The organism is Pedobacter sp. GQ55, from assembly GCF_059758925.1.
In genome coordinates, this window is sequence record NZ_JCAXEI010000005.1 from 346,030 (window position 1) to 433,678 (window position 87,649).

At 38.6% G+C, this 87,649-nt stretch carries 78 protein-coding genes (1 of these 78 cut by a window edge); 38 read left to right on the top strand and 40 right to left on the bottom strand.

Annotated elements, in window-relative coordinates; translation table 11 throughout:
- Nucleotides 1-16, bottom strand: the 5' portion of a protein-coding gene (locus AC6CH7_RS15900; RefSeq protein WP_498263687.1) for a pyridoxine 5'-phosphate synthase. 704 nt of this gene lie to the left of the window's left edge; only the first 16 of its 720 coding nucleotides appear in the window; its start codon is at nt 14-16; the stop codon falls past the left edge of the window.
- Nucleotides 17-92: 76 nt separating this feature from the next.
- Here AC6CH7_RS15900 and AC6CH7_RS15905 point away from each other — a divergent pair, with 76 nt between their 5' ends.
- Complete coding sequence (locus tag AC6CH7_RS15905; protein ID WP_498263688.1) at nt 93-1,661, top strand: mechanosensitive ion channel family protein; 1,569 nt, start codon at nt 93-95, stop codon at nt 1,659-1,661.
- Nucleotides 1,662-1,667: 6 nt separating this feature from the next.
- Nucleotides 1,668-1,949 carry a polysaccharide deacetylase family protein gene (locus AC6CH7_RS15910; RefSeq protein WP_498263689.1) on the top strand — a complete coding sequence of 94 codons (282 nt, stop codon included), beginning with the start codon at nt 1,668-1,670 and terminating at the stop codon, nt 1,947-1,949.
- Between the two features lie 70 nt (nt 1,950-2,019).
- Here AC6CH7_RS15910 and ahcY read toward each other — a convergent pair whose 3' ends face one another.
- Nucleotides 2,020-3,336 (bottom strand): adenosylhomocysteinase, encoded by a 1,317-nt coding sequence (gene ahcY, locus AC6CH7_RS15915; protein WP_498263690.1) that lies wholly within the window; start codon nt 3,334-3,336, stop codon nt 2,020-2,022.
- 854 nt (nt 3,337-4,190) lie between these two features.
- On the opposite strand from ahcY, the gene AC6CH7_RS15920 reads away from it, so the two are divergent.
- From AC6CH7_RS15920 to AC6CH7_RS15935, 4 genes are all read left to right on the top strand, one after another.
- On the top strand, nt 4,191-5,165 hold the full coding sequence (locus tag AC6CH7_RS15920) for a hypothetical protein (protein WP_498263691.1): 975 nt from the start codon (nt 4,191-4,193) through the stop codon (nt 5,163-5,165).
- Between the two features lie 333 nt (nt 5,166-5,498).
- On the top strand, nt 5,499-6,749 hold the full coding sequence (locus AC6CH7_RS15925; RefSeq protein ID WP_498263692.1) for a DUF4934 domain-containing protein: 1,251 nt from the start codon (nt 5,499-5,501) through the stop codon (nt 6,747-6,749).
- Nucleotides 6,750-6,755: 6 nt separating this feature from the next.
- Entirely contained in the window at nt 6,756-9,599 is a 2,844-nt protein-coding gene (locus AC6CH7_RS15930; protein WP_498263693.1) for a peptidase associated domain and porin domain-containing protein, read from the top strand.
- A gap of 153 nt (nt 9,600-9,752) precedes the next feature.
- Nucleotides 9,753-10,163, top strand: coding sequence for a BrxA/BrxB family bacilliredoxin (locus tag AC6CH7_RS15935; RefSeq protein ID WP_172659350.1), 411 nt, complete (start codon nt 9,753-9,755; stop codon nt 10,161-10,163).
- A gap of 70 nt (nt 10,164-10,233) precedes the next feature.
- Here AC6CH7_RS15935 and AC6CH7_RS15940 read toward each other — a convergent pair whose 3' ends face one another.
- The gene (locus tag AC6CH7_RS15940; RefSeq protein WP_498263694.1) at nt 10,234-11,832 is read right to left on the bottom strand and encodes a glycoside hydrolase; all 1,599 of its coding nucleotides are present in this window, start codon (nt 11,830-11,832) and stop codon (nt 10,234-10,236) included.
- Between the two features lie 89 nt (nt 11,833-11,921).
- On the opposite strand from AC6CH7_RS15940, the gene AC6CH7_RS15945 reads away from it, so the two are divergent.
- Both AC6CH7_RS15945 and AC6CH7_RS15950 read left to right on the top strand, forming a co-directional pair.
- Nucleotides 11,922-13,118, top strand: coding sequence for a DUF5005 domain-containing protein (locus AC6CH7_RS15945; RefSeq protein WP_498263695.1), 1,197 nt, complete (start codon nt 11,922-11,924; stop codon nt 13,116-13,118).
- A gap of 21 nt (nt 13,119-13,139) precedes the next feature.
- Entirely contained in the window at nt 13,140-14,144 is a 1,005-nt protein-coding gene (locus AC6CH7_RS15950; RefSeq protein ID WP_498263696.1) for a FecR family protein, read from the top strand.
- A gap of 108 nt (nt 14,145-14,252) precedes the next feature.
- Here AC6CH7_RS15950 and cdaA read toward each other — a convergent pair whose 3' ends face one another.
- Together cdaA and folP are read right to left on the bottom strand one after the other, a co-directional pair.
- Nucleotides 14,253-15,044 carry a diadenylate cyclase CdaA gene (cdaA, locus tag AC6CH7_RS15955; protein ID WP_498263697.1) on the bottom strand — a complete coding sequence of 264 codons (792 nt, stop codon included), beginning with the start codon at nt 15,042-15,044 and terminating at the stop codon, nt 14,253-14,255.
- A gap of 20 nt (nt 15,045-15,064) precedes the next feature.
- Nucleotides 15,065-15,922: a dihydropteroate synthase gene (gene folP, locus AC6CH7_RS15960; protein WP_498263698.1), complete on the bottom strand. Its 858-nt coding sequence runs from the start codon at nt 15,920-15,922 to the stop codon at nt 15,065-15,067.
- Nucleotides 15,923-16,015: 93 nt separating this feature from the next.
- Between folP and AC6CH7_RS15965 the strand changes: the two genes are divergently transcribed.
- Genes AC6CH7_RS15965 through AC6CH7_RS15980 form a run of 4 tightly spaced genes read left to right on the top strand, consistent with a single transcriptional unit; the run spans nt 16,016 to nt 19,287 of the window.
- Nucleotides 16,016-16,558 (top strand): DUF1599 domain-containing protein, encoded by a 543-nt coding sequence (locus tag AC6CH7_RS15965; RefSeq protein ID WP_172659356.1) that lies wholly within the window; start codon nt 16,016-16,018, stop codon nt 16,556-16,558.
- Between the two features lie 10 nt (nt 16,559-16,568).
- Nucleotides 16,569-17,720 (top strand): BT_3928 family protein, encoded by a 1,152-nt coding sequence (locus AC6CH7_RS15970; RefSeq protein WP_498263699.1) that lies wholly within the window; start codon nt 16,569-16,571, stop codon nt 17,718-17,720.
- Nucleotides 17,721-17,722: 2 nt separating this feature from the next.
- Nucleotides 17,723-18,778 (top strand): ABC transporter permease, encoded by a 1,056-nt coding sequence (locus AC6CH7_RS15975; protein WP_498263700.1) that lies wholly within the window; start codon nt 17,723-17,725, stop codon nt 18,776-18,778.
- 2 nt (nt 18,779-18,780) lie between these two features.
- On the top strand, nt 18,781-19,287 hold the full coding sequence (locus tag AC6CH7_RS15980; protein WP_498263701.1) for a shikimate kinase: 507 nt from the start codon (nt 18,781-18,783) through the stop codon (nt 19,285-19,287).
- Here AC6CH7_RS15980 and AC6CH7_RS15985 read toward each other — a convergent pair.
- From AC6CH7_RS15985 to AC6CH7_RS16060, 16 genes are all read right to left on the bottom strand, one after another.
- A complete protein-coding gene (locus AC6CH7_RS15985; RefSeq protein WP_498263702.1) occupies nt 19,270-20,979 on the bottom strand; it encodes a M28 family peptidase in 1,710 nt (569 codons plus the stop codon). The genes AC6CH7_RS15980 and AC6CH7_RS15985 overlap by 18 nt on opposite strands.
- 54 nt (nt 20,980-21,033) lie before the next feature.
- A complete protein-coding gene (locus tag AC6CH7_RS15990) occupies nt 21,034-21,489 on the bottom strand; it encodes a DoxX family protein (RefSeq protein ID WP_048903699.1) in 456 nt (151 codons plus the stop codon).
- Between the two features lie 86 nt (nt 21,490-21,575).
- Complete coding sequence (locus AC6CH7_RS15995) at nt 21,576-22,385, bottom strand: tRNA pseudouridine synthase A (protein WP_498263703.1); 810 nt, start codon at nt 22,383-22,385, stop codon at nt 21,576-21,578.
- A gap of 4 nt (nt 22,386-22,389) precedes the next feature.
- Complete coding sequence (locus AC6CH7_RS16000) at nt 22,390-24,351, bottom strand: beta-N-acetylhexosaminidase (protein WP_498263704.1); 1,962 nt, start codon at nt 24,349-24,351, stop codon at nt 22,390-22,392.
- Nucleotides 24,352-24,372: 21 nt separating this feature from the next.
- Complete coding sequence (gene dacB, locus AC6CH7_RS16005; protein WP_498263705.1) at nt 24,373-25,779, bottom strand: D-alanyl-D-alanine carboxypeptidase/D-alanyl-D-alanine endopeptidase; 1,407 nt, start codon at nt 25,777-25,779, stop codon at nt 24,373-24,375.
- 76 nt (nt 25,780-25,855) lie between these two features.
- Nucleotides 25,856-26,848, bottom strand: coding sequence for an aspartate-semialdehyde dehydrogenase (locus tag AC6CH7_RS16010; protein ID WP_498263706.1), 993 nt, complete (start codon nt 26,846-26,848; stop codon nt 25,856-25,858).
- A 182-nt stretch (nt 26,849-27,030) separates the two neighbouring features.
- Entirely contained in the window at nt 27,031-27,915 is an 885-nt protein-coding gene (locus AC6CH7_RS16015; protein ID WP_498263707.1) for a sugar phosphate isomerase/epimerase family protein, read from the bottom strand.
- A gap of 10 nt (nt 27,916-27,925) precedes the next feature.
- On the bottom strand, nt 27,926-28,807 hold the full coding sequence (locus tag AC6CH7_RS16020) for a hydroxypyruvate isomerase family protein (RefSeq protein ID WP_498263708.1): 882 nt from the start codon (nt 28,805-28,807) through the stop codon (nt 27,926-27,928).
- Between the two features lie 38 nt (nt 28,808-28,845).
- Nucleotides 28,846-30,087: an MFS transporter gene (locus AC6CH7_RS16025; RefSeq protein WP_048903704.1), complete on the bottom strand. Its 1,242-nt coding sequence runs from the start codon at nt 30,085-30,087 to the stop codon at nt 28,846-28,848.
- A 32-nt stretch (nt 30,088-30,119) separates the two neighbouring features.
- A complete protein-coding gene (locus tag AC6CH7_RS16030; RefSeq protein WP_498263709.1) occupies nt 30,120-30,812 on the bottom strand; it encodes a 3-keto-disaccharide hydrolase in 693 nt (230 codons plus the stop codon).
- A gap of 28 nt (nt 30,813-30,840) precedes the next feature.
- A complete protein-coding gene (locus AC6CH7_RS16035; RefSeq protein WP_498263710.1) occupies nt 30,841-32,298 on the bottom strand; it encodes a Gfo/Idh/MocA family protein in 1,458 nt (485 codons plus the stop codon).
- 26 nt (nt 32,299-32,324) lie between these two features.
- On the bottom strand, nt 32,325-32,795 hold the full coding sequence (locus AC6CH7_RS16040; RefSeq protein WP_498263711.1) for a c-type cytochrome: 471 nt from the start codon (nt 32,793-32,795) through the stop codon (nt 32,325-32,327).
- A 10-nt stretch (nt 32,796-32,805) separates the two neighbouring features.
- A complete protein-coding gene (locus AC6CH7_RS16045) occupies nt 32,806-33,864 on the bottom strand; it encodes a sugar phosphate isomerase/epimerase family protein (RefSeq protein ID WP_048903708.1) in 1,059 nt (352 codons plus the stop codon).
- Between the two features lie 7 nt (nt 33,865-33,871).
- On the bottom strand, nt 33,872-35,032 hold the full coding sequence (locus AC6CH7_RS16050) for a Gfo/Idh/MocA family protein (protein ID WP_498263712.1): 1,161 nt from the start codon (nt 35,030-35,032) through the stop codon (nt 33,872-33,874).
- Complete coding sequence (locus tag AC6CH7_RS16055) at nt 35,032-36,735, bottom strand: GMC oxidoreductase (RefSeq protein ID WP_498263713.1); 1,704 nt, start codon at nt 36,733-36,735, stop codon at nt 35,032-35,034. Before AC6CH7_RS16055 ends, AC6CH7_RS16050 begins: the two co-directional genes overlap by 1 nt.
- Before the next feature lie 18 nt (nt 36,736-36,753).
- Nucleotides 36,754-37,425, bottom strand: a complete 672-nt coding sequence (locus AC6CH7_RS16060) for a gluconate 2-dehydrogenase subunit 3 family protein (protein WP_498263714.1) — start codon at nt 37,423-37,425, stop codon at nt 36,754-36,756.
- A gap of 267 nt (nt 37,426-37,692) precedes the next feature.
- Between AC6CH7_RS16060 and AC6CH7_RS16065 the strand changes: the two genes are divergently transcribed.
- Both AC6CH7_RS16065 and AC6CH7_RS16070 read left to right on the top strand, forming a co-directional pair.
- Complete coding sequence (locus tag AC6CH7_RS16065) at nt 37,693-38,637, top strand: NAD-dependent epimerase/dehydratase family protein (RefSeq protein WP_498263715.1); 945 nt, start codon at nt 37,693-37,695, stop codon at nt 38,635-38,637.
- Between the two features lie 54 nt (nt 38,638-38,691).
- A complete protein-coding gene (locus AC6CH7_RS16070; RefSeq protein ID WP_172659373.1) occupies nt 38,692-39,417 on the top strand; it encodes a YebC/PmpR family DNA-binding transcriptional regulator in 726 nt (241 codons plus the stop codon).
- Between the two features lie 20 nt (nt 39,418-39,437).
- Here the strand turns inward: AC6CH7_RS16070 and AC6CH7_RS16075 are convergent, their stop codons facing one another.
- The 9 genes from AC6CH7_RS16075 to trhO all read right to left on the bottom strand — a co-directional run bounded on the left by AC6CH7_RS16075 (nt 39,438) and on the right by trhO (nt 55,151).
- Nucleotides 39,438-40,220: a carboxylesterase family protein gene (locus tag AC6CH7_RS16075; RefSeq protein WP_498263716.1), complete on the bottom strand. Its 783-nt coding sequence runs from the start codon at nt 40,218-40,220 to the stop codon at nt 39,438-39,440.
- Between the two features lie 184 nt (nt 40,221-40,404).
- Nucleotides 40,405-42,702: a beta-glucosidase BglX gene (gene bglX, locus AC6CH7_RS16080; protein WP_498263717.1), complete on the bottom strand. Its 2,298-nt coding sequence runs from the start codon at nt 42,700-42,702 to the stop codon at nt 40,405-40,407.
- 8 nt (nt 42,703-42,710) lie between these two features.
- Nucleotides 42,711-43,373 (bottom strand): GDSL-type esterase/lipase family protein, encoded by a 663-nt coding sequence (locus tag AC6CH7_RS16085; protein WP_498263718.1) that lies wholly within the window; start codon nt 43,371-43,373, stop codon nt 42,711-42,713.
- A gap of 14 nt (nt 43,374-43,387) precedes the next feature.
- Nucleotides 43,388-45,136: a family 43 glycosylhydrolase gene (locus AC6CH7_RS16090; protein ID WP_498263719.1), complete on the bottom strand. Its 1,749-nt coding sequence runs from the start codon at nt 45,134-45,136 to the stop codon at nt 43,388-43,390.
- A gap of 3 nt (nt 45,137-45,139) precedes the next feature.
- Nucleotides 45,140-46,492, bottom strand: coding sequence for a glucoamylase family protein (locus AC6CH7_RS16095; protein WP_498263720.1), 1,353 nt, complete (start codon nt 46,490-46,492; stop codon nt 45,140-45,142).
- 56 nt (nt 46,493-46,548) lie between these two features.
- Nucleotides 46,549-48,030, bottom strand: a complete 1,482-nt coding sequence (locus AC6CH7_RS16100; RefSeq protein WP_498263721.1) for a RagB/SusD family nutrient uptake outer membrane protein — start codon at nt 48,028-48,030, stop codon at nt 46,549-46,551.
- An 11-nt stretch (nt 48,031-48,041) separates the two neighbouring features.
- Entirely contained in the window at nt 48,042-51,056 is a 3,015-nt protein-coding gene (locus tag AC6CH7_RS16105; protein ID WP_498263722.1) for a SusC/RagA family TonB-linked outer membrane protein, read from the bottom strand.
- 249 nt (nt 51,057-51,305) lie between these two features.
- Nucleotides 51,306-54,197 carry a ligand-binding sensor domain-containing protein gene (locus tag AC6CH7_RS16110; RefSeq protein WP_498263723.1) on the bottom strand — a complete coding sequence of 964 codons (2,892 nt, stop codon included), beginning with the start codon at nt 54,195-54,197 and terminating at the stop codon, nt 51,306-51,308.
- A gap of 6 nt (nt 54,198-54,203) precedes the next feature.
- Entirely contained in the window at nt 54,204-55,151 is a 948-nt protein-coding gene (trhO, locus tag AC6CH7_RS16115; RefSeq protein WP_498263724.1) for an oxygen-dependent tRNA uridine(34) hydroxylase TrhO, read from the bottom strand.
- Nucleotides 55,152-55,479: 328 nt separating this feature from the next.
- Here trhO and AC6CH7_RS16120 point away from each other — a divergent pair, with 328 nt between their 5' ends.
- Nucleotides 55,480-56,673, top strand: coding sequence for a C1 family peptidase (locus AC6CH7_RS16120; RefSeq protein ID WP_498263725.1), 1,194 nt, complete (start codon nt 55,480-55,482; stop codon nt 56,671-56,673).
- Between the two features lie 65 nt (nt 56,674-56,738).
- Here AC6CH7_RS16120 and AC6CH7_RS16125 read toward each other — a convergent pair whose 3' ends face one another.
- Nucleotides 56,739-59,186, bottom strand: coding sequence for a DUF5686 and carboxypeptidase regulatory-like domain-containing protein (locus AC6CH7_RS16125; RefSeq protein WP_498263726.1), 2,448 nt, complete (start codon nt 59,184-59,186; stop codon nt 56,739-56,741).
- A gap of 142 nt (nt 59,187-59,328) precedes the next feature.
- Here AC6CH7_RS16125 and kbl point away from each other — a divergent pair, with 142 nt between their 5' ends.
- The 7 genes from kbl (at nt 59,329) to AC6CH7_RS16160 (ending at nt 64,807) form a co-directional block, all read left to right on the top strand.
- Nucleotides 59,329-60,516 carry a glycine C-acetyltransferase gene (gene kbl, locus AC6CH7_RS16130; RefSeq protein WP_498263727.1) on the top strand — a complete coding sequence of 396 codons (1,188 nt, stop codon included), beginning with the start codon at nt 59,329-59,331 and terminating at the stop codon, nt 60,514-60,516.
- A gap of 104 nt (nt 60,517-60,620) precedes the next feature.
- Nucleotides 60,621-61,658 carry a phenylalanine--tRNA ligase subunit alpha gene (gene pheS, locus AC6CH7_RS16135; protein WP_498263728.1) on the top strand — a complete coding sequence of 346 codons (1,038 nt, stop codon included), beginning with the start codon at nt 60,621-60,623 and terminating at the stop codon, nt 61,656-61,658.
- Nucleotides 61,658-62,068 carry a Rieske (2Fe-2S) protein gene (locus AC6CH7_RS16140; RefSeq protein WP_498263729.1) on the top strand — a complete coding sequence of 137 codons (411 nt, stop codon included), beginning with the start codon at nt 61,658-61,660 and terminating at the stop codon, nt 62,066-62,068. The genes pheS and AC6CH7_RS16140 overlap by 1 nt, the downstream gene beginning before the upstream one ends.
- Entirely contained in the window at nt 62,068-62,643 is a 576-nt protein-coding gene (locus tag AC6CH7_RS16145; RefSeq protein WP_048903726.1) for a TetR/AcrR family transcriptional regulator, read from the top strand. Before AC6CH7_RS16140 ends, AC6CH7_RS16145 begins: the two co-directional genes overlap by 1 nt.
- Before the next feature lie 82 nt (nt 62,644-62,725).
- Entirely contained in the window at nt 62,726-62,836 is a 111-nt protein-coding gene (locus AC6CH7_RS16150) for a phenylalanyl-tRNA synthetase subunit alpha (protein WP_498263730.1), read from the top strand.
- A gap of 92 nt (nt 62,837-62,928) precedes the next feature.
- Nucleotides 62,929-64,398 (top strand): 23S rRNA (uracil(1939)-C(5))-methyltransferase RlmD, encoded by a 1,470-nt coding sequence (gene rlmD, locus AC6CH7_RS16155; protein ID WP_498263731.1) that lies wholly within the window; start codon nt 62,929-62,931, stop codon nt 64,396-64,398.
- A gap of 1 nt (nt 64,399) precedes the next feature.
- Entirely contained in the window at nt 64,400-64,807 is a 408-nt protein-coding gene (locus AC6CH7_RS16160) for a hypothetical protein (RefSeq protein WP_498263732.1), read from the top strand.
- 56 nt (nt 64,808-64,863) lie between these two features.
- Here the strand turns inward: AC6CH7_RS16160 and AC6CH7_RS16165 are convergent, their stop codons facing one another.
- Nucleotides 64,864-65,574 carry a head GIN domain-containing protein gene (locus AC6CH7_RS16165; protein WP_498263733.1) on the bottom strand — a complete coding sequence of 237 codons (711 nt, stop codon included), beginning with the start codon at nt 65,572-65,574 and terminating at the stop codon, nt 64,864-64,866.
- Nucleotides 65,575-65,734: 160 nt separating this feature from the next.
- On the opposite strand from AC6CH7_RS16165, the gene AC6CH7_RS16170 reads away from it, so the two are divergent.
- From AC6CH7_RS16170 to hemH, 5 genes are all read left to right on the top strand, one after another.
- On the top strand, nt 65,735-66,244 hold the full coding sequence (locus AC6CH7_RS16170; protein WP_172659395.1) for a phosphoribosyltransferase family protein: 510 nt from the start codon (nt 65,735-65,737) through the stop codon (nt 66,242-66,244).
- A 39-nt stretch (nt 66,245-66,283) separates the two neighbouring features.
- Complete coding sequence (locus AC6CH7_RS16175) at nt 66,284-66,904, top strand: 1-acyl-sn-glycerol-3-phosphate acyltransferase (RefSeq protein WP_498263734.1); 621 nt, start codon at nt 66,284-66,286, stop codon at nt 66,902-66,904.
- Entirely contained in the window at nt 66,901-67,800 is a 900-nt protein-coding gene (locus tag AC6CH7_RS16180) for a hypothetical protein (protein ID WP_498263735.1), read from the top strand. The genes AC6CH7_RS16175 and AC6CH7_RS16180 overlap by 4 nt, the downstream gene beginning before the upstream one ends.
- A 53-nt stretch (nt 67,801-67,853) precedes the next feature.
- Nucleotides 67,854-68,702: a 4-hydroxy-3-methylbut-2-enyl diphosphate reductase gene (locus AC6CH7_RS16185; RefSeq protein ID WP_498263736.1), complete on the top strand. Its 849-nt coding sequence runs from the start codon at nt 67,854-67,856 to the stop codon at nt 68,700-68,702.
- 62 nt (nt 68,703-68,764) lie between these two features.
- Nucleotides 68,765-69,778: a ferrochelatase gene (gene hemH / locus AC6CH7_RS16190; RefSeq protein ID WP_498263737.1), complete on the top strand. Its 1,014-nt coding sequence runs from the start codon at nt 68,765-68,767 to the stop codon at nt 69,776-69,778.
- Here hemH and AC6CH7_RS16195 read toward each other — a convergent pair.
- Complete coding sequence (locus AC6CH7_RS16195; protein WP_498263738.1) at nt 69,775-70,989, bottom strand: 3-deoxy-D-manno-octulosonic acid transferase; 1,215 nt, start codon at nt 70,987-70,989, stop codon at nt 69,775-69,777. The genes hemH and AC6CH7_RS16195 overlap by 4 nt on opposite strands.
- A gap of 61 nt (nt 70,990-71,050) precedes the next feature.
- Between AC6CH7_RS16195 and AC6CH7_RS16200 the strand changes: the two genes are divergently transcribed.
- Genes AC6CH7_RS16200 through rfbB form a run of 5 tightly spaced genes read left to right on the top strand, consistent with a single transcriptional unit; the run spans nt 71,051 to nt 76,002 of the window.
- The gene (locus tag AC6CH7_RS16200) at nt 71,051-72,361 is read left to right on the top strand and encodes a UDP-glucose dehydrogenase family protein (protein ID WP_498263739.1); all 1,311 of its coding nucleotides are present in this window, start codon (nt 71,051-71,053) and stop codon (nt 72,359-72,361) included.
- Nucleotides 72,361-73,350 (top strand): UDP-glucuronic acid decarboxylase family protein, encoded by a 990-nt coding sequence (locus AC6CH7_RS16205; protein WP_498263740.1) that lies wholly within the window; start codon nt 72,361-72,363, stop codon nt 73,348-73,350. Before AC6CH7_RS16200 ends, AC6CH7_RS16205 begins: the two co-directional genes overlap by 1 nt.
- A 5-nt stretch (nt 73,351-73,355) precedes the next feature.
- Complete coding sequence (gene galE / locus AC6CH7_RS16210) at nt 73,356-74,378, top strand: UDP-glucose 4-epimerase GalE (protein WP_498263741.1); 1,023 nt, start codon at nt 73,356-73,358, stop codon at nt 74,376-74,378.
- 1 nt (nt 74,379) lies between these two features.
- On the top strand, nt 74,380-74,946 hold the full coding sequence (locus tag AC6CH7_RS16215; protein ID WP_498263742.1) for a hypothetical protein: 567 nt from the start codon (nt 74,380-74,382) through the stop codon (nt 74,944-74,946).
- Nucleotides 74,947-74,949: 3 nt separating this feature from the next.
- Nucleotides 74,950-76,002, top strand: a complete 1,053-nt coding sequence (rfbB, locus tag AC6CH7_RS16220; protein ID WP_498263743.1) for a dTDP-glucose 4,6-dehydratase — start codon at nt 74,950-74,952, stop codon at nt 76,000-76,002.
- A gap of 15 nt (nt 76,003-76,017) precedes the next feature.
- On the opposite strand, the gene AC6CH7_RS16225 is transcribed toward rfbB, so the two are convergent.
- The gene (locus tag AC6CH7_RS16225) at nt 76,018-77,250 is read right to left on the bottom strand and encodes an ABC transporter permease (RefSeq protein ID WP_498263744.1); all 1,233 of its coding nucleotides are present in this window, start codon (nt 77,248-77,250) and stop codon (nt 76,018-76,020) included.
- Between the two features lie 92 nt (nt 77,251-77,342).
- Nucleotides 77,343-77,696 (bottom strand): HesB/IscA family protein, encoded by a 354-nt coding sequence (locus AC6CH7_RS16230; RefSeq protein WP_294876974.1) that lies wholly within the window; start codon nt 77,694-77,696, stop codon nt 77,343-77,345.
- Between the two features lie 179 nt (nt 77,697-77,875).
- Between AC6CH7_RS16230 and AC6CH7_RS16235 the strand changes: the two genes are divergently transcribed.
- The 3 genes from AC6CH7_RS16235 (at nt 77,876) to dnaA (ending at nt 81,596) form a co-directional block, all read left to right on the top strand.
- The gene (locus AC6CH7_RS16235; RefSeq protein ID WP_498263745.1) at nt 77,876-78,421 is read left to right on the top strand and encodes a DUF7935 family protein; all 546 of its coding nucleotides are present in this window, start codon (nt 77,876-77,878) and stop codon (nt 78,419-78,421) included.
- Nucleotides 78,422-78,423: 2 nt separating this feature from the next.
- A complete protein-coding gene (locus tag AC6CH7_RS16240) occupies nt 78,424-79,971 on the top strand; it encodes an acyl-CoA mutase large subunit family protein (RefSeq protein ID WP_498263746.1) in 1,548 nt (515 codons plus the stop codon).
- A gap of 194 nt (nt 79,972-80,165) precedes the next feature.
- Nucleotides 80,166-81,596 carry a chromosomal replication initiator protein DnaA gene (dnaA, locus tag AC6CH7_RS16245; RefSeq protein ID WP_048903745.1) on the top strand — a complete coding sequence of 477 codons (1,431 nt, stop codon included), beginning with the start codon at nt 80,166-80,168 and terminating at the stop codon, nt 81,594-81,596.
- Between the two features lie 79 nt (nt 81,597-81,675).
- Here the strand turns inward: dnaA and AC6CH7_RS16250 are convergent, their stop codons facing one another.
- The 5 genes from AC6CH7_RS16250 to AC6CH7_RS16270 all read right to left on the bottom strand — a co-directional run bounded on the left by AC6CH7_RS16250 (nt 81,676) and on the right by AC6CH7_RS16270 (nt 84,515).
- Nucleotides 81,676-82,227, bottom strand: a complete 552-nt coding sequence (locus tag AC6CH7_RS16250) for an NUDIX hydrolase (protein ID WP_498263747.1) — start codon at nt 82,225-82,227, stop codon at nt 81,676-81,678.
- A gap of 1 nt (nt 82,228) precedes the next feature.
- Nucleotides 82,229-82,627, bottom strand: coding sequence for a hypothetical protein (locus AC6CH7_RS16255; protein ID WP_498263748.1), 399 nt, complete (start codon nt 82,625-82,627; stop codon nt 82,229-82,231).
- Nucleotides 82,628-82,632: 5 nt separating this feature from the next.
- Nucleotides 82,633-83,403 (bottom strand): TPM domain-containing protein, encoded by a 771-nt coding sequence (locus AC6CH7_RS16260; protein ID WP_498263749.1) that lies wholly within the window; start codon nt 83,401-83,403, stop codon nt 82,633-82,635.
- Nucleotides 83,404-83,406: 3 nt separating this feature from the next.
- Nucleotides 83,407-83,850, bottom strand: a complete 444-nt coding sequence (locus tag AC6CH7_RS16265) for a TPM domain-containing protein (protein WP_498263750.1) — start codon at nt 83,848-83,850, stop codon at nt 83,407-83,409.
- An 83-nt stretch (nt 83,851-83,933) separates the two neighbouring features.
- On the bottom strand, nt 83,934-84,515 hold the full coding sequence (locus AC6CH7_RS16270; protein WP_498263751.1) for a LemA family protein: 582 nt from the start codon (nt 84,513-84,515) through the stop codon (nt 83,934-83,936).
- 431 nt (nt 84,516-84,946) lie between these two features.
- Here AC6CH7_RS16270 and AC6CH7_RS16275 point away from each other — a divergent pair, with 431 nt between their 5' ends.
- From AC6CH7_RS16275 to AC6CH7_RS16285, 3 genes are read left to right on the top strand one after another with little or no spacing between them, the layout of a single operon-like run.
- Nucleotides 84,947-86,488 (top strand): NAD(P)/FAD-dependent oxidoreductase, encoded by a 1,542-nt coding sequence (locus AC6CH7_RS16275; protein WP_498263752.1) that lies wholly within the window; start codon nt 84,947-84,949, stop codon nt 86,486-86,488.
- A 30-nt stretch (nt 86,489-86,518) separates the two neighbouring features.
- Nucleotides 86,519-86,974 (top strand): DinB family protein, encoded by a 456-nt coding sequence (locus AC6CH7_RS16280; protein WP_498263753.1) that lies wholly within the window; start codon nt 86,519-86,521, stop codon nt 86,972-86,974.
- A 3-nt stretch (nt 86,975-86,977) separates the two neighbouring features.
- The gene (locus tag AC6CH7_RS16285) at nt 86,978-87,337 is read left to right on the top strand and encodes a CoA-binding protein (RefSeq protein WP_498263754.1); all 360 of its coding nucleotides are present in this window, start codon (nt 86,978-86,980) and stop codon (nt 87,335-87,337) included.
- Nucleotides 87,338-87,649: the final 312 nt, after the last annotated feature.

Genomic DNA, 87,649 nt, shown 5'->3' on the forward strand with positions numbered 1-87,649 from the left:
CTGAAAGTTTCGTCATGTTATCCCAAAATATAAATATGCAAGTAAAGGTAAAAAATTTCTGTATTTTGCTATCAGTTATAATCATTCGATATATGTCATTGAAATTGTTGATCTCATTTGTCGCTTTCTGTTGTGTTCAGCATGTTGTTTATGCACAGAAAGATACAGCTGCGTTTAAAGGATACCCTGTAATTGCACATACCGACACACTCTTTCACATTAAAAACAAGCTTGGTTCATTGTCTGCATCAGAAAGGGCACAAAGAACTTCTTCCAAAGTGGCGTCCCTATCTGAGGACCTCCTTTTTGTGTCCGATTCTTTAATAACAGCCGATGATTCTACTCTTGTAGGCATTGTTTATAAAGGTGATATTTTATTGAGCGTATCAAAAGCCGATGCAGATTCCGTGAATATGGATAAAGAGGTTATGGCTAAAGCTTATCAGGAAATTATTATAAATAGCATCAATAATTACCGGAAAGAAACCAACGTATCAGAACTTTTAAAGCGAGCAGGATTAGGCTTGTTGATCATTATTGTATTGGGCGTATGTATATTTTTTCTCAACAAATACTCAAATAAATTTAATAGTTGGTTGAGTTTCAGATTGCATGAAAGAATTGGACATCTGAAGATTAAGGACTATGAGCTGATCGACAGAAGAAGGGAGCTGATACTAATCAGCAAATTCCTGAACCTGATTAAAATCTTTGTAATCCTTTTGCTGATTTACCTTACACTTCCCGTTATTTTCAGGTTATTCCCATGGACAAAACCCTGGAGCGATAGCTTGATCGGGTTTGTGTTAAATCCGTTGAAAAATATATTTGGTGCATTAATTGATTTCGTACCCAAGCTGATTACTATTGCAGTAATTGTTGCAGTGTTCCATTATGTGAAAAAGGCGATTAAGTTTTTAGCTTACGAGGTTGAGACCGAAAGGCTAAAGGTTAGCGGTTTTTATCCTGACTGGGCAAAACCTACATTTAACATTGTCAAGATTTTATTGAATGCCTTTATGATAGTGATGATATGGCCTTATATTCCGGGGTCAGATCTGGCCATATTTAAAGGCGTATCGGTGTTTTTAGGGATTCTTATTTCTTTTGGATCTTCATCGGCAATTAGCAATGGTGTGGCTGGCATGGTGATTACTTACATGCGACCCTTCAGAATCGGAGATGTAGTGAAAATTGGCGATACTACCGGGGCTGTTTTAGAGAAATCACTATTAGTTACCCGTGTCAAAACAATCAAAAACGAAATCATTACAATACCTAACAGTGCCATCTTAAATGGAAATACTGTGAATTATACCAGCATGTCTGTTAATGAAGGATTGATTATCCACAGTACGCTTACTTTGGGTTACGATATTCCGTGGACTACTGCCCATGAGCTATTGATAGGAGCTGCACTTGCAACTGAAGGCGTTATTAAAGAAAAGACACCTTTTGTTTTACAAACCAGTTTGGAGGATTGGTATGTTTCCTATCAAATCAATGCATACATAAACGACCCAAGTATAATGGCGGTTATTTATTCTGAGCTTCATAGAAATATTCACGTGGCGTTTGACAAGGCAGGGGTGGAGATCATGTCGCCTCATTACCAGGCAATAAGAGATGGGAATGAAAGTACAGTTCAGGCTAAAACTTAAATCGGAATGTTACCTTCTGTTTTCTTTCGTTTTCCGGGGCTTGTGTCAGATACAGAAGTGGTAAAACGTGTGCTTTCTTATGGGGTTATTCCTGTTGGTAGTGATGCTTGGCTTGCAAAAGGTCAGCCTGCCAACTCAGGGAGTATAGTTTTAATTCATGGAAATGAACCACTAGGGGTTCAGGATTTTATTAAACTCCTAAAGAATAAGCAAAAAGACATTCAAGGTAAACAGTGGATGATGTACGACTTGAGCGAAAGCGTTGAGGATGAGTTTCAACAGAAATAATGGATATATCTGATAATAAAAAGAGGGAAATTACTAATGTAATTTCCCTCTTTTTATATATATCGAGTGATTAGTATCTGTAAGTATCTGGTTTAAACGGACCTTCAACGGGAACACCAATGTATTCTGCTTGATGCGTATCTAAAACATCAAGTTCAACACCGATTTTAGCCAAGTGTAAACGGGCTACTTTTTCGTCCAAATGCTTAGGTAACACATAAACTTTGTTCTCATACTGATCTGTATTGATCCATAATTCTAATTGAGCCAAAGTTTGGTTAGTGAATGAATTAGACATTACAAAACTTGGGTGACCAGTTGCACAGCCTAAGTTTACCAAACGACCTTCGGCCAATAGGATGATGTCTTTTCCATCAATAGTATATTTATCAACCTGAGGTTTGATCTCTACTTTAGTAGCACCATAGTTTTTATTTAACCAGGCAACATCAATTTCATTATCAAAGTGACCAATGTTACAAACGATCGCTTTATCTTTCATGCTTTTGAAATGTTCAGCACGAACGATATCGCAGTTACCAGTTGTCGTTACAATGATATCAGCTTCTTTAACTGCGGTAGCAAATTTCTTAACTTCATAACCTTCCATTGCAGCTTGTAAAGCACAGATCGGGTCAATTTCAGAAACAATTACACGTACACCTTGTGAGCTTAACGATTCAGCAGAACCTTTACCAACATCACCGTAACCTGCAACAACAGCTACTTTACCAGCCATCATGATGTCAGTAGCACGACGGATTGCATCTACTAATGATTCACGACAACCGTATTTGTTGTCAAATTTAGATTTGGTAACTGAGTCGTTTACGTTGATTGCAGGTAAATGCAATGTTCCGTTTTTCATACGCTCATATAAGCGGTGAACACCGGTAGTAGTTTCTTCAGATAAACCTTTGATGTTAGCGATAAGCTCAGGGAATTTATCGAAAACCATGTTGGTTAAGTCGCCACCATCATCTAAGATCATGTTTAATGGCTGACGCTCAGGGCCGAAATGTAAAGTTTGCTCGATGCACCAGTCAAAGCTAGCTTCATCTAAACCTTTCCAGGCATATACCTGAATACCTGCAGCGGCAATAGCAGCAGCAGCATGATCCTGAGTAGAAAATATATTACAAGATGACCAGGTAACTTCAGCACCTAATGCAACTAGTGTTTCAATTAAAACTGCAGTTTGGATGGTCATGTGAAGGCAGCCTGCAATACGTGCGCCTTTTAATGGTTGAGAAGGACCAAATTCTTCGCGTAATGACATTAAACCAGGCATTTCTGCTTCTGCTAGTTCAATTTCTTTGCGGCCCCATTCTGCCAGTGAAATGTCCTTAACTTTGTAAGGAACGTAAGTTGTCTCTACTGATGACATATTGTTTTTATTTAAGTATATGATTTACAGGTAGTTGTTCGTTGTGTAATTTACAGTTGCCCACCATTTGCCCACTTTAATCAAAAGTGCCTGTTTTTCTGCTACAAAATTACGCATTAGTTTGGCCAATTTCAAAGTGCGATTTCATGCTGCGGTAAATTTCCACTAGATGTAATAATGACTTTTAGAAAATCTCTTTTAATTTAGTAGTCCGTATTTTGTTATTTCTTGTGACACTTTCACCGTTTATTCACTGTTATTGATCTTTTTTATGTATGGCATTATTAAGTTTTTGATTTCATTTTCTTTGTTTTTTAATTGATGTATATTTCATTATTACCACTATTTTTCCGTTTCCTTCCTTACCTATTCGGGACAACCTGCCATTTTCCCAAAATATGCACTCCTAGTCTTCATTTCGATTGAACAGTAGATGATTAAATAGCCTCATTGTGTTTGAGGATAATATTCTGTTACCTTTAAAGAGGTGTCCAAATCAGGTCACCTATTTTTTTCTTCCGAGTTTTCAATAATATTCCCTGCAAAGGCATCAATTCGGCGAAGTTTTTTATGCGTATTACAGGATCCTTGTAATCCCTCAGGGGGAATAAAAATGGGAGAATGATATGTTCATATTGTTCAGTTTTGCCCTTAATAGCGAGTCTACTTGCTTTTATTTTCTAGAACTGGTAATTTGTAATTGAAGGCTTTTTATGGTCATTTTGGTGCATAACAGGATTTAATAGGCTTAAGGCTATTAACACCAGATCCGTGTAGAGATACTATCATTTAGATAGAGATTATTCAAAGAAGAAGATCCCAATAGAAATCACCCTAACCCCACACCCTATATCATGGAAAATCTGCAAACAATTAAAAGCATGGACATGGTCGATATCCAGTCTAAAGCTATCGAACTACGCCGAACCGGTAATTTTGAAAAAATGATATCAATAGATGAGATCTTTAAATTGATAGATGTACATCATCCCTATTATGCTCTGAAAGATGTACATGCGGATGCAAATAATTTTGCTACTGCAAGAATAGACATTGAACAGCCTTTAGGAGATGAAATTCTTCCGATCGCAGTATCAGAGACTTGTAGGCACCTTGCCATCCTCGGATCAGTTTGCTGCGCCATGGCTAATCCAGTAAAGCAAAAACACTACTATCTTGCCTATAGCGGAACTTATAAAAGAACAATTGAGAAGGAACATTATGCGGGAAATGAATTAATTGCAATTGCTGAGTGCACCTCCTTTAATAAGAGAAAGGCAACTGTAAAGGCTTGCTTTTTAGATGAACAAAATCAACTTATCTGTGGAATAGAAGTCGGTTTCCATGTAATTCCCCAGGCAATCTTCGAACGGCTTTATTATAATTTTTATAAAGCATCGCCAGATTTTGGGAAGAAAAATCCATATCTTAAAAAAAATCAGTTTTTTGATATTAAATTCTCTGATTCCTCAGCTTCGGCCACTTTGGGTAAAATACAGGATGATTTTTGTACGGGTCATTTTCCTCACTTCCCGGCTATGCCAGTGGCGATACTGATGAGCTCTCTTCTGAATCTGGCTACAATTTACATTCACCATGTAACCTGTGATAGCTCATTAAAAATGGTAATCAGGGAAGTTACATTGTTGGCTGATAACATTGGGTTTTCAGGAGAGGAAGTAATGGTACATGTTAACCAAGAGGCTTGTTTGGATAATCGGTTTAGGCTTCGTTGTACCGCAACATTAACTGATGATAAAAGCATAGGGGATATCACAGCAATTATTGAGACCGTTAGAAATGACGGAAAATCCATTATACAAGAATGAGATTATCCATGAAAGTGGCACGTCCGGTTTTGAACGAGTGCGGGGGTGATCCCCGCACTTAGGTCAGCGAAAGTCTATTAAAAAACTACACTCCGCTAATTAACCCAAGTTTCTTTTCAAAGGTAATCCCAACTTTCTCTAGCAAGTTATATACCTGCGCTTTCTGACTCTAAACCATGTTCTTTTTAATCCATTGAGCCAAGAGCGGGGCCGTTTAGCATTTTTTTGTGTTTTGTCTTGATGTTAATTAATGTTAAAAATGGGAGCTGAACGTCATATAAAATCATTTGTCATCTGAAAATTAATATATTTAAGGAACCAAATGACGCCTCTATGTTAAAATTCGCTCTCAGCAGTTTAATAATCTGCATTTTCTCCTATTGCCATGCTATGGCTCAAGGCAGTAAGATTGATAGTTCTAAAATGGTTACCCTGCGGATAGATCCATCCAGCGCACGCGGGGCATCTGTATCTCAATTTTTTGACGAAGTCAATTTTATCCCATTGGAGACCACTAAAGAAAGTCTATTTGGTTCGATTAATCAACTCAAAATGACCGAGGAGAACTACATAGTTTTTGACTGGGAAACGAAAGCTGTCTTAATCTTTACGAAAGCTGGAAAATATGTTGCTAAGATCAGTGCCAATAAAATAGAAAAAGATCCGGCCGACAAAAGCAAGCAGAATTTCTATGGATTTAATCTTAAACCTGTAGATGGGGAAACGCTGATTACTATTGCTTCAGGAAAACGAACCCACTACTTTGATCTGACAGGTAAATTTGTAAAGAAGATTACCGCTGATACTGTTGATAAATATGCCGATTCTAAAAGGTTTAGTGATGGTACCATCATAGACCAATATTATTATGATAAAGAAGATAAGGACAGCACCAGATACCATCTGAGCTTAATAAAAGACGGTAAGAAATCAAAAATGTACTTCCCTCAAAAAAAAGATGAACATAAAAATGACGAAGGCTGGCATGGCGGCAGAGTTTATGATTATGGTAATCCTGATGAGTTCCTTTACGTAAAAAATTACTTGTACAATATCTATAAACTGAATTCAAAACAACTTTCACTAGCTTATCAGATATTCTTTCCGGCGGCAAACTCTTTGCCTTTGGATTATGACAGCAATCCTAAATATGACGGTAAGCGATACGACTATTTTGAAGAAAACAGAGACATCTTTTATGAAATGGCCAATGCCTATTTACATGGGAACAACTTATACTTTCAGGTTAGAAATTGGAGCTGGAGTCGTGATGAAAAAAGAGCTTTTGTATATAACCTGAATTCTAATGATCTGACATCGGTCTCCGATATTGAACCAGATTCTGTTTCTCAATTTTTGCCAATTACAGATTTAAACTATCATTACGATTTTACAAATCGTGGTTTTCTTATAGTAGGCAAAGACTATTTTTATACCAGCTATTCTTCCCTCGCACTATTTACCGTTAAAGAGCAAAATGATGGGAAGAACAGAAAATATGATCCTGTTTTGACTGAATTCTTTAAAACCCAGAGTAGAAAAAGCAATCCGATTATCGTTCAATTGAAACCAAAAGAAAAATAACGCTCCATGTCTAAAATTTACGCTCTGGCTATAGCCCTTTTAATGGCTGTATCCGTTTTGACTGCGAAAGCTCAAAACAACACAACTGTTCTTCCGGGAAGTGCAAAGGGAATTGCACGGGATACTGCCCAGAATTATGTGCTTAAGTCGGCTACTGCAACTGTTTATAAGGCTTCAGACAGCACTCTTGTGAGTTATCAGGTGACCAATAATTACGGTGAGTTTAGTTTTAAAAACTTACCGGTAAATGTTGCTTTACGACTAGAGGTTAGCCACGTAGGATATTTAACTTCAAGAAAAAACTTTACAGTTCCCTCAGATAAAAACACCATTGATTTGGGGCTGATAATTGCCACTCGCAGGGATATTATGCTGAACGATGTTGTGATCAGCATACCGCCGATTAGCATGAATGGAGATACCCTCGAATTTAATGCCGCAGCTTTTAAACTGGATAGCAATGCAGTAGTTGAAGATTTGCTAAGAAAAATACCGAACGTAACCCTGTGGGGTGATGGGAAAATTACAGTGAACGGCAGAGAGGTCAAAAGCGTAATGGTGAACGGAAAATCCTTTTTTGGAGGAGATATAAAGACTGCCACGCAAAACCTGGCTAAAAACGCGGTTGAGAAAATACAGATTTATAATAAAGCAAGAAGCCAGCAAAATACCAATCCCGCAGATTCTACCCTCGAAATGAATATTAAACTCAAGAAGGGTAAGGATATAGGTTACTTTGGAAAAATCGGCATGGGATACGGAACAAACAACCGCTTTGAAACTGACGCAAGTATCAATATGTATTCGCCAAAAATGCAGATCGGTATTGTAGGGGCTATTAACAATATTAATAAAATAGCAGATAACGCGGACGATCTGCTGTCTAACAGTACATTTAAGGGTGTAGGTACGAATATAGAGTACCAACCTGATTTTAGGGCGGAAGGAATAACCAGGCCTAAAGCACTTGGGGCAAACTTTACTTATAATTTTATAGAAAAACCTACATGGGAGCGAAAAAATACGCTTAAAGCCAACTACTTTTTGCAAGACCGAAATAGCAATTACCTGTCAGATGCACAAACCACTACATCAGTAAACAGCACGGATAAAATTATAGAAAATAGCAACACAACGAATAACTCTACCAATACCACACAACGCTTCGACTCGGACTACCAACTGGCCAAAAAGGGGCACAATCTAAGAGTCTCTCAGAATGTGAGCTTAAACACCGGGGAGAGTGTAGCACAAACATTTCGCTCGGCAAGCAATCTGCAAAATGTGCTTACCAGTACGAATAACTCCATGAATACCAGTAATTATGAAAACAAGAGCTTCTATATAAAAGGCGAGTACGGTTATTCTCCCTATATCATCAGACCAAGGATGAGATTCAGAGGTTTTAACTTAGATTATGATTTATACGCATACGACAATAACAATGAACGTTTGAATATTACCGAGTTTAAGTCTTTTACCGGAGCGGCATCAAATCAGAAGTTTAACCGCAAATACGACACACACACTAACGGTATAAAACAAGAGATCAACTTCTCACTGCCAGATTTAAAGTCAATAATTTTTGGGAATAAAAGCTACTCAAAATTGAGTGTTGACCTTACCAATAAGTTGATCCTTAAGTCTGATAAGAATGACAACAATGTACAGGATTTGGATACTATCGACAATGTTTATCGTGTGAATCCATACTTAAATAACCAAATTCAAACAAATGTGATTCAAGAAACGCCCGGAATAAGAATTCAGAGGTCTTTTACAAAAAGTTTATCTAACCGTTACTATAAATCACTGACATTACGGTTCCATCCAAAACAGCTTTTGATTAGTCAGGATAATAAGTCGGACCGTTCATTTCAGAACATTAAACGCAGTTACAGCCGGTTTGCTCCTGATGCCGGAATAAGCTATTATAACCATCAATATGGAGAGACTTCAAGAAGTTATGATCTTAACTATTCCACAACTATCAGTATCCCTGAGATTGGACAATTGGCACCTTTAACCGATAGTACAAATCTATATTACCTGCAAAGGGGGAATATTAACCTGAAAAAATCTGTGCAGCAAGAGCTTTCATTCAGTTTTAGCAGCAATGATCAGTCAAATAAAAACACACTTAATTATTATTTGAGGATAAATGCCGGAAAGATTGATGATAATATAGTGGATAGTCTGTTGATCGACGAACAGAATAGGAGAACCGTTTTTCTGGTAAATGCCGACGGGCATAAGTACATCAACTTTTATGGTTATATCAGAAAAGCGTATAAATTTAAATCCTCAGAATTACAGTTGGATTTAAACACCAACCTCAATACCAACAGAAATCCCGGGTATACCAACAATGTGTTTACCTATTCGACCAATTTAAATACGGGTTCCAATTTTAATGTCAATTACACCTATAAAAGCTATTTGGCGGTAGCACTGAACCAATCTTACTCTACCTATAAATCCAGACAAGAGGCCTTTAATACCGGATATAGTGGTAAAAACCTGGGTACAACACTGAGTAGTAGTTACAATGTAACCAAGAAATTTACTTTAAACAGTAACATCACTTTTAACAACAGCTCATCTTCCAATACTAAAGACATCAATTTTACCATTTGGAATGCCAGTGCGGTGTACCGTTTTCTTAAAGGCAATAACGCAGAGTTTAAGTTCTCGGCCCTGGATTTATTGCATCAGAACAGCAGCGTGATCAATTATGGAAGTTCTAATAGTTTCACTACCGGTACGCAAAATGTATTGAAACAATATTTTATGACCACAATTTCCTACTATCCAAGACAGTTTGGAAAGAAGGCCAAGGCTAAGAAATGATGATACGATGGAACTGTACGCTTGTTTTTTAAATTGAGCAAAGTAATTTAAAGGTCAAAACTATATTGGTCTTATCGCCAATGCTTTGATGCTAGTTGCAGGTACAGTACCTTTGTATACTCAAAAAAGAAATTTATAAAAAATATTAAGCATATGTATCCAGAATATTTAGTTGAACCAATGCGTGCTGAACTTACAACCGTAGGTTTTGAAGAATTAAAAACTGCTGAAGCAGTTGATAGCGCCATTACAAGCGAAGGAACTGTGTTTGTAGTAGTGAACTCGGTATGTGGTTGTGCAGCTGCAAACGCGCGTCCGGCAGCAAAATTAGCCGCAGCAAATGAAAAACATCCTACGAAATTGGTAACAGTTTTTGCTGGTATGGAAAAAGAAGCGGTTGACAGAGCTAGAGGTTATATGTTGCCTTTTCCTCCATCATCACCTTCTATGGCTTTATTTAAAGATGGTAAATTAGTTCACATGATTGAACGTCATCAAATTGAAGGCCGTCCAGCTCAAATGATTGCTGATAGCCTTATTGGTGCTTTTGAGCAATACTGCTAGAAATAAAAAATATAAAGAGAGGGTATTTGAATCTATCAATCAAATACCCTCTCTTTGCGTTTAATATTATTTAAAGAGCAGAGAATATAAAAGTGCTTATTGAACGGGGAGGCAGAGATGTATCCCCAGTTGGATAGGGGCGAATATTGTCTTCCTGCTTTTCAGAAGTTACATAATGCTTTCCAAGCTTTAAAAGCTGTCCTTTAAGTAGCCCTTTCAATACGAAATCAGTCTTTTGAGTTTCACCCGTATAGTTAATTACATTTATCACAAGACTTTCCCCTTTCGGATCTTTAAATGCAGAAACCATAACCTGCTGGGCAATCTCCATGTCATTTAAACCATCGTTTCTTTGTGTTTCCACACGAATCATACCAGGGCGGATAAAAAGACTGTAGTGGCCTAATGCCCACAGATTTTTAGTGATGGTGTACTTGCTTTCAGGTTTGCTTGCTCTTTGCGGATTTAATGCAATAAGAAAGTAGCGAGGGTTTAATGGATTTCCGGGCTCGTATGCATTCCAGAAATGCCATGCAGAGGCATCTCCTACAGTAAAATCATGGTTAATTACCTTTGCAAGGAACAATGCATGATCCATCTCGCTTGGCCTGCCTGCAATCTTATCTTTATAACCATTGCCAAGCATTGAGTATTCTGATTGCCAGTATTCCAGACCATTATATTTCCTTAGCGTATCTCTTAAAGATTTTCTTGTGTTTATTAGCGTACTGTCGCCGTTTTCTGTAAAATACCCATGGCCTTCAACAAACTTTGTACTATTGCTAAAACCACCTATGTATAAAGGGCTTTTTGGGTTCCAGAAGCTGTCTATCTGGCGCGAGGTCCGTCCCTTGTCTGCATATAAATAATCAAGCTGGCCAGCCTCGGTTGTCAGAATCTTTGTACTAAGTTTTTGCTTCGCTAAACTGACATTTAAAGATTTAATGGTGTTAAACATTTCTTCATTTGTCCAGGGGCTTCCTTCCTGGTTAGATTGCTTTAGCCAATCCCATTGAGGCTCATTTATCGGGCTTATGTAGTTAAAATGAAGCCCCTTTTTGTCATAATGCCTTATTACTTCGGTCAGGAAGTTTGCATAAGCATCATATTTATCGGGCTTTAAATTTGTAGCACCATCTTTTTGTGACTTGTAGCCACGACCATTCTTGTTAAACTGTACTGGAGGGCTGTTTACAAATGCAATCAGATCTTTTACGCCATAATTTTTTGCCTGCTGTAACATCCAGGTGTATCCTTGTTGTTTGTTCCAGTCGTAAGTTCCATCCGGAGATAAAAAACACTCCACTCTGCGCGAAGGATCAGCAATACCACTGCTGTCGCCCTGTTCAGCAGTACCCCCGCCAATGTTAAATCGCCATGCAGATAAGCCGATACCCTTTGGCTTACCATCTTTTTCAAATTCCCTGCTAAATAACAATTCGGCAATATGTTGTTTTTCAGCTAATGGCCATTGCTTGCCAATTTCCTCTGTATACCAGCAACCAGACCCGCCGATGTTGTGTATTTGTTGTACGGTTTTGTTGAGCAGAAGCGTAAATTTAATTGGTTTCTGATCCTGAGAGAATGAATTTAGGGCACTTGCTAAAAGAAAGATGCAAAGGGTAATTCTCCTAACAAATACACTCGAAAAGGTTAACTGAATTTTCATTGACACAATATTAATAATTGACAGCATAAGATACATATAGCAGATAAATTAGAGAAGCATCTATAATACTTTTAATATATTTATGCCTGATGAATAGACTTAAATTTACCTCATGCGTTAAAAAAATCGTTTTGTTATATTGCCTTGCCGGCTCTTTTACCAATGCTGATGCTCAGGATTTGACGAATATAAAATTTACGGCAACTGAGGCCCCAGAGTGGACAAATTTATTTGCACGAAATAGTGGATGGTTTGGCGGTGATGGCATTTATACCATTCCATTAAATGGGGTAGAATCAAGTAAACCAGAAGCTAAAAGAACACTATTTATTTTTAGCGATAGTATGATCGGGAACATTAAAGATGATAAAATGGAGCCCGGAGCTAAAATGATCCATAATAGTGTAGCAATATTAAAAGGCACAAAACCTGTAAAGGAGAACATAACTTTTTTTTGGAAAAATGACCATAAGGATAACCCGGAAACTGTGTTTATACCAAAAACTCCTTTAACCGGCCCTACAGATTATTATTGGCTTGGAGATGGTTTTGTAAACCAGGAGCAGAACAATGCCATCTATATTTTTGGTTACAGGGTGAAACAGGTAGGTGATGGTGCTTTTGGTTTTTCGGAGGTAGGCAATACGCTAATCAAAATCGCCGAAAAAGAAGAGCCTCCCTATAAAACCTTTGAACAGAAAGATACCCCATTTTATTTAAGCAGTAATGAAACTGAAAAGGAAATGGGCTCGTTTGGAGCAGGTATTTTTGTAAATACAGCCAAAGCCGGTGCACCTAAGCCTGATGGATATGTTTACGTTTATGGGGTCAAAGGGATGGTCAAAAAATTGCTGGTAGCAAGGGTAAAGCCGAAAGAATTTGATGATTATGCTAAGTGGAGTTTCTGGGATGGAGCGACGTGGAATGCTGATATTAAGAAGGCTGAAGCGATAACAGATCAGGTTTCAAATGAACTTAGTTTATCAGTATTGCCAGATGGAAGATATGCATTAATTTTCCAGCAGGGTGGCATGGGAAGAGCGGTGGGGATGCGTTTAGGAAAAACCCCTATAGGGCCTTTTGGACCAATAATAAAATTGTGGGATAGCGCTGATGCGTTAAAAAAGAAAAGCTATTTCTCTTACAACGCTAAGGCTCATCCAAATTTATCTGAAAAAGGAGAACTTTTAATTAGTTATAATGTTAATTCTTTTGATTTCTTTAAAGATCTTGAAACGGATCCTCAATTGTACAGGCCCCGGTTCATTAAGATAAAATTTAACTAAAACTGAAAAGGAAGTATAAAAATGAGTGAAGAACCAGAGAAGAAGCCAATATTTTACGACAGATGGGCATTTAGATATTTAGCAATAGCCTGTTTGGCGTTAATAGCGTGTGCGATTGGAGCAATTTTTTATAACCATCACCCAAAGCCCTTAAAAGAAAACAGGTTTGCTAAAAGAGACATTCATGCAGGCAGTAGCAGGGCAATATTAACTTTGGCAAGCGGTAAAAAGATCAGTCTTGATCAGGCGCCTAATGGAATTCTTGCTGATGAGTCTGGGGCAAGTATTGTAAGAACAGGCAGTGGACAAATTACTTATGCTGTTCATGAAAGCGGGCTTAATTCCGATACAGTCAAAAATGTAGGTGTTAATAATCTTGAAACCCCTTTGGGCGGCCAATATCAGGTTCGTTTACCAGATGGCACTAAGGTGTGGTTAAATGCAGCCTCTAAATTAACTTATCCGGCATCATTTGATCCGGGCGCAGCGCGTAAAGTAGAGTTAAGGGGTGAGGCTTATTTTGAGGTTGCTCAGATTGCAGCCAAGCCAATTGGGGCAGGGGATGAGTCCAAAGGCAATACGCCATTTATAGTGTTTTCTGGAAAGCAGCGTATTGAGGTTGAAGCTGCGCGATTTAACATTAGCAGCTACCCTGATGATGAGACCATAAAAACTACCCTATTGGAGGGGAACGGTAAAATTAATTCCAACAATATCATCAAGTCAGGCCAGCAGTCTATAAATAAAAAAGGCAATTTGGAAATCATCCATGCAAATACCAAAGAAGCAGTTGCATGGAAGAACGGACTCTTCTTATTTGAAGATGAAAGCCTGGAAACTATAATGAAAAGTATTTCAAGATGGTACAATGTTGAAATAATTTATTCCAACCAAAATGCGCGTAAGGAACTATTTAGTTTATCCGTTTCGAGGTTTGATAACATCTCTGCTACCTTAAAATCTATAGAGAATACAGGTTTTGTAAGGTTTAAAATAAAAGGGAGAAAAATAACCGTTCTTCGCTAAGTCCGGCATCTGTTGCGAAAAGCAGCAGCGCTTAGGCCTCATCGAAGAAGAAGATTTTTAAGGAAAGCAGGGGGCACTATCTTTTTCCCGATTAACAGATCACTGAATTTAAAAATCCTTATTTAGCAGTTTCTCCAACTCTCCAAAAGACACGTTCATTCTTACGCGGCCTTGTTTAGCATAGGCAATCTCTCCGGTTTCTTCTGAAACGATTACCGCAACGGCATCTGTAGTTTCGGATATACCAATTCCAGCTCTATGACGAAGGCCAAACTGAGGTGGTAATTTATCATTATCGGTTAAAGGCAGGATACAACTTGCACTTTTGATTTTGTTTTCGGCAATAACAACGGCCCCATCATGGAGTGGGCTATATTTTTGAAAGATGCTTTCCAGCAATCGTTTTGATATTTTTGAATCTATTAGCTCGCAGCTGTTGGCAAAAAGCTGGTCATCGTAAAACTTTACAAATACCATTAGCGCACCTGTTCTGGATTTTTTCATGCTTTTGCAAGCATCAATGATAGGTTTTATCCTTACTAAATTATCGCGCTCAATGTTTTTACTCCCAAATAAATAGCCCCACCAGGCTTTGTTTTGCTGTAGGAAAGTATTTTTTCCAATGAGTAATAAGAAACGCCTGATCTCTGGCTGGAAAATAACGATGAGGGCTATTATCCCCACGCTCATGAATTGGTTAATGATGGTGGATAGTAAATTCATTTTTAATGCATCTACAACCCAATGTATGACCAATATGATTACCATACCTAACAACAGGTTCACTGCGAGGGTATTCTTAATCAGGTTGTAGATGTAATAGATAATTAAAGCGACAAGAATAATGTCTACCGCATCTGTAATTGTTACCTTTAAGAAATCGAATTCTAAGCCTTTCATCACTGCCAAGTTATGGATTTTTATTGTTGCTGCGTCTTTTGAACTAAAGCTATACACTCTACTGCAGCTTTTACATCGTGAACACGCAATATACCTGCCCCCTTTAATAGCGCTATAGTATTCAGTACCGAAGTTCCGTTAAGCGCTTCCTGCGGGGTTAAGCCCAGAAATTTATAGATCATAGATTTTCTGGAAAGGCCCACAAGTAAGGGAAGCTCAAAGATGCTGAAGTCCCGGAGTTGATTTAGTAGCTGATAATTCTGATCTAAAGTTTTTGCAAAACCGAACCCGGGATCTAAAATGATATCCTTTACCCCCAGTTTCTGTAGTTTAGCAAGTTTAACTGAGAAATAATCTGTTATGTCTAATGCAAGATCTTTATATTCTGTCTGTTGTTGCATGGTTTGGGGTGTTCCCTTCATATGCATCATAATGTATGGAACCTGAAGCGCCGCAACAGTTTCAAACATGGCTTCATCCATGTCGCCCGAAGCGATATCATTTATGATATGAGCGCCAGCCTCGATGCTTTCTTTAGCTACCCTTGCTCTAAAAGTGTCTATAGAAATGATTGCCTCAGGTAACTTTTTTGTGATAGCCTCTACAACCGGAACTATCCTTTTTAGCTCTTGGTCTGGGCTCACTTCTGCTGCACCCGGACGAGAGGAGTATGCTCCTATATCTATAAACTTAGCCCCATCTTTCAGAAAGGCTTCCGTTCTTTGCAATGCATCGTCTAAAGAGCCGGCTCTGCTGTTATTGTAAAAGGAGTCTGGAGTTAGATTTAGGATGCCCATTACACATGGAGCACTGATATCCGTCAGCTTGCCTTTGACGTTTAGTGTAGTCTTTCGGTTTAAAAATGTATCTTTAGCCATTGTTTGAATACAAACTTAGATAAAATCTTTAAATGATTTTACGCAATTAGGATACTGTATTAAAACGGATGTAAACTTATTATTTTAATCGTTTTGGCAACAAACACTTCACAAGAATTTGACTCGGTAATAGCGGTTTGCAAATCGCTTTTTTTAAAGAAAACAAACGACTATGGAACAGCATGGCGAATATTAAGGCCGGCTTCTATAACAGACCAGATCTTCATTAAAGCACAGCGAATTCGCACGCTCGAAGAAAAGAAAGTATCTAAAGTAGGAGAAGACATCGTTTCTGAGTATATAGGAATTATTAATTATTGTGCAATTGCCATGATGCAACTTGAACTTGGAGAAGATGATCCATATGAACTTGGGGTAGAAAGAGTAGAGAAGCTTTTTGATGAGAAGGTAAATGGAACCAAAGAACTTATGTTTGCCAAAAATCACGATTATGGTGAAGCCTGGAGAGACATGCGCATCAGCTCTTTAACAGATCTGATTTTAATGAAAATTTTAAGGGTAAAACAAATAGAAGACAATTCGGGGCATACCCTGGCCTCCGAAGGTGTAAATGCAAATTATCAGGATATGTTAAATTATGCTGTTTTTGCTTTAATTAAGTTGGGCGTAAAATAGCTGGTAAACAATGAAGAAAGCTGCATTAAACTTTTCAAGGATATTTGTTGGTATCCTCTTTATATTTTCAGGGTTGATAAAAGCCAATGATCCGCTTGGATTCGGTTATAAATTGCAGGAGTACTTTGAAGTGTTCCATATGCCATTTCTTAGTGGTATGGCTACAGGAATTGCCATATTGCTTTGTGTATTTGAAATTGTACTGGGAGCTTTACTACTTTTTGGTTTTTGGCGCAAACAGGTAACTACTGGTTTATTGGTGGTTATTATTTTCTTTACATTTCTAACCTTTGTTTCGGCTGCGTTTAAAGTCGTAACCTCATGCGGATGCTTTGGAGATGCCATTCCTTTAACGCCTTGGCAATCTTTTTCTAAAGATCTGGTTTTATTGGTAATGATCATCTACCTATTCAAAAACAGGGACAGGATAAACCCGGTTACTGAAAGCGCCAGATGGCAAAGTGCTTTATTTGCGATTGTACTTACTTTTTCATTGATGTTCAGTCAGTTCACCTATAGCAGATTGCCGATACTAGATTTTCTGCCTTATAAAGTTGGGGCTAGCTTGCCTGATTTGATGAAGATACCTGCAGGAGCAACGCCTGATGAGTATTTAATCATGTACAACATGAAGAATAAGGAGACGGGTGAAACCAAGGTGATGAGTGATAAAGATTATCTGAAAACGGAGATATGGAAGGATGATAACTGGGAAATTATCGGTGATCCCGAAAGCAAGCTGATTAAAAAAGGTTACGAGCCTAAAATTAAGGATTTGCAAATAACCGATGCTTCTGGTACAGATTATACAAAAGAACTAATAGAAAACCCGTATTACAACCTGGTAATTGTAGCTTATAATTTAAAAGACTCCAATGAGGAAGGTATAACTAAATTAAATGCATTGGCATTAAATGCAACGGAACAATTTAATATCAGATCTATAATGTTAACCTCCAGTTCAGCACAGGATGCAGATGCCTACAGCAAAAGAATGAAACTGTTTAGTGAGGTTTTTTATGCTGATGCTGTGCCTTTAAAAAGTATGGTAAGGGCAAACCCAGGTGTGCTTTTACTGAAGAATGGAGTTGTTATTAATAAATGGCATTATAATAATGTCCCTTCTTTTGATGAACTTACTAAAATGTATTTTGCTAAATAATCATGTTACAATACGCTTTTAAAAAATTCATATATGGATTTGCCGTTATGGCAGGCGTAATTATAGTAGTGTTTGTATTATTTAATGTATTGCCGGGAGACCCTGCAAGGATGACTTTAGGACAACGTTCTGATGTGCAATCTTTAGAGGCTGTGCGCAAAGAATTTGGTTTAGACAGGTCAAGACCCGTACAATTCTTCCTTTATTTAAATGACTTATCGCCAATAGGGCTCCACGATAATGATAAGGAGACGAAGGAAAAGTATCATTATGTAAAACTGTTTTCTGTTGGTAATGATGTTGTTGCGCTTAAATGGCCTTACTTAAGACGCTCTTATCAAACTAAACGTGATGTAACCACTATTCTTACTGAAACGGTTCCCAATACCTTTATTTTAGCATTTACAGCCATGATATTTGCCACCATCATAGGTGTTTTTCTAGGGGTACTGTCAGCAGTTCATAAAGATAGCTGGATTGATAAGACTGCCAATGCTTTTGCTATTTTGGGGATATCTGCACCAGCTTTTTTTGCCGGGATCATTATAGCATGGTTTTTTGGCTTTGTACTTAGCGACTATACCGGGTTAAATATGTCTGGCAGCTTGTATAGCTATGATCCTTTTGAGGGTGAGGTAACCACCTGGAAAAACCTGTGGCTACCAATGGTAACCCTGGGTTTAAGGCCACTGGCCATTATTGTGCAGTTAACGCGAAGCGCGATGTTAGATGTTCTTGCACAGGATTACATTAGAACTGCGCGGGCAAAAGGTTTAGGGAGAAATGCAATAATTTACAAGCATGCACTTAGAAATGCGCTAAATCCTGTTATCACCGCTATTTCGGGATGGTTTGCCTCCCTGCTTGCTGGTTCGTTTTTTGTAGAGTATATTTTTGGTTATAATGGTTTAGGACGCACTACTGTAACTGCTTTGGAGATGTCCGATTTTCCGGTCGTTATGGGTTCTATACTTTTTATTGCCTTTGTTTTTGTAGTAATCAATATTTTTGTAGATATTTTATATGCCTTTGTTGATCCAAGGGTAAAATTGGTTTAAGAATGAAGATATTCCTGATTGGATTTATGGGTTGCGGTAAAAGTACTTTAGGTAAAAAACTATCCGCTAAATTAGGTTATGATTTTATAGATCTTGACCAGGTGCTGGAAAATAAAGTAGGGTCCAATATTGGAGATTACTTCGCAGCTAAGGGAGAAGATGCTTTTAGAACACTGGAAAGTAAATTACTGAAAGAACATAATTATCCTACGAACTGTGTTGTTGCAACCGGTGGGGGTGCTCCATGTTATTTTGATAATATGGAATGGATGAATAGCAACGGCATTACAATGTATGTGGAAATGCCTCCAATTGCCTTAGCCAGGAGGTTGGAAAAAGGTAAAGAAAAGCGCCCTTTATTAAGGGATATGGATGAGGAGCAGATGATTAGCTTTATCAAATCAAAACTAACGGAAAGGGATCATTTCTATAAACGAGCTTTTTTAATTGTTGATGGCGTAAATCTGACTCCAGATAAAGCTGTAGCACAGTTATTTCAAGTCTTCTAAATACTGGTTTGTTTGTTTTTCTACTTCCAGAACAGCAAATTTAATTGCTGAACCTACTCTTGTTGTTTTTGTTTTTACGGGGATTGAAGAAATCGTTGCCAGGGCGGCGGTATAGTATTTCCCCCAGGTGGATATGATTTGCTTTTCCTGTTGGATAGCAGACTTCCCACTAATAATGACTTGTTTGCTTAAATTATATTCTGTTTTTAATCGAATTAAAGCAGCCGATTTTACTTCATTAATGGTAAACAATGCGGTGTTCTCATCGGCAATTACTAGCGTGTAGGCAGTGGTTAGCGCACTGATACCAACATTTTTCATCGTTGTTGCGGATACTTTGTCTAACCGGTCATTATCAGTATGGTAAAAAACATCTGTAAAATGCCACATTAATAAACCCGGGATTTTGCTTTTCAAGAAAGGCGTATGGTCGCTACCGCCCTCAAAAGGATTGTAGTTAACCTTCCAGTCTGCATGCTTGCCCTGGTCATTACAAATTTTCATAACCAGGTCATTATAGTAATGAGGGAAAAGGTCCTCCTCCTTTACATCACCAGATCCCCATTCTGAATGTTTATCTGTACCTCTTGTCCATATAGCGGAAGGATCGGGCATTTTTTCTATAAGGAAAGATCCTCCGGTTTTCTCTGTGTTTTCTCCAACCATATCCAGGCTCATTCCCCACATAATTCCTTTTGCTCTTTCACTATTTTCTTTGATGTATCGCTGGGTAGAAACAATTTCATCACCCCATAAAAAGGTTAGGCTTCTTTGAGGTGTAAGTTTCCCGGATTTTACCAGTGATGCAGTAAGTCTTGCCATTTCAGCTAACGTACCTACTCCCGACGCATTGTCATTTGCGCCGGGTTCCTGCACATGAGCACTATACACAAAACGCTCATTAGGCTTAGTGTTCCCTTTTATGTTAGCAACTATGGTTAATTCTTCTGAAGGATAAGTATTTGTTGCTACGGTAACGTTTAGTTTAACAGGACCTTTTGCTATTGCTTTCTTTAAGCGCTCTTTGGCCCTATAAGAAAGGTTGATGGCCCAGCCCTTACCATCTGGGTTATTAATTCCTGAAAATTGAATGGCGTTTTGATATTTCTCCGGTTGGGTATAATCAGGCATTGCATACCCTAAAACTCCCAGTGCTCCTGCATTGATGGCGACATTGAATAACCTCCCTGTTCCAATTTCGGAGAATACAATTTTACCTTTAATGTCCTTATCATCTATTGAGCTAATATCTGCTGGATTTATGTAAATCACCTCTGCAGTAATACCTTCTATAGGGGTTGAAGAAGAGTTTATCGTAATCATATTGCGATTTGTTTTAAACTCTAATAGCGGTTCATGCTCACCTTCAATGCCTACTGTGGCATTAACCGGCTCCCATGTATTTTGTTTCATCGGACGCTTTTCAATGCGGTAGGTTAATAAGCCTTCCGATTCATCTTTTTGTTCGGCTACAAACCCTGCTTTTTTTAATAGACCTTCTACATAATAAATGCTCTCATTAAAACCCTTATTGCCGGGCAAACGCCAATGCTGTTCCACAAAAGCTGTGGTTTCAAAGGCGTTCTTTTCATTGAACCCGTTGCGGGTAAGCTCGAAATAGGATAACGTAGGGTTTTGCGCAAAACTATGCAAAGTATATAATAGCAATCCGGCAAGCAGCAGTTTTTTCATGCATATAAAATATGCCGAAAGATACTAAGAATCGCAGAATCGTTATAGGGCTATCTATCTATTAATATCTTGTCGCTTTTTCATAGAGTAATCTACTGAGTAGGGGCCAGATCCAATAACCCAAAATAAAACCAATAACAGCAGTACAATAATTGAAAGCCACAATTCAGAATTCAATGCTGAAAAGCCATGTGATAGGTTGACGAAAAAAACAGCACACAATAGTATCGGAATCTGTATTACAGATGCAAACCGTGTAAGCAGGCCTATAGCAATTAGGAGACCTCCAACCAGGTGCACAAATCCGACAATGTGAACAGCTACACTTGCCATCATTCCAGAAAAACCAAATACATTATTCTGTAACAATAGATCTTGAAGTACTGCAGTGTTGCTAACTATTGCAATGCCTTTACTAAAAATGAGAATACCTAAAGCAATACGGATGATGTCTAGCCATTTGGCATGATGTAGATCGCCCCAACGCTCGATTTTTTGAATAACAGTCATGATAATGCCTCCTATTTTATAATGGTCTATTAAAGCTAACTAATTCAGATTAAATAATCAATAGCAAGATATTAACAATCAATATATTATAATGTTTTCCAGGAAAGGTCTGTCTGCTTCTGAAGTATAGATGAAAAAGCGGTTCTGGGAGGTAGATTTAAATATGGATAGGTCACTTTTGACAGGTATAATCCTTGGGGATGGGCAGGTGTAATTAATGCAGGAGTTTGCTTTGTGATCAGGTAACTTTCAAACTCATCTACACTTAAAATTCCTTTTCCAATTTTTAAAACCTGGCCCATGATAATCCTGATCATCTTGCTTAGGAAGCGATTTGAAGAGATTTGGAAGCGTAACTTATCTCCGGTGGAGTCCACAGCCAAATTTGCAGACATGACATTACAAATGGTGTGTTCATATTTATCAGGGCTGGTACAAAAAGGTCTGTAATCTTTATAATTTGGGAGTATTTCAACCGCCTGTTTCATTTTATCAAAATGAAGATCTTCAAGCAAATAGAAGGAACTGAGGCCATTCAGAAAAGGATCTTTATAAGTGTGGATAAAGTAGTCATAAGACCTTTGTACTGCATCAAATCGGGCATGTTGTAAACCATCCATAGCTATGATATCAAATATCGCAATATTTGCAGGCAGGAGCTTATTTAACCTGAACAAGAGATCGAAATCCCATGCCTGTTCTATATCCATGTGAAAAAAGAACTGACTGGCGTGTACATGTGCATCGGTACGCCCGCAGCCGATAATAAATACAGGGGTTTTTAATACCTGAGTAAGTGCTTTCTCAAGCACACCTTGTACATTTAATACCCCAGGTTGTTTTTGCCAGCCGTTATAGTGTAGGCCGTTATAGCCAATGTGAACAAAGTATCTCAATATCTTATTTTCTAGATCTCCTGCTTAATTCGTCAACAGGCATAGACAACATTCTGCCTACTGGTTGTTTTCCTTTGTAAGTAATCACTTTAAGTGTAGTAGCGTCTTTTGGCGGGGATAGCTTTTCTGTGTACTTAGGGTAAAAACGATCGGGAAATGAGTTGTCGAAACTGTAATAAATGTCTAGCCCAGGCGCCTCCGTACTCAATTCAATCATAAGCTGCTTATCTGCCGATCTGCTTACACTAAATATAGGATCATAAACACTCGGGGCATATTTGGTTTCAGCTACGTCAAGCCTTTTAAAATGTTGCTCAACGCGATTAAAGAAATTGTTCCAGTTTTTCTTTTCAATGGGCGACCACACTGACTCGGCTATGGCCAAGCCTCTTGGCCAGGTCATATATTCTGCCTGGCGGATATTATAGACTTGTTCAGTCCATAAGTTAGCCTGGCCTCCCTTAATGTATTTTTTGTCAACACCAGCTGGGATAGGATCGAACTCATAAGATTTACTTAACCTTAATGAGGCATACACCTTGGGTTCTGTAATGGGGTCAGCCTGCATATAATCTAAGTAAGCATAAGTAGTTGGACTCATCACTACTTCGTGTTTTCTTTTAGCTGCTTCAATCCCATATTTCATTCCCCTCCAGCTCATAACTGCAGTGTTTTGGGGCATATCTCCATCCAGAATCTCATCCCAACCCATAAACTTCTTTCCTTTTGATTCAACAATCTTTTGTACCCGCTTTTCAAAATAGCCCTGAACCTGATGCATATTTTTTAAGCCTTCCTTTTTCATCAAGGCTTTAATGCTATCACTCTTTTCCCAAAAATTAAACGGAGCTTCATCGCCACCCATATGGATGTATTCGAAGGGGAATAATTGGGCTACCTGCGTAATTACGGTGTCTAAAAAGTTGTAAACTTTTTCATTAGCAGGGCAAAGTGTGTTATCTACTAAAGCAATAGGAGGGGCACCTCTCGACCAATCCATAATTCGCTCACCGGAACGCACACGATAGTTCTCGGCACCCGGGGTACATGATAATTCGGGATAGGAAGCAATTGCAGCTAAACTATGTCCGGGAACATCTATTTCTGGTAGTATATCTACAAATCTGTCCTTAGCGTATTGTACCAGTTCCCTTATGTCATCTTGTGTGTAAAAGCCTCCATAGTTTCGGGGCTCATTAGCGGCAGGGGGGAAGAAGTTCCCGAATTCACCTACCTTTTTTACATTCCAGGCACCTACTTCAGTTAATTTTGGTAACCCTTTTATTTCTATCCTCCATCCCTCATCATCAGTAAGGTGTAAATGCAGGATATTGTACTTGTATCTTACCATTGCATCTATGTATTGTTTCACTTCTGCCTTAGTGAAAAAATGACGGGCGACATCAAACATTAAACCTCTCCATCCAACTCGGGGATAATCTATTATTTCTACACAAGGTGCTTTCCACTCTATATTTTCAATAGCTTCCTTACTCTCAATTTCTTTAGGAAATAGCTGAATAAGGCTCTGAGCTCCATAAAATAAGCCTGCTGGCTTGTTTGCTTTAATGGTAATATGATTGGGTGTTACCGACAATTGATAACCTTCTTTACCTAACGCCGAATTTGCTTTTTCATTTAAGATCAGGTTAATGGTTGATTTTGCAGACGGAGTACTCACCTCAGCAACATAACTCCCTGTAGGAATAGAAAGTCTTTCCTGTAAAAAAGCCACCACCTGCTTTATTTCTGTCACTGCCGGCGCTTGTATAACCACATTTGAGGGAAGCACAAAATATCCCTCACTTTTAATAACTGATACCGGTTCTGGTATAATTGCAATATCCGGTGCATTGTTTACTATCGCAACAGTTTCTGTTGTAGCTTCGGTATCAGGAATAGCATTCTGACCGAAGGCAGGAATAGTTAAAAGACTTAAACAGAGCAGGTAAAAGGTGTTTTTCATAATTGCTGCAATTTATCGATTTTACTTAAGGGCATCCAAAACCCGGAACAGTTTTTTGCTGATCCCGGAACCCGAATAGTTATTTATATTAATTACAATGATGTATTTATTGCCGTTCTTGTCGGTGTAATATCCGGCATATGCCGAAACATCATTGATACTTCCGCTTTTAAGTCTCATGCCATTGTTTTCCGGCAGGGATTCGTAATAAGCAGGGAACCAGCTTTCCTTTTGACTTTGAAAAAGAACGCTTGCCATTGCGGCGGTTGTTACTCGGGTACCAGGGGATAAGCCACTGCCATCCAAAATGTTTAAAGCGCGACTATCTATTCCTTTTGTGGACCAGTAGTTAATTACAGTAGCCGCACCGTTTTGTGTGGTAGCTTCTTTCCCTGATTTCCAGGCAATCGTTTTTAATAAGTGTTCCCCATATAGGTTCACACTTTTTTTATTGAACCAGTATACAATTTCACTGAGGGTAGGAGAGCTTAATGTTGTTAATTTTTGGGTTACTACTGGCATTGGTTTTTGTTCGGCTGTCAACTGTCTGGCTGTAGTAGGTGTTTCTGTAGCGCTTATGCCTATGCGATGTAAAGTATCTTGTAATCTAAATGCGGCATCAAAAGCGGGATCAGGCAATGCTGCCGAAACTCCGGATTTTGAAATCCCAATAGCCCAGCTTCCTCTTAAATACGCAGTAGTACCAAGTGGAGGTAAATACGCGTAAACCCTATCCCCCGTGCCCTCAGCGCCCGCCTTCAATTCATTTACAAATTTAATGTAAGGCATTTCAGGGACGGTTTTTAATACTGTTACAGTCCGCTCAGCTTTATTTGCCCTTAAATGAAGATCAAATTGATTCTCTCTCCAACTCAATGCCGAAGCTCCTGCGCCATAGTAATTGCCTATATCTTGCCAAATCCATCCATCAGGGGTTGTTTGGCTTCCCCATAAACCATCATCACCTATAACTTTTCCTTCAATCTTTTTAATCCCGGCAGCTTTTATGGCATTTACCCATTGATTTAAGATCACCCCTTCTTTAGTACTTTCATATCGCCATGAACCCAATGTAGGGTCCCCGCCACCAACAATAATCAGGTTTCCTTTTAATGTCCCATCCGAATCGATGGTGCCACTGTAGGCTAATGTTGTCTGGTATTGAAAATCTTTACCTAGTAATCCAAATGCAGTTGCTGAGGTAATGGTTTTCAAAGTAGACGCCGTAGCCAGGCCTATATTCTCATTTCTGCCGAAGATCGTTTGTCCTGTTTTTGCATCCAGTATGCATAAAGAGGTGAGTGCATATTTTGCCTGTGGGTCGGTAAGGAAATTATTAAAGGCCTGTTCCAGTTTCTGCACAGGCGCCTGCGCATACACAAGACTTTGAGACAATAAGAACAGTAAAAGGAAAAATTTCTTTAACATAGGCATTTTAAAAAAAAAGTGATGTAAAAATAGCAATCGAGCTATTTCTACATCACTAACGTTTTTTACAGATATTTTATATCAGTTCTTTTCTTACCAGGAACTCAGCAATCTGAACTGCATTGGTTGCAGCACCTTTACGCAAGTTATCGGCAACAATCCACATGTTTAATGTGTTTGGCAACGACTCATCACGTCTGATTCTTCCTACAAATACTTCATCTTTTTCATGAGCATCTTTAGGCATAGGGTATTTAAGGTTAGCTGTATCGTCAACAACAATAATACCTTCTGTTTTGGTTAGCAGATCTCTTACATCAGCCAGGTCAAAATCATTCTCAAACTCTATGTTAACTGATTCAGAGTGACCACCCATAACTGGGATACGTACTGTAGTGGCAGTAACCCTGATGCTGTCATCACCCATGATCTTGCGTGTTTCAAGTATCATTTTCATTTCCTCTTTAGTATATCCGTTTTCAGTGAATACATCAATTTGAGGAATAACATTTAAATCAATTGGGTATGCGTAAGCCATAGGGCCATCAGTAATACCTTTACGCTCATTCATTAGTTGTTCTACAGCTTTTACACCCGTACCGGTAACAGACTGGTAGGTAGAAACCACGACGCGTTTGATTCTATATTTATCGTGAAGTGGTTTTAACGCCACCACCATTTGTATGGTTGAACAGTTAGGGTTTGCAATGATCTTATCATCGATAGATAATTCATTTGCGTTAACTTCAGGAACGATCAGTTTTTTTGAAGGATCCATACGCCATGCTGAGGAATTATCGATTACTGTTGTACCAGCTTCTGCAAAAAGAGGAGCATATGTTAATGAAGTACCACCACCTGCAGAAAACAATGCGATGTCGGGTCTCATTGCAATTGCAGTTTCCATATTTACAACAGCATACTTCTTACCCTTGAATGAGATTTCCTTACCAACACTCTTCTCAGATGCTACAGGGATCAATTCAGTTAACGGGAAGTTACGCTCTTCTAATACTTTTAACATTACGGTGCCTACCAGACCGGTGGCTCCAACTACTGCAATTTTCATTTTTTTCTAATTGTTTTTTACTTGTTTTTAATTAATTATAAAGGTTTTATGTTTAATAAGTTCCCAAAGATGTGAAATATTTCAGCATTAAGTAAATGTTTCTGCAAACCAGGGTACTTATAAACAAAAAAGGGAAGTGATTTTTGTAAACCACTTCCCTTTTGTTGTTAAGATATATCTTCTTAAACCAGTTCGCGATTTACGTAATCAAAGCTTTGCTTAATGCTTACAAAAGGATCCTTTGAAAAATTCTCCTGCTCAACAATTAAGTGTTTAAGGCCTGATTCTTTAGCGTGCTTATAAATGCTTTTAAAGTCGATTTTTCCACTGCCTACTTCTGTATTAATGGTATTATCTGCTTTATCCATATCCTTTACATGCCACATCACAAAACGGCCTGGGTGTTTCGCAAATAATGCAAGAGGATCATTCCCAGATCTTACAACCCAGTATAAATCCAGCTCAAACTGAACATTTTTCTTGTCCGTTTCCTGAAGCAGGATGTCGTATCCAGTCGTATCTCCGTATTTTTTAAATTCAAAGTCGTGATTATGGTATGCCAACTGTAATCCGGATTTAGCACACAATTCTGCTGCTTCATTTAATCTTGCTGCTACCTTTTTAAAAGCGTCAAGGTCAGGTCTTAATGATTCATCAAGATATGGACAGGTAAGATATTCCATATTTAAAGTTAAAGCACCTTCAATTAAAGGTTTAACTTCATCCAGATTGCCGCTTTTAATAAAGCCATCTAAGCCAAAGTGGCCACTAGGCGCTTTTAATCCATTCGCATCAAGCAAACCCTTGAATGTTTTGGCATCCAATCCCCAAAATCCTGCATCAGCAGTATAGCCATAGGTTTCAACTTCTTTGTAGCCGGCTTTAGCTACCTTTTCTATTACCCCTTTAACATCTTTAGGCAGTAATTCTCTTAAGGTATAGAGTTGTAGGCCAATTGGGTGAGCCCCCGCTGCCGCAGGAGTGCTGCTGCAGGCAAAAGATGGCAATAACGCTGCACCTGCAACGGCAATACCTGCCTGTTTAATAAAATTTCTTCTAGAATTCATAGTTTTTGAATTATACGTCACAAATATTTACTGCTTCGCTTAATGACTTCATACCGTCTTTACTCTTTGGAATAAATTCCTGAGCAAGATAGCCTTTAAAACCAGTAGCCAAAATAGCTTTAATAATGGCAGGATAAAATAGTTCCTGAGTATCATCAATCTCATTTCTTCCGGGTACTCCGGCCGTGTGATAATGAGAAATGTATTGGTGGTTACTTTTTATGGTACTGATTACATTACCCTCATCAATCTGCATGTGGTAAATGTCATAAAGCAATTTAAAGTTTTCAGAGCCTAGTCTTTTACAAAGCTCAACACCCCAAGGGGTATTGTCGCACTGATAATCTTCATGGTTAACTTTACTGTTCAGCAGCTCCATAACCACTACTACATTATGCTTTTCAGCAATTGGAAGTATTTGTTTTAAGCCTTCAACACAATTTTTCAATCCTGTCTCGTCGTCTTTACCTCTACGGTTTCCACTAAAGCAGATCAATTGCTTGTAACCCGCTTGGGCAACCTTCGGAATCATTTCTGAATAGTTTTTAATTAGCGTTGCATGAAATTTAGGATCATTCCAACCATCTGGTATACTGATTTCTGCACCATTACACATTGAAGAGTATAAGCCATGTTTTTTTAAAGTAGCCCAGTCATTAGGGCCAACAAGGTCTATGGCTTTAATGCCAATTTTTTTTGCCTCTATACATAAAGTATCAAGATCTATGCTTCCAAAGCACCAACGGCAAACAGAATGATTTACATTTCCTTTTAACATAGTTGACTTATATGGCTCGAGAGCAAAAGCGGGCAAAGCTGCCGAAACACCTAAAGCGGCAGTTCCGGCAACAATATTTTTCAGTGCAGTTCTTCTGCTTAATTCTGATTCCATTTTTTTAAATATCTAAATTTTGATTTGGTTCAAATAGATTAATGGGCAATAGCTTCTTCTTCAATTTTCTTTTTATCATTGAAAGTTAGTGCAAACAATAAGAAAACTACAAATGCAATACCAGATGGGATTAGCCATACCATCTTCCAGTCGGCAGCACCATTGGCACCTTTGTATGTATCTGTAATCCATCCTGCAACTTCAAATCCAATAAGCATACCAACACCATATGTAGCTAGTGTGATTAATCCCTGAGCAGCACTTTTATATCTTTCACCAGCTTTAGAATTGGTGTAGATCTGTCCTGATACAAAGAAGAAATCATAGCAAATACCATGCAATGCAATACCAATCAGAATCATAAAGCTAAGCTCTCCTGCATTTCCATAGGCAAACAATAAGTACCTAACAGACCAGGCAAGCATACCAACAAGGATGGTTTTCTTGAATCCGTATTTTTTGAAGAAAAAAGGAATCAATAGTAAAAATAGCGCTTCTGAAATTTGTCCTATTGCCATTTTACCAGTAGGCCCTTCAACACCGATATTAGATAAGAAAGGGTGAGCATTTTGGTAATAGAATGCCAGAGGGATACAAATTAGGATAGCAGAAACAAAGAATATAGCAAAATTTTTATCCTTTAATAGTTTTAAAGCGTCAAGGCCTAAAATATCACCGATCTTTACTTTTTCACCGGCAGCTACTTTTGGTGGCGTTTTAGGTAGTGTGAAACTAAATAAACCTAAGCCTAATGAAGCGATACCGGCCATAAGGAAAGTATTTTTCAATAAACCTGCAGACAGGGCCTCAGGTGAATCCCAAATGAATACATAACTGATGATTAGTCCAGCTGTAATCCAACCGATAGTTCCCCAGATTCTGATAGGAGAGAACTCTTTCTCCGGATCTTTCATTTGGTTAAAGGATACTGAATTTACTAAAGCAAGTGTTGGCATATAAAGAATCATATAGCCTAGTACGTATGGATAAAAAACAGATATATCTGCTGCAGTATACATTTGATACATCAAAGCAGCACCAAGGAGGTGTAAAACACCAAGGATTTTTTCTGCATTGAAAAATCTATCAGCAATTAAGCCGATAATAAAAGGGGCAACTATAGCTCCCCATGATTGGGTTGAAAAAACAGCGGCAGTTTCTGAACCAGAAGCAGAAAGGTTCTTGTCCAGAAAAGTACCTAAGGTAACAAACCATGATCCCCAGATAAAAAATTCCAGGAACATCATGATTGATAATTTAACACGGTTAGTCGTATTCATATTCGGGTTTTCGTTAATCTTTAAAAGTTAAATTATAATTCTTTAATCATAATGTTACGGTACCAAACAGCATCTCCATGATCCTGAAGAGCTATTTTTCCTGATTTGAAAGTTCCAAATCCTTCCCATCCAGCAAATTTGCTTTTTGAAACCAGATTTTTCCAGTTTTCATCCCAAAGTGTAGTCGTCACCACTTTAACGCCATTGAGTTTTAATTCAAGCGCTCCATTGTTACTGATTATTTCAGCTGTATTCCATTCTCCAACAGGCTTTACCGGTTCAGAGTTACTTTTAACAAGATCATACAAATCTCCCGCTCTGTGCTTGGTTATCTTTCCATCCGGATGACCATCGTTATCCAGAACCTGCATTTCTAAACCTGTACTGTATGTAGCATTATATTTCGGGTCTTCGTGTACGTAGAAAATAATACCGCTATTAGCTTTAGGAGCTACTTTCCATTCCAGTTTTAAGTGGAAATTGCTGTATTCCTTATCTGTCACTAAATCACCTCCACCATCATTTTGTCCGTTTGGATCAAAGTGAAGTGTGCCGTCTTCTACTTTCCATTTACTGCCGGCGGTTGCTTTTCCATAGGTATGCCATCCGGCAGTGGATTCACCATTAAATAGTTTGGTGAATCCTTTTGTGCCTTTTTGACTTTTTGTACTACTGCAGCTCATTATTGTTGTTAAGATCAGCGCAGAGAAAATGTATTTTTTCATTATGTGGTTTAAAATTGTTCTTTATGTTTTATGCGCCCAAAGTCCAGCCTTTGCGATACTCACGTTTCACGTATTGGTTCACATCATCAAGGTTGGTAACCTTCATCAGGTCATTATCCCAAAGTAATTTGACATTACGGCCAGGATAAGAGATTTTTCCTTCACTGTTTTTACGTTGAACATCAACACCACGTATGGCAAGGTTTGCCATTAATAAGGCTTCTGTAAGCGGGCCTGCAATTTCAAAAGGAGAACTTACTTCCTGCTTGCCATAACCGGCAATAGCAGCTTCAACCCATTGTTTGTAGTGGCCACTTGCACCACCTTGCACACGGGCAAATTTCTCTGCTACTTTGATGTCTTTGTTTTTAGTTAAAGGAAGTAATTTCGGATTTGCGCTATAAGTTTCGCTCATCATTTTACCTTTTGTACCAATAAATAAGGTGCCATTACCACCGTCTCCAAAGGTTTCGTTTGCTTGTAATTCTTCTGGTCTTTCAGGTTGGATACCGCCGTCCATCCAGTGTACAGTAACATCACCCTGGGTTTTGGTTGTTTTAGGGAACTTTAAGGTTACATGACTTGATGGAGGACAGCTATCAGGGAAATATCCTCTTTTGAACTCATCAACATATACCGAACCAACACTCGCCTGAACTTCGCTCGCATATTTTAAATTTAAAACGCTAAACGGAGCTTCTAGCAAGTGACAGCCCATATCTCCAAGTGCACCAGTACCATAATCCCACCAGCCACGCCAGTTAAATGGAACCAATTTATCTACATAGTCTTTGTATGGAGCAGTACCTAACCAAAGATCCCAATCAAGATCTGACGGTACCTGAGCTTTATTAGCCGACCATGGAATACCCTGTGGCCATACCGGACGATCTGTCCATGCATAAACCGTGTGTACATCTCCAATCAATCCTGCATCATACCATTCTTTCATTTGTCTTGGGCCATCATTTGATGCACCCTGATTTCCCATTTGGGTTACCACTTTATATTTTTTAGCAGCAGCTGTCAAAGCTCTTGCCTCATAAATATCATGAGTTAAAGGTTTTTGCACATACACATGCTTACCCAATTGCATTGCAGCAAGAGTAATAATGGCATGGTTATGATCTGGAGTAGAAACAGAAACTGCATCAAAATTTTTAGCTTCCTTATCCATCAATTCGCGCCAATCTTTATAATATTTAGCTTTAGGGAAAGCTTTTACGCTATTCGCAGCCCTTGAATCATGCACATCGCATAAAAAACCAATATCGGCTTTCCCGCTTTTTGCAAATTCAGCGATATCAGATTGACCTTTTCCGCCTGCACCAATTCCCGCCACAATTAATCTGTCGCTAGGAGCTAAAAATCCTTTTCCGCCCAAAACGTGACGCGGAACTATCATAAATGCAGATGCAGCAATAGCTGATGTTTTTAGAAAACTACGTCTGTTAGTAGCATTCTGATCTTTTTTTGTTTCTTCCATGGTTCTATTTGGTTAGGTAGGTTGAATTATTTTTTAAGTGATAAAATATATTTTACCATTTCTTTTGCATCGTCTTTACTTAATGTTGGGTGAGGAGTCATTGGAATTGCACCCCAAACACCTTGTCCACCTGCAATGATCTTATCCGCAAGATGGTCAATGTTTTCTTCCGTTGCAGGATATTTACCAGCCACATTTATGTAAGCAGGACCAACAAGTTTTTGCGTTTTGTTATGACATGCAAGGCAATCAGATTTAGCAATCAGCGCTTCACCTTTCCCTTTTTCTGCAGCGGCGGCTGGAGCCGGGGCTGCAGGTGCTGGAGCTGCTTCTTTTGCAGCAGTATCAGTAGCAGGGCTGGTGGCTTCAGTTGCAGGAGCCGATGCTGATGTGTTAGCTGAATCTGCAGCTTTATTTGCTGCTGCTCTTTCTTCCGGACTTGCACATGAGGCCATAAAGATTGCTAAACAGCCTAAAACTAATAATGTTCTTTTCATTTGTGTTGTATTATTTATCTAAACCTAAAATTCTGTTATTGAAATCATCGTCACCACCAGAAGCAGCAAAATCATCGAATGCTTTAGTGGTTACTTTAATGATATTCTTTTTAATGAATTCCGCACCTTCTCTGGCGCCAACTTCAGCATCCTTAATGCAGCATTCCCATTCCATTACTGCCCATCCTTTGTAATCATATTGCGCAAGCTTACTGAATATGGTTTTGAAATCTACTTGCCCATCGCCGGGAGAACGATATCTTCCTGCGCGGTTTGCCCAGCTTTGGTAACCACCAAATGTTCCTTGTTTACCTGTTGCATTAAATTCTGAATCTTTAACATGGAATGCCTTTATGCGCTCATGGTAAAAATCAATATACTGAATATAATCAAGCTGTTGTAAAACAAAGTGAGAAGGATCGTAAAGCAAGCATGCACGAGGGTGATTGTTTACTTTTTCAAGGAACATTTCATAAGTGATACCATCAAAAAGATCTTCACCCGGATGTATTTCGTAACATACATCTACACCGCAGGTATCAAACTCATTTAATATTGGTGTCCACCTTTTTGCAAGTTCAGTAAAAGCGGCATCAACCAGCCCTTCCGGGCGTTGAGGCCAGGGATGGAACATGTGCCATAGCAATGAACCACTAAATGTGGCATGTGCATTTAAACCAAGGTTCTGAGAAGCTTTTGCAGCGTATTTTAATTGCTGTACAGCCCATTCTGTTCTTGCTTTAGGATTGTTTTTATACTGATCGGGAGCAAAGGCATCAAATGCAAGGTCATATGCTGGATGTACGGCAACCAGCTGACCTTGTAAATGTGTTGACAATTCCGTGATTTCCAAACCGTATGATCTAACCTTACCGGTTAATTCATCCGCATAAGTTTTGCTTTCTGCTGCTTTTTGAAGGTCAATAAACCTTGCGTCAAGCGTGGGTACCTGGATACCCTTAAAGCCTAAGCCTGCCGCCCATTCACAAATAGCATCTAAAGAATTAAAAGGAGCCTCATCACCAATAAATTGAGCAAGGAAAACTCCGGGACCTTTAAGTGTTGTCATGATGTTTTTATATTTTAAAATCTGTCCATTTTTGATCAGACTGACTTGAAGCCACTACTGTGTCAATAAATGCCATACCTCTTACGCCATCTTCCACTTTAGGGAAATCTAACATAGCCTCGGTAGGGGTTGTACCATGAATCTTTGCTGAAACGGTTGATGCAAAGTTTCTGTAGATATTTGCAAACGCTTCTAAGTAACCTTCCGGGTGACCTCCCGGTACACGGGTGTTGTGTTTGGCAATATCAGAAAGGTAAGCCTGACCGGCACGATAAATCTGCGCAGGTTCGTTAAGCCATTTTAAAGTAAGGGTGTTTGGCTCCTGCTGATTCCATTCTAAACCACCTTTTTCGCCATATACCCTAATTTTTAATGCATTTTCTTCGCCTGCAGCAACCTGTGATGCAACCAACACACCATTGGCTCCGTTATCGAATTTTAACAATACGTTACCATCATCATCAAGACCTCTGCCTTCAACCACAATGTTAAGATCAGCACATAGTTTAGCGATTTTTGCACCAGAAATATATTCAGCTAATTGTGCAGCGTGAGTACCTATGTCGCCCATGCAACCGCTTTTTCCACTTTTTTTAGGGTCTGTACGCCATGCAGCACCAGCATTTCCCTCTCTTTCAGTAAGGGTGCTTAACCAACCCTGAGGATATTCAACCAACACCTTTCTGATGGCACCTAGTTTTCCTTCTTTTACCATTTGTCTGGCTTGTTTTACCATTGGGTAGCCAGAGTAAGTATGGGTTAAGCATAGAATTAAGCCAGTTTCCTGTACTTTTTGTTGCAGCAACTTAGCTTCTTCAAGAGATAAAGCAATTGGTTTTTCAATTACCACGTTAAACCCGTGATCCAAAGCCATCATTGCAGGAGCAAAATGGGCAAAATTGGGGGTAACAATAGTTACAAAATCGATACGTTTGTCAGCTGGTAATTTGCTTTCTTTCTCAATCATTTCCTCAAAGTTCATATAAACCCTGTCTTCCGGAAGGAATAACATTTCACCAGATTCTTTGGCGATTTCGGGGTTTATACTCAATGCTCCGCAGCAAAACTCTACCTGGCCGTCAATGTTCGCGGCAATACGATGAACGGCACCGATAAACGCGTCTTTACCGCCGCCTACCATGCCCATTCTAATTTTTCTTGTCTTCATTAAATGTTACCTTTTTTTAATTCACTAACGGCAAAATCACAAGCTCTTGCTGTTAAAGCCATATATGTTAGTGATGGATTCTGACATGCAGCTGAAGTCATGCAAGAACCATCTGTTACAAATACATTTTTTACTTCATGCATCTGATTCCATTTATTTAATACCGAAGTTTTAGGGTCATGTCCCATACGGGCAGTTCCCATTTCGTGTATTGCCATACCTGGAGCAGATCCGTTGTCATAAGTTTTTACATCTTTAATTCCTGATGCCTCAAGCATTTCTGCCGCATCATTCATCATGTCAACGCGCATTTTTTGTTCGTTATCTTTAAACTCACAATCAATAGCCAATACCGGTTGGCCCCATTTGTCTTTCTTACTTTTATCAATGTAAACGCGGTTTTCGAAATATGGAAGAGATTCACCAAAACCTCCCAATCCCATGTTCCATGCGCCAGGGGTAGTCATTTGATCTTTAAATTCAGCGCCAAATGCCATTTCCGCAACATCAGCATGCCAGTTTCCTCTGCTTGCACCGCCTTGGTAGCCGAAACCCCTTACGTAGTCGCGTTTATCGTTGCCCATGTTTCTATATCTAGGTATATAGATTCCATTTGCCCTGCGGCCGTAAGTGTATTTATCGTCAAAACCTTCCGCTCTTCCAGATGCACCGCAACGGAAGTGGTGATCCATTAAGTTGTGTCCCAATTGTCCACTGCCATTACCTAATCCATCAGGAAACTCAGCAGATGTAGAGTTAAGCAACAGGAAAGTTGAGCCTAAAGTTGATCCGTTTACAAAAACGATTTTTGCAAAATATTCTATCGTTTCCTTTGTTTCTGAATCTATTACTACAACACCTTTTGCTTTTTGGGTTTCCTTATCATAGATAATCGTGTTTACCAATGAAAAAGGACGTAAAGTAAGGTTGTTTGTAGCCATAGCAGCAGGCAGAGTAGATGATTGAGTGCTAAAATAAGCTCCAAACGGACAGCCTCTGCTGCAAAGATTACGGTATTGGCAAGATCCTCTTCCGCCATGAGGAACAGTTAAATTGGCTGTACGGCCAATTGTCATGATTCTCGATTTTTTCCACTTATCTTCAATGCGTTTTTTTACATCTTTCTCAACGCAGTTCATCTCCATTGGAGGCAGAAATTGACCATCAGGTAATGCCGGCCAACCTTCTACTTGTCCGCTGATACCTGCAAATTTCTCTACATAGTCATACCATGGAGCAATATCTTTATATCTGATTGGCCAGTCAACACCATGTCCATCTTTAAGGTTGTCTTCAAAATTAAGGTCGCTAAAGCGGTAACTCTGTCTGCCCCACATCAATGATTTTCCACCAACGTGAAATCCACGGTACCAGTCAAAACGTTTAATTTCTGTATACGGACAATCGTGATCATCTACCCAATAACTCTCGTTGAATTCAGAGTATGGATAATCTCTCTTTTGCACAGGATGTGCTTCTTTTTGTGCTTCTGTTATTCTTCCACGGTGTTCAAACTCCCATGGTTTTTTAGTAGCAGTAGTATAGTCTTTTATGTGCTCAATGTTTCTTCCTCTTTCAAGTAATAGAACTTTTAAGCCCTTTTCTGTTAGTTCCTTTGCTGCCCAGCCACCACTAATTCCAGATCCTACAACAATGGCGTCATATGTATTGTTAGCTGTCGCTTTCGTATTTAAATTGCTCATTTTAATGCTATAAAAGGTTTATGCCCAAACTTTTTGACCAGGTTTCAAATCCACACAGCCATCATAGCGGCCAGGGATATCAACGTAAGCCATTGCTTTTGTTGCTCCAATCTCAGAGGTGAAGTAACCCAGTAAGGTTAGATCTCTAATGATAGAGAAGAAACGTGGTTCTGTTTTCGGCTTGTCTTTTGGTAGAATTGATGTGAAGCCGGCATTTTCGGTTTGAGATTTTGCCTTATCAGGGTCAGTTTTTTGTGCATCTGCCTCTTTTTGTTTATCCTGTTCAGCTTTGGTAGCAGCAATAGTTTCTTCTCTGACTTTACTAAGCAGTTGTGTACGCTCTGCCGGGGAAATTTCCAGAAAAGATTTTTTAAACTGGTCTTTAGATTGCTCTTCAAGAGCATCCAGTCCTTTCACAAATGCCTTTTGAGCATCCTCAGGATAACAATCTTTTACCATTAAGGCAATAAATGGACCTACTCCTGCTGCCTTTGCACCCGGCGAACTGGTTGTAGGGATAATGATGTCGGCAACTTCGGTAATCAGCTTAAGCTGATTATCATCAAATAATTTGCCATTGGTTTTAGTAGATGGTGAGCTACAACTATCAAGAAATACTCCTATCGTAGTTGCAGATAAAGCCCCTCCCATTAGGAAGGCCATATTCCTCACTGCTTCTCGTCTGTCCATATTTGGTGTTTTAGGTGTTTTGGTGTATTCTAAGTGTGTTTTGTTTTGTAATATTAAGAAAAAATAAATAGTTAGTGTTCTAAATACACAATTAAAGTAAATATATAATGTTTTTGTTACTTAATAAAGCGCACTTTAGAAATTAACGAAAATCCATCCAATTGAGTATCCCCAATATCGGTTTTATCCAGGTAAAATGTTGGTTGCACTAAACATTTTTGAATAGGTTCATTCATTTATTTATTTTTGTGGAAACCCAAATCAGTCATGATTGAGAAAATAGTAGTGTTAGGCTCTAACGGCCAGATCGGCACAGAGCTGGTAACGGCTTTACGTAAAGTGTGTGGAGAGTCTAATGTTATTGCATGTGATATCCGTCGTCCTGATTATGACATTAAGAATTCGGGCCCTTTTGAATTTGTGAATGTTCTGGAAAAAGATACTTTAAATTCTATTTTTCAGAAGTATGAGCCTACACAGGTTTATTTACTGGCGGCCTTGTTGTCTGCAACCGGCGAGCAAAATCCTAAGCTTGCCTGGGACCTTAACATGAACGGGTTACTTAATATTTTAGATTTGGCAATTACCTATAAGACGGCAAAAGTATATTGGCCAAGTTCTATAGCTGTTTTTGGGCCAAATTCGCCTAAAGATAATACCCCTCAGTTTTGTGTAATGGATCCCAATACCGTTTACGGAATTAGTAAACTGGCCGGAGAACGTTGGTGCGAATACTACCACCAAAAGTATAATTTAGATGTACGTAGTATCCGTTATCCGGGCCTAATAAGTTGGAAAGCTGCCCCAGGTGGAGGAACCACAGATTATGCCATCCATATTTTTCATGATGCGTTAAAAAAAGGAACTTATGCGTCGTTTTTAAATGCCGCAACAGAATTACCAATGATGTATATGGATGATGCCATCCGTGGTACTATAGAATTGATGGATGCTGAGGCATCAAAACTAACTATCCGTTCCAGCTATAATTTTGCTGGGGTAAGCTTTACCCCAGAGATTTTAGCAGCGGAGATCAGAAAACATATTCCGGAATTTACATTAACTTACACCGAAAATGACCCTCGCCAAAACATCGCAGACAGTTGGCCAAGGTCTATTGACGATAGCTTTGCGGTAAAAGAATGGGGATGGAAGCCTGAGTTTGACCTTTCAAAACTTACGCTTGACATGATTAAAAATTTAAAAAAATAAAATAAATATCAAGTAGTTAGTGCTAACTACTTACTAACCACCAAAGAGAATAAAATGGGAAGAGCATTTGAGTTCAGAAAAGAAAGAAAATTTAAACGTTGGGCCAAAATGGCCGTACAATTTACCAGGATAGGTAAAGAGATTGTAATGGCCGTTAAAGATGGCGGACCAAGTCCTGATACCAACTCTCGTTTACGTACAGCTATACAAAATGCCAAAGCAGTAAACATGCCTAAAGACAGGGTTGATGCGGCTATTAAACGTGCATCAAATAAAGATGAGAATGGGTACGAAGAGTATGTTTACGAAGGTTATGCGCAGCATGGTGTTGCCGTTTTAATTGAAACTGCAACAGACAATACAAACAGAACGGTTGCCAACGTCCGTAGCTATTTTAATAAAACAGGCGGTACTTTGGGTAAAACAGGATCTCTTGATTTTATTTTTAATCGTAAATCAATATTCAGATTCTTACCTGGAGAAAAGGATCTTGAAGAACTGGAATTTGAATTAATTGATTCAGGACTGGAAGAACTATATCTTGAGGCTGATGAAGAAGGAAATGATATTGCTGTTGTTCAAACCGCTTTTGAAGACTTCGGTAAAATGCAAAAAGCACTTGAAGATCTGGCTGTTGAAATGAAAAGTGCTAAGCTTGAGCGCATTTCCCTTTCAACTACCGCAGTTACAGAAGAGCAGGCCGCAGATGTATTTAAATTAATAGATAAGCTGGAAGAGGACGACGATGTTCAGGCAGTTTATCACAATATGGCAGAATAAATTCTGCCATATAAAACCCATTATTTCTGATTAGAAAATAGCCATGGCAACAGCTCCGGCTCTGCAAAGGCAGAGTCCCAGCTGTTGTGATTGGCTTCGGGATAAAGCGTTATTTTTGGAGTTTTCCCCAATACTTGAAGCTGATCGGCAATGGATGTAGAAAGCACAACAGGTACTACATCATCTTTTTCTCCATGAAAAATCCATAGCGGTACCTTTTTGTACTTCTGAACATTTGCAATGTTATCGCCACCACAGATCGCAAAAGCGGCTGCAAATGTTTTGCGCTTGCGTCGTAGTAATTCATAAGTACCCATTCCTCCCATAGATAAGCCGCCCACGTAAACCTTTTTCTTATCCACAAAGGGCTTATCCAAAAAATTATCTATCATACCCAGCAATGCATGCATGGCTTTTGTGGGCTTGCCTCCTGTTTGGAAATTAAATTCCCGCTTGCCACCTTCATTATTTTTGAATTGAATGTTTGCCCAGAAGCTATCATTGCTACATTGTGGGAATACAATTATTGCCGGAAAGTTTTTACGAACACTATCTTTTAAAAACAACTTGCCGCCATGGGTAAGCTGTTTCTCATTATCATTTCCTTTTTCTCCACTTCCATGTAAGAAGAACAGTATTGGATATTTTTGATTTGGATCAAAGTTCTCGGGAAACAGAATCCTATAATAAATGCTGTCTTTCCCTTCAATGAAATTCCCTGAATCATATTTCTTGAAGTCCTGAGCCATCGTATTTAATCCTAATAGCAAGACCATAAAAGCGGTTAATTTAATCCTGTTCATGTTACTAATCTAAACAAAATTGTAGTCTTTTAAAAATGAGAGGATATAGGGATAACGATTGCTTAAAGATGGCGTCCTCCCGAATCCGAGGGATCTCTTGATTACAAAGTATTGGTATAACCCAGAGATCCCTCGGATTCGGGATGAGGAGGTAAACTATAGCATGGCTCCTAAACTAAATGCACTAAAGCAGCGTAAACTGATTAGTCTTAACGTCTCTTGAATTTGTGCCAATGAACACTTTGAAATCTCCCGGTTCCGCCAGATATTTAAGTTCCGAGTTAAAGAATTTTAAATCATCAACAGTGATTTTGAAATTAACTGTTTTGCTTTCTCCCGCCTTTAAATCAATTTTTTCAAAGTGTTTTAATTCTTTGACAGGACGGGTAGAGCTGCCAACAAGGTCTCTGATGTAAAGCTGAACTACTTCTTTGCCTTCCCTTGATCCGGTATTCTTTACAATAACACTCGCATTGATCGTTTCGCCGGATTTAAATTTATCCTTGTCTAGTTTTATATCACTATAATCAAAGGTTGTATAGCTTAATCCGTATCCAAATGGATACAAGGGATCATTGCTTACATCAATGTAATTAGAACGGAATTTAGAAAACCATTTGCCATCTTCTAATGGGCGACCTGTATTTTTATGGCTGTAATACAATGGTATCTGACCAACATTTTGCGGGAATGTTGTGGTCAGTTTCCCCGATGGATTTACATCGCCAAATAATACATCGGTAATTGCTTTTGCCGCTTCTGTACCCCCAAACCAAACATTAAGTATTGCCGGAACATTCTCATTTTCCCAATTTAAAACCAATGGCCTACCGCTAAACAAAACTAAAACAACTGGTTTGCCAGTTTTAAGTAAGGCCTGTAATAAGCGTTTTTGAACTTCGGGGATTTCCAGATTGGTCCGGCTTGAGCTTTCACCACTCATTTCAGAACCTTCTCCCAGAGCCGCAATAACTACATCAGATTGTTTTGCAATGCCTACGGCTTCTTTGATCACTTCTTCTTCCGGACGGTTGTCTCTGGGAATATCACGAGCAAACATAGTTGCTCTTTTTTGATACGCTTCATCCGCCAATAAGTTCGAACCTAAGCTATGTAATACTTTAACGTTTGACCCTAAAGTAGCTTTCATACCTGCCAGAAGGGAAGAGGTACTGGCTAAATCACTATTTACACTCCATGTACCTGGCATATTGGATCCAGTGTTGGCCAAAGGACCTATTAATGCAACCGTACCTGTTTTTTTAAGAGGTAATGTCTGTTTGTCGTTCTTTAACAATACGAAGGATTGAGTTGCCGCTTCACGTGCAAATTGTAAATGCTCGGGTTTAAGTATTTCGGTTTTTGCACGTTCTTCGTCGCAATAACGATATGGATCTTCAAACAGCCCAAGCTTGTATTTAGCCTCCAACACAAGGCGGCAGGCATGATCAATTTGTTGTGTTTTTACTTTGCCTTCCTGTACCGATTTTTTTAGGGTGGTTAAAAATCCTTCACCCACCATATCCATATCAACTCCGGCATTTAACGATAAGGCAGATACTGCCTGCAAATCACCCAAACCATGATCTATCAGTTCGTTCACAGCGGTGTAGTCCGTAACAACGAAACCCTTAAAGCCCCATTGTTTACGTAGCAAATCTGTCATTAACCATTTGTTAGCGGTTGCAGGAACACCATTAATATCATTAAATGATGTCATTACACTTCCGGCTCCAGCATCAATAGCAGCTTTATATGGAGGCAGGTATTCGTTGTACATCCTGTCCAGGCTCATATCTGTAGTGTTGTAATCTCTTCCAGCTTCTGCAGCGCCATATAGTGCAAAGTGTTTGACACAAGCCATCATGGTGTTGTATTTAGAAAGGTCATCGCCCTGATAACCTTTAATCATTGCCTTGGCAATTTGACTGCCTAAATAAGTATCCTCTCCCGATCCTTCAGAGATTCTTCCCCATCTTGGGTCTCTTGATATATCAACCATTGGAGAAAAAGTCCAGTTAAGGCCATCAGCTGTAGCTTCAACAGCTGCTATACGTGCCGTCTTCTGGATAAGAGACATATCCCAGGTACAAGACAAAGCCAGTGGGATAGGAAAGGTAGTTTTATAGCCGTGGATTACATCCTGCCCAAAAATGATTGGGATTTTAAGTCTGCTTTCGTTTACAGCGATCTCTTGTGCCTTGCGGATTTTTTGAGGTGTTGTAAAGCTAAACATACCACCTACCTGGCCTTTCTTGATTTTACTTTCAACATCTGTACTTACTACTGATCCTGTAGTTGCTTCCCCACCGGTTAGCAAATTGAGTTGCCCTATCTTTTCATCTAAAGTCATTTTAGATAATAGGTTGCTGATAAAAGCATTCATCTTTTGATCAGCTGCGGGAACTTTTTTTTTCTGTTGCGCAAATGTTGCGCCGATGCAGAAAAACATAGACAAGAATAGTAAGTGAGATATTTTCATTTTTCGTGTTATTTTTTTAAATAGGGTGTTATTTCTTTGATCCAGATGGCATAGCCTTCTGGTTTCATATGTAGCATGTCTTCTACAAATAGTTCTGGTCTTGGAGCGCCGCTGCTGTCCAGCATTTTGGAGTTTACATCAATAAAAACTGCATTTTTTTGCTTACTGATGTACTCTTTTATCATGGTGTTTGCTTTGTTCACATTATCTGCAAACTTCATTCTTGAAGGACTCTGCTTCATAGAAATATAGACGATGTTTGCTTTGGGAAGACCTTTACGAAGGTTATTATAAAACGTCACAAATCTGTCGTACGTCTGCTCAACACTTGTACCTGTTGCAATGTCATTTTCTCCACTGTAAATTACAACCTGCTTGGGTTTATAAGCAAACACAAGCTCGTTGATATACGCATTCGCCTGCTCAAGCGTAGAACCTCCAAAACCACGGTTAATGGCATGATAATCTTTAAAAACTGTCTCCAGGTCATTCCAGCGCGTAAAAGACGAGCTGCCCACAAATACAACTTTGTTTTTGGCAGGCATTGATGCACTGTCCTGATGCTTAAATTTCTGGATATCGTTCCAAAAAGGTTTCACCTGTGCAAATGAGTTAACAGACAGACTTGCCAGTAATACAAAAAGTAGACGGAAATAGAAGTGACGTTTCATAATTTTTTAATTTTCTAATTAACTTTGGCAACCTCTGTTTTAGGAGCGACTCCGCTCTCATTGATTGCTTCGATGCTAAAATAGTAAGTTTTATTTTTGTCCATCCCTTTATACCAGTATTCATTTGTATTATACACCATAATGCAGTTATACAGCTTATCAGGCTCAGTGCCTATGTAGATGTTGTAGGCATAAGCATCTTCTACAGGTGCCCATTTTAACCATGCACTGCGTTTGTCTTTTTCGGTTCTTAGTACAACAAAATCTCTGACGCTTTTTGGTGCCGACTGATTGCCATTACCAAAAACCCTTAGGCCACTAATAGCGAATCTCCCTGTAGGCATGTGTATGTTTTCCAGTTTTATAAACCGTGCCTTAACGGGTTGTTCAAGCTCAATATAGTCATGAGGAACATCAGTTTTATTTGTGCTTTTATCCTTTAAAATTTTCCATTTCACACCATCTGCAGAATACCACAGCTTGTATTGATGATAAATGTCTTGTCGTTTGCCAAGGAACTCAGCATCCTGATCTGCATAGTTAATCTGTACCGCATTTACTGTCGACACGCTACCAAGATCAGTTTGTATCCATTCGCCTTTATTTGCTGTTTTTGCACTCCAATAAGTTTTAATGCTTTCATCAACAGCATTGTTGGCATAGTACGATCCAAGTGTTGATGATACAGTTACCGGCTTGTTATAGCTTAACAACATCCACCCGGTAAAACCGCTTTTTAAATGATCCTGAGCATCAGTGGGTAAGTAATGAGGATAATCGCCAAAGGCAGCATCCATATACATTACGTCATCCTTATCGAATCCGGCTGGCCAAATACCAAGGCGGCGTTCAAAGTTGTTTTTTACGGAGATGGCTATAGTAGAAACATGCCAATAGTTTTTCCATTTATCCTGATAAGTAGCACCATGGCCAGCACCACGGGCAAAGCCACCTGGTTTCCATGAAAAAGGGATAGACTGATGTTCAAATGGTCCCAAAGGGGTAGGCCCAACAGCCACACCATCGGCATAGCCGCTAAATTCTGTGCCTGGTGCACCATATTGAAGGTAGTACTTACTGTTGTGCTTTGTTACCCAGGCACCCTCCATAAATGGATCTAAAAAGGTGTTGTCCAAATATTCTCCAAACCGTTGCCATCCAAAACGTTCCGGATTTAACAGGAGTAATTCTTTACGGGTGCCTATCGGTTCAAAAGTTTTTCGGTTTAACTCAATGCCATACAGGGGATAGCTATTGCTGCTACCATTGTACATGTATAGCTTACCGTCGTCATCAACAAAATGAGCAGGATCCCATCCGCCAATCTCAAATTCATGAACAACTTCTTTCCATTCATTTTTTTTAGGATCCGTACTCATCCATATCGGGAAATTTTTAGAATAGGTAGAACCGAAAACAAGCATCGTATCTCCCTGCACCCATACCGATGGTGCGCAAAGATCATCATAGACCTTATGTTCCGGTCTTAGAAAGTTTTTAGAAACGAATTTCCAGTTATACATATCACTGCTCCACCAATAACCCCATTGATTGGTAGAAAACAGATAATAATCGCCTTTATAGGTTACAATAACAGGATCGGCTGTAGCTCTGTGTTTTCCCTGCTCAGCAAAATTAGGAATAGGAGTATAGCCATAATCCAGATTAATTGGATTGCAATAGGTTAGTTGTTTTTTTTGGGCAAATGCGCCCATGCTTACAATAAGCATTAGCAATATTGAAATATATATTTTCTTCATCATCATCTATAAATTGGGACTTGTGAATCCTAAGGTTTTAAGACCTCTTTTTACATCAGGACTGCTCATAAATAATTTCCACAATAAGCCGCTGCGGTAGTTTTCAATCATAACAATGATTGGCCCCTGATCTATAGCGAGGTGAGATTTTGCATACCAGTTTTTTTCTTCGCTAAAGGCATCAACAAACCCATATTCGCTCCATAATTTGTCGCCTTTATCATAATAAAAATGTTTTAGTGCTTCCATTGAATATTCTGGAGTATATGGGAAGGCAGATAAAGCTGCAGTTGGGGTAATTACACCAAGGTCTTCTGTTGGCGAATGAGCTGCATAGCCACCCCAGCTATCACTGGCAGTTAAGCCCCAGCTATTGGCACCGTAGCCTTTGTATTTTTTAGGGTTTTCTATACAATAAGCCCTGTTAATAAGCGTGTGATTTTTGTTTTGCTCCCAATAATCCGCATTATTGTCTTTTAAACCACGTGGATCTAAACCTAGGAATGAGTAATGTGAAAAGAATAGCGGGCCTCCGTAATCAAAGCCTAATGGCAGTGTAATACCATTAAATTTACGGCCATTAAAGAAGGTGTTGTTATTTGCGTAACCATCGTCGTAAACGCGTTTGTTGATAGGGAATTTTGGAGATGATGCTGCCATCACGTAGGTAATCAGACACTCATTCCATCCCTTAATCTGATGGTTCATGCTCCAGCCGTTGTTTGGACTCCAGTGCCAGTAAAGAACATTCTGATTTTGAGTAAACCAGTTCCATTCAATTCCTTCCCACATCCATAATATTTTATTTCTGATGTCGTTTTCGACAGGATTATCTGCAGTATAATACTGTCGGGCAGTTAATAAACCTTGAAACAATAAAGAAGTTTCAACGATATCTGCACCATCATCTTTTGGGCTAAAGCGGATTACTTTTCCGGTTTCTCCATTTAACCAATGGGGGAAAGCGCCATGAAACATATCTGCTTTCCATAAAAAGTCTACTATTTTTTTTGTGCGTTCAGCCGCTTGTTCACGAGTAATGAATTTACGCTCGGCGGCTACTATCATAGCCATAACGCCAAACCCGGTACCACCTGTGGTAACTACCTCATCGCCGTAGTCAAAAGATCGGTTACTACGTTCGCGCGCCATGCCGCTAACAGGATGTCCAAAGTCCCAGAAGTATCTGAAAGTTTGTTTTTGTACCAGATCAAGAAGCTGGTCATCGGTAAGGTTTTTTTTAATTGAGAGGTCAGCCGTTATTTTATTGCTTTTTTTTTGCGCCAGTACAGGATTTGTAAATAGAACAAAAACTAATGAAAATATTAGGGGGATTGAAAAGTGACTGATTTTTATCATGCGCTTATAACTAAAAAAGGCTGCTACTGTTAAAGCAGCAACCTTTTAGAAGTGAATTAATTATAGCCGGGGTTTTGTTTTAACAAACCACCGCTTAGGTCTATCTCGGTTGAAGGAATTGGCCAGACTTCATTTTTGTTCGCTTTCCATCCTTTCGGACCAAACACTTGAAGTGCACGGCCCTGACGAATTACATCAAAATAACGGTCACTTTCCATTGCCAGCTCTACTTGTCGTTCGTGCCAGATCGCCTCCTGTAATGCTGCTTTATCGCTGGTGGTTACATCGGGCAGGATCGTCACATTAGTTCCACGTGCACGTTTTCTTACACGATTTAATGATGTTTTGGCAAGTGTTGGATTTCCAAGTTCGTTGGCCGCTTCTGCGTTCATCAAGAGTATGTCTGCGAATCTCAAGACACGAATGTTTTGCTGTGCTCCTTCATTAAAACCAGATACGCGCATCCCAAATGGTACATATGATTTTTGATTATATCTTTCATTTGGCACAGTGTTGGGAATCACATCTCCCTGAGGAGTAGTCTCGCCTTTAAAGAGAATGGTTGCATTTCTTCTTGGATCGCCGGTTTCAAAGGCATTAGCCAAAACTTCTGAAGGTGTATTAAAGCCCCAGCCACCACCAGGAACACCAGCAGCACCTTGAACTTGACTATACTGCGAGTTTGATGCTCCAGAATTTCCAGGTAACAATTCGCATTGAATCTCGAAAACAGATTCAATATTGTTCTCGTTTTCTGTTCTGAATCCTTTTTCAAAATCCGGAAAAAGATCATAACCTAATCCCATAACCTGATTTGTTAGCGACAGCACCTGATCCCATTTTTGCTGGTACATCGCTGCTTTGGCCATCAAACCTAAAGCGGCACCCTTTGTTGCCCTACCCAGTTCAGCACCACTATAAGAAGGAGGAAGAACTGCTGCAGCTTCTGTCAGGTCTTTTTCGATTTGTGCATATACTTCTTCTTTCGTCGACTGAGGCATGTTGTATTCTGTCGCATCCTTAGGAACATGAAGTCTTAAAACCACATTTCCATAAGCACGGACAAGTCTGAAATAAGAGTATGCACGTATAAATTTCGCTTCTGCAAGGTAGCGTGCCTTTAAATTCTGATCCATTTCTATATCTGGCACGTTATCCAATACCTGATTGGAAAGATTGATGTTTTGGTATTGCCCGGTCCAAAAATCCTGCAAAGAACCTTGTGTTGAGGTCACAGTAAAATTGTCAAAGAGATTAAAAAATGTAGCATCAGTAGGTGTACTGCCTTTATCGGCTTCGTCTGATCCCGTACTTTCAATAACCAGGGCGTTAAAAGCAACATTATTCCAGCTGCGCAATTGCGCATACATAGCATTTACTCCTTTTAGGGCATCCTCAGGTGTTTTCCAGAATTGAACATCTGGTTGTTGAGCTTGAGGTGGAACATTTAGAAAGTCCTTTTTACAGGAAGCCGTAAAAAGCATCGCGCTTAGGGCCGCTGCAACGAAGCAGGACTGTATATTTATATATGTTTTCATATTCAATTCAGTTAGAATGTTAAGTTAACGCCGAAATTATAAGTAGCGAATAATGGATACACATTGGTGTCTATTCCTGCATTTGTAGGAGTGCCACCTACCTCAGGGCTGAATCCTTTGTAACCAAATAGGTTTACCGCATTTTGTGCATTTATAAATACCCTCAGGTTCTTTGCCTTCCATTTAGTGGTTAAAGTTTGAGGTAGGGTATAGCCCAGCTGTATGTTTCTTAGGCGGATATAATCACCACTTTCCACATAAAAAGAGCTGGGAGCCTTGTTAAGCTCATTGGCAAGATTTGCTGATGGATAAGTATTGGATGATCCCGGGCCAGTCCAACGGTGGTCAAAAAAGTCTTTGGTATAATTTTCATTACCAAAACGGTTAGCCAGATTGGCGTTTAATACATCTACTCCTGCAACGCCCTGAATATCTAGGGTAAGATCAAAGTTTTTGTAAGCAAAATTGGTATTTATCCCATAGCTAAATTTAGGATTAGGATTACCCAACACTACTCTGTCTCTGTCATCAATAGTGCCGTCATTATTAATGTCTGCAAATTTGAAGTCACCTATTGAAAATTTATTGTTTGTCCATTCAGCAACTTCCTCGGCTGTTTGGAAAACACCTGCAACCTGATAACCAAAGAACTCACCAATAGGTCTGTTGTTAACAGTTCTTGTAGATCTGTAACCACTGGTCAGTCCTACTCCGCCTTGATAAACCGGGTTATCTCCCGAGGTTACATTCAAGACTTTATTGTTGTTGATGCCCAGATTCGCACTGATTGTATACGTTAACCCGCCTTCAGTTTTGTCAGCCCATGTAGTCAAAAATTCAACTCCGCTATTCTTAATGTCGGCCTGGTTACCTAAGATTGTACTGTTTGTAGTTCCTAAACTTCCAAGGATTGGAATATTAAAAATGGCCTGTTCAGTTTTTCGTGTGTAATAATCGGTCTCTATTTTTAATCGGTTGTCCAAAAAGCCCATCTCCAGACCTACGTTTGTTCCGGCACTACGTTCCCAGAGTAATGAAGGAGGGACAATTGATCTGATACTTGCACCAGTTTGAGGGTTTCCACCAAAAAATGCAATCAATTCTGCAGCCTGGTCAACTGTAAGTGTAGAAGGATTGAAAGGTACCCCAGCATTTCCTACTTTACCCCAGCTTCCACGAAGTTTTAAATTACTAAATACCTTCTGATCTTTCATGAAGTCTTCATTGGTGATTACCCAGCCTGCACCGATAGAAGGGAAGTTACCCCATGGATTTGAGTCAAACCCATAGAATTGAGAAGCGCCATCTCTCCTGAAGGAAGCATTCAATAGGTATTTGTTCTTGTAGGCATAGTTTACCCTTGCAAAATATGAAGAAAATGTACTGAGCTCACCCTCATCCCGAATAGATCGTGACGCTGCATCGCCAAGTGCCAGATATAGATCGCTTTCTGAGTTGTAAGGTACATTCTCAGCTGATGCAAAGGTTCTGTATAATTTTGTACGTTGTGCGGTTTGTCCGGCAAGTACAGTTAACCTATGGTCATCCCATTGTTTATCATAGGTCAGAGTATTTTCTATGATCCAGTTTCTGTTTTCAACCCTGTCTATGTTTAGCTTACTGATGGTGTTGTTCTGTGCAGTAGTGGCTTCGTATTTTGGTATATAGCCCCTTACTTCCTCCTGACCAAAATCGCCACCCAGGCTGGTTTTAAAGGTAAAGTCTTTTAATAGTTTCAGTTCAGCAAACACGTTTCCTGTAACTTTATATTTGGTTGTTCTTTGGTTAAAGAAATCCATTGTTACCTGAGGGTTTATGTTACTGCCATTCCCTAAATTAAAATCATTAGGATCACCATAAGAACCGTCCTCATTAAATACAGGTACTACTGGAGAAGCCGCATAAAGTCCTCTGAATAGTGCAGTTGGCGCGTCCTTCGATTTGCTCGAAGTGGCCGTGACGTTGTATCCGATTTTGAGCGGCTCAAAAATCTGAATGTCATTAGATAACCTTGCGGTGTAACGCTGATAGTTGTTGTTTTTTACAATTCCATCTTGATTCAGGTAACCAAGCGAAAGGTTGTAGGTTGATTTTTCTGTACCACCGTTAATAGAGATCTGATGATTAGTCACCATCGCGTCCCTTAACATCAGACCGTACCAGTCGGTTCCCTTACCAAGATCAGTGTTGGCAAATAATGCTGGCTCATCAAGAAGCGCATAGGCCTCATTAACTGCTGTTGCATACTCCGAAGCATCAGCCATCTCAACTTTATTGGTAACTCTTTGGAAGCCTACGGATCCATTGTAGTTAATAATGGGATCTCCCTTTTTGCCTTTGGTAGTCGTTACCAGTACAACCCCATTGGCACCGCGTATACCGAAAATAGACTGTGCCGAAGCATCCTTTAGAATGCTTATATCAGCAATGTCGGCAGGATTCAAAAAGTTGATATCATCATACCAAACCCCATCTACTACATATAAAGCTCCTGTTTTACCATAAATCGTACTTGCACCACGTATGGTTAATTGCGGAGTTCCACCAGGTGCACCCACATTGGTAATGGTTACGCCTGCTACCTTACCTTGGAGCGAACTTACAGGGTTTACAGAGGCTTGTTTGGCGATGTCTTCACCTTTTACATTTCCTACTGATCCGGTCACATCAATCTTTTTCTGTGTACCATAACCCACGACTACAACCTGCTCTAGTTGCTGTGCAGAAGTAGCTAATTCGATGTTTATTGTTGTTCTGTTGTTTACTTGCATCTCCGTTGGATTATATCCAATGTAAGAGAATACAAGAGTCGCATTGGCCGGAGCACTTATTGCGTATTTTCCTGTTGCATCTGTTTGTGTCCCAATTTGTGTTCCCTTTACTAAAACGCTTACCCCTGGAAGGGTGGTTTTATCTGCGCCATCACTTACTACACCTCGTATAGTAATATCTTGCGCAGAAGCTGCGTTGATAAAAAGAAAACATAAAAAAGTTAAAACAGAAAGTTTTGTAAAGATTCTTTTCATGCTGTTTAAAATTTAGTTGTTAGTTGTATAAATCTCCGAGAGTATTTGAGTTAAAACAAATAAAACGCCTCAACATTAATACATCATCATGGAAACCTATACTTTCTCAAACAATCGAAATAGGCGTCTTGTTTCGCTAAAAACGTTGTTCTATGCCGACATAACAAAATTTAGACCTACAACAAGGGGTCAAAAGAATTTTATAAAATCAATCTTAAAAAAAGGGGTATGAGAGGTAATGATGTAGTGCTATAGCTCCATTAGAAACTCCACAAGGTTCTTGTCGTGGGGTACATCAAGCTTTTTACGAAGTCTGTAGCGGCGTATTTCTACACCCCTTAGCGAAATGTTTAGCAATGATGCCATTTCCTTACTACTCATATTCATGTGCAGGTATGCGCAAAGTTTTAAATCATTAGGTACAAGATCCGGGTGATTGGCTTTAAGCTTTTTGAAGAAACTCTCATGCGCCTCATTAAAGCTGCTCTCGAATAAATTCCAGTCACGCTCATCGTTCATGCCTTCATCGATAACTTTTTGGATTTTTCTGAGCTGTTCTTCTGCCAATGGTTTTCCGCTTGAATCTTTAAGCTTCAGCATCTCCTGACTTAGTTTCTGCAGTAGCTCATTTTTGTAAACCAAACTCATGGCCGAGTTAGCCAGTTCCCTGTTCTTACCCGCAAGTTCAACCTGCAGCTTCTCTGTTTGTAATTTGATGATTTGCCTTTCAGTTGCTTCTGCTTCTTTTTTAAGGAATTCCTCTTTTTCTGCCTGCAACTTATCAGAAATGGCTTGCTGATCTTTCATCAGCTTTCTTTCGTAAAAGCGCTTGGAAGCAATAAGTAAAAAGACAATACCAATCAGGTATAAAACGAAAGCCCAATTACTGGCATAAAAAGGCGGGAGGATAGTAAATTTAAACTCAGTGTCCTTGCTTATGGTCTCATCATTAATCTTAGCCCTAACAAGGAAGGTATAAGTTCCTGCACTAAGGTTAGTGAAATCTTTTTGCGAGGCAGAACTCCAGTCAGACCATTGTTTAGAATAGCCCTTCAGGAAATACTGGAACTTGATGCTGCTTTGTCTGTAATAAGGAAGTGCGTACGAAATCCTGATGTTGTTTCTGCTAAAAGGTATTTCAATTTCTGAATCTGTATTTCCAACCTCACTAATAATAGAGTAGGTGTCTGTAATATCTTCTATTTTTCTAATTAAAACAGATGGAAGCGCTACTTTTTTACGCTTTAGTGAATCTAACTCATTGTAAATCACAAACCCATCATCAACACTGATCAGATAAATATGGTCGCTGATCTTACTGATGTTTTCATAGTACTGAACCATTCTTCCATCTAAAACACTGAAACGATTAGAATCTATTTCTATCTTTCCCGGTTGAGAAAAATTGATCAGCGCCATTTTACCATGGTTAATAAACCAATATTTCTTATAGTCTGCTTTAATGATCTTATTGGATTGAGAAAAAGATCCAAGTTCTTTATTCAGAGTCGTGTACTTGCTAAAGTTGTTGCTGATCTCGTCGTAGGTTAAAAAGCCCTGGTTGGAAGAATAGATCAGTTTATTTTCAAGGGTGAAGAGATTAATGCCATAAGTACTTGGCAGCCCATTACGCTCGTCGTAATACTTAATGTTTGTGACTGTTTTAAAATCAGGACTCAATACCAATTTATATAAACCTCTGTAAGCATGGCTCACCCAAATGTCACCTTTAGAGTCCTGTTCTACATATCTTGATGGCTCATCAAAACCTTTAATTTTGGAATCAAATTTCCACTGGCCAGCCGGGTCCTTTTTGAATAGTACCAGGCCATTATAAGTACCTTGGATAAGGTAATTGTCGTTCAGCTTTTTAATAACCCAGCCCCCGCTTATACCAGTCACTTTTTCAATTGTGTTTCCGGTAACACTAAAAGTGCCATCGTTGTGGCCACAAAGAAGCTGTCCATCAATCATCCTCAGGTCCCAAACCTGTCCCTGCGATTTGGGTATCAGCTTAAAATCAAAAGAACTGAAGGAGTTGTCTTTACCACCTACCCATGGACTGTAAAAAAGACCCTGGTTGGTTCCTAAATAAATTATGTTCTTATAAATAATGCTCGAATATACGGTGCCAAAAAGGCCTGTCTTATCAAAATAAAAGTAAAGAGGAGAGTTTAATTCTATACGGTCTATGCCGTTATCAAGACCAGCCCATAAGTTCTGATCATCATCCGCATAAATACTAAGTACCGTATAGTTTTGTAAACCACTTGATTTATTGATCCTTTGTACAATGTTTCCATCCTCATCAATAATAATCAAGCCGTTTAAAATTGTACCGTAGGCATAGTATTTCCCTAACACTTTAACCCCGTTATTTAATTGATAGGTTTGCAGGAAGGTGTTTGCAGGCGTATTAAAAGGAGTGTATTTTTCGCCGTCGTATAGAAACAAACCATCTTTGCTGGTACCAATTAATAAACTGCCGTTTTTATAAGGAAGGATCGAAAGTACGCTTCCGGGTAGTGGCGGGCCAATATTTTTAAGAGGGACAAGTTTATCATCACTTAGCTCAAACAGGCCTTTTCCTAAGGCTTCAATTATAAAACGTTTATCTACTTTATGCAGAAACAGAAAGAATGCAGGTATTTTTACAACACTTATTTTCTTGTCATTGTAAATATATATGCTCGAAAAGGACTGGAAGATAACACGTTTGCCCTCTACATAGATTTTCCATATCTCATCAGTCATTTTATGTTCCTTCGGAATAAGGTCGATGAGGGAAGTATATTTTAAACGCTTATGGTCTATTTTCCAATACCCGAATTCACCAAAGCTTCCGGTATAAATTATACCGTTATCATCGGTAGCTACCGAGCGAACAATCTGGCGGTTTGGCATTTCATATTGTTGCCAGTATTTGCCATCGTAAGTTAACAGGCCCTGGGTATTCCCAAAATACATAATGCCGTTTTTGCCTTTGGCAATAGACCAGTTTTGGTTACCGGAAAGGTAAACTGATTTAGGATAATTTTGAATGTAAGGAACCCCAATACTTTTGATGTCGTCTGCAAGAGCAGAAACAGATACAAAACAAAAGATTAAAAATATAAAGTATTTAAGGGGTCCGTTGCTCATCAACAGCTAAGATAGTTGTTTACTTGAAGCGTTTACCGGCTGTGGTACTTTTACATAATATCCTGTTCCATCATAAGGGCGTTTACGAGGATTTGTGGTACATTCAACAGAGCAGCACCCTTGCAAAGCCTCTCCGCATTCATCACATTGTGTGACATGCTCATTGCATTCCGGATTGGCGCAATTGATCATTTTTGGAGTGGTCTTGCCACAATTATAGCATTTAGATACTATTGTTGGGTTTACCGTGTTTACGTCAACCGCAATACGGTTGTCAAAAACGTAGCATTTACCTTCAAAATCTTCACCTCCGGCTTCTTTACCATACTTGATAATCCCGCCATGCAGCTGGTAAACATCATTAAATCCATGATGTAACAGCAAGGCCGATGCTTTTTCGCATTTTATGCCACCTGTGCAGTAGGTAAGTACTTTTTTATCCTTGTACTTAGCAAGCTCATTTATTTTATCAGGAAAATCTCTGAAATTCTCCATATCCAGGGTTACTGCATTTTTAAATTTCCCTAAATTGTGCTCATAGTTTGAACGTACATCAAGTATTATCACATCTTCCTGATCTATCATTTTCTGAAAATCAGCAGGTTCCAGGTGTTTGCCTGTTTGTCTGTTCGGGTCTATGATATGTGGGTCTCTTAATCCCGAGTGTACAATTTCGGCTTTGTAACGACAGTGCATTTTGATGAATGAAGGCTCTTCAACATCATCGATTTTAAAGTCAGTTTTAGCAAATCGTTCATCAGCTTTTATAGCTGCCATGTATGCTTCGCAGGATTCTTTTGTTCCCGAAACGGTACCGTTTAAACCCTCATCAGCAACAATGATGCGGCCAACAAGATTTAAAGATTTGCAAAATGTGAGATGATCAGCAGCAAATTGTTCTGCCTCGGCTATGTGACTATAGCAATAGTAAAGTAGTGTCTGGAATTTTTTCATAATTCATTGATACCGATGCAAACGGCGTTTAATGCGGTGCAAAGTTAAGAAAAAAATAAGTGAATCTGTGTTGAAATGAGATTTGTCGATTCCTTCATAAAAATACTCACTACTTATATAAATGTAATGCGGTTTTAACAGGGATTTACTGGAGGTATTACCCGTGTGATGTTTGGGGCATATCCGCGTTAGGTCCGGGTGAGTACAATTTAAGAATAGACAAATAGGTTTGTAACATTATTGTAAACCTACCACCTTAGTTAGATTATTGTTAAGTTTGTATGCGTTATTTAAAAACACAAATAAAACTAACTTATTATTTATAAAAATGACTAACACTACGATGAGATCATTGTGGTTGACGGCAAGTTTTCTACTTGGATCAACCGTTGGATTTGCGCAAGACAACCTTGTAAATTCATTAAAAAACAACCAAAGCGAAAACAGCGCAACCAGCTTTAAATTTACTCCGGTTATCAATACTGAAGCTACTTCTGTTAAAAATCAAAAATCATCTGGTACTTGCTGGAGCTACAGCACCAACTCTTTTTTAGAGTCGGAAATGATTAGAATGGGTAAAAAACCTGTAGATCTTGCAGATTTATTTACTGCCCGTAATGCTTATGTTGAAAAAGGAATTAACTATGTGCGTATGCATGGGGCCTTAACATTAGGCGATGGTGGTGCATGTCATGATGTAATTAATATGTTTGCTAAATATGGCGCTTTACCTCAGGATGTTTACAGTGGTAATGATTATGGAACTCCTGGGTCATCAGATAGAATGAATAGTCTTACAAAAGCTATTCTGGAAAATGCAGTAAAAGCACCAGATGGTAAGCTTGATCCCAACTGGAAAACTAAATATATAGCCACTATCGATTCTTGCATGGGCGCTGTTCCAGAAAAATTCACTTACGAAGGAAAAGAATACACTCCAAAAACCTTTGCTAAAGAGGTTGTAGGAATCAATCCTGAAGATTATGTTGAACTTTCATCTTTCAATACCTCTCCTTATTATAAAAAAGCAGTTTTAATGGTGCCTGATAACTGGTCATATGATCAGGTGTACAATGTACAAATGGATGATATCACTAAAATTATCGATAATGCTTTAAAAGGTGGTTATAGCGTTGCATGGGCAACTGATGTTAGTGAAAAAGGCTTTAGCTGGAAAAATGGTGTTGCTTATGTTCCTGAAAAGAACTTTGATAGCATGACTGACGAAGAGAAAAAAGCAATGTTCGGTGGTCCGAAGGCTGAAAAAGAAATCACAGTTGATTTACGTCAGGCAGCATTTGATGATTATCAAACTACTGATGATCATGGTATGCAAATTACAGGACTGGCTAAAGACCAGAACGGTAAAGAATATTACATCGTTAAAAACTCCTGGGGTGCTACTAACGATTATAAAGGCTATTTATATGTAACCAAAAACTTTGTGAAATATAAAACCACAGCATTTTTATTGCATAAAAAAGGTATCCCTTCAGATATCCGCAAAAAACTGGATATATAACAGCAAAAGATTTTATTGAAAAGGGACTGCATTACGCAGTCCCTTTTCAATTTAGCAGCTGATGGCTAGAATCCATAATATAGCCTAAAGCCATGATTTACCCTTTTGTTGCCATCGTAAGCAAAGCCATATGTGGCTTTGAAAATTAATCTTTGTAAGCCAAAGTAAAACTCTGTATAATTTCTCTTTACTGGCTGACTCAAATAGTTGACCCCAACAAGTTCTTCGAGTTTTAATTTGCGCAACAGCGGAACTTTATTTGTTAAAAGGCCAGAGAAATTATGTTCAAAATGCGCCTCAAGATACTGACGATCTGTACTGAAAAGATAAAAATCGAGAAATAAGAACTTTCTTAAATTCGGAAGCCCGAGTAAAGAGTTGTTGCCTCTGAAATGTTTCGCCTCCGGGTAGTAAACTGTGTTATTGTTGATGAATTTACCAGCGCCAACAACGAATGATGAGTAACCCCACAAACCAGCACTGATGCGGTTTTGAGAAACTTCTAATGATACCAGATCGTAATCTACATCACTATTGAATAATCCCTTGATGCCTTTTTTATAGGTAAGGTTAATTACCGGATATTTTGACCCCTGGTAAAATTTACCATCAGGGCGGGTTATATATTGCTGATCAATGGTGTAATTTAATGATGCTGTAATTGCTAATGACTTATATGTTGGAAACAATGGTGTTTCTGTATCTGGATTAAAAGGATTGTTAGATGTAAAAGTTTCGCCCTTTAAATCCTTTATTTTGAATGTTGTGGAGTTCTCAAGATTGGTGTGGCGGGCATAATCTGCAGTCAGCGATGCCTGAAGTCCATTGGAGAGTTCCCTTGTTGTACCAATGTTCGCAAATTCCTTTTTATAGAATTTAGAGAAGTTGGTTTCGAACAGTAAGGAGTTAATGGAATTGCCCAAAAGACTCATTGTTCCCAGGTTGTTTAGGTCGTAAATACCGGAACCGGCGCTGATACTAATGTTTGCACGTTTTACGGGGTTGTAGTAGTAATTTGCAGATAGGTTCCCCGTTAAGGTTTTATTAGAAAATCCGTACCTCAGCTCTGGTCGTATGCTGTAATAACGGCTGTCCTGAAGGCGCTTCGTATACGTTACTCCGTATTTAAGCGCAAAACCTTCAACCGTGTTGTAAAATATAGAACGATATATAGGGTCAAAACTATAATACTTCTGAGCGTACCTGTTGTTTATGGTGTATCCTGTTATAGCGGCCTTTACAATTCCAAATTTATTGTTTTCACGTTCTAATGAATCGAGATAATGCTTTGAAACTTTAAGCGCGGCTATGCTGTCCTTTCTCACGTAATCCTGGCTTTCTTCCTTTGTAAGTGGAATCGGCCTGTTATTAAGCCAAAACAGGGAATCTTTTTTATTTACTGCTTTGGTTATTTTGAGGATTTCACCGGTGAAATAGTTTTTCGGAAAGTTCGGGTGGAGATTGTAATTGCTGTAAACCCCAATGTAATAACCCTCGAACTTAAAGCCAAACACATTACCACTAAACTGGAAATTGATGTTCGATGGCATATAAGTGTTCTCGGTTTTAATAAACTGTTGCGAGATATTTAATGTATCAAGAAGGTTGATGCCTGAGTTGCTGGTTAAGTATACCTCAGCGTTAACAAGATGCCAGCTGTCGTCCGTAATATATATAGTACCTCTGAAAACAGGATCGTGTTCCCGGCGGGGAATAATTTGGATTTTATTAACTATCGCGCCGTTTTCTGTAGAAACGCCTATCAATTTGTATCTGTAATAGAGAAAGGCATTTTCGGAAATTGGTGATACAAAGCCACGGGCACTTAGTTTATCTTCTAATAAGATGTTGTCGTAAAAATTTATGATCAGGTCTGATGCTTTATTGAAACTAAAGGCATTGTTGCGGCCGGCAATTTTTGAAGACACCATTTCTTCATGAATCTTATTTGGGCGTTCATATGAAAATGTAGAGGTTGACTCTGATAAATATAAAATCCCTTTTCTGTTGGTATCCAGATTAAGCGTTTTTTGAATGTCTTTTCCAAAAAACTTTTTGGGTGCCCCTACAAGTTTTTGTACACCTTTAATATATACGTCGGCTTTATAAGCCTTTACTTCGGTAAGGTGTTCTTTCCTTTTTTTAATGGCCTGCCTGATGATTTCGTAAGCAGGATCTTCTGCATTGCCATCTATGGTAACTCCGGCCAGGGTGTAAGTTTCCGGTGTTATTACGATGTCTTCTGTCAGGTTATCATTAATAGTGATTTCTTTCTCTAGTGCTTTATATCCAATTGCTTTATAAATAACGGTAAAAGTTCCCTTTTCAACGCTTAGCGAATAAATACCATCCACATTGGCAGAAGTTCCAATGGTCGTATTTTTTATGTAAACAGAAGCAAATGGTACTGATTGTCCTTCTGTGTCTTTTATTGTACCACCAAGTTTAAGCTGTTGTGCTGATAGGCTAAGGGCGCTTATTAAAAGAAATAGCGTTAAAAAAATATTCTTCATTAATTGGATTTAAGGCTTAAATATCGGATTAGTTGTGAATACTAAACAGATTTTTTGTGTTAAAGTTTGCAACCATCGTTTAATTGCTTTACCACCACAAGACGATATTTTTATAACTTTGGTTGCACTAATTATTATAAATATGTACAAAACTTTAAAACCCGTTCTGGAACAAGAACTGGAGCAAATAGAAAAAGACGGTTTATTTAAACGTGAACGTATCATTGTAACCCCTCAGGGAGCCGATATTAAAATCAGCACTGGGCAGGAGGTGATCAATTTTTGTGCAAATAATTATTTGGGACTATCGTCTCATCCGGCTGTTATTGAAGCGGCAAAGAAAGCTATAGATAAATATGGTTACGGAATGTCGTCGGTACGTTTTATATGCGGTACTCAGGATGTTCATAAAGAACTGGAAGCAAAGCTTTCCAAATTTTTAGGTACAGAAGATACCATTTTATATGCAGCTGCATTTGATGCTAACGGTGGTGTTTTTGAACCTTTGTTTAATGATCAGGACGCTATTATTTCTGATGAATTAAACCATGCTTCTATCATCGACGGAGTGCGCTTGTGTAAAGCAAAGCGCTTTAGATATAAAAATGCGGATATGGCAGATTTGGAACAGCAATTAATTGCTGCTAAGGATTCCAGACATCGCATTATTGTTACAGATGGGGCTTTTTCTATGGATGGAGTTGTGGCTCCTTTAGATAAAATTTGTGATTTAGCAGATAAATATGAGGCGCTTGTAATGATTGACGAGTCGCATTGTACTGGTTTTATGGGTAGAACAGGCCGTGGTACTCATGAGCATTTCAATGTGATAGATAGGGTTGACATTATTACAGGTACCCTGGGTAAAGCACTTGGCGGTGCCTCTGGAGGATTTACTTCTGGTAAGAAAGAAATTATTGACATGTTGCGCCAAAGATCTCGCCCGTATTTATTCTCAAATACACTTGCCCCTGCAATTACAGGTGCATCCGTAGCGGTTCTGGATCTTTTAAGTGAAACTACTGACTTAAGGGATAAACTGGAACGTAATACTACTTACTTCCGTGCGAAAATGACTGAAGCTGGTTTTGACATTAAAGATGGTGTACATCCGATTGTTCCGGTTATGCTTTATGATGCTAAGCTTGCTCAGGAATTTGCGGCTAAAATGCTCGAGGAAGGTATTTATGTAATCGGGTTCTATTATCCGGTGGTTGGGCAAGGCAAAGCTAGAATCCGCGTGCAATTATCTGCTGCTCATGAGCAGCATCATTTAGATAAAGCCATCGCAGCATTTACTAAAGTTGGTAAAGCATTGGGTGTAATATAAAACTAAGCGGCTGAGTCTATTTTCTTTATGGAGTGATGCTTCATGACGATTTTTGGACTCAGCCATTATAAATATATTGCATAAATAGCTGTATATTTGTCGCCATGTTACAAGACAAGATAACACAGTATACAGCAGAAATAAATGCTTTCTCGACTGATAAAGCAGATGAATTAGAACAATTCCGTATAAAATTCCTTGGTACTAAAGGAATTATCAAAGATATTTTCGATGAATTTAAGGCCGTTTCACCAGAAGAAAAAAGAACGCTGGGAAAGGTTTTAAATGAATTTAAACAACTTGCAGAAGCAAAATATCAAACACTGAAAGATCAGGGTGGGGTAGCAGAAGTTTCAGCAAGTGCTGATATAGATTTAACCTTGCCTGGTGAGGGGTTTGAAGTTGGAGCCCGCCACCCATTGGCTTTGGTTAGACGAGAAATTATAGAGATTTTTAATAAACTGGGTTTTATTGTAGCAGAAGGTCCGGAGATCGAGGATGACTGGCACAATTTCTCTGCATTAAACTTCCCGGAAGAACATCCGGCAAGAGATATGCAGGATACTTTCTTTATTAAAAAGGGAGGCGAAAAAGGAGACATCGCTTTGCGTACGCACACTTCTTCTGTTCAGGTAAGAATGATGGAGGCGGGTAAGCCCCCATTCAGAGCAATTATGCCAGGTCGTGTTTATCGTAATGAGGCCATTTCTGCAAGGGCACATTGCTTTTTCCACCAGGTCGAGGGTTTGTATATTGATGAGAATGTCTCATTTGCAGATTTAAAGCAAACGCTGTTCTATTTTGTACAGGAACTTTATGGAGAAGGCACAAAAGTTCGTTTCCGCCCGTCTTATTTCCCTTTTACAGAGCCATCAGCTGAAATGGATATTTCTTGTACCATCTGCAAGGGCGCAGGCTGTCAGATGTGTAAGCATAGCGGTTGGGTTGAGATTTTAGGATGTGGAATGGTTGATCCTAATGTTTTGGAAAATTGTAATATTGACAGCAAGAAATATAGCGGATTTGCATTCGGAATGGGGATTGAGCGTATTGCCAACCTAAAATTCGAAATTAAAGATTTACGTTTATTTTCTGAAAATGATGCTCGCTTTTTAAAGCAATATAAAACGTCATTAATATAATGATTAAAAAAATAGTCGGATTATTTCTGTTGGTGATCACTTTTTGGGGATGTGGCAAAGAAAGTGAAATGATTCCTAATGTTTTTGTGGAATATAATGTGACCGTTCAGGAATTTAAGATTAAAGCCAAGAACAATGTATTGCTGGTCGATAATCAGGGTGTTAAAGGCCTGATGATAGTTGCGATTGCTGGTGGTTACAGAGCCTTTGATAGGGCCAGTTCGGTAAACCCTCAAAATGGTGGCTGTGCAGTTGTTCCGGACTCGACCGGAATTACAGCGACTGACCCGTGTACAGGAGCTAAATTTTTGCTGCTTGACGGAACTCCACAAAAAGCGCCGGCTGTACGTAATTTAAAATCTTATACTACATCACTTCGTGGTGGCCTGACTATAAATGTAAGTAACTAATGGAACCAGAGAAAATAAAGGAAAGTATAATCAGGTCTGCAAAAGAGCTATTCAGAAAGTACGGCTATCATAAAACAAGTGTTAATGAGATTGCCAGAAAAGCCAGAATAGCTAAAGCAACTATATATAAGTATTTTGAAAGCAAAGAACAGATTCTGGATGCTATCCTGATGAATTATCTGGACCTGAACCTTCATGAAATTTTAAAAAATAAAGCTCAGTTTGCTGATGAAGAAGAGCACCTTAAGGCGCTTGTAATGAAAACGTGCAGACTTACTTATACAGTTTGTAATGAGTTTATCGGTTGGGATTTTGTTAGGGAAAATGCAAACTCGCAAGATTTTTTAAAGCATTTATCCGATCAGTTGGAGTCTCTATTGCTTTCTGCTTATTTAGAGCTTGATCATTTTAAGAATAACCCATCGCGTAAAGAAGGTCTGGCATTTTTATTAAAAGCAAGCAAGAGCATTGTATTCTCATTCGCCTTTACCTCTGTTAGTGATTCCGACGTACGCAAGAACTTTGTGAGCTTTCAGAAAGAACTTCTTCCCTTCCTGGTAAAAGCCGCTTTGTAGGTTTCTTTACAAAACCTTAACATGTACCGTTTTGGTATTCGGTATAAAAACATCTATATTTGGCTATACACGTCAATATATTATGAGTAGAGAGGTTTTAGAGATTTCTGTAATGGTTGATGAGAAGTTTGATATGAGCTTTAATATGGTTGAGGGCTTTTTCGGTTTAATCCTTAAAGTTTTTGGCAAGTAGAGTTTGATATTGCATTTTCTTTTCTTTTAAAGGTGTTTTGAATGCCTTATGGAGATTAGTATGTCTGAAATTTTATCTAATTTTGCGGCATAATGAGTAGAAATAGAAAAGCCGGAACAGTAACCATCATCCCTAATCTAAGTATTATTGACATTGCCGAAGAGGGCAAAGGAGTTGGCAAAGCAGATGAACTAGTTATATTTGTGGATAAAGCCGTGCCGGGTGATGTGGTTGATGTTCGCATAGTAAAGAAAAAGAAAAATTTTGCTGAAGCAGTAATTGAGAACTTAAATAAGGCTTCTGATCTAAGAGTTGACCCTTTTTGCCCGCACTTTGGCACCTGTGGTGGTTGTAAATGGCAACACATGGGCTACGATGCTCAATTAAAATTTAAACATAAAAATGTAGAGGCTGCTTTACAGCGTCTTGCAAAAATTGATACCTCTGCAATGGAGCCAATTTTGGGTTCTGCAGAAAATAAATACTATCGCAATAAGCTTGAATACACGTTTTCTAATAAACGCTGGTTGAATAAGCAGGATATGGGAGATAGGCCAGAGGATTTAAGCGGTCCGAATGAGGATTTGGAAATGAATGCACTTGGTTTTCACGTTCCACTAAGATTTGATAAAATTCTAGACATCCAGCATTGTTACCTGCAGGCTGAGCCTTCTAATACATTAAGGAATAGTGTTAGGGCTTATGCTTTGGAAAACGGGTTAACTTTTTATGATCTGCGCAATCATGAAGGTAATTTAAGAAACCTGATCATACGCACTTCATCTACAGGTGAGGTAATGGTGGTGGTTGTTTTTGCTTATGCAGAACAAGAACAGGTAGATGGTTTAATGGAACATTTGAAAGTGAATTTCCCGGAGATCACCTCGTTGCTTTACATTCTAAACCAAAAAAAGAATGATACTATTTTTGATCAGGATGTCATTACATATGCAGGTAGAGACCATATTTTTGAGGAAATGGATGGGCTGAAGTTTAAAATTGGGGCTAAGTCTTTTTACCAGACCAATTCTGATCAGGCTCATGAGTTGTATAAAATTACCAAAGAGTTTGCAGGTTTTACTGGTGATGAACTGGTTTACGATTTGTATACCGGTGCTGGTACCATTGCTAATTTTGTAGCAAGAAGTGTAAAACAAGTAGTTGGAATTGAATATGTGCCAACAGCTATTGAAGATGCCAAGTTTAATTCGGAGCTTAATAAAATAGGCAATACTATTTTTTATGCAGGCGACATGAAGGATATCCTGACAAGAGACTTTATTGCAAGTCATGGTAAGCCCGATGTGGTAATTACAGATCCGCCAAGAGCTGGAATGCATGTGGATGTAGTGGAAAGACTGCTTGAAATGGAAGCTGATAAAATTGTTTATGTGAGTTGTAATGCAGCTACCCAAGCCAGAGATTTAGCCCTGTTAAAGGAAAAATATGAGGTAGTTCGTATTAAACCTGTTGACATGTTCCCTCATACGCAGCACGTTGAAAATGTAGTGTTATTGAAATTTGCAGGTAGCACATCGGAAGATACTTTAGAGAATAATTAAGATGGATATAGAAGAATTATTGCCACAGGAACCAGAAGGTGGAAAAGCAGAAGAGAAAAAACAAAGCCCTTTGGTAAGCTTAGAAAAGGATTTAGATTTATATGCAGACTCTATTAAAGAGATTGCCGTAGAAATAATGTTGGAAGGAATATCTGCTAATCCCATTTTTATTGCCCACCAGTATGAAGTAAATATTGGGGAGGTAATTCTGGATAGAAAGGAATTAAATACCGAATGGACTATACAAGCCTCTACTTTCGAAGAGTTTGTAGAAAAAGGTATCATCCAACCGGAAAAAAAAGCATTGTTTTTGAAAAGCTACAAAAAGCCGGAAGACTTTATGTGCGTTTTTGTAATTGTACCTGAAGGGGCTAACTTTATTTATTATCCTTATAAAAATAAAGGATAAAAAAATTCCTGCCAGACATCCGTTTGGCAGGAATAACTAAAAACTAAAACTAAACTTTATTTTAATCGGTTTACATCTCCGCTTTTGCTGGAGTTGTTTTTTACTGACGCACTTCCTTTGTAGTTTATATCACTACCTCCACTGGCACTTGCCTCTAATGCTTTATTAACATGAATGTTCGCATCAGAACCACCACTTGAACTTACTTTTGCGTAATCAACTACGAAATCCAGCGCGTTTACATCGCTGCCTCCACTTGTAGCAACCTCCATATTTGTTGCACTTCCTTTTAAATCAACATCAGAGCCGCCACTTGTGTGCACTGCAACATCTTTAGCAACTACATCTAATTTTAAATCAGAACCTCCTGATGCACTTAGTGACAATCTATCGGTTTTCAGTGTGTTTTGAGTATACACATCACTACCTCCGCTTGCTGATAAGGCTTTTAACGTTTTATAATTGACATAAACTTTGATGCTTTGATTTTTAAATAACTGACCCCAGTTAACACCGTCTTTATATCTGATTTTTAGGTTGTTCCCTTCTTTCTCGATGATGACATTTTTAAGGAGATCGGGATGAGCATTGATACGAATATTCTCGGAATTGCTCTGTGTAAGGTATAGATCTATTCCGCTTGAAACTGAAACTTCATTGAAGTTGGTTATGGAAACGTCTTTATTTTGTTGGGCATTTGATGATATTACAGATGCCGAAAACACAAGTAGTGTTAGTGCTGATTTGAGTATAGATGATGCTTTCATAATTGGTTTTAGATTGAGGGTTTATTGATTAGACGCAACAGAGGCGTAAACGTTGCACGATTTGTAAACTTTTTTTAAACGCATATAAAAATATTTTTATCTAAGTTTGAATATGAACCTTAAAATGGTTCTTTTTGTAGCATAAACAATGTGATACCAGATGGCAGAATCTCAATTACTTATTCTAGATAAAAAACAGATACAGCAAAAGATCAACAGAATTGCATACCAGATTCTGGAAGATAATTTAGACGAGAAGGAAATTGTATTGGCAGGAATATGGGACCGGGGCTATAAATTAGCCTTAAGGCTTAAGAAGGTATTGACAAAAATCTCTGATCTTAAAATCACGATGCTCAGAATAGATCTTGACAGGCTGAATACTAAATTGGTTGCGAATACTGATTTAGATGAGTCGCATTGGAAAAATAAAGTGATCATACTTGTTGATGATGTATTAAATAGCGGTAAAACACTTGCTTATGGTTTAGGTGTTTTCCTGAATACACCACACAAAAAAATCCGTACTGTGGTCCTGGTAGACAGGAGCCATAAAATTTTCCCAATAGCTACTGATTTTGTTGGCCTGGAGATGGCTACTGTTTTAAAGGAACATGTTGATGTGGTTATGGATGTTGAAGGTGAGGAAGACAGGGTTTATTTAAGCTAGTCGTTTGCATTTGAGGCTAATTTTTCTCATTTTAGAGGGATGTACCAGTCCCAAAAAAGCCCTGTAATTTTTAAGTTCTTTTCCTGGTATGTTACATATATCATAAAGAAGGACTTTTCTTCGTACAATTTTAATCAACTTCAGATCAAAGAAAATGAGGCCGTTCTTTTATTGGCCAATCATTTTAGCTGGTGGGATGGCTTTTTGATGTTTTATTTAAACAAAAAATTGTTTAAGAAACAGTTTCATGTACTGGTTACGAAAGAGGATTATGAGAAGTTATGGTTTTTAAAATATTTGGGCGCTTTTGCTGCAGAAACGAAAGGAAAGGATGTGGTGCAAACATTAACATATGCAGGGAGCTTACTTGATGATCCCGATAATTTGGTGCTTATGTTTCCCCAGGGAAAACTCTATACAAGCTACATCGGTAGCATAACTTTTGAAAAAGGGGTGATGCAGGTTGTGAATGCTTCCAAGAAGAAATTTCAAACTATATTTTCCGCTAATCTTACAGATTATTTTGGCGGCAGAAAACCAGAGGCAAGGAGTTACCTCGCTACCTGGGAAGCGGAGGAGTATGTGAGTTTGCAGCTACTCAAAAGTGAGTATAACAAACATTATGGATATGCAGTTAAAAGCCAGAGTAAAACAATATGATCACTTTTGTTTATGCTGTGCTTGTATTTCTTGTGCTGCGGTTTTCAGTTACGTTATTTAATTTCTTATCCAATCCAAAACTCGGCTATTACGGGAAACACTTTACGGATAAGGTTTCAGTTATCATTTCTTTGTCGGATGAAAATGATGATCCTTCTTCATTGATAGCATCTATCAATGCTCAGGATTATACGAATGTAGAAGTTGTTGTTAAAAAACATTCAGAGACAACAGAAAAAGCAGTAGCTGAAACAACTGGCGGCTTTATTCTTTTCTTAGATGTTAATACAATTATTAATAAAGGGCTGATAAACAATCTTATTTGTCGTGTTAAGGTGTTTGATCTGGACTTGTTGAGCATAGTTCCTAATCGTAGATTTTGCGGATTATTTAGCCGGTTGGTTTATCCTTTAAGTGATTTCATTTTGTTGAATCTTTTGCCGTTAAGATTGGTGAGATTGAGTGCCCATCAAATATTTGCAACAACTAATACCGGATGCATGTTTTTTAAAGCAAGTAGCTATAAGTCGAGTGACTGGCATGGGAAAACAGAAGTTTTACTTGCAAATAAGTTCGCTTATATTGATGAAAAGATAGGATTTGATAAGGTCTCATCGCAATTGCTGGTGACATTTGGAAATAACATATTGGCCGTGTTAATTTACCTGGTGCTGGTTATTGCCGGACCTATTATTGTGTTGATCAATTTTGAACCGGTATTTTTGGTTTTACCTTTTGGATTGATTTTTCTAAGCAGGGTAATGATATCTTTTCTTACGGCACAAAATCCTTTTGTAAATGTTTTGCTCCACCCAATTCAAATGATCATGCTTTTTGGACTGTTATTAAAGGGGCTTTGGATTAAGGTATTGACATCAGTCAAACATAAGATATAAGAATATGAAACTCTTTTTGTGTAATTTTGTATATTATTAGTGTCAGAAGAAAGATGAAATACGATTTAACCGTTACTATAGATAAGGCGTCGGGCTTTTGCTTTGGGGTAGTTTATGCTATTGATATGGCTGAAGATATTTTAGATCATGAGAATTATTTGTATTGCCTGGGCGATATTGTGCATAACGATGAAGAGGTTAAGCGGTTAACTGATAAAGGTTTAAGGATAATCGATCATGAGCAATTGCAGAGCTTAAAGAAGGAGAAAGTTCTGATCAGGGCTCATGGAGAAGCTCCAACTACTTACCAGCTTGCATTGGAAAATGAACTGACATTAATTGATGCTTCTTGTCCGGTTGTTTTAAAACTTCAAAACAGAATTAAGAACTCACACGATGATGAGGAGCAAATTCTGATTTTCGGTAAACATGGTCATGCGGAAGTAGTGGGCTTGCAGGGGCAAACTGATGGCAAAGCTATTGTTTTTCAGGATTTGGCAGAGTTGGATCATGTAGATCTGCCTTCGAAATTCACTTTGTATAGTCAAACAACTAAGAGCACGGATAAATTTTACCAGATAAAAGACGAACTCATAAATAGGGGATATGACATTAAGGCAAACGACACCATTTGCAGACAAGTTTCTAACCGTTATACTGATCTGGAGAAATTTGTGGTAAACTATGATAAGATCATATTCGTTTCGGGGAAAAAATCATCTAACGGAAAGGTTTTATATGATGTTTGCAAAAAGTATAACAACAATTCATATTTCATTTCAAATATTGAAGAAATAGATTTCAACTGGTTTTCTCCTAAAGATAAGGTTGGAATTTGCGGTGCTACATCTACGCCTATGTGGTTGATGGAAGAGGTTAAAGCCTTTCTCCAAAATCATTAAAAAGTAATTATTGTTTTTACGGAAGATTATAAAAGTATAATAAGTTAATTTTGGGCCGAATTATGGGAAAAAAGGGCGTTTTATTAGTGAATTTGGGAACTCCGGATAGTCCGGAAGTAAAAGATGTACGCAAATATCTTGATCAGTTCTTGATGGATGAGCGTGTAATTGATATTAATGCTTTTAACCGTACACTATTGGTTAAAGGTATAATTGTTCCTTTTCGCAGCCCTAAAACTTCAAAATTATATAAAGAAATCTGGGATGAAAACGGATCCCCATTACTATATTATAGCAAAATACAAGCTGCATTAGTTCAAGAGAAATTAGGAAATGAATATCATGTTGAACTGGCAATGAGGTATCAGAACCCTTCGATTCAGTCTGCTTTAGATAAAATGAAAGCCGGTTTGGTCGAAAGTATAAAGATAATTCCTTTGTTTCCTCAATATGCTTCTGCTAGTAGTGGTTCTGTAATACAGAGTGTAATGGAAATTGTAAGTAAATGGACCACTATACCTCCGGTTTCATTTGTAAATTCATTCCACGATAACGAATTGATGCTAGATGTTTTTGCAGAAAATGCAAAGAAATATCAGCCTGAGACATATGATCACGTATTGTTTAGTTTTCACGGGCTTCCGGAGCGACAACTGTTAAAGTGCGACCATACGGGTAATTACTGTCTGAAAAAGGACAATTGCTGCGAAACTTTAAACGATACCAATAAGTTTTGTTACTCTGCTCAGGGCCACGATACAGCAAGGTTACTTGCTGAGAGATTGAATATTTCCAGAGAAAATTATACTGTTTGCTTCCAATCGCGTTTGGGCAAAGAGCCATGGGTACAGCCATATACAACCGACGTATTAAAGAAGCTTGCTGCTGAAGGAAAAAAACGTTTACTTGTATTTAGCCCTGCCTTTGTGGCCGACTGCCTGGAAACACTTTATGAAATTACCGTTGAATATCATGAAGAATTTAAGGCCTTAGGTGGCGAGCATGTTCAGTTGGTTGAAAGCCTGAATGATCATCCAAAGTTTATTGATGCCATTGCAGAAATGGCGGTGAGCTAAAAATTTTGAGCGATGTATTTAATGATCTGATCTGTTGATCCGGTTTTAGTATGCACATATCTTTTTGCAAGATCACCCGAAGTTTTATGCGCTGTAAGTTTTTGGAATGCACTAAATAATTCTTCAGCGTTGTTAATGCTAATAGCAGCATTTATAGAAATCAGGTCTTTTGCCTCTTGAAATTTATCGTATTTGGGGCCAAAGATTACAGGTATTCCAAATGCGGCAGCCTCCAGGGTATTGTGTATCCCTACCCCAAATCCCCCGCCTATATAAGCGATTTGTCCGTACTGATAGATAGATGATAAAAGACCAATGTTATCTATTATCAGCGTTTGGGCATTAATAGATTGATCTGTAAATGCTGAATACTTAACTGCTTCAGGGATAAGTTTTACAATTTCGTCTATGTGCGCCTTATCTATTTCATGAGGGGCAATGATAAATTTCCAGTTTGGGTGGGCGCTAATGAGTGCGGCTAGTAAACGCTCATCAGCTGGCCAGGTGCTTCCTGCAATAAGGGTACTCTTGTTATCACAGAATTTTCTGATTGTTTCAAATTCCTTTGGCGATTTTGCATTCTCTGCGACCCGGTCAAACCGGGTATCTCCGCTGATACTTACATTGTTTATGTTTATTTGACTGAGCAACTGTTTGCTTTCCTCGTTCTGCACAAAAAAGTGATTTACAAAACTTAAAATTTTGCGGTTAAATGAACCATACCATTTAAAGAAAATCTGATCGGGTCTGAAAATACCGGATATAATGTAAAGTGGGATGCCAGATTTGTGAAGGGTTTTGAAATAATGATACCAATACTCATATTTAGTGAACACCGCTATTTCAGGATTTATTGCCGCAATGAGTTCTTTGGCATTACCGGGTGTATCAAGTGGCAGGTAAAATACCCCGTCAGCCAAGGCGTAGTCTTTTCTGATCTCATATCCCGATGGGGAGAAAAAAGTGATTATGATTTGTTTTTCGGGATAAGTACTTTTAATTTTTTCTAATAAAGGCCGACCTTGTTCAAACTCTCCAAGTGAGGCGAAGTGAAACCAGATATTTGACTTAGCGGGATCTATCTTTTTTAGTATTTTTTTGAAAATATTCTTTCTTCCTTGAACAAAAAGTTTAGCTTTATTATTGAACAGGGAGAATATTTTAATAATTAAACCATAAAGTTGAATCGCGATATTATAAAGCAAAAGCATTTTGTGTTTATTTCTTATCTTAGCCGAAGATACTTCAATAAAATTAAAACCGAATTAATATATGAAAATAGCCGTAATAGGAACAGGGTACGTAGGTTTAGTTACCGGTACTTGTTTGGCCGAAACTGGTAACGACGTAATATGCGTTGATGTTAATGAAGCCAAAGTGCTCAAAATGCAAAATGGTGAAGTTCCTATTTATGAACCCGGATTAGATGTTTTATTTCACAGAAATATTGCTCAGGGAAGGTTAGTTTTTACTACTGATCTTGCAGCCGGAATTAAGGATGCACAAATTATTTTTATGGCTTTGCCTACGCCTCCAGGTGGCGATGGTGCGGCAGATCTATCGTATATTTTAGGAGCAGCAAAAGATATTTCTAAGTTGGTTACTGAATATAAGATAGTTATTAATAAATCGACAGTTCCGGTTGGAACAGCAGATAAGGTGCAGGCTGTTTTCAAAGAAAATACTTCAGTAGAAATTGATGTGGTTTCTAACCCTGAGTTTTTACGTGAAGGTGTAGCTGTAGATGATTTTATGAAACCTGATAGGGTGGTTATTGGTACCAGTAGTGAAAAAGCGAAGAAATTGCTTTTGGAGCTATATGGCCCGTATGTTAGACAAGGAAATCCGATATTGTTTATGGACGAACGATCGTCCGAGCTGACAAAATATGCTGCTAATTCATTTCTTGCTACCAAAATCACATTTATGAATGAGGTAGCTAATTTATGCGAAATTGTAGGGGCTGATGTTGATGCGGTACGTAAAGGTATTGGATCTGACGCCAGAATTGGCAAAAGGTTCTTGTTCCCAGGTATTGGTTATGGCGGAAGTTGCTTCCCTAAAGATGTACAAGCATTAGCCAAAGCTGCAGATGAACATAATTATGATTTTCAGATTCTGAGGGCAGTAATGAATGTGAACGAAAAACAGAAAGTTGTATTGGTTGATAAGCTTTTAAAATATTATAAAAATGATTTAAAAGGCAAGCATTTCGCTTTATGGGGCTTAGCCTTTAAACCTGAAACAGATGATATCCGTGAGGCACCAGCTTTGTATATTATTAAAGAGCTAGTGAAACACGGTGCAACGGTTACTGCATTTGACCCGGAAGGAATTGATAACGTAAAAGCGTTGATAGGGGATGAAATTCAATATTCAACCAATCAGTACGAAGCTTTGGAAGGTGCAGATGCATTATTGATTGCAACCGAGTGGTCTGTTTTTAGAAATCCTGATTTTGAAAGAATGGAGCAGACATTGACTAACAAGGTTATTTTTGACGGCCGTAACCTATACGACTTAGAAAAGATGATTGACTTAGGTTATTACTATAATAGTGTAGGCCGTAAGCTAATAAACTAATGGGACGTAAAAGAGTTTTAATAACCGGTGCTGCCGGTTTTCTAGGATCGCATTTGTGCGATAGGTTTATAAAAGAAGGCTATTATGTTATTGCCATGGATAACCTGATAACAGGGGATCTGAAAAATATAGAACATTTATTTGGTCTGGAGAGTTTTGAATTTGCACATCATGATGTTTCGAAATTTGTTCATGTATCTGGTAAGTTAGATTATATTCTACATTTTGCCTCGCCTGCAAGCCCTATTGATTACCTTAAAATTCCTATTCAAACCTTAAAGGTTGGATCTTTAGGAACACACAATCTGTTAGGTTTAGCAAAGAATAAAAAAGCAAGGATGCTGATTGCTTCTACTTCAGAAGTTTACGGAGATCCAAATGTAAACCCACAACCTGAGGAATACTGGGGAAATGTTAATCCGGTTGGGCCCAGAGGGGTTTATGACGAAGCCAAACGTTTTCAGGAAGCGATGACTATGGCTTATCATACCTTTCATGGCGTGGAAACACGAATAGTTAGGATTTTTAATACTTATGGCCCTAGAATGCGACTAAATGATGGACGTGTTTTACCTGCTTTTATTGGTCAGGCCTTAAGAGGTGAGGACTTAACCGTGTTTGGTGATGGGTCTCAAACCAGGTCTTTCTGCTATGTTGATGATCTGATAGAAGGTATTTACAGGTTATTGTTAAGTGATTACGTGATGCCGGTAAATATTGGTAACCCGGATGAGATAACAATTAAGCAATTTGGAGAGGAGATTATTAAACTAACAGGAACAAGTCAGAAACTGGTTTTAAGAGATTTGCCGGTGGATGATCCGAAACAGCGCCGCCCGGATATTACAAAAGCAAGAGAGATTTTGGGCTGGGAACCAAAAGTTAGTCGTGCAGAAGGATTAAAGATTACCTACGAATATTTTAAATCGTTGCCAGCTGATGCTTTAATAAACAAGGAACATAAAGATTTTACAACATATAATCGTTAATAAGAATGTCTAAAATATTAGTAACTGGGGGAACCGGTTTTATTGGTTCACATACAGTAGTTGAATTGCATAATGCAGGATATGAGGTGGTAATTATTGATGACCTCTCTAATTCTAACCCTAAAATACTTGATCAAATAGAAGCAATTATAGGAATTAAGCCAGAATTTGTTCAGCTTAACCTATGTGATGAAGCAAAGGTAAATGAATTTGCAGCGAAAAATACTGATATTGGTGGAGTGATCCACTTTGCAGCTTTTAAAGCAGTTGGAGAATCTGTACAACAGCCACTAAAGTATTATAAAAATAATTTTTATTCGCTAATTAACCTGATTACTGCGTTTAACAGTTCAGTTAAATTGGTGTTTTCTTCATCATGTACCGTTTATGGCCAGCCAGATGTACTGCCGGTAACTGAAGCGGCTCCTACAAAAAAAGCAGAATCGCCATATGGCAATACAAAACAGATAGCTGAGGAAATTTTGCAGGAAACCTGTGCAGTTACACCTTCGCTAAATGTAATTTCACTTCGTTATTTTAACCCGGTAGGTGCGCACGAAACTGCCTTAATCGGTGAGTTGCCAATTGGTGTTCCTCAAAACCTTGTCCCATTCATTACACAGTCGGCCATTGGAAAGCGCGGACCAATAACTGTTTATGGTAATGACTATGATACTCCAGACGGTAGTGCAATGAGAGATTATATTCATGTGGTAGATTTAGCTAAAGCACATGTTGCAGCTATTAAACGCCTGGAAGGTAGTAAAGCAGATTCAAATTACGAAGTGTTTAACTTAGGCACCGGAAAAGGATCTTCAGTATTACAAATTATTGATGCCTTTGAGAAATCAACAGGACAAAAACTGGATTACACTATTGGAGCCAGGAGAGAAGGTGATATCGAGAAAGTTTGGGGTGATGTAACAAAATCTGCGAGAGATTTAAACTGGAAGGCAGAATTGGATATTGATGTAATGATGTCGTCTGCCTGGAACTGGGAGAAATACCTAAAAGACAATCCATTTTAATATGCTGTTAAGCGAGCATAAGGACCTTAAACTGGAGATAAAATCTCTTCCTGAAAAGGAAAAGGATAAATTATTGCTCAGACTAATTGCAAAGGATAAGGTTTTAACGGAACATTTGCACTTTAAGTTGCTCGAAGACGAACATGATCTGGTAGAACGGTATGAAAAACTATTGGCAACTATAGATGGAACGGCCAAAGAGCTTTTATCTAATAGAAAACTCACTTCAAAGGATACGCTATTGAAAATGCGCAAATTAAATGGGAGCATCAGTCATCATTTTAAGGTAACAAAGGATGTTACTACAGAAATGGAGTTGAGAATTCATTTATTAAACCAAACTCCAATAGATTTTAATGAGGGTATTTTTTCGCCACTGCATAAGTTCAATGAAAAACTTTCTGTTTACTTTGTTAAGTCGACAGTTTCAGTATTAAATAAATTTTACAAACTACATGAAGACCTGCAGTTTGATTTAAAGGATCGATTAAATGCTGTGCTCGCTAAAATATATCAAAACAGAACATCTTCGGTAGCTCTGGAACTTGGACTGCCTAAAGAATTATAGACTATGAAAAAAATATTAATAACCGGAGGAGCTGGATTTATTGGCTCTCATGTTGTAAGAAGATTTGTAAATAACTATCCTGATTACATGATTGTAAATCTGGACAAGTTAACCTATGCCGGTAACCTTGCAAATCTTACCGATATTGAGGATAAACCGAATTACCGTTTTGTTAAAGCTGACATTACGGATGCAACTGTAATAAATGATTTATTTGGTAAAGAGAATTTTGATGCAGTTATTCACTTAGCTGCTGAATCGCATGTTGACAGATCAATCACTGATCCGACAGCTTTTGTGATGACCAATGTTATTGGAACAGTTAATCTTTTGAATGCGGTACGTGAATACTGGAAAGGTAGCTACGATAAGAAAAGGTTTTACCATGTTTCAACAGATGAAGTTTACGGTGCGCTTGGCGAAACAGGAATGTTTACTGAATCTACAGCTTATGACCCACATAGTCCTTACTCTGCTTCAAAAGCATCTTCTGACCATTTTGTAAGAGCTTATCATGATACTTATGGGATAGATATAGTTGTGTCTAATTGTTCCAACAATTACGGATCTCATCATTTTCCGGAGAAACTGATACCATTGGCAATCAATAATATTAAAAATGAACAACCAGTACCGGTATATGGTAAGGGCGAGAATGTTCGCGATTGGTTATGGGTAGAGGATCATGCGCGCGCAATTGATGTTATCTTCCATCAGGCTAAAACCGGACAAACTTATAACATTGGTGGTCATAACGAATGGAAAAACATAGATCTTATTCATTTACTATGTAAGATCATGGACAAGAAACTAGGTAGGGCAGAAGGGGAATCGGCAAAGCTGATTACTTTTGTAACAGACAGAGCTGGTCATGACTTACGTTACGCTATTGACTCTACTAAACTTCAAAATGAACTAAACTGGGTACCTAGTTTACAGTTTGAAGAAGGATTAGAAAAAACAGTAGAGTGGTATTTAAAAAATGAAGGATGGCTTTCTGATGTCACCTCCGGGAATTACCAGGCTTACTACGAAAATCAATACGAGGGAAGATAATTATCTTCCCTTTTTTTATTCATATCTTAAAGCTTCTACCGGATCGAGTTTAGAGGCTTTTTTTGCAGGGTAATAGCCCGAAATAATACCTACGCCAACACAAAGTGCAAATCCGCCCATAATCCATTCCCATGGTATTATGAATGATCCTCCCATTGCAAATGAGATTAGATTTCCTATGGCTATTCCGAGGAATATGCCGAATGCGCCTCCGATAAGACAAATTATAACGGCCTCTATTAAGAATTGTTTACGAATTACAGAAGGATTTGCACCGATGGCCTTCCTGATTCCGATTTCCCGGGTTCTTTCTGTTACAGAAACCAACATAATATTCATTAGGCCAATGGATGCGCCAATTAGTGTGATGGCCCCAATGGCAATTCCTCCTAACACCACATACCTTAATTGTTCGAAAAGGGTTTGGGCAAGGGAATCGCTTTTTGTGATCTCAAAATTATTAGGTTCTGAAACTTTTACTTTTCTTATCTTTCTTAGTTCTGATGTAGCTTCGCCAATAATGTTATCCATCTGATCGTTACTTGGTACCATTACGGTTATGGTATATGAAGGATTTGAGTTGGAGTTAATCAACTTAGCCTTTAGCAGAGGAACATAGACGGATCTGTCGCCGCTAAAACCCATGCTTTGCCCCTTGGACTCAAGAACTCCAATAACTTTTAACCTGTTGTTTCCAACATTAATGACTTTATCTATCGGACTTTGATCCTTGAAAAGTTTGGTTCTAATCTCATTGCCTATTATACAGACGTTGTTTCCCGACACTACTTCGGCAGGACTAAAATTACGTCCAAGCGAAAGATTCAGCCCCTGTGAGTTCAATCCATTTTCATCTATACCCTGAATATTGATGTTCGGGTTAGTTTTTTCAGCACCAAACTTAGCTGTTGAGCCTCCGGTAGCGAATACACTGATCGCCACTGTTGCAGGAGTATTTAACCTTTCTTTAAAACTTACGGCATCTTCATATTTGATAGACCGGAATGGTTTTGGCCTTTGGCCAGAGCCACCAACCCTTATGCCCGACCCTCTGTTTCTGATGGTAAATGCATTGGCTCCCATACTGGAGAAGGCTTCAGTCATACTTTTTTTAACAGCATCGAGCGTCGTTAATATACCTACTAATGCAGATAAACCAATTGCGATGATCAATGCTGTGAGCATGGTACGCAACCTGTTGCTTTTTATTGATTGAAGGGCTAGTTTTACGTTTTCAGTATAGGTCATTTCAGATGAAATATATTCTTAAAGGGATAAAAATAAAAAGTCCCGCTGTTAAGACAACGAGACCATGTATAATGTTACAAAAGAATAGGAACTTAAACTGAGAAACTTGTTCCGCAACCACAAGTGCTACTTGCATTTGGGTTACTGAAAGTGAAGCCTCTTGAGTTTAATCCATCTTGCCAATCTACCTGCATTCCCATCAAATACATCTGATGCGCTTTGTGCATGAAGACTTTAATGCCATCTATAATAAATTCCTGATCACCGTCTTTTTTCTGATCAAAACCAAGTACATAGCTCATTCCAGAGCAGCCTCCACCGTCAACACCTACGCGTAACCCGAAGTCCTCAGAAATTTCTTGCTGATCTTTTAATTTAAAAAGCTCCTTTACAGCGCCTTCTGTAAAAGTTACCGGTGCAAATGCTGTATCAACTGTATTACTCATATTATTAAAAATTAGGAAGTACAAATTTAGTCATAATTGTTTATAAAAACGCTATAGCTATCTCTAATAGAGACCTCTATCTGGTCATTTAAAAAATCAAATAGTGGGGTAAATATAAATAAAATGTACATTTTTGCTGAGACTCTATACTAATTATTACTGTATTCAAACAAAGCTGAATGAACGTACAAAACTTTTTAACAGAAGTTGCCACACTAGCCACAGGTGGTATTATAACAGTTGCAGCAGGATATTATCTTTTTATAAATGACCTGAGAAGGTATCTGGACACAAAATATGTTGAAACAAAACCATCAGAACCTAAAAAAGACGAACATTTGCAGATTCTTCCGTTGCGGTTGCAGGCCTATGAACGTCTGATTGTTTTTGTGGATAGGATCAATCCTGCAAATTTACTGATTCGCGTACATCAGCAGGGTATTTCTGTTGTGGATCTTCAATCGGTTTTACTTAATGAAATAAGATCCGAATATCAGCATAATGTTGCCCAACAGTTATATGTAAGTGCCCAAACATGGGATGTTGTTCGAAAACTTAAGGATGATACTTTAACCATGGTTAGCAATGCTGCGAGAGGATTACCGGTGGAAGCTGCCGGTGTAGATTTGAGTAGAAAGATATTGCAGCATATGACTGATATAGCTGATAACCCTTATGATTTAACATTAGATCTTATTAAAAAGGACATTCATTTGTTATTTTAACCATGAAAGAGAAAAGTTTTACCACTACTTCCGGTATTGAAATAAAAGAAATATATACTACTTCGAAGCCTTTAACAGAGGCCCCAGGAGAATTTCCTTTTACCAGAGGGATTCAGAAAGATATGTATAGAGGCCGGCTGTGGACTATGCGGCAATACGCCGGATTTTCGACTGCAGAGGAATCCAACAAGCGGTACCATTATTTGCTTAAACAAGGAACAATGGGCCTGTCTGTTGCATTTGATCTTCCCACCCAGATTGGATATGATTCTGACCACGATATGGCCGAAGGTGAGGTTGGCAAGGTCGGTGTTGCAATTGATTCCCTGAAAGATATAGAAATCTTGTTTGATGGGATAGAGTTGCAAAAGATCACCACATCTATGACAATAAATGCTACAGCCTCGATCTTGTTGGCTATGTATATTGCCCTGGCCAAAAAACAGGGAGCTGATATTAAGCAAATATCTGGCACTATTCAAAACGATATCTTAAAGGAGTATGCCGCAAGGGGGACTTATATATATCCGCCAAAACCCTCTATGAGGATTATTACAGATATTTTTGAGTATTGCAGTAAAGAAGTGCCTAAGTGGAATACAATTTCCATTTCAGGCTATCATATCAGGGAAGCAGGTTCAACCGCCGTTCAGGAGCTGGCCTTTACGCTGGCAAATGGAAAGGCATATCTGAATGCTGCATTAGAGAAGGGATTGGATATTAATGTATTTGCTAAGCGACTTTCTTTCTTTTTCAACTGCCACAATAATTTCTTTGAGGAAATTGCCAAATTCAGGGCTGCCAGAAGAATGTGGGCGAAAATAACAAAGGAACTTGGGGCTACAGATGAGAAAGCTCAAATGCTTCGTTTTCACACACAAACAGGTGGGTCTACGCTTACAGCCCAACAGCCACTTAATAATGTAATAAGAGTCACCAATCAGGCCCTGGCTGCAGTTTTAGGAGGCACACAGTCCTTGCATACAAACGGTTATGATGAGGCACTGTCGTTGCCGACAGAAGCGGCAGCAAAAATCGCCTTGCGCACACAACAGGTAATTGCTTTTGAGAGTGGGGTAACAGATACAGTTGACCCATTGGCCGGCTCTTACTTTGTAGAAACATTAACAGACGAAGTTGAGGCAGCAGCGCAGCTGTACATAGATAAAATAGACGCGATGGGCGGGTCAGTAAATGCGATAGAAAACGAGTATATCCAAAACGAGATCGCAGATGCAGCCTACCGGTACCAGGTTGAGGTGGAAGAGGCCACCAGGGTTATTGTTGGGGTAAATAAATTTACACAGGAACAAGAGGGGATAACCGAGGTATTTACTATTGATGAATCTATTCGTACAATACAAACAGAGAAGATAAACAAGTTAAAAGCAGAAAGAGATAACATTGCTGTTGAAAAGGCGTTGAAGAATTTAAGGGAAGCAGCAAAGGGGACTGAGAACCTAATGCCATATATTTTAATAGCCGTAGAGGCCTATTCCACGCTAGGTGAAATAGCAGATACGCTACGTAATGTTTTTGGAGAATATTAAAAAGGATGTTAATAAATAGTTATTAACACAAAAAATTCAGGTTAAGAAGGGTAGGTTATTGCTACCTAAGCAGTTACCAAATAAATGAAAATTAAGTTTTTTTTGTTGATAATTTTTTGAATATTCGATCTCTCGAAACAGCAGTTTTTTTATGCTCGTATCGTTACTGTAAACCAACAAATTATAGAATAACAATGGAAAAAACTTGTACAGAAGTGTGGAAAAACTGTCTCCAAATCATAAAAGATAACATACCGACCCAAAGTTTCAAGACTTGGTTCGAGCCGATATCAGCATTGAAATTGGAAGGCAAAGTTTTAACCATACAGGTGCCTAGTTTGTTCTTCTATGAATGGTTGGAAGAACACTATGTAGGGCTGCTTCGTAAGACAGTTAAAAAGCAATTAGGAGATGAGGGAAGATTAGAGTATAACATCGTTGTGGATAAATCTTCTAATACGGGATCTCCTTATACTACTAACATGCCGAGTAATGGAAATGGGGCAGAGGCGAAGATTCAATCAATGCCAATTCCTGTTTCTATAAACAAAGACATTAAGAATCCTTTTATCATTCCGGGGTTAAAGAAACTTAATGTTGATCCTCAATTAAATTCTAACTATACGTTTGAGAATTACATAGAGGGGGATTGCAACCGTTTAGCAAGATCAGCGGGGTATGCCGTAGCCGCAAAACCGGGAGGTACTTCATTTAATCCTTTAATGATTTATGGAGGAGTAGGGTTAGGAAAAACACACCTTGCTCAGGCTATTGGTAATGAAATTAAGCGTAACATGCCGGACAAACTGGTAATTTATGTTTCATGTGAGAAATTCTGTCAGCAATTTGTAGATTCATTAAAGAACAATACGATTAATGATTTTGTGAATTTCTATCAGGCAATGGATGTAATCATCATGGATGATGTACACAACTTTGCCGGTAAAGAAAAAACGCAAGATATATTCTTCCATATCTTTAATCATCTTCATCAATCGGGTAAGCAGGTTATTTTATCATCAGATAAAGCACCTAAAGATCTGGCCGGACTAGAAGAAAGATTGTTAAGCCGTTTTAAATGGGGCCTTTCTGCAGACTTGCAGATTCCTGATTTTGAAACAAGAATAGCAATTCTTAAAAAGAAAATGTATGCAGATGGTATCGAACTACCTTCTGAAGTAGTGGAGTACGTAGCCCACAACATTGACAATAACGTAAGGGAACTGGAAGGTGCAATGGTTTCCCTGTTAGCTCAATCAACTTTAAACAAAAAAGACATCGATTTGGCATTGGCTAAACAAATGTTGAAGAACTTTATTAAAAATACTTCCAAAGAGATTTCTATGGAATACATCCAGAAACTGGTATGTGAGTATTTTGAAGTTCCTGTAGATATGGTGAAATCACAAACACGGAAACGTGAAATTGTTCAGGCAAGACAGATTTCCATGTATCTTTCCAAGAGCCATACTAAGTCATCATTAAAAACTATCGGAGCCTTTTTTGGAGGAAGAGATCACTCTACGGTAATTTATGCATGCCAAACAGTCGAAGATCTGATTGATACAGATAAGAAGTTTAAAGGTTACGTACACGACATACAAAAGAAATTAAAAATGAGCTAAATCATTAGAGCTCAAGTCTTATCGCAAAAAAAAGACCCTCCAAGTAAAACTTGCAGGGTCTTTTTTTGTAGTTGAATGTTTATTTTAAAACATCAAGCTTCATTAACCCATAAAATAATGCGGCTGAATGTAATGCCTGATCAATTTTATTGTCTACTAGAATTTGTTTAGCCTCTTCGATGGTATATTCCTCAACGTTAAGGATTTCATGATCATCTAAGTGCTGATCGTGAGTTTTAACGCCGCCTTTTAGTAAATAGGTATAGGTAACATTTGTAGATGTTGCCGGATTGGGGTATAACGTAGCTATCAATTCTGAACTTTTAAAAGAATAACCGGTTTCTTCTAATAATTCTCTCTTAATGGCTACCTCAGGCAATTCATCGCCATCTATAACACCACCAGGAACTTCTAAGGATATAATATCAGCACCATGGCGATATTGGCGAACCAAAATTATTTTATTGTCTTCAGTTACTGCTACGGCATTAACCCAATTCGGGTATTCAAGTACATAATAGTCATCTTTTATAACGCCATTTTGCAAATCACAGGTATCCACACGTAATGTCGCCCATCTTTCTTTCACCAGATATTTTGATGAAAGTCTTTGCCATTTTTTTATTTCCATATTAGGTATTAAGGTATTGATCAACCAGTTTTTGGCGGTCAAGATTAGTCATGTTTATAATGTGATGCTTTGTTTCCAGCAAGTAGTATATTAAATAAAGCTTCTCAGCAAAAGAATCGTTCCTTGGGTTAATAACCGAAGGATCGAATTGAGAGTAAAGAAACTGACTCAGCATTTCTAATTTTTCGGCAGGAAATTCCTTTTCAGTTAACAGTGCCTCAAATTTAGAAGAATTACTAGAGAATAGTTCTTCAGGTGTTATTCCAAAATTATTTACCAATGATTCCATTAACAGATCATCTGCCTCAGCCAATTTGCCTTCTAGCTTTAAACCCATAATACGGGCTAAAACTTGTGCAAGTTTTTGAATTTCTGCTGTAATTAAGTCTCTTCTTAACATATTCTTTACCAGCTACCACTACTACCACCGCCACCAAAACTACCACCACCAAAGCCTCCGAAGCCACCGCCTCCGCCACTGCTACCTCCGCCCCAGCCACCGCCAGAACCTCGGCCACCGCCTAATAACATACTCCAGAAAAGAGCGTCGGCAGCTCCGCGACCACCAATTACTTGTCCGCCGCCACCGCTACCACCACCTCTTCTAAGGATAATGATTATGACAACAATGATAATGATGATGGCCAACATGCTGGCTCCTCCACCCGCATCATTCTTCTTTTTTGGGTTTTCGTTCTTGTATTCGCCTTTGGTATATTTTATAATAGCATCAGTACCTGCATTAAGTCCCTGATAATAATCTCCGGTTTTAAAATATGGTTTTATCTCGTTTTCGATAATACGTTTTGCATAAATGTCTGGTAATACTCCTTCCAGACCATAGCCCGTTTGGATAGAGATCTTTCTGTCGCCAAGAGCAACCACGATCATTATCCCATTATTTTTCCCTGAGCTACCAACTCCCCATTTTCTACCAAGTTCAAGCGCATACTCGTTGATATCATAGTCGCCAACAGATTTTAATACAGCTACCGCAATTTGAGTGGAGCTTGAATCATCAAATGCAACCAGTTTTTGTTCTAATTGTTGCAATTGATCAGCCGAAAGAGTGCCAGTATAATCATTTACCAGTTTGGTTGGCTTTGCCGGAAAATCCTGAGCAAACCCAATCATGGATGTTGTAAGTAAGAATAATGCTACGATTAGTTTTTTCATAGCTTATGTGGTTTTATTCTGATCCATAAAAATAATGTCATTTGGCAGTTCATTAATGTCGTCATTTTGCGAAGGGAAAAACGTTGCAAGTTTTTCTCCTGCCAAAATTACGCCTGCTATAATGCCCTGAGCTAAATTGCCGGAGGCAAAATGAGCTCTCATTGCAACTTTAGTTGTTTCCCAGAAATCTGTAGGTACAACTTTATTAATTCCACTATCGCCAACTATTGCAAACTTATGATCAACATAAGCAAGGTATATCAATACACCATTGTGTCTTGATGTCTTATCCATCCCAAGTTTTGAAAAGTAGGATGTTGCTCTTTCAAATGCGTCGCCGCTGCAATGCTTATCTATGGCAATTCTGATTTCGCCTGAAGTAGCTTTTTCAGCATCGGATATGGTTTGGGAAATTAGTTCTTGTTCTTGTTCTGTGAATGGCCCCATAATTGGATTGCTTTTATAAAGATAAGGGTAATGTATGTTTATTCATTTAAACATACATTACCCTTAAATGTTGTTATGGTATATTAGAATTCTACTTTTGGTGCATTTTGTGCACCAACATCAGCTTTAAAAGCTGCCTTTTGGCTAAATCCGAATATGCCTGCAGTAATGTTGTTCGGGAATGATCTTACCTTTGTGTTATAAGTTTGAACCGATTCGTTAAAATCTTTACGCGCTACTGTGATACGATTTTCAGTACCTTCCAGCTGAGCTGATAATTCACTAAACTGTTGAGTAGCTTTAAGCTCAGGGTAATTCTCAGTTAGAACCATTAATTTGCCTAATGCCTGACTTAACTGGCCTTGAGCAGCCTGATATTTTTGCATATTCTCTTCGGTTAATTTATCAGGGTCTATTGTGATCTGGCTTGCTTTAGAACGCGCTTCAATAACCTGAGTTAATGTACCCTGTTCAAACTTTGCTGCACCTTTAACTGTGCTTACAAGGTTAGGGATCAAATCAGAACGGCGTTGATATTGTGTTTCAACCTGTGCCCATTTGGTTTTTACATCCTCATCCAGTTTAACCAAGCCGTTGTAACCACAACCACTTACTGCCACTAATAAGACTAAGATTCCTACAATTACTAAAACTACTTTTTTCATATTTTTCTGTTTTGTTTTTCAGTGTTAATTTACGCATTAGAACTCAATTTCTGTACCTTTGTTACAGTTCAGTAGAAAAACCTGACAACAATAACGCAAAAAGACATCTAAATTACGCTGGTTCCAGCAGAAGTCAATAATATAATCGCCGCCGTGAAAACCTTTTAAAAACTCAAAATGGTGGTATTTCTCATTGTTAAGCCTATAAAATTCTTAAAAAATTAAATAACTCGCTTTCAAGAAAAGTAATTTTCTAGGGAAAGAGGGGGCAATTTTTTCGCTGTAAAATAACTGACATAATTACAATTCATGTACTGCCAAAAGAAGTCAGAAGCTTTCAAATTTATGTCTAATGTTTAAAATAGTAAGAATCTTTTAATATTGTAAGATGTACCTTTGCATCAATTCAGGATAAAAACCTGACGATAATTATGCAAAAAGACATCGAAATAACCCTGGCTCCAGAAGAGATCGACGACATATCTGCGATTAAAAGAAACCTTTCTGAAGCTTTAAAAATTAACTTTTCTCGAATTGGCGGGTATAAAATCCTTAAAAGATCAATTGATGCCCGTTCAAGAAAAGTAATATACAGGCTGCAGGTAAGAACATTTATTGATGAACCGCCATTGACCGAATCGTTTGTTGTTAACTATAAAAATGTTAGCAATGCGAAACATGTGATTATTGTTGGTGCTGGTCCGGCCGGATTATTTGCAGCACTTCAGTGCATCGAAAACGGATTAAAGCCAATAGTGGTTGAGCGTGGTAAAGACGTAAAACAACGAAGGAGGGATTTAGCAGCAATAAACAAAGAAGGTATTGTAAATACTGAATCTAATTATTGTTATGGTGAAGGGGGAGCTGGAACCTATTCAGATGGAAAATTATATACCCGATCCAATAAGCGTGGGGATATTAATAAAGTGCTTCAGGCCTTTGTTCAGCACGGGGCTGCGGAAGATATTCTTGTTGATGCCCGCCCCCATATCGGTACAAATAAATTGCCCCATATAATTACTGCAATAAGGGAAACAATTTTAAACGCAGGAGGAGAGGTGCGTTTCGACCAAAAAGTAACGGACGTTTTAATTGATTTTGGAAAGATAAAAGGTGTAGAGATTAACGGGGAAGAAAAACTATTGTCTGACGCTGTTATTCTAGCCACCGGGCACTCGGCACGAGATATTTATGAATTGCTTCATAAAAAGAATATCCTTGTTGAAGCCAAACCATTTGCCCTGGGAGTAAGAATAGAGCACCCTCAATCTATTATAGATGCAGCTCAATACCATTGCGATATCCGGAGTGAATTTTTGCCTCCGGCTTATTATAGTTTAGTTGAGCAGGTGGGTGCCAGAGGCGTGTTCTCGTTTTGCATGTGCCCGGGGGGGATAATTGCCCCTTGTGCAACTTATGCTGATGAAATTGTTGTTAATGGATGGTCGCCATCAAAAAGGAATAATCCATTTGCGAATTCCGGAACGGTGGTGCAAATAACGCTTGATGATGTTAAAGGCGACGATCCGCTAAGAATGATGCATTTTCAATCGGAAATAGAGAAAACTGCTTTCAGGCTTGGTGGGGGAGATCTGGTTGCGCCTGCCCAAAGGATGGTTGACTTTGTAGAGGGGCGAATTTCAGTAGATCTACCTAAAAATTCTTATTTGCCTGGAACACGGAGTGTAATGCTTAAAGAAACGCTGCCAGATTTTGTAGCATCAAGTCTAAAAAATGCTTTGCCGCTGTTTGGAAAAAAAATGAAAGGTTATTATACGAATGAGGCTATTTTAGTGGGGGTAGAAAGTAGAAGTTCATCACCAGTTAGGATTCCAAGAGACAAAGAGACTTTTCAACATCCACAGGTTGCGGGCTTATATCCTTGTGCTGAAGGTGCTGGTTATGCAGGAGGTATAGTGTCGGCTGCTATTGACGGTGTTAATTGTGCCAATGCAGTTTTAAAGTTTAGCTAAACACATTTACCTTTTATTTGTTGTTTTCGTATGATTGATTTCGCAAATGAGCTCAGAAAAGGATATAGTGGAGATGCCTGGCATGGCAACAGTGTATCCGCTATTATTTCGTCGGTAAGTAAAGATCAAATATTTAAACGACCAATTCCGACTGCACATACTATCGCTGAACTTGTATTGCATTTAACTTCATGGACAGAAGAAGTCTTTTCGAGATTGGAAGGCAACTTGGCTAAGGAGCCTGAAAAAGGCGATTGGCCTATGCCTAAAGAAGAAACAATGCAGGAATGGGATGCCATTTTAAGTGATTTTCGTTTAGCTAATGAAAAACTGCTTAATCTTGCGAGAGAAATTTCTGAAGACCAATGGAAAACCGCTGTTAATCAGGTTTCGGGTCAGAGAATGAACTATTTTGAGTTATTTAATGGTTTGGTGCAGCATCACGCGTATCATGCAGGGCAAATCTCATTGTTATTAAAATTTTAGATTGTGAAAAAAACACTAATTATAGGGGCGAGCCCTAATCCGGACAGATATGCCTATAAAGCTGCGCATATGCTTAAATCAAAAGGACACAATATTATCAATGTTGGCATAAAAAAAGGATCAGTGGCCGGAGAAGAGATTGAGCAACCAGGGCATCTGCATAATGACATTGATACGGTTACATTATATATAGGTCCGCATTTGCAAAATGGTTACTATAACTATATACTAGAAACAAAACCTAAACGAGTTATTTTTAATCCTGGAACTGAAAATCAGGAATTGGAAGAACTGCTGTTGGCAAATGATATTGAGCCGATAGAGGCTTGTACTCTGGTGTTGTTATCTACAGGTCAGTATTAGTATATTTTCTCAACGACTTTCCAACGATTCTGAACGACCTTTTGTCGTTTGTAAGATTTTTTGATGTGAGGGAATAGACGATGATGTATTATACTTATAGGTAATACTACGCTATAGTATATTATATAGAAGAGCACTTGGTAAGTGGTATTTTGAGATAAAGAATTAACCTGATTTTAACTTGCTGTTAATTTTTCTGGTTGTGGTTTAGTGAGTTAGGGATATTTTGCAATAAAAAGTGTATAAATGTTTGGGTGGTGGCTGAATTTTCCTACTTTTGCATCCCGCTTCGGAGGAAGAGAAACAGTGAGA

Excerpts from the sequence above, each read along its gene's own strand:
- AC6CH7_RS15905 (WP_498263688.1), top strand. The coding sequence starts at position 93 with ATGTCATTGAAATTGTTGATCTCATTTGTCGCTTTCTGTTGTGTTCAG.
- AC6CH7_RS15910 (WP_498263689.1), top strand. The coding sequence starts at position 1,668 with ATGTTACCTTCTGTTTTCTTTCGTTTTCCGGGGCTTGTGTCAGATACA.
- ahcY (WP_498263690.1), bottom strand. The coding sequence starts at position 3,336 with ATGTCATCAGTAGAGACAACTTACGTTCCTTACAAAGTTAAGGACATT.
- AC6CH7_RS15920 (WP_498263691.1), top strand. The coding sequence starts at position 4,191 with ATGGAAAATCTGCAAACAATTAAAAGCATGGACATGGTCGATATCCAG.
- AC6CH7_RS15925 (WP_498263692.1), top strand. The coding sequence starts at position 5,499 with ATGTTAAAATTCGCTCTCAGCAGTTTAATAATCTGCATTTTCTCCTAT.
- AC6CH7_RS15930 (WP_498263693.1), top strand. The coding sequence starts at position 6,756 with ATGTCTAAAATTTACGCTCTGGCTATAGCCCTTTTAATGGCTGTATCC.
- AC6CH7_RS15935 (WP_172659350.1), top strand. The coding sequence starts at position 9,753 with ATGTATCCAGAATATTTAGTTGAACCAATGCGTGCTGAACTTACAACC.
- AC6CH7_RS15940 (WP_498263694.1), bottom strand. The coding sequence starts at position 11,832 with ATGAAAATTCAGTTAACCTTTTCGAGTGTATTTGTTAGGAGAATTACC.
- AC6CH7_RS15945 (WP_498263695.1), top strand. The coding sequence starts at position 11,922 with ATGAATAGACTTAAATTTACCTCATGCGTTAAAAAAATCGTTTTGTTA.
- AC6CH7_RS15950 (WP_498263696.1), top strand. The coding sequence starts at position 13,140 with ATGAGTGAAGAACCAGAGAAGAAGCCAATATTTTACGACAGATGGGCA.
- cdaA (WP_498263697.1), bottom strand. The coding sequence starts at position 15,044 with ATGAAAGGCTTAGAATTCGATTTCTTAAAGGTAACAATTACAGATGCG.
- folP (WP_498263698.1), bottom strand. The coding sequence starts at position 15,922 with ATGGCTAAAGATACATTTTTAAACCGAAAGACTACACTAAACGTCAAA.
- AC6CH7_RS15970 (WP_498263699.1), top strand. The coding sequence starts at position 16,569 with ATGAAGAAAGCTGCATTAAACTTTTCAAGGATATTTGTTGGTATCCTC.
- AC6CH7_RS15975 (WP_498263700.1), top strand. The coding sequence starts at position 17,723 with ATGTTACAATACGCTTTTAAAAAATTCATATATGGATTTGCCGTTATG.
- AC6CH7_RS15980 (WP_498263701.1), top strand. The coding sequence starts at position 18,781 with ATGAAGATATTCCTGATTGGATTTATGGGTTGCGGTAAAAGTACTTTA.
- AC6CH7_RS15985 (WP_498263702.1), bottom strand. The coding sequence starts at position 20,979 with ATGAAAAAACTGCTGCTTGCCGGATTGCTATTATATACTTTGCATAGT.
- AC6CH7_RS15990 (WP_048903699.1), bottom strand. The coding sequence starts at position 21,489 with ATGACTGTTATTCAAAAAATCGAGCGTTGGGGCGATCTACATCATGCC.
- AC6CH7_RS16000 (WP_498263704.1), bottom strand. The coding sequence starts at position 24,351 with ATGAAAAACACCTTTTACCTGCTCTGTTTAAGTCTTTTAACTATTCCT.
- dacB (WP_498263705.1), bottom strand. The coding sequence starts at position 25,779 with ATGTTAAAGAAATTTTTCCTTTTACTGTTCTTATTGTCTCAAAGTCTT.
- AC6CH7_RS16010 (WP_498263706.1), bottom strand. The coding sequence starts at position 26,848 with ATGAAAATTGCAGTAGTTGGAGCCACCGGTCTGGTAGGCACCGTAATG.
- AC6CH7_RS16015 (WP_498263707.1), bottom strand. The coding sequence starts at position 27,915 with ATGAATTCTAGAAGAAATTTTATTAAACAGGCAGGTATTGCCGTTGCA.
- AC6CH7_RS16020 (WP_498263708.1), bottom strand. The coding sequence starts at position 28,807 with ATGGAATCAGAATTAAGCAGAAGAACTGCACTGAAAAATATTGTTGCC.
- AC6CH7_RS16025 (WP_048903704.1), bottom strand. The coding sequence starts at position 30,087 with ATGAATACGACTAACCGTGTTAAATTATCAATCATGATGTTCCTGGAA.
- AC6CH7_RS16030 (WP_498263709.1), bottom strand. The coding sequence starts at position 30,812 with ATGAAAAAATACATTTTCTCTGCGCTGATCTTAACAACAATAATGAGC.
- AC6CH7_RS16035 (WP_498263710.1), bottom strand. The coding sequence starts at position 32,298 with ATGGAAGAAACAAAAAAAGATCAGAATGCTACTAACAGACGTAGTTTT.
- AC6CH7_RS16040 (WP_498263711.1), bottom strand. The coding sequence starts at position 32,795 with ATGAAAAGAACATTATTAGTTTTAGGCTGTTTAGCAATCTTTATGGCC.
- AC6CH7_RS16045 (WP_048903708.1), bottom strand. The coding sequence starts at position 33,864 with ATGACAACACTTAAAGGTCCCGGAGTTTTCCTTGCTCAATTTATTGGT.
- AC6CH7_RS16050 (WP_498263712.1), bottom strand. The coding sequence starts at position 35,032 with ATGAAGACAAGAAAAATTAGAATGGGCATGGTAGGCGGCGGTAAAGAC.
- AC6CH7_RS16055 (WP_498263713.1), bottom strand. The coding sequence starts at position 36,735 with ATGAGCAATTTAAATACGAAAGCGACAGCTAACAATACATATGACGCC.
- AC6CH7_RS16060 (WP_498263714.1), bottom strand. The coding sequence starts at position 37,425 with ATGGACAGACGAGAAGCAGTGAGGAATATGGCCTTCCTAATGGGAGGG.
- AC6CH7_RS16065 (WP_498263715.1), top strand. The coding sequence starts at position 37,693 with ATGATTGAGAAAATAGTAGTGTTAGGCTCTAACGGCCAGATCGGCACA.
- AC6CH7_RS16070 (WP_172659373.1), top strand. The coding sequence starts at position 38,692 with ATGGGAAGAGCATTTGAGTTCAGAAAAGAAAGAAAATTTAAACGTTGG.
- AC6CH7_RS16075 (WP_498263716.1), bottom strand. The coding sequence starts at position 40,220 with ATGAACAGGATTAAATTAACCGCTTTTATGGTCTTGCTATTAGGATTA.
- bglX (WP_498263717.1), bottom strand. The coding sequence starts at position 42,702 with ATGAAAATATCTCACTTACTATTCTTGTCTATGTTTTTCTGCATCGGC.
- AC6CH7_RS16085 (WP_498263718.1), bottom strand. The coding sequence starts at position 43,373 with ATGAAACGTCACTTCTATTTCCGTCTACTTTTTGTATTACTGGCAAGT.
- AC6CH7_RS16090 (WP_498263719.1), bottom strand. The coding sequence starts at position 45,136 with ATGATGAAGAAAATATATATTTCAATATTGCTAATGCTTATTGTAAGC.
- AC6CH7_RS16095 (WP_498263720.1), bottom strand. The coding sequence starts at position 46,492 with ATGATAAAAATCAGTCACTTTTCAATCCCCCTAATATTTTCATTAGTT.
- AC6CH7_RS16100 (WP_498263721.1), bottom strand. The coding sequence starts at position 48,030 with ATGAAAACATATATAAATATACAGTCCTGCTTCGTTGCAGCGGCCCTA.
- AC6CH7_RS16105 (WP_498263722.1), bottom strand. The coding sequence starts at position 51,056 with ATGAAAAGAATCTTTACAAAACTTTCTGTTTTAACTTTTTTATGTTTT.
- AC6CH7_RS16110 (WP_498263723.1), bottom strand. The coding sequence starts at position 54,197 with ATGAGCAACGGACCCCTTAAATACTTTATATTTTTAATCTTTTGTTTT.
- trhO (WP_498263724.1), bottom strand. The coding sequence starts at position 55,151 with ATGAAAAAATTCCAGACACTACTTTACTATTGCTATAGTCACATAGCC.
- AC6CH7_RS16120 (WP_498263725.1), top strand. The coding sequence starts at position 55,480 with ATGACTAACACTACGATGAGATCATTGTGGTTGACGGCAAGTTTTCTA.
- AC6CH7_RS16125 (WP_498263726.1), bottom strand. The coding sequence starts at position 59,186 with ATGAAGAATATTTTTTTAACGCTATTTCTTTTAATAAGCGCCCTTAGC.
- kbl (WP_498263727.1), top strand. The coding sequence starts at position 59,329 with ATGTACAAAACTTTAAAACCCGTTCTGGAACAAGAACTGGAGCAAATA.
- pheS (WP_498263728.1), top strand. The coding sequence starts at position 60,621 with ATGTTACAAGACAAGATAACACAGTATACAGCAGAAATAAATGCTTTC.
- AC6CH7_RS16140 (WP_498263729.1), top strand. The coding sequence starts at position 61,658 with ATGATTAAAAAAATAGTCGGATTATTTCTGTTGGTGATCACTTTTTGG.
- AC6CH7_RS16145 (WP_048903726.1), top strand. The coding sequence starts at position 62,068 with ATGGAACCAGAGAAAATAAAGGAAAGTATAATCAGGTCTGCAAAAGAG.
- AC6CH7_RS16150 (WP_498263730.1), top strand. The coding sequence starts at position 62,726 with ATGAGTAGAGAGGTTTTAGAGATTTCTGTAATGGTTGATGAGAAGTTT.
- rlmD (WP_498263731.1), top strand. The coding sequence starts at position 62,929 with ATGAGTAGAAATAGAAAAGCCGGAACAGTAACCATCATCCCTAATCTA.
- AC6CH7_RS16160 (WP_498263732.1), top strand. The coding sequence starts at position 64,400 with ATGGATATAGAAGAATTATTGCCACAGGAACCAGAAGGTGGAAAAGCA.
- AC6CH7_RS16165 (WP_498263733.1), bottom strand. The coding sequence starts at position 65,574 with ATGAAAGCATCATCTATACTCAAATCAGCACTAACACTACTTGTGTTT.
- AC6CH7_RS16170 (WP_172659395.1), top strand. The coding sequence starts at position 65,735 with ATGGCAGAATCTCAATTACTTATTCTAGATAAAAAACAGATACAGCAA.
- AC6CH7_RS16175 (WP_498263734.1), top strand. The coding sequence starts at position 66,284 with ATGTACCAGTCCCAAAAAAGCCCTGTAATTTTTAAGTTCTTTTCCTGG.
- AC6CH7_RS16180 (WP_498263735.1), top strand. The coding sequence starts at position 66,901 with ATGATCACTTTTGTTTATGCTGTGCTTGTATTTCTTGTGCTGCGGTTT.
- AC6CH7_RS16185 (WP_498263736.1), top strand. The coding sequence starts at position 67,854 with ATGAAATACGATTTAACCGTTACTATAGATAAGGCGTCGGGCTTTTGC.
- hemH (WP_498263737.1), top strand. The coding sequence starts at position 68,765 with ATGGGAAAAAAGGGCGTTTTATTAGTGAATTTGGGAACTCCGGATAGT.
- AC6CH7_RS16195 (WP_498263738.1), bottom strand. The coding sequence starts at position 70,989 with ATGCTTTTGCTTTATAATATCGCGATTCAACTTTATGGTTTAATTATT.
- AC6CH7_RS16200 (WP_498263739.1), top strand. The coding sequence starts at position 71,051 with ATGAAAATAGCCGTAATAGGAACAGGGTACGTAGGTTTAGTTACCGGT.
- AC6CH7_RS16205 (WP_498263740.1), top strand. The coding sequence starts at position 72,361 with ATGGGACGTAAAAGAGTTTTAATAACCGGTGCTGCCGGTTTTCTAGGA.
- galE (WP_498263741.1), top strand. The coding sequence starts at position 73,356 with ATGTCTAAAATATTAGTAACTGGGGGAACCGGTTTTATTGGTTCACAT.
- AC6CH7_RS16215 (WP_498263742.1), top strand. The coding sequence starts at position 74,380 with ATGCTGTTAAGCGAGCATAAGGACCTTAAACTGGAGATAAAATCTCTT.
- rfbB (WP_498263743.1), top strand. The coding sequence starts at position 74,950 with ATGAAAAAAATATTAATAACCGGAGGAGCTGGATTTATTGGCTCTCAT.
- AC6CH7_RS16225 (WP_498263744.1), bottom strand. The coding sequence starts at position 77,250 with ATGACCTATACTGAAAACGTAAAACTAGCCCTTCAATCAATAAAAAGC.
- AC6CH7_RS16230 (WP_294876974.1), bottom strand. The coding sequence starts at position 77,696 with ATGAGTAATACAGTTGATACAGCATTTGCACCGGTAACTTTTACAGAA.
- AC6CH7_RS16235 (WP_498263745.1), top strand. The coding sequence starts at position 77,876 with ATGAACGTACAAAACTTTTTAACAGAAGTTGCCACACTAGCCACAGGT.
- AC6CH7_RS16240 (WP_498263746.1), top strand. The coding sequence starts at position 78,424 with ATGAAAGAGAAAAGTTTTACCACTACTTCCGGTATTGAAATAAAAGAA.
- dnaA (WP_048903745.1), top strand. The coding sequence starts at position 80,166 with ATGGAAAAAACTTGTACAGAAGTGTGGAAAAACTGTCTCCAAATCATA.
- AC6CH7_RS16250 (WP_498263747.1), bottom strand. The coding sequence starts at position 82,227 with ATGGAAATAAAAAAATGGCAAAGACTTTCATCAAAATATCTGGTGAAA.
- AC6CH7_RS16255 (WP_498263748.1), bottom strand. The coding sequence starts at position 82,627 with ATGTTAAGAAGAGACTTAATTACAGCAGAAATTCAAAAACTTGCACAA.
- AC6CH7_RS16260 (WP_498263749.1), bottom strand. The coding sequence starts at position 83,403 with ATGAAAAAACTAATCGTAGCATTATTCTTACTTACAACATCCATGATT.
- AC6CH7_RS16265 (WP_498263750.1), bottom strand. The coding sequence starts at position 83,850 with ATGGGGCCATTCACAGAACAAGAACAAGAACTAATTTCCCAAACCATA.
- AC6CH7_RS16270 (WP_498263751.1), bottom strand. The coding sequence starts at position 84,515 with ATGAAAAAAGTAGTTTTAGTAATTGTAGGAATCTTAGTCTTATTAGTG.
- AC6CH7_RS16275 (WP_498263752.1), top strand. The coding sequence starts at position 84,947 with ATGCAAAAAGACATCGAAATAACCCTGGCTCCAGAAGAGATCGACGAC.
- AC6CH7_RS16280 (WP_498263753.1), top strand. The coding sequence starts at position 86,519 with ATGATTGATTTCGCAAATGAGCTCAGAAAAGGATATAGTGGAGATGCC.